Below are 110,819 nucleotides of genomic sequence, written 5' to 3' on the forward strand. Positions count from 1 at the left end.
TGCCCACCAGGACGGCCGCGAGCAGGGCGATCAGCGGCGAGCCGGCGACGTCGGTGACCTTCTGGACCGAGTTGGCGGGGTCGTTGACGACGATGTCGACCAGAGCTTTGACCAGCATCAAGGCGACGGGCAGCAGCACGGTGAAGACCGTCGCCCCGAACCGGGGACGGTGCTCCAGCTGTGCCGACGGGCGCTGCGTGATCATGTGCTCCGGTGCCGGGATGTCGACCCACCGGGCCGCGTACCGGGAGAACAGCGGGCCGGCGATCACCACGGTCGGGATCGCGACGAGCACGCCGAGCGCGAGCGTGACCCCCAGATTGGCGTGCAGCGCGTCGACCGCGACCAGCGGGCCGGGGTGCGGCGGGATCAGCCCGTGCATCACGGACAGGCCGGCGAGCGCCGGGACGCCGATCCGCATCAGGGAGTAGTTGCCCCGCTTGGCGACCAGCAGGACCACCGGGATCAGCAGCACAATGCCGACTTCGAAGAAGAGCGGCAGCCCGATCACGGAGGCGATGAGCACCATGGCCCACGGCATGGCCCGGCCCTTCGCGCGGGCGAGGATCGTGTCCACGATCTCGTCCGCGCCGCCGGAGTCCGCGAGGAGCTTGCCGAGTATCGCGCCGAGGGCGATCAGTACGCCCACGCCCGCGACGGTCGAGCCGAGCCCGGCGGTGAAGCTGGCGATCGTCTTGGCGAGCGGTGCGCCGGCGAACACCCCGAGGGCGAGCGAGCCGAGCGTCAGCGCCAGGAAGGCGTGCAGCTTGAGGCGGGTGATGAGCAGGACGATGACGGCGATGCCCGCGAGGACGGCGATGCCCAACTGGGTGGTGCCCGCCGAGGTGATCGGTTCGGTGGCGGCCGCTGCCAGTGTCTCGACGCTGAGACCGGTCACGGTGGTTCCTTCGTTCTCGAATTTCTCGGGTGCTTGATCGGGTGCTTGATCGGTTGCTCGACGGGGCGAGGGCCGTCAGGGCTGCTGTCAGTACACGGGGAGCCGGCGCAGGGCGGCCAGCGCCCGCTCTGTGATCTCTTCCGGGGTTCCCGAGACGTCGACGGCCACGCCGAGTTCGTCCGCCTGGAGCGGTTCCAGCGTCGCGAACTGCGAATCCAGCAGCGTCGTGGGCATGAAGTGGCCCTTGCGGGCGGCCATCCGCCTCTCGATCAGCGGGCGCTCACCGGTGAGGTGCACGAACACCGCCTCGGGAGCGGTGGCGCGCAGCCTGTCGCGGTAGGCGCGCTTGAGGGAGGAGGCCGCGACCACGCCGCCGCGGGCGGCGGCCCGGTTGCGGATCCACTCGCCGATGGCGTCGAGCCAGGGCCAGCGGTCCGCGTCGTCCAGCGGGGTCCCGGCGGACATCTTGGCCACGTTGGCCGCGGGGTGGAAGGCGTCGCCCTCCGCGTACGGGATGCCCAGCGCGTCCGCGAGCAGTGCGCCCACGGTCGTCTTGCCCGTGCCGGCCACGCCCATCACCACAATGACGCGCATCACCGCGTACCTCGCTGTCCTCGTCGACATCGGTTCGTGTGGGCACCACTGAAGCCCATTAAGTAGTACTTATTCAAGAGGTCAGCGATAAAACATCACATCTTTTGTTCAGTGGGGCGTCACCGTACGCTTACGCCATGACCACAGAAGGCAGTCCTGTACAGGGGCTTCACTCCCGCGTGCTGGACACCCTCGGCCTCGCCATCACGGCGGGGGAGCATCCGCCGGGCAGTGTCCTGCGCACCGACGAGATCGCCGAGGACTTCGAGGCCTCCCGCACGGTGGTCCGGGAGGTCGTCCGCGTCCTGGAATCGATGCACCTGGTCGAGTCCCGGCGCCGGGTCGGCGTCACCGTGCGGCCCACCGAGGAGTGGAACGTCTACGACCCGCGCGTCATCCGCTGGCGCCTCGCCGGCAGCGACCGGCCGCGCCAGCTGCGCTCCCTCACCGTGCTGCGCTCCGCGATCGAGCCGGTGGCGGCCGGGCTCGCCGCCACCCGGGCCACCCCCGAGCAGTGTGCAGCACTGACGGAGGCGGCCCTCGGCATGGTCCGCACCTCGCGCGGCCACCAACTGGAGGGCTACCTCCACCACGACATCGCCTTCCACCGGATCGTGCTCGACGCCTCCGGCAACGAGATGTTCGCCCGGCTGGGCGACGTGGTGGCCGAGGTCCTGACCGGTCGCACCGAGCACGAGGTGATGTTCCACGACCCGGATCCGGCCGCCGTCACCCTGCACGTCCAGGTGGCCGAGGCCGTACGGGAGGGGGACGCGGCCCGTGCCGAGGCGCTGACCCGGCAGATCGCCGTGGGCGCGCTGGAGGAGCTCGACGTACTCGCTCCGTGAGGCCTTCCGGGGCTACGGGGTATCGGGGAAGCCCGCGAAATAGCTGGCCGCCATGTCCTCGGCCCCGTGGCCCTGGGCGTCGGCGCGCTCGAAGCGGGCGCGCGCGGCGACCGCCAGGTCCACCGCGATGCCCGCCTCCCCGGCGGCCTCGGCAATGAGAGCGGTGTCCTTCGCCGCGCCCTGGACCGTGAAGTTCGGGGCGAAGTCCCGGTCCAGGACCGCCCGCATCTTGGCCTGGAGGTACGCGTTGTCCATCGGCCCGCCGGTCACCGCCTCGGCGAAGAGCTCCGGGTCCACCCCGAGGCCCTCCGCCAGCGCGAGGGCCTCGCCGACCGCCGCCGTCACCGTGATCGCGTACCCGACGGTCGCGAGCTTCAGGCGGGTCGCCGCGCCCGGCTCGTCCCCCAACCGCAGGATCTTGCTGCCGACGGCGGCGAAGACCGCGTCCAGCCGCGCGTCGGTCGGCCCGGAGGTGAGCACCACCAGGGTCCCGGCCTCGGCGGGCTGACGGGTGCCCTGGACCGGGGCGTCCACGAAGACGAGCCCGTGCTCCCGGGCGAATCCGCCCAGTTCGTCGAGCGCGGCCACGCCTACCGTGCCCATCTGGGCCCACACCTGCCCGGCGTGCAGCCCGGGTACGGCCGCGGTCATGGCCCGGGCCACCGCGGCCCCGTCGTTGAGCATGGTGAGCACCACCTCGGCCCCGGCCACCGCCTCGGCCGGCGTGTCCGCCACCACCGCCCCTTCGGCGGCCAGCGAAGCCGCCTTCTCCCGGGTCCGGTTCCACACCCGCAGCCCGTGCCCGGCTCGGAGCAGGTTCCGGGCCATGCCCGACCCCATGATCCCGGTCCCCAGCAGCGCTACTGCGCTCACGGCGTCACTTCCCTTCCGGAAACGTCCAGTACGCACAGTCTCCGCCCATGATGTCCCCACCGGGGCGAGGAGAGCACGACCGAACCCCGGCGTCGCGATGCCGGCCTGGTACCGGCGCCGTCGGTGTTGACGCCGGTGAACTCGTCCACATGGGGCAGGAGTTGCGCGACGGAGGGCTGCTGCCCGGAGCGGCGCGGGTCCCCAGGTGGGGGTGAGTACGGCTACTCATGCCCTCGCCGCCCGCCCGGCCGAGGATGGACGGCAGTACCGCATCACCGCAGCGCCACCCGAACGGGGTCGTCCATGCTCAGCCGAATCGCCGCCGCCGTCGTACCCGCCTTCGGGCGGCTGACGGTCTCCGCCGACCCCGCGGCGCTGCCCGCCGCCGGCAGCATCATCGTCGCCAACCACACCTCCCTCGCCGACCCCGTCGTCGTGGTCGCGGCCCTCCGGCGCTACGGGATCGACCCCGTCATCCTGGCCACCGGAGGGCTGTGGCGGGTGCCGCTCCTCGGGTCGGCGCTGCGCCGCGAGGGGCACATCGCCGTCCACCGCGGCACCTCCCGCGCCCGCGATTCCCTGGATGCCGCGGCCGCGGCCCTCGCCGCCGGGCGCAGCGTGCTCATCTACGGCGAAGGCCGCCTGCCGGAGCGCCTCGACGCGGGGGAGTCCGCCCCGGGTCCCTTCCGTAGCGGTCCGGCCCGGCTCGCGGCCGCGACGGGAGCCCCCCTCGTGCCGGTGGGCCAGGCCGGCGCCCGCCGGCTGTGCTCCGGCAGCCCGGGCAAGCAGCTCGCCGGAGCCGTCACCGCACCGCTGCGGCGGCCCTGCCTGCACGTCCACGTCGGTGCGCCGCTCCACCTCCCCGACCGGGTGCCGCAGGCGACGGACCGCGCGCGCCGGGCCGTCACCGCCGCGTGGCGGACCGCGGTGCTCGCCCTGGGCGAGCGGTAACCGGCGCAGGGCGCTCAGCGGGTGGTGTGCGGGAGGTACACGTGGGTGGCGGCGGTCCGGTCGCCGTCGGTGTCGACGAAGTACACCATCAGCGGAGTGCTGCCGGTCGGCCCGCCGGCCGTCGCGCGCAGCCGGTAGCGCTCGATGCGCACGGCCTCGCGGGCGAGCGGGGCGCCGCCCGTGTACGAGGACTCGGGCATGTGGTCGTTGGCGATCCGCAGGGCGGCCGCCTTCCAGGTGCCCGAGGACGCGTCGAAGCGCTCCAGCGCGAAGCCCGGCCCGCTGCCCGGAAGGTCTCCGGGTTCGCCGACGAGGAACTCCATCTGGAAGGCGACCAGCAGGTGCCCGTACGCAGCCGAGTTCCCGTTGCGCAGGGTGACGGTGAACTCCTGCGCGGGGCCGCCGCGTACCAGGGCGAGCGCGCCGCCCCGGGTCTCGACCGAGGCCTTCAGCCGGGTCGGAGCGGGCGGGGGCGGGGTCGGGGTCGGGGTCGGGGTCGACGACCGGGACGGCGCGGAGGATGCGGGACTGGGGGGCGCCGACGCCGAAGCGGAGAGGGAGGGGGATGGGGACGGCGACGCGGAGGTCGATGGCGTCGGCGACGCCGTGGCCTTCGTGGCCTTGCCGCCCTCGCCCTCGCCCTCGCACCCGGTGGCGGCCACCAGCAGGACGGCGGCCGCGGCCAGCGTGGACAGGACCCGGCCGGGTCGGGCAGGTGCAGGCATGGACGGGTCCCCAGGAGTCGGCTGAGGCACGAACGTAACAAGCAGGCGCCCCGCCGACGAGATCGGGCGGGCCTCGGGGCGGCGACGGTTCGGTCACGGCCGCCCCGCCCCCGCCCCTGGTCAGACGCGCAGGGTCGCTTCCAGCACCGTCACCGCGTGCCCGGAGAGGTGTACGCGGTCACCGTGGAGCGTGGTCCTGACCAGGCCGGTCCGAGCCGAGGCCTGCAAGCCCGTGAGCCCGTCGCCGCGGCCCAGCCGGGCGGACCAGAAGGGAGCCAGCGCGGTGTGCGCACTGCCGGTGACCGGGTCCTCGGGAATGCCCTCGGCGGGCGAGAAGAAGCGGGACACGAAGTCGTACCCCAGGCCCGCGGAGGCCGCCGGCGCGGTGACGATGACCCCGCGCAGGTCCTCGCGAAGGGTCAGCGCGGCCACCGCCCCGAGGTCCGGCCGCACCGCCCGGACGGCGGCCTCGTCGGGCAGCACCGTGAGCAGGTCGCCCAGGGCGCCCGTACGGTACGTGGCCTCGGGGCGCACCCCGAGGGCTTCGGCCAGGCCCCGCGGCACCGGAACCTCGGTGGCCGGGGCGGCGGGGAAGTCCAGGGTGATGGACCCGTCGTCCTCGGCCCGTGCGGTGAGGACTCCGCTGAACCGGCTGTGGAACCGCACCGGTCCGGGCAGCAGGCCTTCCCGGCGCATCGTGTGGGCCGTGGCCAAAGTGGCATGGCCGCACAGATTGGTCTCGACGAGCGGGGTGAACCACCGGATCTCCCAGTCGGCCCCGTCCCGGGCCTCGCCCCCGGTCCCCCCGCCGGTCGGCAGCGGCAGGGCGAAGGCCGTCTCCGAGTGGTTGAGCTCGGCCGCGACCTGCCGCAACCAGTCGTCGTCCGGCCATTCCCCGGCGGGGAGCAGGCAGACTCCGGCGGGGTTTCCGGCGAAAGGGCGGGTGGTGAAGGCGTCTACGATCTGGATGCGCATGCGGCGAACGTACCGAGGCCAATCCTGTCCGCGGCAAGGCCAATTCCAGGAAAGTGGACTACCTGGCGGGCCGCGCGGCCTCAGACCAGCGGCTTCTCGAAGTTGAAGGCGGTCACCGCCATCCGCTCCCGGAAGTAGAAGCGGTGGGCGTCGGTGCGCTGGGTGCCGGAGTCGAGCGTCAGTGCGGTGCATCCGGCAGCCCTGGCGTGCCCCTCCAGGTGCGCGAGGAGCGCGTGGCCCACACCGGTGGAGCGGGCGGTCGCTGCGGTGACGAGGTCGTCGACGTAGAGCTTGCGGACCAGGTGGGTGTTGGCGACGATCCGCCAGCCGGCGGCGCCCACGCACACCCCGGCGTCGTCGTAGGCGGCGCTGAAGCGCAGCCCCTGGCCGTGCCCCTCCGCGAGGATCCGCAGGAACAGCTCCTCGGTGAGGTGGGGGCGCAGTTCGAGCAGTACGGGGAGCAGGTCGCCGGTCAGCCGGGGGTCGCCGTGCTCGAAGTCGATGATCTTCATGGGCCAGCCTTAATGCGCCGCGCGGACGCGTCAGTCGAGCCGTCGCCGCAGCTCCGCGACGAGGTCGGTGACGGCCGCGTCGGAGACCGGGTCGATGGCGGCCAGGTTGAGGAAGGCGTGGATGAGGCCCGGATAGGTGCTGGAGTAGACGTCCACGCCGGCCGATGCGAGGGCCTCGGCGTAGGCCACCGCCTCGTCGCGCAGCGGGTCGTACTGGCCGGTGCCGATGACGGCGGGCGCCACGCCCCTGAAGTCCTCCGCGAGCAGCGGCGAGATCCGGGGGTCCTTCCGTACGGCCGGGTCCGGGCCGGCGTAGAGGAACTGGAGGGCGAGGATGCTCCGCGCCGTCAGCAGGTACCCCTCGGCGTTCTCGCTGCGGGACGGGTGGTCGCCCGCGAGGTCGGTCGCCGGGTAGAAGAGCAGCTGGGCGGCGAGCGGGCGGCCCTCGTCGCGGAAGGCGAGCGCGACGGCCGCGGCCAGGTTCCCGCCCGCGCTGTCGCCGGCGAGTGCGAGCCGGTCGGGGCGGTCGCCGTAGTCGCCGATGTGGTCGGCGACCCAGCGGGCAGCCGCCAGGCAGTCCTCGTAGCCGGCCGGGAAGGGGTGTTCCGGTGCGAGGCGGTAGTCGACCGCGACGACCACCGCGCCCAGGTCGTGGCAGAGCCTGCGGCAGGGGGCGTCGTGGGTGTCGAGGTCGCCGGTGAGCCAGCCGCCTCCGTGGAAGAAGACCACCGTGGGCGCCGCGGCCGGACCGCCGCCCGGCCGGTAGACGCGTACGGGCACCGCTCCCGCGGGGCCGGGCACGGTCGTGTCCGCCACCGGCCCGATGTCGGCCGGCCCGGTTGCCGCCGCCGGGACCACCAGCGCGCCGAGCTCCTTCTCCCGGCTGCGCAGTACGGCGGGGTCGGTGGTGAGGACGTCGAGCGGCGGCAGGACGTTGATCTGGTCGAGGAGCGCCTTGAGGGCAGGGGCCACGGGCATGGCGAGCCACCTCCGTAGGTGAACGGCCCCACCGTCCCATCATCGGGCCGCACCCGCATGCCGGGCGGGGCGGGATCGGGCCTGGCCCGGAGCGGAGCTTCGGCCAATCGGCTTGGTCTTGACCCCGCCCGGCCGTTCGGCGGGACACGGCGGCGGCCGCTCCCTAGGTTCGGAGATGCCCCTCCTCCCGTGAAAGGTGCATCCATGCGTTCTGTGCGTTCCGCGCTCACCGTCCTCGCCGCCGCTGCCATCGTCCTCGGCGGTGCGTCCGCCGCCTGCGCCGACGTGACGGTCAACGCCCCGGCGGAGAACTCGTACGTGATCGTCTTCGGTGACTGGTCCCAGTTCGCCGTCGACGACATCTTCAACGCGGGCCACGACAACACGGTGGGTTCCAACAACTGAGCTAGCGCACTGCGGCCCCCGGCCCCCGCCCTGCTGGGCGGCCGGCCCGTGGTGCTGGACGCGGGGCGGCCGGTCGAGGAAGGTCCCGCCACGAGCGGCGGGGCACGGGGCCGACAGCACGACGCTGCCGCCGGTCGGCAACCGACCGGCGGCAGCGTGTCCCCCGGGTCCTACCGGCCGCTGACGTACGGGAGCAGCGCCATCTCGCGGGCGTTCTTGATCGCCGCGGCGAGCTGGCGCTGCTGCTGCGCCGTGACGCGGGTGATCCGGCGGCTGCGGATCTTGCCCCGGTCCGAGACGAACTTCCGCAGCAGGTCGGTGTCCTTGTAGTCGATGTACGTGATCCCCGCGGCGTCCAGCGGGTTGGGACGCGACTTCGGGGGCTTGAGGGCGGGCTGGCGACGGGCCATGAGGAATTCCTTGGTGGTCAGGTCAGGTCAGGAGACGGGGTCGAGCAGCGAGTCGAAGGCGGCCGGGAGCCTCTTCCAGGCCTCCGGCCCCGAGGCGTACTCGGCATCGGTGAGCAGGCAGGAGTCGAGGAGCTGCGCCAGGCCCTGCCGGTCGAGGCCCGGGGAGGTGAAGACCAGGTGCTGGCAGCAGTCCCCGTGTTCGGGGTGCCAGTCGAGCGAGGCGGCCGCCCTGCGCATCGGCGGGACCAGCTCCCAGGCGGCGTCCGGCAGGGAGGCCAGCCAGGGCCCGGCGTTCTCCACGCACAGGGCGCCACCCGCGGCGTCCCAGGCGAGCAGCGTGTCGGGCCGGTCGGCGAGCCAGAAGCGGCCGCGGCTGCGGGCGGCGGCGCAACAGAGGTCCTCCAGCGCCTGGTAGAGCCGCTCGGGGTGGAAGGGGCGGCGGCGGTGCCAGACGAAGGTGGTGACCCCGGCCTCGTCCGCGTCCTGGGGGAGCAGGGCGCAAGCCGGGTGCTGGGCGGCGGCCGCCGTATCCACGTCGAAGCCCGCGAGGGCCGCCCGGGCCAGTTCCCCGGATCCGGCCGACACCTGGCGGGCGGTCGGGTGGAGCTGCGTGAGCAGGGCGCGGTCCTCGTCGTCGGCCTCCTCGCTGTCCACGAGGGCGAGGACGGGGGCGTACTCCAACTGCCGCGCCCAGGTGTCCCCGACGGTGCGCTGGTCGGTGGCGGCCGCGGCGAGGCCCGCCTCCGCCAGGTCGTCGCCGTTGACCAGGTAGGGAAGTACGAGCGCGGGGTCGACCGCGGTGATCACGCCGGTGAGGTCGAGTACGTCGCCGCCGTGCGCGACGACGACCTCGGCCATCGCCTTGGGTTCCACGGAGTCCCACAGTTCGACGACGGCCAGCCGGGTCGTGCCCCCGTCGGCCAGCCGTTCCAGCTCGGGGACCAGGTCCTCGCGCAGGGCGCAGCAGGCGCAGTCGTTGAGCAGCGGCGCCTCGCCGCGGGACAGCTCGCCCGAGGCGTCGCGCACCAGGCGCAGCACCGTGCCCGCGGGCGCGGTGGCCAGGTCGTGGTGGAGGGCGACACTGCCGGGCACGGTGTGCAGCAGCCGGTCCACGACCTGCTTGCGGGCGTCGGAGTGGAGCCCGCCGACGATGACGACGGGCAGCCTCACTTGCGGCCTCCGTAGCGGCGCTCGAAGCGCTCGACGCGGCCCGCGGTGTCCAGGACGCGGGCGGTGCCGGTGTAGAAGGGGTGGCTCTGCGAGGAGATCTCGACGTCGATGACGGGGTAGGTGTTGCCGTCCTCCCACTCCACCGTCTTGTCGCTGGTGGCGGTCGAGCGGGTGAGGAAGGCGAAGTCGGCGGCCTTGTCGCGGAAGACGACGGGGCCGTAGGCGGGGTGGATTCCGGGCTTCATGGCGGTGTCCTTCAGGCAGGGGCGAGCGGGCGGGCGGGGGTCAGCGCTCTTCGCGGAAGTCGACGTGCCGGCGCACCACCGGGTCGTACTTGCGCAGGGTCATGCGGTCGGGGTCGTTGCGCCGGTTCTTGCGGGTGACGTAGGTGAAGCCGGTTCCGGCGGTGGAGCGGAGTTTGACGATCGGGCGTACCTCGTTGCGAGCCATGCCGCTACTATACGGGAATGGAAACCATTTCCAATAACGATTCCCGTTTCGGGGAGAGGCAGGTCACACCATGTCCGCCCACTGCCAACTGACCGGCGCCCAGCCAGGCTTCGGAAACAACATCTCCCACTCGCACCGGCGGACCTCCCGCCGCTTCGACCCCAACATCCAGCGCAAGCGCTACTGGCTGGCCGGCGAAGGCCGCTACGTCCGTCTGACCCTGAGTGCGAAGGCGATCAAGACCGTCGACGTGATCGGCGTCGAAGCGGCTGTGGCCCGGATCCGGGCCCGGGGGGTGAAGGTCTGATGGCGAAGAAGAGCAAGATCGCGCGGAACGAGAGGCGCAAGGCCGTCGTCGAGCGGTACGCCGCCCGGCGCGCCGAGCTGAAGGAGGTCATGCGCAGGCCGTCGTCGACCGACACCGAGCGGCGCGCCGCCCTGGCGGAGCTGCGCAGGCAGCCCCGCAACGCCAGCGCGACCCGCGTGCGCAACCGGGACAGCGTGGACGGCCGGCCCCGCGGGCACCTGCGCAGGTTCGGCCTCTCGCGGGTCCGGATGCGCCAGCAGGCACACGCCGGATTCCTCCCCGGGGTCACCAAGTCGTCCTGGTAACCCCCGCACACCGCACGAAAGCACGCGGACCCGCGCCCCCACCGAGGCGCGGGTCCGGCCGTCGTAGGTCGGCCCCCGGGGTGGGGCCGGCTCTCAGGCGATGGTGACGACGACCTTTCCCTTCGTGCGGCCGCGCTCGACGTACTTCTCTGCCTCGGCGACGGCGGAGAGGGGGATAGGTCCGGTCGATGGCGGCCCTGACCCTGCCCCCACCGGTCAGGCGGGCCAGGAGTTCCAGGGCCGCGCGGTCCGGCTTGAACAGGGCCCAGCCGTAGCCGCGGTGGCGCCGGGCCTGGGCCAGGCGCCGGCTCAGGAGGGTTGCGGCGGTCTCGGTCCCGCCGCGCAGCAGCCCCTTCTCGTCGACCAGCGGCATCAGCGGATGGACGAGCGTGCCGTAACCGGCGCCGGGTCCTTCCCGCAGGATGGACAGCATGCCCGCCTCCTGCCCCCGGTCGGCGAGGCAGATCGCGTAGTCGAAGTCCTTCAGGTGCCGGGTGAAGTCCTGCGCCCGGTAGTCGATGACCTCGTCGGCGCCCAGCTCGCGGCAGAGTTCCAGTCCCGCCGGGCCCGCGGTCGTGGCCACGTGGGCGCCGAGCGCCTTGCAGACCTGAAGGGTGACCGCGCCGGTGCCGCCCGTGCCGCCCTGGAGGAACACCCGCTTCCCGGCGGCGCTTTCGGGCCGGAACCCCGCGCACCGCAGCGCGGCCCACGCGGACAGGAAGGCGTACGGGAGCGCGGCGGCCTCCGCGTACGACAGTGCGTCGGGCTTGCGGACGACCTGCTCGGCCTTGACCGTGCAGGACTCGGCGTACGTGCCCCGGCTCGACGGCTCCTTGGCCCCGAAGACGGCCTCGCCCGCGCGCAGGTCCGTCACCCCGGGGCCGACTGCCACGATGTTCCCGGACACGTCATTGCCCAAGGTGAGCGGGAAGCCGGAGATGCCCCGCAGCCGCATCAGCCTGCTGCCGTAGCCGCCGCGCCTGCGGCAGTCGATCGGATTGACCGAGGTGGCCCGTTGCCGGACCAGGACCTCCCCGGGGGCCGGGGTGGGTGCCGGTGCGTCGTCTGCGACCTCGAAGACGTCCTGAGCTGCGCCGAACCGGCCGATCACGGCGGCCCGCATATGACTCGGAGTCGTGGGTGCGGTGCTGGAAGGCACACGCTGCGCCGGCATCCCAACGCCCTGCCCCTGCTCGTGGCCCAGGTGCCGGTCGGGCCCAACGGCCTGGCCGTCCGCGAGCGCGTCCTGGGGCTCCTCCTCGGCTTCGGCTTCGGCTTCCCCGTCGAGCTGGCCGCCAGCGCATTCACCGCCATCGGCCACTACGTCGTCGGGTTCGCCGTCCAGCAGCACGGCCCCGGCGCGCCCGGCCCCGGGGACGAACCGCAGCTGCGGGACTACTACCGAGCCCTGGACCCGACCGCCTGTCCGGCCACGACCGCGGCCGCCGACAGTCTCACCGGCGTACCGCTCGAAGAGGAGTTCCGCTTCGGGCTGAGCCTGCTGCTCGACGGCCTGGAGCGCCGGAAGGGGGCCGTCGGCGGGGTGCGGTAGGCCGCTGCTACCGCCCGAGGTCCGTGAGGGTCGCGGGCGCTGCGTCGCGCTGGTGCGGTACGGGCGACGGCGTCGACTGGACCTCGTCCCGCTGGAGCGAGACCGTCCGGGTGGGCGCCGGGATCGAGATCCCCTCGGCCCGGTACCGCTGGTGCAGGCGCTTGATGAACTCGTGCTTGATCCGGAACTGGTCGCTGAACTCGCCGACGCCCAGGATCACCGTGAAGTTGATCCTGGAGTCCCCGAAGGTGTGGAAGCGGACGGCGGCCTCGTGGCCGGGAACCCCGCCGGTGGTGTCGGCCATCACGCTGTCCACGACGTCGAGGGTGACCCGCTCGACGTGCTCCAGGTCGCTGTCGTAGCCCACGCCCACCTGGACCAGGATCGACAACTGCTGTTCCGGGTGGGTGTAGTTGGTCATGTTCGTCCGCGCGAGGCGTCCGTTGGGGATGATCACCAGGTTGTTCGAGAGGTTGCGCACCACGGTGTTGCGCCAGTTGACGTCGACGACGTAGCCCTCCTCGCCCCCGCTGAGCCGGATGTAGTCACCGGGCTGCACCGTCTTCGAGGCCAGGATGTGCACCCCCGCGAAGAGGTCGGCGAGGGTGCCCTGCAGGGCCAGGGCCACCGCGAGGCCGCCCACCCCGAGGGCGGTGAGCAGCGGTGCGATGGACACGCCCACCGTCTCCAGGGCGACGAGAACGCCCATCGTGAGCACCACGATCCGCGTGATGTTCACGAAGATCGTGGCCGATGCGGCCACACCGGTACGGGCCTGCGCCACGGACCGTACGAGACCGGCGACGACCCGGGCCGCGGTGACCGTGGCGATCAGGACCAGCAGCGCGGCCAGAGAGTCGTTGGCGATGCCCGCCAGCCGCGCGGTCAGCGGCAGGGTCGAGGCCGCCACCGCGACGCCCGCGATGACGCAGGCCCACGGCACCAGCGTCCGCAGCGCGTCGACGATGATGTCGTCCCCGCTCCAGCGCGTCCTGCTGGCGTGCTTCCCCAGCCACTTGAGGAGGGCGCGGAGCAGTAGTCCGGCCACGAGGCCCGCGGCCACCGCGATGGAGGCCACCACCCAGTCGTGCAGGACGAGGTCCCGGTTCAACGGACACCCTCCGAGCCGGGAAGGACCGGGGGAACGGCCAGGGGCGCTGCCGCCCGCCGTGTTCGACGTGTCGTCACCATGTTCACCTGTCAGGTCGTGCTGGGCGGGGCCCCGTTCGGGTATTCGCGCACACTCGAACGGGGTGCCATCCTGCCCCATGCGCGGCCGGCCGCGGCGGGCGGGTCCGGGGTCAGCCGGCGGCCGTGCGGGGCTTGGTCTGCTGCACGGCCCAGCCGTTGCCGTCGGGGTCCGAGAAGTAGACGAAGGACCCCCAGGGCATGTCCTGGATCTCGGTCACCTCGATGCCCCTGCCCTTGAGGTCGGCGTACGCCTCCTCGATGTCGGTGACCACGACCTGCATGTTGTCCAGGGAGCCCGGGGTCATCCGGGTGAGCCCCTTGCCCAGGGCGATCGAACAGGCGGACCCCGGCGGGGTGAGCTGGACGAAGCGGATGTCCTCGCTCACGGTGACGTCGTGATCGGCGTTGAAGCCGATCCTCTCGTAGAACGCCTTGGCCCGGTCCACATCGGTGACGGGGACCGCGACCAGTTCGAGTTTGATGTCCATCGCGTACTCCAAGATCGGCAGCGGCCCGGGGGCCCGGGCCTGTCGGCCATCATGCTCCCGAGGCCGTCGCGGCGCCGTCCGACGCGTCCGCCGGGGCGAACTGCGTGCGGTACAGCTCCTCGTACCGCCCGCCCGCCGCCAGCAGTCCGGTGTGCGTGCCGCGCTCCACGATCCGGCCCTCCTCCACGACCAGGATCAGGTCGGCCGCCTGCACCGTGGACAGCCGGTGCGCGATCACCACCGCCGTCCGGCCGGCGAGGGCCTCGCCCAGTGCCTCCTGGACCGCCGCCTCCGACGTGGAGTCCAGATGGGCGGTCGCCTCGTCGAGGATCACCACCCGCTGGCGGGCCAGCAGCAGCCGTGCGATCGTCAGCCGCTGGCGCTCCCCGCCCGACAGCCGGTAGCCGCGTTCCCCGACCACCGTGTCCAGTCCGTCGGGCAGCGAGGCGACCAGTCCGTCCAGCCGGGAGCGCCGCAGCGCCTCCCAGATCTCGGCCTCGTCCGCGCCCGGCCGGGCCAGCAGCAGGTTGGCCCGTACCGACTCGTGGAAGAGGTGGCCGTCCTGGGTGACCATGCCGAGCGTCTCGCGGATCGAATCGGCCGTGAGGTCGCGTACGTCGATCCCGCCGAGGCGGACCGCGCCGGCGTCGGCGTCGTACAGCCGCGGCAGCAACTGCGCGATGGTCGACTTGCCGGCGCCGGAGGAGCCGACCAGGGCGATCATCTGGCCGGGCTCGGCGCGGAACGAGACCTCGTGCAGCACCTGCGTACCGCCGCGGGAGTCGAGGGTCGCGACCTCTTCGAGGGAGGCGAGCGAGACCTTGTCGGCGGAGGGGTAGCCGAAGGAGACTTTGTCGAACTCCACCGCGACCGGCCCGTCCGGCACGCGGCGGGCGTCCGGCTTCTGGGAGATCAGCGGCTCCAGGTCGAGGATCTCGAAGACCCGCTCGAAGCTGACCATGGCGCTCATCACCTCGACCCGCGCCCCGGCGAGCGCCGTCAGCGGCGCGTACAGCCTGGTCAGGAGCAGGGCGAGGGCGACGACGGAGCCGGCGTCCAGGGTGCCGCGCAGCGCGTACCAGCCGCCGAGCCCGTAGACGAGCGCGAGGGCCAGGGCCGAGACCAGCGTCAGGGCGGTGATGAAGGCCGACTGGGCCATCGCCGTACGGATCCCGATGTCGCGCACCCGGGCCGCCCGGGCCGCGAACTCCGCGGACTCGTCGGCCGGCCGCCCGAACAGCTTGACCAGGGTCGCACCCGGAGCGGAGAACCGTTCCGTCATCTGGGTGCCCATCGACGCGTTGAGCGCCGAGGCCTCCCGCTGCATCCCCGCCATCCGCGCCCCCATCCGGCGCGCGGGCAGTACGAACACCGGCAGGAGCACCAGCGCCAGCAGGGTGATCTGCCAGGAGATGCTCAGCATCACGGCGAGCGTCAGCAGCAGGGTCACCAGGTTGGCGACCACCCCCGACAGGGTGTTGCTGAAGGCCCGTTGCGCACCGATCACGTCGTTGTTGAGCCGGCTGACCAGCGCCCCCGTACGGGTCCGGGTGAAGAACGCGACCGGCATCCGCTGCACGTGGTCGAAGACGGCCGTCCGCAGGTCCAGGATCAGCCCCTCGCCGAGGGTCGCCGACAGCCGCCGCGTGAGCAGGCCCAGGCCCGCTTCGGCGACCGCGATCACCGCGATGAGGAGGGCGAGGCGGGTGACCGTACCGCTGTCCCGGCCGTCCACGATCGCGGTGACGACCCGGCTCGCCAGGACCGGGGTGGCCACCGCGAGGAGCGCGGTGACCACGCTCAGCAGCAGGAAGAAGGTGAGCCCGCGGCGGTGCGGGCGGGCGAAGGCGGCGATCCGGCGCAGACTCGCCCGCGACAGCGGCCGACGGTCCTGCTGGGCGTTCATCGCGCTGTGCAGCGATGTCCAGGCGGTGACTTCCATATCCATGGCTGAAACGCTATGACCTCAACCAAGGTGGAGGTCAAGCATTCGGCTCGACCTCGCACTCCGGAGTCCCAACTCCAGCCCGTATGAGGGATTTTCGCGTCTACGGACCGTTGTCGGTGCCCGGTGGCATCATCGGTCCATGACGCAGGGATCCGAGTTCAAGCGCTCCGGTGAGCGCACCGTCGACACCGTCCTGCACCGCTTCGAACAGTGGGCCCGGGACACCCCCGGGGCCCCCGCGCTCATCGCCGGCCCCGACAGCCTCGACTACGGTCAACTCGACGCCCGGGCCAATCAGCTGGCGCACCATCTGATCGACTCCGGAGTGCCGGCCGACGGCCTCGTGGCCGTGGGTACGGCCCGCCCGGCCGAACTCGTCATCGCCCTCCTCGCCACCCTCAAGGCGGGCGCCGCCTACGCCGTCCTCGGCGTCGACGTCCCGGGCACCGGGCGGCAGCAGCTCGCAGCGATCGAGCCGTACGCCCTGCTCGCCCACGGCGCGCAGCAGGCCCGCCTCGACGACGGCAAGGGCCTGCGGACGATCCGCCTCGGCGCGGAACGCTCCGAGATCGCGGGCCGGCCCACCGCGTCCCCGGCCCGCTCCGCCCCGGGCCGCACGGCCGCCGTCCTGTTCACCGGGGGCGCGCGGTCCCGCCCGGTCCCCGTCGGCCACGACCGCCTCCTCGGCGCCCACGAGGCCTGGGCCGAGGTGGCCGCGCTGACCCCCGAGGACCGGCACCTGATCACCACCGGATCGGACGTCACCGCCTTCGCCGCGGGCTGGACCCGGGCCCTGTGCTCGGGCGGCGCCCTGGTCCTGCCCGAGCGCTCGCCCTGGACGGCCGAGGCGATCCGCCGCGCGGTCGAGGCCGAGAAGGTCACCGTCGTGCACACCCACCCGGCCGGCGCCGTCCAACTGCTCCTGCGCGACCGCCAGGCGTCCGCGGCGCGCGTCCTGGACAAGACCGACGAGGCCCTGCGCTCGCTGCGCATGGTCACGGTCACCGGGGACCGGCTCTTCCTCGACGAACTCGCCGCTCTGCAGGCCCGGCTGCGGACCGGCGCCCGGCTGCTCGACGTCTACGGGCTCGCCGAATCAGCCGGCGCCGGAACCTGGTTCGAACTGCCCCAGCTGCCCGGCCCGCAGGACGACTCCGAACGGCTCTCGCTGATCGGCACCCCCTTCCCCGGGTACTCCGTGGCCCTGCACGCCGGGGAGCTGCGCCTGACGCCGCCCGACGGCGGCGACGCGATACCCACCGGGGACCTCGCGGGGCTGCGCCCCGACGGGCTGCTGGAGTTCGGGGGCCGGGTCCGCGACCGGATCACCGTCGCCGGGCGGCCCCGGGACCCGCATCCGCTGGAGTCCGCCATCCGCACCCACCCCGGCGTGGGCGGCGTGCTCCTGGCCGCGGTCGAGGGACGCGACGGCGCGCGCGGACTCGCCGCCTACATCTCGCCGCCGGCCGACACCACCGCCTGGCCACCGGGATCCGAACTGCCGGAGCTCGGGGAGCTCCGCGAGCACCTGGTGGGCAGGATCCCGGCGGCGCAATCCCCCCGGACCGTGGTCAAGCTGCGTTCCCTGCCCCGCAACCGGGCCGGTCAGGAGGACCGGGCCGCGCTCCCGCTGCCCGTCCGGCAGGCCGAAGCCGCCCGGGGCGCCCACAGGGGGAAGTACGGGAAGTACGGGGCCTCGGTCGGCGACGACCTCGTCACGGGGTTCGGCTTCGGCTGCGCGGTGCTCGTACTGGCCTTCTTCACGATGCTGCTCACCGACGTCCTCTGGCCCGGATCGACGGACCTCACCGGTGTGCCGCAGCCCTGGGCCACCTTCTTCTCGGTCCTCTACCTGTTCGAGTACGCGGCCTTCGCCGTCGGACTGCTGTTCCTGCTCTTCGGCCGCTCCCGCATGCGGCCCCGGAGGCACGCCCCGACCCTCACCAAGACCGCCCACCTGGCGGTGGCGTACCTGCTGCTCGCCTGGTGGCCGCAGGACAACTCCTACCGGCTCGCGGCCAAGAACGACTGGGCGCTCCAGGCCGCCCTCGTCTACGCCTTCAACGTCCCGTTGATGATCGCGGGGGTCATCGTGGTCCGCTACGTCACCCTCAAACCGGCCTCCGTCTTCGACTTCGAGGACTGAGCCCGGTCCGGGTCCGGCGGGTCGAACATCGCCCCCACCGCCAGGGCCCGCGCCCGCACCAGGGCCTCGGCCGCGTCCAGCACCTCCCCGCTGTACGCGGCCACCAACACGCCCAGCCAGGGCGCCGGCTCGAAGGCACCGGTCGGGATGGCCGGCACGAACACCGCCCCGAGCTCCGTACATTCCCGGGCCAGCGCCTCGCACAGCTCGTCCAACTGCGCTTCGGGGAGCCTGGCCCCCAGCTCCACCCGATCGGCGATCCGTACGAGGTGCCCCGCGCCCCGCAGTTCGTCCAGCCGGGCCGCCACCATGAACGCGATGGACGGCCCCGTCAGCCGCAGGTTCGTCTCGGTCGGCGCGAGCCGGCCCGCGCCGTCGGCGACGAAGTCCACGTCGAACCAGCCCCGGTAGCCCGCCGCGGCCAGCTCCCGGCCCACCGCGTCACCGAAGGCCAGCAGCGCTCCCTCCACCCGCCGCGGGACCACACCGGGCCCCACGGTCGCCCCGCGGTAGCCGCCGTCCTCCACGTCCATCACCGCCCCGCCGACCTGGTGCACCCGGCCCGCGTCGTCCACGAAGCCGTCGTACGTGAGGTCGCGCGGCGCACCGGGCTCCGCCGGGCCGTGCACGTACTCCTCGACCAGCAGCGGGCCGCGCGGCAGCCGCCGCAGCACGGCGCGCGCCCCGCCCGCGGCCCTGACCTGCGCCGGGCTCACCACCGTCGTGCCCGAACCACCGACACCGTGCTCCGATTTGAGAACGGTGCTCTCATCCGCCCCCGCCCGGGCGGCCAGCTGCCTGACCGCCGCCCGCCGCGTCGCGGCCCGCCACTGATCGGGGAGGACGATCCCCGGATGCCCGCCCGCCGCCAGGATCCTCCCGAACAGGGCGTGCGCCGCCGCCTTGGACTCGTACCGCAGCTCCCGCGGCCGCCACGGCCGCCCGGCCAGGCGCGCGAAGGGCTCCGTGAGCCCCCACGGTACGAGCGGCAGCCCGGCCCCGGCCAGCCGACCGGCCAGCGCCGGCCGCGCCCGTACGACGTCCGACAGCCCGGGACCCCGCTCCACCAGGCCGTCGTACACCTCCACCTCCGGCCCCCAGTCCAACTGTCGGCCCACCAGCCCGATCCAGCCGCTCGGCACCGCACGCGGCAGCACCAGCGCCGCCGGGTAGGGGCTGTAGAAGGCGGCCAGGCAGGCGTAGTGGTGCGCGGCCCGCTGCTCCCGGTCCAGGGAGGCGTCGGCGAACTGTGCGTTGAACTCGGCGACATTGCCCACATGCACGGCCGGAACCCCGCCCGTCCAGGCCCGCACCCAGGCGGGCGGCGGTACGGGCGCCACCTCGAAGCGCACCAGCTCGCCCGGGCCCCCGCCGCCCGGGCTCCCGCCGCCCGGGACGGCGACGGCGCCCATCGCCCGGTAGAAGCCCGCGGCATGCGGATCGGAGTCGATCAGCAGGGTGCGCACCCCGAGCCCGGCGGCCCGCCGCACGGCGTCCCGGTACAGCAGCCGCCCGAAGCCCCGGCCGATGGCGGACGGCTCCACGAACAGCAGCCCGAGCCGGGCCCGCGGCCCGTCCCCCTCCAGCGAGGCCACGGCCCGCACCACGCCCTGCGTGTCCTCGGCCACCACGATCCGGCGGGCCGTCACATCGGCGGCGTCGATCGAGAGCTCCGGCGCGATGGCGGCGAGGAACCCCGAGTCGTACCCCCAGTGGGCCTTGGAGCGCCGCACCAGCTCCGTCAGCGCCCGTGCCTCATCGGCCCGCGCGGCCCTGACCTCTGCCATTTCCCGACCTCCCCGTCGTCGGGGGCAGGGCCGTGCGATAGATTCGGCCACCCCCAGGGCACATCCTTTCCCCATCACGCGCAGACAGGCTTCTCAATGAGCGACATCATCAATGGACTTGGCCGCACCAGCGCCTACGGCGCCCTCGGCCTGGTGCTGCTCATCCTCGGCATCGTCCTGGTGGACGTGCTGACCCCGGGGAAGCTCCCCAAGCAGATCTGGGAGGAGCGCAACCGCAACGCGGCGCTCATGCTGAGCTCCGCGCTCCTCGGCGTCGGCGGCATCGTGTTCACCTCGATCTGGACGACGTACGAGGACTTCGGCAAGGGCCTGCTCTCGACCGCGGCCTTCGGCGTCCTCGGCCTGGTCCTGATGGCGGTGGCCTTCCTGGTCCTGGACTGGGTGACGCCGGGCAAGCTCGGCGCGATCGTCGTCGACCCCGAACCCCACCCGGCCGTCTGGGTCACGGCCTCCTGCAACCTCGCCGTTGCCGCCATCGTCGCGGCCTCGATCGCCTGACGGCGTTCGCGCCCGGCTCCACGGTGCTCGCGCATCGCGCATCGCGCCTCAGGCCAGACCCAGCGCGAACACCGTGAAGCCCGCCGCCAGTACCGCCGCCACGGTCCGCCGGACCGTGGCGGACCGGCGCCCCTCCCGCGGCGGGCTCTCAAAGCGGCGGGCGTAGCGCGCGATGCCCACCAGCAGCACCGCGAACACCGGCATCCAGGCGAGCCGCGCCACGATCCAGCCCAGGCTGTCCGGCGCCGTCGTCAGCCCCGCCAGCCCGTCCGCGAACGAGGCCGGAACGGCCGCCGCCAGCATCGCCGTCTGGTGCCAGCACAGGATCGTCATCGCACACAGGTTGACCACGACCACCGGCGCCCACAGCGCGGGCCGGGCCAGCAGCCGCGCCAGCCGGTCGCGCAGCAGGATCGCCGCACCCGACTGGGCCGCCGCCAGGGCCAGGACCAGCAGCGACGGCGGATGCGAGTTGGTCCGCGCCGCACCGGGCACCCCGACCATCGACGCCGGGTAGTGGAAGACCGCCAGCAGGACCGCGAACAGCACCGTCCCGCCGGCCAGCAGCAGCCACGCCCCGCGCCGCCCGATCCGCCGCTCGCCCCACGACACCCCGAGCTGGTACGCGAAGAGCCAGCCCGGCAGGATGTTCAGCAGCGCCAGCCACGAGGGCACGGCGTCGGCGAGCGGCCCGTAGCGCAGGAAGTCCACCACCGCGACCGAACCGATCAGCGGGGCCGCCGCCCAACCGCCGAGCCGGTGCGCGGCGCGCACGCAGTACGGGGTCAGTGCGGTGACCGCCACGTACACCCCGACGAACCACAGCGGCTGGATCACCAGCGTCGCCCCGGTCCGCAGGGTGGCCTCCGGGACCCCGGCCGCGTACAGCACGGGCGCGGCGAGCGCCCAGACGGCGGTGACCCCGAGCACCGGGCGGCCCAGCCGGACCATCCGACCCTTGAGCCACGCGCCGACCGAGCCCGTCCGGCGCCGGTAGGACAGCACCGAGGCGTAGCCGCCGACCAGGAAGAAGATGCCGAGCATCTGGAGCACCCAGCTCGCCGGAGCCAGGGCGCCGAAGGTGGAGAGCGGGCTGGCGTTGTGCAGGCCGCCGCCGGAGTCCAGGGTGAAGCCGCCGAGCAGCCAGTGCCCGGTCGGCACGGCCAGCAGCGCGAGCGCGCGCAGTCCGTCGACGGCCCGGTCGCGGTGGGCGGGGGTCTGCCGCTCGATCCGGTCGGCGGTCTTCTTGAGCCGGGTGAGGGCGCGCGGCGTCGTCATCGGAGCTCTCCCTTCGCGATGGCGGCGAAAGCGGCCAGGGACTGGGTGCCGGGGGTGAAGTAGCCGGTGTGGCCCTGGACGTCGGCGGCGGGCACCCGGCGGGCGCCGAAGTCCGCCGAGGTGGGGTCGGCGCCGTGCCCGATCCCGGCGAACTCCACGTTCGGTACGTCGGCGATCCAGTCGGAGGGACCCCGGGCCGCCCACACGCGGGCCCCGGTGTGCAGGTCCGCGGCGGTGTCGGCGCGCATCCCGGGGGAGCCGAAGGCGACGATGTCGGTGGCGTCCGTGTGCCGGGCCGCCAGCCCGCAGACCACCGAGCCGTAGCTGTGGCAGAAGAGCACCGGGTCGGCCGCGCCGACCGCGTCGAGGCCCTCGGTGAGGCGGGCCAGCCGGACCGCTCCCGCCTCGGCGAGCCGCCCGTCGGCCGCGTCGAGTCCGACGCCGACCGGGGTGGTGTAGCCGGTCCACGCGACCACGGCGGTGCCGTCGCCGGCCGCGGCGCGCAGCGCCCTGGCCATCCCGGCGGGCCCGGTGGCGGGCTTGCGCTGCGCGTCGTGGTTGGTGGCGTCGTTGTCGGAGCCCGGTACGACCACCGAGACGTGCGCCGCGTGCTCCAGGTCTCCGAACACCTCGGCCACCTGGCCCCGGCCGCGCGGGTCGAAGGCGAGGATCTGCCGGTCCGGCGCGCCGAGCGAGGCGTAGCGGGCCTCGCCCGTGGCGGCGACGGCGAGCCGGTTGGCCTCGTACCGCAGGGGGAGCGGAGCCCCGTCCAGGTTGCCCACCACGAGCGGGTGGGAGCGTACGAGTGTCTGCCGGGCGGCGGCGTCCAGCCCGGCGAAGAACCGGGCCACTTCGCGCGGAGCGGTCCGGGCGGGGTCGGGCAGCGGCTGCCCGCCCACGGTGTCGGCCCGCCAGGCGGCGCTGCCGGGCGGCGGCCCGGTGACCGCGCTCTGGCTGTCGCCGGACGCCCATCCCGCGGTCCCCCCGACGACGGCCAGTGCCAGCGCGGCGGTGGCCATCGTCCTTCCGAAGCGGCGCATGCCCCTTCTCCCTTCCTCGCGACGAGCTCCGTGGGGAGCCCGGTGACGAGGAGGAAGGTAGGAAGGAGGTACCGGCCCGGACGTCGGACCGTGGAGCCAAGTCGGATGTCATACCCCGGTAGGGGGTGGAGGAGGCGGGGGCCTTGGTGTGGCTACCTCACCGACGCCGCTTGAGCCGTCTGTGGAGCTTCTTCACCGGCATCAAGGCCGTCCTCGTCAGCCGGCCGAGCCCGCCGTTGATCAGCACGCTCAGTACGACCAGCGCGGCGAGGGCGATCAGGGGATGCCAGACGGGATCCCGCAGCCACGGCAGCGCATGGTCCGCGACCCAGCCGGGCTCGGGGCCGCCCGGAGCGGGCGCCCCGGCGGCCTCCCCGGCGGCTTCCCCGAACAGCCAGTGCCGTCTCAGGGTCGCGCCGATCACGACCAGAGCCGTCACGGACAGGGCCAAGAAGGCCGGCAGGACCCGCCGGCTCAGGGACCAGGCGGCGAAGCACAGGAGGAGCAGCCCGATGGCGAGGAGTACGGCCGCCGTGACCCCCAGGAAGGCGTCGTCACCGCGCAGGAAGACGACTCCCGCGACCATGGCGATCACCCCGAGGAGGGTGAGCAGCCAGGACGAGCCGTTGGTGAGGCCGGTCGCCCGGTAGCCCGTCATGGTGACGGTGCGCGCGGACGAGAAGAAGGGCTTGACCGAAGCGGGCGGCTCCTTGGCCCCGGTCAGGGCCGCGGTGGCCGTGGCCAGGGCCTTGCCCACGGTCCGGGTGAGGAGGGGCTGGCCCCGCTCCTGCTCGAACGTCTCGTCCGGGACCGGGCAGCTGTCGAGCCGTTCCGCGAGGGCCTCCGCCGTCGCGGGCGCGGGTGCGGCCGCAGTCTGCAGTGAGGACCTCATGAGCTTGCGCTGCTCGCGGCTCCACTTGCGGCTGATGGCCGATCTGGAGGCGACCTGGGCCGCCACCAGCACCGCGTCCGTACCCCCGGCCTCCATGAGCACCTTCCGGGCCCACGGGTCGTGCCGGGTGGCGGGCGTGGCGATCATGTGCTGGGCGATGACCGGCAGTTCGTGCGCGGCGATCCACTGCTGCCAGCGCCGTGCCACCCACAGGGAGGTCAGCGGGAGGCTCCCCGGCACGGGCACGTCGGGGTCGTCCAGATACGCCAGCTCCTCCAGGACCGCCTCGGTGGTGAGGAGCTTCTCGGGCTCCCCGGGCCGTTGGACCGGCCAGCCCTGCGGGTGGGTACCGTCGAGCAGGAGCGCGCTGAGCTGCCCGTAGAACCATCGGGACCGGGCGTTCACCGGGACCGGGGTCAGTTCTTCGGCCAGTGCCAGGATCCGCCGCGGATCGAGCAGCATGTGCACGAGCCAGCCGGCGCCGTCCACCCGGCCCCAGGTCCAGTCGTTCGCCCGCCACGAGGGCTTGTAGAAGGCCCCGAAGTGGTGCAACTGCGTTCCGGTGAGCTTGTCGGCCGCGGTGGCCCGCCCCGGTGCGAGAACGCTGCGGGTGTCCGCGCTGACCTGGATGAGCTCGACGTGCTGCTCCACCTCCATGCCGACGGGCAGTACGGAGCGCGTGGCGACGTGCAGTTCGAGCAAGGAGGCCGCGACGGCCCGTGGGTCCTCGGGGAGGAAGGCCAGATAGGACGCGAGCTCGCGCGCCGCCCGGCGCCGTAGCTCCTCCGCCGTCTGGCGGCCGAAGGGGTTCGTCGTGTCCGGCTCCGGACGGGAGACGTCGACGAGCCCGCGCAGCTCGGCCACGATCGCGGCCAGGCGTTCCCAACCGTCGCGGAAGGAGCCGTGGGCGGCGATGACGGGTTCCCTCAGCTTCTCCTCGTAGCTCCTGGCGAGCGATGCGGCCACCTCGTGGAGGGCGGGCCGGCTGCCGTCCGCAGGGAGCTGGAGTGCCGTGAGCTCCCGGTCGACGAGGAGGTCCGTGTCCGGCCGCGGCCCGGGGACGAAGGCTTCGTGGGTCCGGCGGGTCAGGACCGACAGCGCGGCCCAGTCCTGAGGACTGCAGACGTACGCGGCCCGCAGCATCGCCAGCACCGTGGCCTTGGCGCCGTCGAAGGCGGGTCGGCCGAACGCCGCCGGGTCGTCCCTGGAAGCGAGGACCCAGCCCGCCGAGACCGCCTCCGCCGCCTTCTCCCGGCAGTCCTGCTCCGCACTGCGCCCCGGGGCCAGGGCGTCCAGCCACGCCCGCGGCATGTCGTTCTTCGGCATCGTCGTGACGGCCCGCATGAGCGAGGCGATCACGGGCCGGACGAGCCAGAACGCCTCCCGGGTCCGGTAGTCGGCCAGCATCCCGCCCGCGTCCGTCAGCAGACGGCCCGCGGCGCCGTGCGTCGTGGCGATCTCCGCGATGCGCAGCCGGGTGTCGCGGATGGAGTCGACGCGGTCGTTGTGCCGCCTCAGGGCCGTGAGGTCCGCCCTGATGCTCTGGCCCAGGATGCTGCCGAGGTCCTTGCGCAGCGCCTGGTCCAGGGTCCAGGGACGGTCGAAGGACTCCTTGTCCGGAGGCGCGTCGCGCGGATCGGGCGTCTCGCCCGGAGTCGGGACGACGTACAGGAGCACCCGCCGGACCTGGCGTTCGGCCGGAGCGTCGAAGACGGACTGGAGCAGCGGGCCGAGCGGCCGGTTCGCGAGCAGGCCGCCGTCGGCCACCCAGTGATCGCGGGTGATGTTGGCGAACCGCTCCATCGGCGGGTGCCTGGGCACCTTGGAGCCGACGGCGGGGACGCCCTCCTTGAACGGCACGAATCCGGGCTCGAAGGCCCCGGGGTACGAGGCGCTGCAGCGCGCCGCGAGGGCCACGCGGTGGTTGGCCTCGGAGTTGGTGAGGGCCGCCTCGTCGAACACGAACAGCCCTCGGCGGTCCACGTCCTGGACCAGGGTCCCCAGGCTGTCGGTGAACCGGCTGGTCTCCCCGGTGAGGAGCGTGGTGGTGATGAAGACCTTGGTGCTCTGCCCGGCCACGCCGAGGTCCTCGGGCAGCTTGTAGGGGGGATCCAGCTTCTTGAGCGTCCGGATCCCCTCCAGCAGTTCCTTGAACAGCACGCCGTTCCCCTGGAGGAGGGAGGGCGGCTTGCGCTCCTTCGGGTCGCGCAGCAGCTTCTCGAAGGACCCGGACTCCAGCCAGAACTCCCGCAGCGGACCGAGGTCGAGGGATTTCGCGCGCGCGAGCCCGAGCAGAGCCCCGTTGATGCCGCCCGCGCTGGTCCCGGACAGCATGTCGATGCTGACCGTGATGTCGAGGAGGCCGAGCAGGCCGACGTAGAGGTTCCTGACCTTGCCGTCGGCATCGGGGGGATCGACCCGCTCGTACCCGCTGCCGACGGCGACGTGTCTGCTCCAGGCCGCCTGTTGGAGCAGGTTCATCTCGCGTGCGACGCCGCCCATCCAGACGGCGAGGCTCACTCCTCCCGTCATCGCGGTGGCGATGCGGATCTCCTGGGTGTGGGCGTCGACCGGCTTCAGCTTCTCGTCCATGCCGCTCCTCCGGAACGGAGTGATCTCCTGTCCAGGCAGCAGGCTCCCGCAGCAGCAGGCCTTCAGAGCTCCGACACGGCGGGAGCTCCGGGTGAGAGGGAGCGCGGCGTCAGGCCGAGTCGCCCGGGCGGACCAGGCCCGCCTCGTACGCGAAGATCACCGCCTGGGCGCGGTCGCGCAGGTCGAGCTTGCCCAGGACACGGCCGATGTGGGTCTTCACCGTCTGTTCCGCCAGCACCAGGTGCCCTGCGATCTCCTGGTTCGACAGCCCGCGGGCGATCAGTTCCAGTACCTCGGTCTCACGCGGAGTCAGGCCGTTGAGCCGCAGCGCCGGGTCCTTGCGCGGGGCCGGCCGCTGCTGGACGAAGTCGGCGATCAGCCGCCGGGTCACCGAGGGCGCCAGCAGGGCCTCGCCCGAAGCGACCACCCGGACCGCCGCGATCAGGTCGGCGGGCGGGGCGTCCTTGAGCAGGAAGCCCGAGGCGCCCGCGCGCAGCGCCTCGTACACGTAGTCGTCGATGTCGAAGGTGGTCAGCATCAGCACCTTGGGCCGGTGCACCACCCCGGGCGGCGGGTCGAGGATCTCCCGGGCCGCCGTCAGCCCGTCCATCTCCGGCATCCGCACGTCCATCAGCACCACATCGGGGTGCACGGTGCGCGAGACCTGTACGCCCTGCCTCCCGTCGGGCGCCTCGCCCACCACGTCGATGTCGGCCTGCGCCGACAGCAACGCGGCGAACCCGGCCCGCACCATGGCCTGGTCGTCGACGATGATGACGCGGATGGTCAACTGGGCTCCTCGTTCAAGCGGGCGGCCCCGTCAGGGGAGACCAAAGGGAGGCGGGCGGCGACCCGGAAGCCGCCGTCGGGCAGCGGACCGGTGTCCAGCGTCCCGCCCGTCAACCGTACGCGCTCCCGCATCCCCACCAGACCGTGGCCGGTGCCCGAACTCTCCAGCTCCACCACGGCCTCGCGCGCCGGGCCGTTGACCACCAGCACGAGGATCTCGTCCTCGTCGACGGTCACCGAGACCCTGGTCCGCGCCCCGGGTGCGTGCCGCACCACATTGGCCAGGGCCTCCTGCACGATCCGGTACGCCGACAGGTCCACCGCCGGGGGAGCAGCCCCGGCCGCCCCCGCGGCCAGGGACAACTCCACCGGCTGCCCGGCCCGTACGGTCGTCTCGACCAGCTGCTGCAAGCGGCTCAGACCCGGCTGCGGGGCACGCTCCCCGCCGGGACCGTCGCCCCCGTCGCCGCGCAGCACCGTTAGCAGCCGGCGCATCTCGCCCAGCGACTCCCGGGCCGAGGCGGCGATGGTCGCGAACTCCTCCTGCACCGGCGCCGACATGCCGGGCAGCCGGTACGGAGCCGAATCGGCCTGCACGGTGATCACCGACATGTGGTGCGCCACCACGTCGTGCAACTCGCGGGTGATCCGCGCCCGTTCCTCCAGCAGCGTGCGCCGCGCCCGCTCGGCCTCGCTGATGACCTCCTGCTCGGCGATCCGCCGCTGGGCCTCGCCCAGCCCGCGCAGCGCCCCGGTCAGCGCCAGCACGACCCCGCTCAGCACGAACAGCAGCGCGACCGTGTCGATCACCCCGGCGGGCTTGAAGAAGCCCAGCACCACCCCCACCGCACCGGTCGCCAGCCACACCCCGATCAGCGTCCGGATCGACTCGCGCAGCCCGAGGCACGCCATCAGCAGCAGGTAGCCGACGATCACCATCGGCGTCCACGGCCAGGAGTGCCGGGCCACCTGCTCGGCGTGGATCAGCACCACCGCCCCGACCGTGTCCGCGAGCAGGATGATCAGCCACGCGGCCAGCGGCCGGGTCACGGCGAGCAGCAACGGCACCGTCTGCGCCACGCCCAGGGCGCCCGCCCAGCCGCCGGCCATCGCGTAGTCGTTGCTCAGCACCGTGATGGTCACCGGCACCAGGGTGATCACGAAGACGGCGGTGACGAGGTACGGCAGATGCCGCTGCCAGGCCTTGGGCGCCTGCGCGAACAGCGGCTCCGCGGCCCGCGCGGGCGTGCGCAGCGCCGCCCCCAGCGAGGCCAGTGCACGGGGCCCGCGCGGCCCGCGGGCCTTGGCGGGGGTACGGGGTGTGTCGCTCATGATCGGTCCACCCTATGCGTACGGGTAGGCTGCACGCGGTCGATCACGGGGGAGCCGTACGCATGGGCGGGGCAGCAGCACTGGAGAAGCTGGTGCCGGTCCTGCTGGCCTTCGGCGGCGGGGTGCTGCTCGCACGCCGCAAGACCGTCCCGGCCGACGCCTCCAAGGCCTTCGCCGACTACGCCTTCCTCTTCGCGGTCCCCTGCTACCTCTTCGGCAACATCTACGCCGCCGACCTCGCCGCCCTCTTCGACTGGCGCGCGATCGGCGCCTACGCGGCCGCCGCGGCCCTGGCCGTCGTGGCGGTGGCCCTCGCCGCGAGCGCCTACGGCGTGCGGGAGCCCCGAGCCGTCGCGCTGCGCGTGATGGCGGGGGTCCAGGTGAACACCGCGTACTTCGCCGTCCCCGTGTTCATCACCTTCTTCGGGACGGCGGCGCCGATATTCCCGGTGCTGCTGTTCCAGGTGTGCGTGCTGTCCCTCGTCGTCATCGCCATCATGGAGCTGGGCCGCGCGGGCCCCGGCGCCGGCGGCCCCGGGCGGCGCCTCGCGCGGGCCGTCGGCGCCTCGCTCGCCACCCCGCTGGTCCTCGCCTGCAACGCGGGAATACTGCTGAACCTGCTGTCGGTGCACGTACCGAAGGTGGTGCTGGACGGGGCCGCGTTCGTCGGCGGCAGCGCCTCCCCGGTGGCCCTCTTCGCCCTAGGCCTGCACCTGGGCGGCCTCGGCCTGGACGTCCGGGGCACCACCCGCGAGGAGGCCGCCATCGTCGCCTTCAAATGCCTCGGCTTCCCGCTGCTGGCCTGGATGGTGTGCGGGCCGCTCTTCGGGGTCCGCGGCGACTGGCTCACGTACCTGGTCCTGATAGCGGCGATGCCGACACCGCAGAACCTGTTCATCTTCGCCCAGCGCTACGACGTGGGCGTGGACCTCTCCGCCTCCATCGTCATCAAGAGCTCGGTCGTCTCCCTCCTGCTGCTGCCGCTCTGGCTCCAGGCCGTCGCCCCGTGAGACGGGTCGTTCCCCCGGCGGGCCCCGCTCGTTGACCCGGCATGGAGCTGCCGACCATCGCGGCGCCCGGCGTCGGTGAACGGGCCGACGCCGTGGCCGATGCCGCCTGCCACCTCCACGACGCCGTCGCGCCGTGGGGCCCCGCCGCGCCCGGGGCGTGGAGCCGGAGCGCCGCCGAGGACGCCGCCGAGGCCATCGAGACCACCGCGCACGCGCTGACGTACGCCCATCCCGGCGCGGAGGTGATCCTCGCGCCGGTCCACGCGGCCCTCGCGGACCTGCGCCGCCAGCTGGGCCTCGCGCCCGCCGACCCGCTGACCGCCGACGGGCTCCCGGCGCTCCCGCGCACGGTCGGGAACCCGCGCCGCACCCGGTGGGTCCGTCAGCAGGTCCTCACCGCGCCCGCGCCCCGGCAACCGCCTTCCGGTACAACTCCTTGACCTCCGCGCCGAAGTAGGAGCTGTACGAGATGTCGGCCGTGTCCCCGCCCGTCTTCCAGCCGCCGATGACCCCGACCACGTCGCCGGTCTCCGTCCGCTCGTCGTACCGGGTCAGGAACGGGCCGCCGCTGGTCCCGCCCGGGTAGCCGGTGCAGGCGATCCGCAGGAACGATCCCGGGATCTTGGGATCGGAGCTGGTGAACTTCGTCGTCTTGTTCACGCACAGCCGCGGGCGCGCCGCGGACGCCGGATAGCCGATCAGCGACACCTTCGGATGGGCGTACGTGGCGCCGGTGACCAGCCGGTTCCCGCCCACCACGTCCTCCACGGGGAAGCCGTCGGCGTCCGGGCCTACCTGCGCGAAGGCCACGTCGAGGGTGGCCCCGCGGTCGGCGCCCAGGCTGCGGTAGCGCGGGTCGATCCACACCTTCGACTTCCCGGCGGCGTCCCGCAGGACCGGGAACATCCCGTACGGCTGCGGGTTCGCGGAGGTGTACTGCGGTACGAAGGCCACCTGCCGGGCGTCCGTGCCGAGCAGGCAGTGCGCCGCGCTCAGCACCAGGTCGTGGCCGGGGGAGGCGACGACGCTCGCGGTGCAGAAGTACGCGCCGCCGCCCTTCATGACGAACATCCGGCCGACGACCGGGATGCCGTCGAAGTCCTGGCCGGTGCCGTTGCCGGCCGCGGCCTGCCCGCCGCGGGAGATGGGCACGGCCGAGGCCATCCGGTCGGCCGTCCAGAAGGACTCCGCCTCGCGTGCCGACCAACTGCCGGCCGGCGGCTGGGCGCTGCCGGCCTCGGCGACCGGCAGGGGGCCGCCGGGCAGCAGCAGGGCGGCCGTCGCCGCCGCCACCGTCAACGCACGTCGCATGTCCGTCTCCTCTTCGTCGCTGATCGGGTCCAGGTCCTCAGACGGCCTGGGGGAAGCGGAACAGCCGGTCCGGGTCGTAGGTGCGCCGGACTTCCTCCAGGCGGGCGAGGTTTTGCCCGTAGTAGGCCTCGCGCCAGCCGGCGAGCTTCGGGTCGGTGTAGTTCTGGTACGCGCCGCCGCCCGCCCAGGGGCGCAGGTCCCGCCAGAGCCCGTCGAGCCAGTCCTGGTGCCGGGCCACCTCGGCGGCCGTCGCGGACTGCGGCCAATAGGCCAGGTACTGGGCGAGGAAGGCGCTGTCCCGGTGGGCGAAGGCGGTGGCGCCGGCCGCCAGCCGGTTCACGGCGCCGCCGCAGACCCCGTCGAACTGGACCACCCCGGTTCCGCCGCGCGGCACGCTCCGCGCGTACCGCCGGACGGCGGCCAGTACCGCGGCCACGGCCGGCTCCGGCAGGCCGCCCGCGGGCCAGAAGTCGCAGCGGGCGGCGTACGAGTCGCGGCCGAGCCGGCCCTGCGGATCGTGGCCGGGCAGGGTGCCGGGGAGCCGGCACTGGGCGGCGGTCCGCTCCAGGCAGCCCGACATGGCCCGTACGGTGTCGCCGTAGCTCCGTACGACGACCCAGCTGTCCCGCGCCGGACTCCCGACGAGGTCGGACAGGCGGGTCAACTGCCCCTCCAGCTCGCGGCGCCCGTCGAGGCAGACCACCCGTACGGCGGGCGCCGGGGCGGGACCTGCGTCGAGGGTGAACTCCACCTGGCTCCAGAACGGGTCGGGCAGCCCCGCCAGCCAGCGCTGCCAGCCGGCGAGCACCGCGGGGGAGCCGGCCTCGGGCCAGTGGAGTTCGGCGAAGGCGCAGTCGGTGACCGGGTGCGCACGGAAGCGGAACTCCGTGGCCACCGCGAAGTTGCCGCCCCCGCCGCCGCGCAGGGCCCAGTAGAGGCCGGGATCCCGGTCGGGGCCGACCTCGCGGACGGTGCCGTCGGGGGTCACCGCGGTGGCACCGGTGAGCTGGTCGGAGGTGGTGCCGTAGGCCCTGGAGGACAGGCCCAGCCCGCCGCCGAGGGTGAGGCCCGCGATGCCGACGGAGGGGCACAGGCCGGCCGGGACCGCCAGGCCGCGCCCGGCGAGGGAGGCGTTGAGGTCGCCGAGCCGGGCCCCCGCTCCGATCCGTACGCCCGACCCGGAGCCGGAGCCCCCGTCGATCGATACCGCGGCCATGGCCCCGACGTCGACCACGAGCCCGGCGGAGCAGGTGGACCAGCCCGCGTAACTGTGCCCGCCGCCGCGGGGCACCACCGGCACGGCCGAACGGCGCGCGAAGTCCAGGCAGACGGCCACGTCCCCGGCGTGTGCCGGATAGGCCACGGCGCCCGGTGCGACGGCGTCGTACCGGGGCTGGAAGAGTCGGCGCGCCTCGGCGAAGTCCCTGTCCCCGGGCACCACCACCCGCCCGTCGAGCGACCGGGCGAGGGTCCCGTAGTCCGGGACCCGCGGCCGGGGAGCCGCGCCGAGGGTGGCGAGTACGGCCGGTGCGGCACTCGTCAGGACCTGGCGGCGGTGGAGGCTCATGCCTCCTTCCTGCCACCGCCGCGGCCGATCGGAGGGAAGGCGGGCCCACGCGGGAAGAGTTGCCCCCCGAACGGCCCACCTCCGCCGCCCTGGCGGCCGTACAGCCGACTATCGGATGACCATCGGACCGGTGAACGTCAGGTGGCCGACAGCGGATTGGGCAGCTCCGCCCACTGGTCGCCCGGCGTCCCGGGGCTCAGCCGCATCAGCGTGAGCGCCTTGGTGGGCAGCGGCCCGGTCAGCAGGGCATCGGTGTCGGCGGTCGGCGCCAGCCCCGCCGTCGCCCGCGCGAGATCCTCCCCGAGCGCGGCCGCCGAGCCCGCGGTGGACCCGAGGGCGCCGGCCACCAGGGATCCGAACAGCTTGCGCCGCAGCACGCCGACGTCGTCGTTGACCAGCCGGCCGGACAGCGCGGGCACCGGCACACCGTGCTCCGCGAGCCGGACCGGGCTGATCCGGATGTCGGCCAGGTCGCGGTAGACGAGCCGGAGCGGAGCGCCGGCGGAGGACAGCACCACCAGCAGGTTCTGGCCGTGGGCCTCCAGCGCCACCCCGAGGTCCAGCAGCCGCAGCCCGACGCCGAGCGCGAGGCGGGCCAGGTCCGCCCGCCAGGGCGCGGAACGCGCGTACGGGGTGGCGGCCAGCGCGCCCAGGGGTACCACGCGCTCGCCGGCCGCGGTGTCCGCGAAGGCCTCCGGCGGTTCGCGCAGCACTGCCGCCAGGTCCGGGCTGTGGGCGCCCGCCGCACCCAGGGTGCGGGTGAAGTGCAGCCGGCCGTCGAGCCGCTCGGTCAGGGCCTGGGTGAAGGCGGACAGCACGGCGGCCGTCTCGATGGAGTAGCCGGAGATGTCCCGCACGGAGGAGGTCAGCCGGGCGCTGAGTGCGGTCTTGACGTGCGCCCCGCCCGCGGCCGGCGCCAGCGTGCGCAGGGCCATCAGCGGATGCGCCGCGAACCCGGGCCGGACCTCCTCCCGCTTCAGCACGTGCTCGGCCTGCCACGGATGCACCGGTACGAGGATCCGCCCGCCGTCGCGGAGGTGGTCCGGCCATTCCCCGGTGACCAGGCACTCCTCGGCGCGTACGGCGACCAGCCCGAGCTCGACCAGAGGCCGGTGCTCGGGCCCGTACGCGAGCTGCTCGGCCACCGAGAAGCCGGGCCGGGAGCGGCAGTTGGGGTGGTACGGGTGGCCGTCGACGACCCGCTGCTCCCACTCCCAGGTGGTCGCCGGAGGCGCCTGCCGGACCGGCTGGCCGGCCCGGGACAGTGCCAGGGAGGCCGTACTGCCGTCCAGTTCGGAGGCGAACCCGGACTCGGGCCCGGACCCGGACCCGGACCCGGCTCCGAAGCGCACACCGAGCTCCGTCATCAGCCAGGCGGCCTGCCGGTAGGGGCGCCCGTCCAGCAGTACCTCGTCCACGTACGGCCCGGTCGCGTAGGGATCCGGCAGCGGCCCCTCCAGCCGCCCGCCCCCGGCCAGGACCAGCGCCAGGGTGCCGGACCCCCGCTCCCGGCGCTCCACCCACGGCAGCGGATCGAAGGCCAGCCCCCGCCACAGCCGGGTCAGCACGGCGGCCCGCGCGCCGGGAAGCGCGCCGGCGTACGCGGCCACGAGGGACGGACGTACGCCGGCCAGCCCGGCGGCGACGGCCTCCTCGGCCGGGCAGGCGGCCGGAGAGCCGGGGATCGGGTCGGGGAGGTACGCGCTGGAGTGCAGGGCCCTGCTCCTCTCACGGAAGCGGTGATGATCAGTTCATCATCGCGGATACTGAAGATCACGGCCGGTGTCGCGCCCCGCGCTCCGCCGGCGCTCCGGATGGACCGAATGGAACCAGTGGACCTCAACGCCGCCGCCGACGCGTACGCCGCAGCCCCGTTGCTGAACTGCCTCCTGCGGGAGGTGGCCGAACCCGAGGGGAACGGCGCGCACCGGCTGCGGGGCAGCGGGAGACTGCTGCGGGTACGCGGCGGACGCCGGCCCGCACGACCCGAACTGCGCACCGCGGACGGCTGGCATCCGCTCACCCACACCGAACTGGTCAAACTCACCTCCGACGAACTGCGCGAGTACACCGGGGTCTCCAACGACGAGCTGCCGGTCGAGATCACCGACAGCCGGGAGACCGTCGCGGCCCTGCTGGCCGCCCGGGCCGCCGCCGAGCAGCCGGCCGACCCGTACGTGCTGTCCGAGCAGTCGCTGGTCATGGGGCACCCGCACCACCCGGCGCCCAAGGCCCGCGGCGGGGCCCCCGCCGCGAGCTGGCTGCCGTACGCGCCCGAGGCCCATGCCCGGTTCCCGCTGGTCTTCCTGGGCCTGCGCGAGGACCAGGTGGTCGAGGAGGGCGGCCCGCGGGCCGGCGCCGCGGTCGACTCGCTCGCCGAGCTCCTCGACGGCCCGCGCGCACCCGCCGGATACCGGCTGCTGCCGGCCCACCCCTGGCAGCTCGATCTGGTCGCGGGGCGGCCGGGGATGCGCGAGGCCTTCGAGGACGGGCGGCTGCTCCGGCTGGGAACAGGGCGGCTGCCGGTCTGGCCGACCGCCTCGATCCGGACCGTGTACGTGCCCGGTGCGGCCGCCGACCTCTTCGTGAAGTTCAGCCTCGACGTGCGGATCACCAATGACGTGCGCCGGCTGTGGCGGCACGACCTGCTGAAACTACGGCGCACGGACGCGGCCGTGGAGGCGGGCTTCGCGCAGTTGCGCCGGTCGGGATCGAAGGCGGGCTGGCTCGCCGACCGCGGCTACCGCACCGCCGCCTTCGCCTTCGAGGAGTTGGCGGTACTGGTGCGCGACGGCCTGCGGGGGCACCTGGAGCCCGGGAGCACCCCGCTGCTGGCCGCCGCGCTCGCCGAGGGCTTCCCGGGCAGTCCGCTGGAGCGCACGGCCGACCCCGCGGGGTGGTGGCGGGCGTACCTGCGCAGCGTGGTGCCACCGGTGCTGGACCTGTTCGCGGGCCGCGGCATCGTCCTGGAGGCGCACCTCCAGAACGCCCTGATCGCCGTCGACACCGAGGGCATGCCCGCGCAGGCGCTCTTCCGGGACGCGGAGGGCGTGAAGCTGCCGGCGGACCTGCCGCGCGAGGCGGCCTGGCAGCGGCTCGTCTACTGCCTGGTGGTCAACCACCTGACCGAGATCGCGGGCGCCCTCGCGCAGCACCACCCGCACACCGCCGCCGGGTTGTGGCCCGCGGCCCGGGAGGAGTTCCTGCGCTACGACGCGGCCAGGCCCCTGCCCGAGATCGCGGCTCTGCTCCGCGCCCCCTCGCTCCCGGCCAAGACCAACCTCCTGCTGCGCTGGACGCGCGCCGACGGGGCGGACGCCCGCTACCTACCGCTGCCCAACCCCCTGCGTACCGCGGCGGGTCAGGGGGATTCGACGTCGTGACCGGTCACGGTGGAACGGTCTTTCACCGTGCGTTCGATCTTTCCCCGACTGCCCGTCGTGGACGAATTGTCGAGGCGTGATCGATCGCGTACCGCCACATTGATCTCGACGTCCCCCGTGGCGGTGGTACGGCCGCCCGCAATATGGGAGTTGCCGGTCACGGTTTGTCGAACAATGGGGGGAGCGGCAGGCGGTGTGCCGTGTGCGGGCGACGTCCAGGCCAGGATCACCGCGACCGTCACGCACAGGGCCAGACCGACGCCGACAATCCAACTCGGCTGTGCGGTGAAAAAGTTGGTCAAGAGCGATCCGGCGGCTCCGACGGCCGCCGATACGGCGGCATGCGGGCGGCTGAGTGCGGGCACGGGAACCTCTTCGGGTCGGCCGGGGGAAGGGCTCTTTCCAAAAAGGGTAGTTGCCCGGCTTCTCGTGCGCGGGGGTTTCGGGAGCGCTAGGGTGCGGCGCGGAACCGCTGAACGGCGTACCGGGGGCATGAATGCGACAAGCGTGCGACCGGCGGATGGGGCCGGTCACGCCGGGCCGATTCGTCGGCCGGCAGGAGGAAATGGACGCCGTCGCGGAGCTTTTCGCGCACGCGGAAAGAAAGCAGGCGGGGATCCTCGGAATCTTCGGGGAGTCGGGCCTGGGGAAAACGGCTCTGCTCACGGAAATCGCCCGCTGCGCACCGCCCGGCTGGAACCGGAGCTACCTGCGCCTCGGCGACGCCCTGGACGACACCGTGGCCGGGATCGCTCCCGGCGGTCTCGACCTACCGGGCCAGATCGCGCACGACCTCGGCGAGGCGCTGCTCGTCTGGCTGCCCCGGTGGCGCCGCGGACGGGTGCGCCGGCGTTTCACGCGGGCGGTCCGCGAGGCGGTCGCGTCGCTGCCGTCCGGCTCCGTCACCATCACCCAGGAGGTGTCCGGAGCCAGTTCGGTCTCCGCGTCCCCCATCACCGTGGTCAGCGCTTGCGCCGCCGCGCACCGCGCCTACCGCGAGGCGCTCCTCGAAGCCGTGACGGAAGTCGCCTCGGCGGTGTCGAACCGTCGCGGGATCCTGCTCCTGGACAACGCGGACTGGCTGACCTTCCTGGACGGCGCCGTGGTCGAGCAGGGCGGCGCGGTGGCCGGTGGCGGAAGTGGAGGAGTGGCGTCCTGGTTCCTCCACCGGGTTCTGACGCGGCTGCGGCAGGCGGCGCCGCGCACGGTCGTCGTGCTCGCGGGCCGTACGCGCCTGGAACTGCCGCAGGATGCAGGTGCGGCTCGGGTCATGGAGCTGGGGCGCTTGACCGAAGCGCAGTCGAGGGCGTTCTTCGCCTCGTGCGGCATCCGGGACCACGTGCTGGTGCAGCGGGTGCACGAGGCCTTCGGCGGGCATCCCCTGTGGAACGCGCTGGCCGCCTACGCCGTGCGGGGCCGCGAGGGCGACGAGGTCCCGCCGCCGGGGACGGAGGCGACCGTCACGAAGTGGCTCCTCGGTACCCTCTTCGCGCGTCTCACCGCACAGCAGCAGGTCGTACTGCGCGCGGCGGCGGTGGGGCGTTTTCGCATCACGCGACCGTTCCTTGCGCACCTCCTGTCCGACCACCCGCTGGCGGACGGCTGGTTCGAGGCCTGCACCCGGCACTGCTTCTTCAAGCCCCTGGACGACTCCGGTCTGCGCTGGGAGTTGGACCGCCAAGTTCGGGGCGCTCTGCTGGAGTTCCTGGAGGATCCCGATCACGGCAGGTTCGACGGCACGGCCACGCTCGACGAACTGCACGAGCGGGCACTGGAGTTCCACGCGGGCCGCGACTCCTTCCTCGACGAGGTCTACCACCGCCTCGCCCTGGGTGATGACGCGCGCAGTGAGCAATGGCGCAGCAGGATGGAAACGGCCTACGCGGGCGGGGACTTCGGCCGCGTCCTGGCGTACGCGGGCCTCGCCACCGCTCCCGAGCAGGCCCGGCGGCTGGTCTCGCGGCTGCCCGGGACACTGGCGCTGGCCCTGCGTCGCACGGGGGACGTGGCACAGCATGGCGCACAGCCGGAACTGGCGTACTTCGCGTACCTCCGCGCCGCAGAGCTGTACGAAGCGGCAGTCGACGCAGCGGGCGAGGCGGCGGTGCTCGCGGAGCTGGGCCCCTTGGCGGGCGCCCGCGGGGACCTGCGCACGGCCGAGAGGCACCTCCGTCGCGCGTCGCAGCTCTACCGGGCGACCCGCAACGGGGAAGGACAGGCGGGCGTGCTGCGGGCTCAGGGAGCCATTGCCCGGCAGAAGGGTCAGATCGGCCGGGCCGAGAAGCAGCTGCACGCCTCCCTCAAGCTGTACGAACAGGCCGGGAACCGCGAAGGCCAATGCCTGACCCTCCACGAAATGGGAGACCTGAAGCAGCACTGCGGAGATCTGGTCCGCGCCGGCGAGTTCAATCATCGGGCCCTCGAAATCGGCACAACGGTCGGACTCCAATCCGGGCGGGCCAAGGCGTTGTACGCACTGGGCTCCATCGCGAATGAGGCGGGCCGGCTGGACCAGGCGGAACATTTCGAACGCCAAGCCCTGAAGATCTTCCAACAACGGAAAGACGTAAGGGGCCAGGTCGGTGCGCTCCACGTGCTGGCGACAGTGGAGCGGGTGCGCCACGACACGGCTCAGGCGCGTCACTACCTCCACAGGGCCCTGGCGCTCTGCGAGCAGGCGGGACTCCGCGATGGCGAGGCCAGTGTTCGTCATGAACTCGGTGTGGTCGCGCTGAGGAACGCGGAACTGGAGGCCGCGCAGATTCAGCTGACCAGGGCGATGGAACTGTACGAGAAGGGTGAGAATTCCGTCGGGTTGTGCGAAGTGCTGCATGTGCTGGGCTCGCTGGCCCGTCGGCGGGAGCAGTACGGTGCGTGCGAGACGTACCAGAAGCGTGTGCTGGACATCAGTCGCTGCACCAAGGATCCCCGGGGTGAGGCCGGTGCCATTTACGAACTGGGTTGCGTCGCCCGGGAGTGCGGTGAATTCGCCTTGGCCGAAGTGCAGTTGGAGCGTGCTCTCAAGCTGTACCGGCGCATCGGACATCCCGTGGGCCAGGGCGGGGTGCACTACGAGCTGGGACTACTGAGGCGCGCCAGAGGTCAGATGAAGGCTGCGGACTTCCATTTCGAGAAGTCCATGGCCTTGTTCCGGTCGGGCGGGGACGTCCACGGTCTCAGCATCGCGGAGAGCGAGCTGGCGAGCCTCCGGGCCCAGGGGTGACGCCCCTCGGAGGGGTGGATTCCGGCCAAACCGTGCGGCTCCGGGGAGACCCACCTGCCAATAGGTATAGACCAATGCTACGTTGGTCGAGCAGACCGCGCAGTCCTTGACCACCCGTCAGAGGAGAAGCCATGCCCTCCCCCTCGCGGGGCGGCGGCCCGGCCGCCACGCCCAAGTACCAGCGGATCGCCGCAGCGTTGCGGCACGAACTCGACCGCACCGCGCACACCCCCGGCAGCAGACTGCCCTCCGAGCGCAGCCTGGCCGCCCGCTACCAGGTCAACCGGCAGACCATCAGGGCCGCCCTGCAGAGCCTGCGCGAGGACGGCCTCATCGTCACCGGCCGCCGCGGTACCCGCTCCGCGCCCGGTGCACAGGCCCGTCCGGGCCCGTCCGGCCCGTCGAACCCGTCCGCCCCTTCGAGCCAGGCGGCCGCACCCGTCACGGCCCCCACCCAGAGCTGGCTGACCCTGATCACCGTGGCGCCCTCGACCGCCGCCCTGCTCGGCATGCGCGGCGGCGACCGGACCCTGGTCCACCACCATCGCGACCTCGGCCCGACGGGCGAGATACTCCGGCACGCCGTGACGTACCTCTGTCCGCGCACGGTCGCCGCGACGCCCGAACTGGCCCGCTACCGCGACCGCGCGGCCGCGGCCGTCCGGGACGAGGACCTGCGTCCCCTGCACCACTGGCTGGAGCGGGCCGCGGTGGCCGGCCGCGTCGCCGAGACCATCACCATGACGCGTACCAGCCACCCGCCGACCGCCACCCCCGCCGCCGGGCTCTCCGTACGCCGCACCCTGCACGACACCGCCGGCCGGCTGCTCGCCGTCACCGACCTGGCCTTCCCCACCTGGGACCGGCTGACCTTCCACCGGGACCGCCCGGCCCCGGGGTTCCTCGTCACCTGAGGCCGGTCACCGGGGCGGCCCCGGGGAGGTCCGCGCTCAGCGTTCGGACAGCGGGGATGGCGCCTCCTGGACCACCCAGCCGTTGCCGTCCGGGTCCTCGAAGGACATGAAGGAGTTCCAGGTGTCGCCCTTGCCGTCCTCCCAGCCCATCGCGCCGATGTGGCGGATCGGGGACACGTCCACGCCCCGGTCCGACAGTTCCCGGCGGGCCGCCTCGATGTCCGTGACGCAGAGCTGGGGCCCGTGCAGTGTGCCCGGCTCCATGGGCTTCGTACCGGGCGCGGTGGGCATCCCCTTGAGCAGCGCGATCGAGCACCGCGAGCCGGGCGGGGTCAACTGGATGATGCGCACGCCGGGGGCCACCTCGTCGTCGAGGTCGACTTTGAAGCCCACCTTGTCGGCGTAGAACTCCTTCGCGCGGTCCATGTCGGTGACGGGTACCGGGATGACTTCGAGTGTCCATTCCATGGAGACACCGTCGCCCACGCGGGCACCGCCGCGCACGCCGAAACGCCAGACCGGGCCGAACTCGCCCGCCCGTCAGTCGGCGGCGAGGTCCGGGACGAGGTCCGGGACCGGGTCCGCCGCCGAGTCCGGAACCGGGTCCAGGCCCAGCATGTCCAGGGCCTCGGACTCGTCCGTGCCCTCCGGGAGGTCGGGGGAGTCCGAGGTGGCGGGGACGCCCGTCAGGAGCGCGAGGAGGCCCGCCACCTGGACCCCGGCCTCGGCCGGGTGCCGGAAGACCGCGCCCGCCGAGATCTCGTAGCGGTTGCGCCGGCCGTCGCGCACCCGCCGCAGGTATCCGTCCGTCTCCAGGTCGGTGACGATCGCCTGCACCGTCCGCTCGGTCAGCACGCACGTCTGCGCGACGTCGCGCAGACGCACCGCCGGGTCCCGGGCGATGGTCACCAGAACACGTGCGTGATTTGTCAGAAATGTCCAGTTCTGACGGCCTGCGCTGCTCCCCATGCGGTCATGATGCGACACACGATTCATGTGATGCAAGACGTGAAGCGCGTTTCCGGTAATTCTTGACGTACGAGCAGAACGGGTCCACCATCTACGGCAGTCAAGGTCCCGCGCCGCAAGCCGACAAGCCCAAGGAGCGAACCCCATGCCGGTCCCCGCCCCGTACTCCCATACCGCCGACCCCCGTCCCACAGCGACCGCCGCCGCCGTCGTCGTCCCCGGCCCCCGCCGGAGCGGCGCGGCGGCCGCCCTCAGCGCGGGTCTGCCCCGGATCGACGAGCCCCGGGAGGTGGCTCCCGCCGACGCGAGGGAGCTGTCGCGGCTGTTCTTCCGGCGGCTGCGCGAACTCGACGAGGGCACCCCGGAGTACCGCTACGTCCGCAGCACGCTGATCGAGATGAACGCCTCGCTCGTCCAGTACGCCGTCCGCCGCTTCCGCGCCCGCGGCTCCGGCGACGCCGCGGGCGGCGGCGAGATCGAGGACATCGTCCAGGTCGGCACCATCGGCCTGATCAAGGCCATCGACCGCTTCGACCCGGCCCGCGAGAACGAGTTCTCCACCCTCGCCATGCCGTACATCACAGGTGAGATCAAGCGGCACTTCCGTGACACGACCTGGGCCGTGCGCGTCCCGCGCCGCCTCCAGGAGCTGCGGATCGACATCGCCAAGGCGAAGGAGGAGCTGACCGCCGAGCTCGACCGTTCGCCGACGGTCGCCGACCTCGCCCGGCACCTCTCCCTCACGGAGGAGGAGGTCATCGAGGGGCTCGTCGCCGCCAACGGCCACACCAGCGGCTCCCTGGACGCCCCGCACGCCGAGCACGGCGACGGCCCGGCAGAGGGCCACACCCTCGCCGACGTCATGGGCGAGGAGGAGCCGGCGCTGGAGCGCGTCGAGGACATCCAGACCCTCGCGCCGCTGCTCGAACAGCTCACCGACCGGGAGCGCCGCATGCTGCGGATGCGCTTCGGCGACGAGCTGACCCAGGCCCAGATCGGCGCCGCCCTCGGCATCTCCCAGATGCAGGTGTCCCGCCTCCTCGGCCGGCTCCTCGCGCACCTGCGCTCCTCGATGCTGGACGATCCGGAGGTTCCGGCGGCGCCGGAACGCGAGACGCCGGCCGGTGGCAATCGCCCGGCCTGACGGGCCGTACCACGTGAGCTAGATCACCTTTGCGTTTGCGCAGGCGAATGGCGGGCACGTGCGCTACTGGAGCGGAACCATGCCCTCCGGCCGAAACGGCCGGAGGGCATGGTGCATGCGGGCAGATCCCGTACCGCTCCACGGCGCACCGGCCGCTTTGCGACCGGACAGCCGTTCCCGGTACTACCCGCGAGGTGTATGTGTCCACGCTCCAGGCCGAGCACGTGTACAAGGTGTTCGCCAGACGCCCCGACGACCTGCCAGCCGCGGTCCGCGCCCTCGAAGCCGGCACCGACCGCGACGAACTGCGCGCCGAAGGAACGACGGCCGCGGTGATCGACGCCACATTCCGCGTCGAGCCCGGCCAGATATTCGTCGTCATGGGTCTGTCGGGATCGGGCAAGTCGACTCTGCTGCGCATGCTCAACGGACTGCTCGAACCCACCGCGGGACGCATCCTCTTCGACGGCCAGGACCTCACCACGCTGTCGCCGCGCGAGCTGCGCCACGTACGGTCCACCAGGATCAGCATGGTCTTCCAGCACTTCGCGCTCTTCCCGCACCGCGACGTCCTCGCCAATGCCGCATACGGTCTGGAGGTCCAGGGCGTCCCCCGGGCCGAGCGCGAACGGCGCGCCGCCGAGGCGCTGGCGCTGTGCGGGCTCGGCGGCTGGGAGACGTCCTGGCCCGACGAACTGTCCGGCGGCATGCAGCAGCGCGTCGGCCTCGCCCGCGCGCTGGCGACCGACGCCGACCTGCTCCTGATGGACGAGTCCTTCAGCGCCCTCGACCCGCTGATCCGCCGCGACATGCAGGACCAGCTGCTGGAACTCCAGAAACGGCTCAAGAAGACCATCGTGTTCATCACACACGACCTGAACGAGGCCATGCGCCTCGGCGACGCGATCGCCGTGATGCGCGACGGCCGGATCGTTCAGCAGGGCACGGCCGAGGACATCCTCACCCGCCCCGCCGACGACTACGTCGCCTCCTTCGTCCAGGACGTCGACCGCTCGCGCGTCCTCACGGCCGAAGCGGTCATGGACGGGCCCGGGGCCTCCGACGCTTCCGCCGACGGGGTGGCGGCGGCCTCCACCGCCTGTGACTGCCCGACCGTCAGCCCCGACACCCCGCTCGCCGATCTGTGCGCGGTCAGTGCCCGCGTACCCCACCCGGTCTCCGTCACCGACGACGACGGCGCCGTCGTCGGCTCGGTCCCGCAGGACCGCCTCATCGCCTTCATCGGCGACGAGCAGCGACCCCCCATGGCCTGCACGGAGGTGGCCGCCTGATGCCCCGCCTGAACCTCGGAGCCTGGGTCGACAGCGCCGTCGACTTCCTCCAGCTCCACCTCTCCTGGCTGTTCGACGCCGTCAGCACGGTCGTCACCGGCCTCTACGACGGCATCGAGACCGTCCTGTCCGCACCGTCCCCGCTGCTCTTCGCCGGCATCCTCGCCGTCGCCGCCTGGTGGCTGCGCGGTCTGCTCGCCGCCCTGCTGGCCTTCGCGGGCTTCGCGCTGGTCGACTCCGTGGGCCTGTGGCAGGACGCCATGTCCACGCTCTCGCTGGTCCTGGTCGCCACCCTCGTCACCCTGGCCTTCGCCGTCCCGACGGGCATCTGGGCCGCACGCTCCGACCGGGTCAGCGCCGCCCTGCGGCCCGTCCTGGACTTCATGCAGACCATGCCGGCCATGGTCTACCTCATCCCCGGCATCATCTTCTTCGGGGTGGGCGTGGTGCCCGGCATCATCGCGACGATCATCTTCTCGCTGCCGCCCGGTGTACGGATGACCGAGCTCGGCATCCGCCAGGTCGACGCCGAACTCGTCGAGGCCGCCGACGCCTTCGGCACCACACCGCGCGACACCCTGGTCCGCGTACAGCTCCCGCTGGCCCTGCCCACCATCATGGCGGGCATCAACCAGGTCATCATGCTGGGCCTGTCCATGGTCGTCATCGCGGGCATGGTCGGCGGCGGCGGACTCGGAGGCGCCGTCTACCGCGCCATCGGCAGCGTCGACATCGGCCTCGGCTTCGAGGCGGGCATCTCCATCGTCATCCTCGCCATGTACCTGGACCGGATGACCGGGGCACTGGGCCGCCAGGTCTCCCCGCTCGGCAGGCGCTCCCTCGCCAAGGCCCGGTCCGCCGCGACCGGCCTCACCCGGCTGTGGAACCACCGGCCGCAGCCGGTCCACGCCATCGCCGGAGCCGTCGTCCTCGCCCTCGTCGCCGGCGGACTGAACGCCTTCGGCGGCGCCGGCCAGGTGAGCACGAGCGCCGCCGGGGCCGACAACGTCGGCAAGGGCCACAAGGTCAGCATCGGCTACATCCCGTGGGACGAGGGCATCGCCTCCACCTTCCTGTGGAAGGAGCTCCTGGAGCGCCGCGGCTACCGGGTCGACGCCCGGCAGCTGGAGCTCGGCGCCCTGTTCACCGGCCTCGCCGGCGGCCAGGTCGACTTCCAGACCGACGCCTGGCTGCCGGTCACGCAGGCCGAGTACTGGAAGAAGTACGGGGACAAGCTCGACGACCTCGGCGCCTGGTACGGCCCCACCTCCATCGAGCTGGCGGTCCCGTCCTACATGAAGGACGTGAAGTCCCTCGCCGACCTCAAGGGCAAGGGCGGCGAGTTCAAGGGCCGCATCATCGGCATCGAGCCCAGCGCGGGCGCGATGGGGATCCTGAAGGACAAGCTCCTGCCGGAGTACGGCCTGGACGGCGAGTACAAGGTCGTCGACGGCTCCACGCCGGGCATGCTCGCCGAGCTCAAGCGCGCCTACGAGAAGCAGGAGCCCATCGTGACCGTGCTCTGGTCGCCGCACTGGGCGTACGCCTCGTACGACCTGCGCAAGCTGGAGGACCCCAAGGGCGTGTGGGGCAAGGGCGACGGCATCCACACCGTCACGCGCAAGGGCTTCGCCGCGGACGAGCCGCGGGTGGCCGAATGGCTGCGCTCGTTCAAGCTCACCGAGGAGCAGCTGACCGGCCTGGAAGCCAAGATCCAGGAAGCCGGCAAGGGCAAGGAACAGCAGGCGGTCCGCGCCTGGCTGACCGAACACCCCGAGGTCGACAAGAAGCTCGTCTGAGACGCCCGCCGGCGCCGGCGCACGTGCGGCGCGTACCTGAGTACGTTCCCGCGTGCACCGGCGCCGGGGTCCGCCGGCCGGTGGCTCAGCCGACCGGGACCCGGTGCCGCGGGGACCCGGCGTACTCCTCGACGGGCTCGGCGCCGACGGGCGGCCGGACCGGCCACCAGATGGACCGGCCCAGCAGCGCCGCGCAGGCGGGCACCAGGACGATCGACAGGACGAAGGCGGAGAGCAGGATCCCGAGCCCCGTCGCGAAACCGATCTGCTGCGTGGCCGCCGCCGGGGTGACGGCGAGGCTCCCGAAGGAGGCGGCCAGCACCAGGCCGGCCGTCGCGATGGCAGGCGTGGTGTGCCGCACCGCCCGGGCCACCGCCGCGCGGGCCGAGCCGGGGCGCTGCATCTCCTCGCGGATCCGGTCGGTCACCAGGATGTTGTAGTCGGTGCCCAGCGCGACCACGAAGAGGAACAGCACGAGCGGGAGCGAGAAGGCCACGCCCGGCTGGTCCAGCGCATGCTGGAAGACGAGCGTCGAGGCACCCAGCGTGGCGGCGAACCCGAGCCCCACCGAGATCAGCAGGACCAGCGGCGCGAGCAGGCTGCGCAGCAGCAGGAACAGGATCACCGCGATCAGCGCCGCCGCCACCGGGAAGACCACCTTCAGGTCCTTGTCCACGGCCACGGAGATGTCGGCGAACACCGCGGCGGTACCCCCGACATGCGCGTCGGTGCCTTCCGGCCGGTGCTCGGCAACCACCTTCCGGACCGGGCCGGACGCCAGATCGCGGGCCTCCTGCCCGTGCGGATCGGCGGTCGGGAACAGGTCGATCCGGGCCGCCCGGCGGTCCTCGTTCAGCACGGTCGGGGCGACCCGGCCCACGCCGTCCACCTTCGCCAGCGCGCCGGCCAGCGGGGCGATCGCCTCGGCGCGCACCGTGCCCCCGTCCTTCGCGGCGACGAAGACGGTGATCGGGTCCGACACGCCGGCGGGCAGGGCGCGGGCGATCTCGGCCGCGGTGTCCGCGGCAGCCGTACGCTCACCGCCCGCGTTGCTCGATCCGTAGTCCATCCGCATGCCGGCCACACCTGCGGCCAGGGCGCCGAGCAGCGCTACACAGACGACCACCGCGGCCAGCGGGCGCCGCGCCACCAGGTCACCCAGCCGGTCGGCGGAGCCCGGGCGGGGAGTGTGCTTCAGGGAGCGCGAGGGCCAGAACATCTTGCGCCCGGTGACGGCCAGCAGAGCAGGCATCAGGGTGAGGCTGCCCAGCAGCATCACCAGCACGGCCACCGCGACGGCCGGACCGAGCACCCGGAACTGCCCGAAGGAGGCCACCCCGAGGGTGGAGAACGCGGCGACGATGGTCAGGGCCGCCGAGGTCACGGCCGTACCGACGCGCCCGGCGACCTCGGCCGCCGCGTCGCGCCCGGACTGCTCGGGGTACCTGCGCAACTGCTCGCGGAAGCGGAACAGCAGGAAGAGGAAGTAGTCGATGCCTATGCCCACCAGGACGACGTTGATCAGCTGCGGGGTGGACGCGTCGAGGTCGATGCCGGTCAGCAGTGCGCCGCCGATGACCGTACCCGTGGCGGCGCCGCCGACGATGGTGACGATCAGCAGGGGCAGCAGCGCCGCGAGCAGACTGCGGAACACCAGCACGTGCAGCAGCACGATCAGGCCGAGCATCACCGCGCCGACGACCGTGGACCGGGTCTTCTCGGCATCGGCGGCGTCCACGCGGTCGGCGAGTCCGCCGGTGAACCCGGTCCGCAGGCCCGCCTCGGCGAAGCGGTCCTTCGTCTGGTCGCGGAATGCCCGGAAGGTCGCCTGCACTCCGGGATCCTCCGCGACACCCGTCAGCTCCGCCGACAGCAGCCGGTAGCTCCGGTCGGGAGCCGTCATCGCGGGGCTGACCTTCGGGGCCTGCGAATGGTCCTGGGCGAAGGGCAGGTCCTCCTCCGCCCTGGGCATGGTGATCCGGTGCCGGGCCAGCTTCGCGGCCTCGTCGTCGATGCGCCGCTCGTCCGCGGGCTCCAGCGGCCTGCCGTCCTTCCTGGCCACCAGCACGGTCATCGGGTTGGCGTCGGACCGTACCCCGAACTTCTCCTCGGCGATCTTGAGGGCGGCCGCGGAATCGTAGGTGGCGGGCAGGAAATCACCGCTGCCGCTCTGCGTGGCGCGGAAGACCATGGCCTGTCCCAGGAACGCCAGTGCGATGCCGAGTACGGCCCAGACGGCGATCACCTTCCACGGGCTTCTCGTCGAGAATCCGGTCAGGGCGCGGATCACGTGACTCCTCCGGTCTGTGTGACTTCTGCCGGGGTTTCCCGGCTGCTCCAAGACCATCAGCCGCTCGCGCCACGGGCGTCCGGGCACAGGATGATCCGCAGCCCGGGACCAGGGTGCGGCTCCCGGCCGGACCAGGACCCTGGTCCTGGTCCGGACTCCGCCCGGGGGCCGGTGCCACCGGCCCCGACCGCTGCCAGAATGGATCGCGAAGGAAAAGCTGCACGTCGCACCGGCACCGGCCGGAAGGGCAGCCGGCGGGGGAGGAACCGAACCGATGGGCAAGGGCACCGACAGGCTGCTGACCTGGACGCGCAACGACGCACTCCTGGCCATCGGGGCCGCGGCGGTGGACCTGATCGGCTTCTCGGTCGGAGACCGCACCGACGGGCAGCTGCTCACCGTGGCCGGGGCGTTCGCCCTCGTGGCCTCGGCCCTGAGCCTGGTCGCCCGCCGCACCCACCCGGTGGCCGTGCTCGCCGTCGTACTGACCCTGGGCGTGGTGCCCAACCTCGCGACCCCGGAGGTGTCACCGCACTTCGGCCTCGCCCTCGCGGTCGCCCTCTACTCGGTGGCCAGGTTCTGCCGGCCCGCGGTCGCGGCGGGTGCCGCCCTCGCCGCCGTGCCCCTGCCCTCGGTGGGCCAGGGCGGCTCACTGCTCCCCGACCTCTGGTCCGTCGGAGCCAACGCGATGGCCACGGCGCTGGTCGTCGCCACGGCCGTGGTCACGGGCCGCTGGCAGCGGGAGGTCGAGGCCAACCGCGTCCTGCTGGCCGACCGCGCGGTGGCCGACGAGCGGCGCCGCATCGCCCGGGAACTGCACGACATCGTCGCCCACCACATCACCACCATGCAGCTCATGGCCGGCGGGGCCCGGGCCAACCTGGCGCACGACCCCGAGGCGGCCCGCGAGGCCCTGGTCACGCTGGAGGGCTCCGGCCGGCTGGCGCTGCGCGAGATGCGGCAGTTGCTCGACGTACTGCGGGCCGGAGAGGAACCCGAGCACGGCCCGCCGGCGCCGCAGCCCGGCGCCGGGGACCTCGGCCGCATCGTCACCGAGGCCCGGCTGGCGGGGACGGACACCGAGTTCACCGTGGACGGGGCGGAGCGTCCGCTGCCCCCGACCGTGGGCCTGACCGTGTTCCGCATCGTGCAGGAGGCGCTGACCAACACCCGCAAGCACGCGACGCAGGCCCGGGCCCAGGTGCGGCTGACGTACCGCCCCGACGAGGTCACCGTCGAGGTGCGCGACGACGGGGCGGGCGGGCGACCGCCGGAGCAGCACCCGGCCCCCCGTCCCGGGTACGGTCTGATCGGAATGCGTGAACGGGTCACCCTGCACGGCGGCACCCTGGAAGCCGCCGCGCTCGACGGCGGCGGCTTCCGGGTGGCGGCGCGCATACCGGCCGCCCCCGGTGCGGCCGGTGACGACCGGGGTGGAGAGGGAGGGGAACGGGCACTGTGATCCGTGTACTCATCGCAGACGACCAGCCGCTGGTACGGCGCGGCCTGGCCCTGATCCTGGCCCCCGACCCGGAGTTCGAGGTCGTGGGCGAGGCAGGCGACGGCGCCGAGGCCGTCGCCCTCGCCCAGCGCCTACGGCCCGACGTGGTGGTCATGGACATCCGGATGCCGGTGCTCGACGGGGTCAGGGCGACCGAAGAACTGGCCCGGCTCCTGCCCGAGTCCCGCGTACTGGCCCTGAGCACCTTCGACATGGACGAGTACGTCGTCGCCGCCCTGCGGGCCGGCGCCTACGGCTTCCTGCCGAAGGACGTCTCCCCGGAGGAACTCAGCGCCGCCGTGCGCACCGTCCACACCGGCGAGGCGGCCGTCGCGCCGCGCCTGCTCACCCGGCTGATCTCCACGTACGTACGGACCCCCGCGCGGCCCCAGCGCCAGCCCACCGCCATATCGGGCGAACTCACACCGCGGGAGCTGGAGATCTGGCACCTGCTGGCCACCGGGCTCGACAACGCCGAGATCGCCCGGGACCTGGACATCAGCGTCTCCACGGTCAAGAACCACATCACGGGCATCTTCGGCAAGCTCGGCGTCCGGGACCGCGCCCAGGCGGTGATCGCGGCCTACGAATCGGGGCTGGTGGCGGCCGCCGGAGAGCGCGGTTGATGACCAAGTGCCCGCAAGAGGACCGGAATCCTCCGGGGGAGCACACCCCTGACCAGCCAAAACACTGGAGGATTCGCCCGTGCGGACGGGGCCCTGTCCATGGCACAGTGCGATCAGCCCAACCGCACGACCAGGGAGCCTCCATGCGCGATCAGCACTCCACGCCCCTCGCGGCCGCGCCCGAGTGCCGGTCGGAGCCGAGCCCGCTGCCCCGCTGTCCCGTGTGCGAGGACGCCCCGGAGCGCATCTCCTGGCGACAGCGCCCCGGCCTGCCCGTGGTCCTGGCCTTCGACCCCTGCGGTCACCAGCACACCTCGCCGGCGCCCCCGGTCCTGGCGGTCCTGCCCCCTAACCCTGCCGACGGGCTCGGCCGCCGCCAGGGCTAGGGGGTGTCTGTCGGATGTCCGCGACGACACGACCTAGGGGCGGCGGGGGTAGCGGCGTTCAGCGCGGGATCACCCAGTCCGGCACCCAGGTCCCGGCGGTCTCGTGGCCTTCCGCCGTCGCGGCGAGGTGGGCGCGGAGGGTGGCCAGCGCCGGGTGGGGGTTGTCGCGGTGCCACAGGAGCGAGTGCGGGTAGACGGGCGTCGGGCCGGTCACCGGGATCCGGCGCAGGCCGTGGCCCGCGGGCCAGACGAGGCGGGTCCGTCCGCCCATGAAGGTGGCCAGGGCGGGGGTGTCGGCGATGGTGTCGAGGAGCGCGTCGGAGCCGAAGTTCGGACCGGTCGCCTCGATGGTGAGGCCGAACTCGGCGACCAGGTCGTCGTAGTAGGCCGCCCACTCGGTACCGGGGACGATGCCGGGCATCCAGATCCGGTGCCCGACGAGCTCGGCGAGGGTCACCGACCGGGCGCCCGCGAGCGCGTGGGCGGGGCCGGTGAGGAGTTCGAGCGGCTCGTCGAGCACCCGGACGGCCTCGATGTCCTCGGGAAGGGGCCGGCCCGGGACGGCTACGGCGCGGAAGGACGCGTCGATCGCACCGGACCGGATGGCGGCGACGGCCGTCTCGACGTCGAACAGCATCATCACGTCGAGCTCGATGTCGGGGTGCGCGCGGTGGAAGCCGCGCATCAGCGCCGACTGCGCGCTGCGCGAGGCGATGACGTCGACGCGCAGCGGACGGCGGCCGGTGCGCACGGACGCGACCGCACGCTCGGCGACGCGCAGCAGCTCGCGCGCGTGGGGCAGGAAGGCCTGCCCGTCGATGGTGAGCTCGGCGCCGCGCGGGGTGCGGGTGAACAGCCGGACGCCGAGGTCGCGCTCCAGGGCGGCGATGCGCTTGGAGACGGCCTGCTGGGTGACCGCCAGCTCGGCGGCGGCCTCCTGGAACTGGCCCGCGTCAGCGGCGGCCACGAAGGTCCGGACGGTGTCGAGGTCCATGTCGACAGCCTAGGTCCACAACCAGTGGTTGTGGCTGGTGGCCCGGTGGTTGTTTGATCCCTGGCCACGGCGCTCGCTTTGATACTTCCGATCGCGGATCGGTTGTACGAGTGAGTGAGCGGCGAGGGGCGGCGGGCATGAGCAGCGGGGACCGGCCGGGGCGGCGGCTGGGGCGGCCGTTCGGCTGGCTCTGGGGAGCGTACGGGACCAGCGCGCTCGGCACGTGGCTCGCCTTCGGCGCGTTCCCGCTGATCGCCATCCAGGTCCTGCACGCCGGGCCGGCCGAGGTCGCCGCGCTCGCCTCCGTAGGGGCCGCGGTGGGCGCGGCCGTGGCGCTGCCGCTCGGCCCGTGGGTGGAGTTCCGCCGCAAGCGGCCGGTGCTGATCGCGATGGACCTGGTGCGCTTCGCCGCCCTGCTGACGATCCCCGCCGCGTTCGCGCTCGGCGTGCTCACCTTCCTCCAGCTCCTCCTCGTCTCGGTCGTCGTCGCGGCGGCCGACATCACCTTCCGGGCCGCCTCCGGGGCGTACCTCAAGACGCTGCTGCCGGCCGAGGACCTGCTCGTCGCCAACGCCCGGTTCGAGTCCACGGCCTGGACGACCACGATCATCGGACCACCGCTGGGCGGCGTCGCGATCGGGCTCCTCGGCCCGGTGGCGACGGTGGTGGCCGACGCGGTCAGCTACCTGCTCTCGGCCCTGGGCATCCGGGCGATGGGCGGGCCCGAGCCGCTGCCCGAGCGCCGGGAGGCCCCGCGCATGCGGGCCGGGGACCTGCTCGACGGCTGGCGGTACATCCTCGCCGACGCGACGCTGCGTCCGCTGTTCTTCAACACCGCCTCGTTCAACGCCCTGGTGATGGCCGCCTCGCCGCTGCTGGCCGTCCTGATGCTCGGCCGGCTCGGGTTCGCGCCGTGGCAGTACGGCCTCGCCTTCGCCGTGCCCGCGGTCGGCGGGCTGCTCGGTTCGCGGCTGGCCGGGCCGCTCGTCGCGCGGTTCGGACAGCACCGGGTCCTGCTCGTGGCCGGGTCGCTCCGCGCCGTCTGGCCCCTCGGCCTGGCCTTCCCCGGGCCGGGCACCGGCGGGCTGCTGCTGGTGATGGGCGTCGAGTTCGGGCTCGTCTTCTGCTGCGGCGTCTTCAACCCCGTCTGCGCCACCTACCGGCTCGAACGCACCGCGGCCGACCGGGTCGCCCGTACCCTGTCCGCCTGGGCAGTGACGGCCAAGGCCCAGACCGCGCTCCTGACGGGCCTCTGGGGCGTGCTGGGCGCCCTGCTCGGCCCGCGTACGGCCATCGGCCTGGCGGGTGTGCTCCTGCTGGCGACCCCGCTGCTGCTCCCGCGCAGCGCATCGGCGCCGGTCAGGAGCTGGGAACGGGGCCCTGCATGTGCTGACTGATCCACTGGATGAGGCCGTTGTCGTGCATGCCGGGGACGTAGGTGTAGGCGTCGTGGCCGCCGCCCTCGTCGACACGGAACATGGTCTTGACCGGCCCCTTGCCGTAGTCCTTTATGAACTTCTCGATGGGCGGCCGGTTCGCGACGTCACTGCCCTTGGTGCCGACCTGGAAGCCCAGGTAGACGTCGGGACCGTGCCGGTCGATGAGCTCCTTGGCGAGCTGGGGCGGGCTGTTCTGCGCCTTCTCCTTCGGATGGCCGTTCCACAGCCGGGAGTCGGGCACGATGTCCGGCCCGCCGGCGATCACGGCCTTGAACAGGTCGGGCTTCTGGAGCACCGCCTTGAGGCCCGCGAAACCACCCGTGGAACTGCCCATGAAGGCCCAGCCGTCCCTGGACTTGATGGTCCGGAACGCCGACCGCACCAGGTCGGGGACGTCCTCGGTGAGCCAGGTGCCCATCTTGGGCTGGTCGGGGATGTCGCTGCCGTCCCAGTACAGCCCGTCCTTCGACTCGGGCTGCGGGTTCAGGACGGGCATGGCGAGGATGAAGGGCAGGCTGCTGCCGTCCTGGGACCACTTGGAGATGCTCGCCTCCAGCTTGAGGTCCTTGCCCATCCAGTAGTTCGTGGGGAAGCCGGCGCCGCCGGGCAGCGCGATCATCACGGGGAAGCCGCTGTGCGCGTACCTGGGGTCCTTGTACTGGGGCGGCAGCCAGAGCCAGACCTTGCCCGTGAAGCCGGACTTCTTGCCGGCCAGGGTGGTGACCATGACCTTGCTGCCGTCCTCCGGGATGGTGCCGGCGATCTTGAGTTCGGGCTCCGGGCCGGTGGGCATCCGGGTCAGGGAGTTGCCCGGGGCGCCGCCGCCCTGCGCCTGGTCCTGTCCGCCGGCGAGGTGCACGGTCTCGCCGGTGTCCGAGAAGACGTCGAAGTACGTCATCGCTCCGGCGGCCAGGGCGCCGGCCACCACGACCGCCACCGCGCCGCCGATCCACCGGCGCCGCAGCGATCGCCGGTCGAGCCTTGCTTCCCGGCGCGTGCTGCCGTCGTTCATCGTGTGCCACTCCTGGGACCCGTACGGAGGCGGCCGGTCCGGCCGTCACCGGTGGAGAGGTACAGGAGGGATCCGTAGTTCACCACCAAAAGGTATGAAAACGGCAAACAGTGAGCAATGGGGTGCCGGCCGCCTGCGGTACTCGTATGCCAAAGGCCGTTGCCCGCACGGGGATTGACGAGACATCGACCCTGGGCGCAACTTATATCGGGAGGCAGATATACATGCATGCCGGAGGCGCCCCGTGACCACCCGCCGCACACCGCAGGCGCTGCGCAAGTCGCAGACCCGCTCCCGCCTCATCGACGCGGCCGCCGAGCTCTTCGCACGCAAGGGCTTCCACGCCGTCTCCGCCGAGGCGGTCGCCGACGCGGCCGGCCGGACCACCGGCGCCCTCTACAGCCACTTCGGCGGCAAGGAGGGCCTGCTGCTGGCCCTGCTGGAGGTCTGGAAGGAACGGACCGCCGAGGAACTCGCCGCCGAGATCGCCGCCAGCGCCGACCCGGCGGACCCCGCGGTGCACTTCTCCGCGATGTGGGGCAGTCTCACCCGCCCGCACCCCGACCGCGGGGACTCGTGGCTGCTGCTGGAGGCGGAGCTCTGGCTGCACGCCGCCCGCGGCCCGCTCATCGGCGGCCAGCTCGCCCAGCGCTACGCCGAGATCCGCGCCCAGCTCGGCGAAGGGCTCGCCGACTGGGCCGAGGCCACCGGCACCCCCCTCACCCGTACGCCGGAGGAGACCGGCGCCCTCGTCCTGGGCGTCCTGCTCGGCCTGGCGATGCAGCACCGGCTCGACCCGCACGGCATCCCCGACCACCTGGTCGTGGACGCTCTCGGCACCCTCCTGGAAGGACGTGCGCGGTGATCCCCACCGGCGAGATCGACCTGCTCGAAGACACCTGGGCCCGTGAGGTCCCGCACGCGCAGTTCACCCGGCTGCGCACCGAGGACCCCGTGCACTGGCACGAGGTGCCGGGCCACCACGACGGCTTCTACGCCGTCACGCGCCACGCAGACGTCAAGGCCATCAGCCGCGACCCCGAGCTCTGGTCCACCGAACTCGGCTCGTTCATGATCCGCGACCAGAGCCCCGACTCCCTGGAGACCCTGCGTCTGGTCCTGCTCGGGATGGACGCCCCGCGCCATTCCCGGTACCGCTCGCTGGTCAGCGCGGGCTTCACCCCCCGCGTGGTACGCCGGCTCGCGGCTCGGATCACGGAGCGGGCCGCCGCCCTGGTGCACACCGCGGTCGTCCCCGGCCGGGACATGGACTTCGTGTCCGAGGTGGCCGCCTGGCTGCCGATCCAGACCATCTGCGAGATGGTCGGCGTACCGGCGGGCGACGAGCGGCTCATATTCGACTGGAGCAACCGGATGGCGGGCGGCCAGGATCCGGAGCTCTCGGCGGGCAAGCACGACAGCGACCTCGCGGCGGCCGAGATCTACGCCTACTGCGACGCACTGGCCGCCGAGCGGCGCGAGCGCCCGCGCGAGGACATCCTCTCGACCCTGGTGCACGCCGAGGTCGACGGGGACCGGCTCACCCCGGACGAGGTCAACATGTTCTTCGTGCTCCTGTGCGTCGCGGGGAACGAGACCACCCGCAACCTCCTCTCCGCCACGCTCCTGGCCCTGATCGAACACCCGGCGGCGCGCGCCGAACTGGCCGCCGCCCCGCAGGACGAGACCCTGTGGACCTCGGCCACGGAGGAGTTCCTGCGCTGGGGCGGCTCGATCCACAACTTCCGCCGCACCGCAACGCGCGACACGGTCCTGCGCGGCCGCCGTATCGCCGCCGGCCAGAAGGTGGTCACGTACTACACCTCCGCCAACCGCGACGAGACCGCCTTCGCCGACCCCTTCACCTTCGACATCCGCCGCGCCCCGAACGACCACCTCACCTTCGGCGGCGGCGGCCCCCACTTCTGCCTGGGCGCCGGCCTGGCCCGCACCCAGATCAAGGCCCTCGTGCGCGAACTCCTCACCCACCACCCGGAGGTCACCCTCACCGGCGAAGTCCGCCGCCTGCGCTCGGACTTCATCAACGGCATCAAGCACCTCCCGGTCCGCTTCGGGTAGCCCGAGCGTCAGCGGTCGTCCACTGGGTCCGCACGTCATGGGCCGGCCGCAGGTCTTTCACGGCTCGTCCGTCAGCCCGTCGGCTACGGGCAGGGGCCGGGTCGGGTCGTCGTACAGCAGGGTGAGGTCGAAGGACCAGTACGCATCGGGTTCGTGGTCCGCCTGCCGGGAGCGGAGTTCGGCGATGGCCGTGGGGAGGGCTGCGGGGCTGTGGACCTCGCTCACCAGGTCGTCGACGCCCCGCCGGAAGGGACCGTACAGGCCGGAGGCGATCGGTTCGCGGCGCCAGAGGATGATCGAGTGGCCGGCGTCGATCAGCTCGTGCAGCACCTCGGGGCTGGGCTCACTGCGGACGAACACCGGGAGGGTCCAGGGCGGCAGGGTTTGCAGCTGCCCCGGAGCGGTGGGCCCTTCGGCGTCCAGCACCGTCGGGACCGGCGGGTGGTTGTGGAGGGCGCTCCAGCGCTCGCGGCGCCGCTCGGCGAGGACGGGATCGTCGATGGGCGGGCGGTCGGCGAGGCGGGTGACGATCGGGCGCTCCGCGCCCAGCGGGCGTTCGCCGAGCCGCCAGCTTTCGACGGGGATGCCGAGCAGGGGCTGGTCCACCGCGAGCTGCAGGGGCGTGGCGTGGTCGGCCCCGTCGCAGCGGCGGAACGCCTCGGCGAGTGCTCGGGTGAGAGTGCTCGGCGGGCCGGGTCGCGCCACAGCGGGCCCACCCCGTCGGTGAGCAGCAGGAGCAGCCTCCGGCCCGTCGGGTCGGCGAGCTGCCGGGGGGAGAGGGTTCGTCGCGGCCCGCCACGGGGCGTGCGGTGGAAGGGCGCCAGCCTGGGCTCGGGCGCGCCGGTGTCGAGCGACCAGGTGTCCGTCACCCGGAACGCGCCGTGGCCCTCGAACAATGTCCGTAATTCGTTGGCCAGTTGGTGCCACATCGTCATCGAAGGACCGGTGTCGACGACGAGGTCGACCGCGAACCGGCGTTCGGTACGGGCCTTCCAGGCGGGCACGAGCATCTCGCTCTCGCCGCTCGCCCCGGCCGTCGCCTCCTCGTCCAGCAGCGGTGTGCCCGGGCTGGGCACCCGCTGCCTCAGCGGCCGCAGGGACCGGGACAGCGCCAATGGGTCGGTCAACGCGCTCTCCCGGCCCACGCGCACCGGCGCGGCCCCGGCGCCCAGCGTGGCGGCCGGTACGGCGTGCAGCGGAGTGTTCGCGCGCGGGTCGGGGGTCTCGGGTGCCGCGGGAGTCCTCGGGGGGTCGTGGGCCGGGGGTTGCAGTTCCGGTTCCACCCCCGGTCCGGGCGGGACGGCGGCTTCGTCCTGCGGCACTCCGAGGAAACGGGCGATCCACAGCGCGTCCGCCAGGTCCACGACGGACGGGCCGTCGTCGTCCGCCCGCAGCCGGCGCAGGCTCCGGCCCAGCTCCTCGTCCACCGCTCAGTCCTCGTTGAGCGGACGCAACAGGTGGTCGACGATCAGAGCGCGCTCCTTCGGGTCGTCCCACAGACGCCGGGCCAGCAGTGCCGCGTTGAGCAACTGGTCGTTGGCGAGTTCGGCGCCCTCGTCGCGCTGCTTGCGGAGGAACTCGGTGATGAGCTTCTCGCCGACCGCCTTCGCGGGCACGTCGGACGCCGGCAGGTGGGCGGCCAGCAGCCGGGCCAGCTTCTCCCCGTCCGGTCGCTGGATCTCCAGGCGGATGCAGCGCCGGAGGAACGGGGGCGGGAACTCCCGTTCCCCGTTGCTGGTCATGACCACCAGGGGGAATTCGTGGCAGCGGACCCGCCCCCGCGTCAGCTCCACCCAGCCCTCGTCGTCGGCGGTCATCACCCTGGACGTCGGCTGACGCAGGCGGGCGGGTTCACGGATCCTGAACTCGCCTTCCTCGAACACGTGGAGCAGATCGTTGGGTAAGTCGGCGTCGCCCTTGTCGATCTCGTCGATGAGCAGCACGCGCGGGATCCGCCACGGCAGCAGCGCGGTGCCCAGCGGACCCAGCCGTAGGTTGTGACCGATCTCGGGCGGTGCCGGGTCGGCGGGACCCTCTGACGGCGACTGCGAGCGGCCGTCGCCGTGCCGCTCGCGCAGGCCGGTGTCCTGCAGTCGCCGGCGCGTCGTACTCGAACGGCCAAGCTACCGAGGCCGGCCGCCGGGCGTGCCGGTTTCGGTGAACCAGCGGTCAGACACCTGACGGATGCTCAAAGATGCTCGATCTGAAGCGACTTCAAGCAACTTCCTTCAAACGGAGCGCGCGGAGCGCTATGTTGCCGGGAGCATGCCAAAGAGGTGTGTCCGTGAGCCGGACCGCACGAGGAGCTGCACCATGAGACTGATCCGCATCCGCAGGAGCAGGCCCCGGGGAAGGGTGAGGCGCCGCACCGCGGCCCTGCTCGCCGCCGCCCTCGCCGTGGCGGGTCTGGCCGCCGCCGGGCCGGCCGTGACTCCGGCCAAGGCGGCGGTCGGGGCCCCCGCGGCCGTCGGGGCCCCCGCCGCCCCCGCCGCCCCCGCGGCCACGGCCGGGAACGTCACCGGCTTCGCCCAGTCCGGGAACACCTTCACCGTCACCGCCTCCAGCGGCGCCAAGGCCCGCGTGGTCGTCGCCCGCGCGGACATCTTCCGGCTCTGGCTCTCGCCCGACGGCGCCTTCACCAACGACCCGGCCGGCTCCGACCTCGCCCCCACCACCGACTTCGGCCCCGTCAGCCCCGCGTACACCGACGCCGGCACGTACTACCGGATCACCACCGGGGCCCTGTCCATCCGGGTCAACAAGTCCCCCTTGCAGTTCTCGGTCTACCGGGCGGACAACTCCACCCCCGTGTGGCAGGAGGCCCAGCCCACCTCCTGGACCGGAAGCCAGACCACCCAATACCTCAACCGCGGTGCGGACGAGCAGTTCTACGGAACCGGCCTGCGCCTCGGCGAATGGGCGCTGCGCGGCAAGACCGTACCGGTGGCCGTCGACAACAAGTGGCGCGAGAACAACAACGCCAGCCCGGCCCCCTTCTACATGTCCACCAACGGCTACGGCGTCATGCGCAACACCTGGGCCCCCGGCTCCTACGGATTCAACGCCCCCACCACCCTCACCCACAACGAGAGCCGCTTCGACGCCTGGTACTTCACCGGCGACTCCCTCAAATCGGTCCTCGACGCCTACACCGACGTCAGCGGCAAACCCTTCATGGCCCCCGCGTGGGGCTTCGAGCTGGGCAACGCCGACTGTTTCAACGCCTCCAACCCCGACTACCAGGGCGACCACAACCGCCTGCGCCACCAGACCACCCCGGACGTGGCCGGCTACGCCGCCGACGCCCGCGCCGCCGACATGCCCTCGGGCTGGTTCCTGCCCAACGACGGTTACGGCTGCGGCTACACCGCGCCGCTGAAGTCCACGGTCGACGCACTCAAGGCCAAGGGCTTCCAGACCGGGCTGTGGACCTCCACCGGCCTCGGCTCCATCAAGGACGAGGTCTCCGTGGCCGGCAGCCGCGGGGTCAAGACCGACGTGGCCTGGATCGGCAGCGGCTACAAGTACGCCTTCAACGGCGTCCAGCAGGCGGTCGACGGCATCGAGAAGAACTCCGACGCCCGCCGCTACGTCTGGACCGTCGACGGCTGGGCCGGCACCCAGCGCAACGCGGTCGTCTGGACCGGTGACACCAACGGCACCTGGGACGACATGCGCTGGCACGTCCCCGCCATCACCGGCGCAGGCCTGTCCGCCCTCAACTACGCCGCCGGCGACATCGACGGCATCTTCGGCGGCAGCCCCAAGACGTACGCCCGCGACCTCCAGTGGAAGGCCTTCACCCCGGCCTTCATGACCATGTCCGGCTGGGGCGCGACCAACCCCTCCGCCGGATACCAGGACAAGCAGCCCTGGCGGTTCGCGGAGCCGTACCTCTCCATCAACCGCAAGTACCTCCAGCTCAAGATGCGCCTGATGCCGTACCTGTACACGATGAGCCGGGTCGCGCACGAGAGCGGAGTGCCCAGCACCCGCGCCATGGTCCTGGAGTACCCCGACGACCCGGTGGCCCGCGGCAACCTCACCAGCGGCCAGTTCATGGCCGGCGACTCCTTCCTCGTCGCGCCGGTGGTCTCCGACACCTCCGTACGGGACGGCATCTACCTGCCCGCCGGCACCTGGACGGACTACTGGACGGGCAGGACGTACGCCGGACCGGGCTGGCTGAACGGCTACCAGGCCCCGCTCGACACCCTGCCCCTGTTCGTCAAGGGCGGCGCGATCGTCCCGATGTGGCCGCAGATGAACTACACGGGGGAGAAGCCCGTCTCCACCCTCACCTACGACATCCACCCGCGCGGCGCCTCCTCCTTCAGCCTCTACGAGGACGACGGCCTCACCCGCGCCCACCAGTCGGGCGCGTACGCCCGCCAGCAGGTCGACGTCACCGCCCCCGCCTCCGGCCCGGGCACGGTCACCGTCTCCGTCGGCGCCCCGACCGGCAGCTACACCGGCAAACCGGCCGCCCGCGGCTACGAGTTCACCCTCCACGTCGCCACCGCCCCGGGTACGGTCACGGCGGACGGCGGCGCCCTGCCCGGGCATTCCTCGAAGGCGGCCTACGACGCCGCCGCGTCGGGCTGGTACTTCGACGCGGCGGACCGCGGAGGCGTCCTCCGGGTCAAGACCGGCTCGAAGTCGGGCGCGTTCAGCGTCACGGCCACCGGCACCACCGTCCCCGCGGCGGACCCGATCCCGACGACCTCCGCCCCGATCTCCCAGTCGGCCTGGACCCTGGTCTCCGCCGACAGCCAGGAGACGGCCGGCGAGAACGGCGCGGCTCGCAACGCCTTCGACGGCAACCCGGCGACGATCTGGCACACCGCCTGGTCCTCCGGTACCCCGGCGCCGCTCCCGCACGAGATCCAGATCGACCTCGGCGCCCGCCACACGGTCGACGGCCTCGGCTACCTGCCCCGCCAGGACGGCGGCGTCAACGGCCGGATCGGGGGCTACGAGGTGTACGTCTCGGACACCACCGCCGACTGGGGCGCCCCGGTGGCCAGCGGCACCTTCGCCGACACCGCGGCCCGCAAGGACATCACCCTGGCCGCGCGGGCCGGCCGCTACCTCCGCCTCAAGGCCCTGACCGAAGCCGGGGGCCGCGGACCCTGGAGCAGCGCCGCCGAGATCACGCTCACCGGCCGGGCCACCCCGTTCCCGGCGGACGCCACCCTCGTCAACGCGGCCTCGGCCAGCTGCGTGGACCTCCCGCACAGCGCCACCACGCCGGGCACGGAACCCACCCTGTACACCTGCCACGGCGGCCCCAACCAGCGCTGGACCCTTCAGGGCGACGGCCGCCTGACCGGCCTCGGCGGAGTCTGCCTGGACGGTACGAGCCCCGCGCGCGTCACCGTCCAGACCTGCAACGGCAGCTCCGGCCAGACCTGGCAGCCGGGCCCCCAGTCCAGCCTGCGTACCGGTGGCCAATGCCTGGCCCCGGTGGCAGGCGCCACCGCGAACGGCACCAAGCTCACGCGCGCCGCCTGCGACAACTCGCCGGCCCAGCGCTGGACCCTCACCCCCTGAACGCCCCCCACGGCCGATGGGTCGGCACCCGTCCCCTTCTTGCCCAGCGAGGTCCGGACCTCGCTGGGGCGGGGGACGGGTTGCCGCCCGGGCTGTGCCCTGAGGAGATCGTTGTCCACCGGGAAACCCAAGTCAATCCTCCGGTTTCCTCCCAACACCCAAGCGATACCTTGGGGCTCATGACCCTCGATGATCTCCGCGCCTTCATCGCCGTCTGCCGGGCGGGCAGCCTCAGCGCCGTCGCCCGCGACCTCGGCTGCACCCAGTCCGCCGTCAGCCAGCACGTCCGCCGCCTGGAGAAGCAGACCGGTGCCCAACTCCTGGAGCGCCACGCGCGGGGCGTCGTACCCACCGAGGCCGGGCGGATCCTGTGGGCGGCCGCCGCCGACGGGATCAACGGCCTCGACGGCGCCCTGCGACAGCTCGACGACCTCGTCCGCGGCGGCGCGGGCTCGGTCCGCGTCACCACCGGTGCCACGACCGTGCGGCACTTCATGGCCGAGGCGGTCGTCGGCTTCCGCCGCAGCCACCCCCGGGTGAGCCTGGAGTTCCAGACCGAGAACTCCAGCCGCAGCTGCTTCGACGCCCTCGCGGCCGACGACCTCGACCTCGCCTGGATCACCATCGGCGCCCCCGTCCGCGGCATCGAGCAGCGCCCCGTCATGGACCTGCCCTGGGTCGTCGCGGTCCGCGCCGACGACCCCCTGGCCTCCCGGCCCCGGATCGAGCCGGCCGACCTGGCCGCCGTACGCCACATCCGGCTGCCCGAGAACTCCGCCTCCCGCGCCCACTTGGACGCGGCCCTCGCCCAATCCGGCGTCCGGATCACCTCCGACACCAGCGTCGCCGACTGGGACACCGCCCTGCTGCTGGCCGAACTGGGCCTGGGCCACGCCGTCGTGCCGGCCCTGCCCGGGTGGCAGGTGCCCGGCACCGGCGGCCCGCTGCGCCTCGTGCCCGTTCCCGCGCTGCCTCCCCTCGCGGTGGGCTGGGCCGTGCGCCGCTGGACGGCCCTCAGCCCGCCGGCCCGCGTCTTCGCCGACGAGGTCGCCCGCAGCTGCCGAGCGCGCGCCGCCGCCACCGGCGGATGATGGAGGGACCGGGGCCGGGCGCTGCGCCCGGCCCGGCCGAGGAGGAGGTGTACGCGCCATGGCGGAGAACGAGGGCGGTCCGGCGGCGCGCAAGCTGGAGGAGGGCCGGCTGCTCAAGGAGCTGGAGGCCATCCACCGCACGCGCCACGAGACGCTGCTGCACGGGTCCGACGACGCGCTGGTCACGCACACGCACCGGATGAACGAGCTGGAGCACGAGTACGTGCGCCGTCACCCGGAGCGGGCCCAGACCCCGGGCCGTACGCGCTCGGGCGCACGCGCCCGTACGGCGGATCACTCGGACGGCGGCGCGTAGACCTGAAGGCGACTGCGGCCAACCGTAACGGCACCGGTTGAGCAAATTTGCTTCAGATGAGACAAAAATGTATCGTCTGAGGCGAAGGAGGCTCATCATGGTGCAGCAAAACGAACTTCTGGACGGCGCCGCCCGCGTCCTCGCAAGCGATCACAGCGCCTCGATGGCGCACATCGCCGCAGGCATCGGCACCAGCCGCGCCACCCTGAGCCGTCGCTACGCGACCCGGGAGTCCCTGCTCAAGGCCGTCGCCGTCCGCGCGATCGAAGTGGTCGACGGCTGCCTGGGCCCCGCCGACCTGGCCGAGGGCGCCGACGGCGCGGCCTTCGACGCCGCGCTGGAGCAGCTCGTCACCGACCTGCTGCCCGCCGCCCACCTGTACGGCTTCACCTCGCGCGACGCCACCGTGCTCGCCGATCCCGAGTTCCGAGCCGGTATCGAACGCCAGGACCAGCGGGCCCTGGCGTTCCTGGAGCTCGGCCAGAGGCTCGGCCGGCTCCGCGCCGACCTGCCCGCGTATTGGATCTGGTACTCGCTTTGGGGCCTGCTCGACGCGGCCGCCGAAGGCGTGCGCGACGGGCACCTCGCCCCCCGCCAGACCGGCCGACTGGTCCTGGCCTCCTTCCTCGGCGGAACCCGGCCCTCGGCCGAGTAGTCCTGCAGCGTGACCTCCGCACGACCCTGAACGGAACCCCCATGCACACCCCCACGCAGGATCCGCGCCGCTGGATCGTGCTCGCGATCCTCTCCGGCAGCCTCCTGCTCATCTCGATGGACACCACGATCCTCAACGTGGCCTTCCCCTCGCTCGTCGGCGACCTCCAGCCGGGCGCCGTACAGCAGCTGTGGATCATCGACATCTACGCCCTGGCGCTGTCCGGCCTGCTGGTCACCGCCGGCGCCCTCGGCGACCGCTGGGGCCGCAAGCGGCTGCTGATGGCGGGCTTCGGCATCTTCTCCCTCGCCTCGCTCATCGCCGTCCTCTCCACCGAGGCCTGGCACGTCATCGCGGCCCGCGCCCTCCTCGGCATCGGCGGCGCGGCGATCATGCCGTCCACCCTGTCGATCCTGCGCAGCGTCTTCACCGACGCCAAGGAACGCGCCTTCGCCCTCGCCGTCTGGGCGGCCGTCTTCGGCGGCGGCATGGCCTTCGGCCCGGTCGTCGGCGGTCTCCTCGTCCAGGACTACGGCTGGCACTCGGCCTTCCTCCTGAACCTCCCCGTCGCCGCGGTCATCGTCGCTGCCGGCCTGCGCTACCTCCCCGAATCCCGCTCCCCGCGCGCCACCGGCGCGTGGGACTGGTGGGGCGTCGCCCAGTCGATCGTCGGCATGCTCGCCCTCGCGGGCGGCATCAAGCAGCTCGGCAAGAGCGGCATCGCCGACCCGCTGCCCTGGGCCCTGCTGGCCGTCGCCGTCGTCGCGCTGACCGTCTTCGTCCGCCGCCAGCTGCGCCTGGACAACCCGCTGCTGCAGGTACGGCTGTTCACCAAGCCCGCCTTCAGCGTCGCCGCGACCGCGATCTTCCTGCCGATGGTGGGCATGGGCGCGATCCTCTTCCTCGTCACCCAGTGGTTCCAGTACGGCCAGGGCTACACCCCGCTGGAGGCGGGCCTGCGCCTGCTGCCCGCGCCGCTCGCCCTGATCTGTGCCTCGATGGTGGCCCCCACCCTCATGCAGCGCTTCGCGATCCGCCACGTCCTGGGCGCCGGACTGGTGGTGCTGGCCGCGGGCATGGCCCTGCCGTGGATGCTCCAGCAGTTCGCCGACCTCGGCTACCCGGCCTTCGCCGCCGCCCTGGCGGTCATCGGCCTGGGCGCCGGCGTGGCCACCACGGTCGCCTCGGTGACCCTGATCTCCTCCGCTCCCGCGGACGAGGTGTCCAGCGCGGCCGCCATCGAGGAGACCTGCTACGAGCTGGGCTCGGCCATGGGCGTGGCCATCCTCGGCTCCACGGCCGCCGCGCTCTACCGGGGCAACCTCCCCGCCCTCGACCTCGACGGCCCCACCCTGACCGCCGTACGGGACTCCGTGGGCGAGGCGGCCCACACCGCCGAGCGGATCGGCGGCGACGTCGGCGGCGCCCTGCTCGACGCCGCCTCGCACGCCTACACCCTGGCGATCACCCCGGCGTTCCTGCTGGCCGGAGCCCTCGCGGTCGCCGCCGCGGCCACCACCTGGGCCATGATCCCGCGCGACCTCCAGCCGACCGAGAACCACTGACCGGGCGGACGTAAGCGGTTGGACGTACGGGGTTGGACGTACGGGGTTGGACGTACGCGGCGCTCAGGAGGCCGCGTACGTCCAGAACTCGCGCATCAGCGCGGGCGGTGTCGGGCCGCTCAGCTCCAACTGGGTCAGCAGGATGCTGACGGCCCCAGTGGAGGGAGTGATGTGCGCGGCCGTGCCCGTGCCGCCGATCCAGCCGTAGCGGCCGGGCACGTTCCACGGATCCCTCGGCGCGATGTCCACCGAGCCGCCGAAGCCCCAGCCCTGGCCCTCCAGGAACAGCTCGGCGCCGGCCCGCTGCGCGGGAGTCAGCCAGTCGGTGGTCATCCGCCGCACCGAATCGGCCGACAGCAGCGGGCCGCCGCCGTCGTCGAGCAGCATGCGGGCGAACGCGTGGAGGTCGTCCACGGTCGACACCAGCCCGCCGGCTCCGGAGGGGAAGGCCGGCACGCTGCTCCACTGCCCGTCAGGGGCGTCGATCAGCTCCAGTCCGCCCTGCGGTCCCGTCCGGTAACAGCTGGTGAAACGCCCGCGGTCGGCGTGCGGGACGGCGAATCCGGTGTCCGCCATGCCGAGCGGCTCGAAGATCCGCTCGGCCAGGAACTCCGGCAGTGAACACTTCGCGACCCGGGCGATCAGCACCCCGAGGACGTCCGAGCAGGTGTTGTAGAGCCAGGCCTCGCCCGGTTGGTGGAGCATCGGGATCCGGGCCAGCGTCGCCATCCACTCGTCCGGCGCCGCGGTCAGCTGCGGCTGCGGAGGCCCCTGCCGCAGCTCGCTGAACAGCAGCCCGACGGCGGGCAGCGAGAAGTCGGACGGGAACCCCCACCCGGCCCGGAAGGTCAGCAGGTCCGCGACGGTGACGGCGCGCTCGGCCGGGACCACGTCGTCGACCGGGCTCGACGGCGTCCGCACCACCACCGGCGAGGCCAGCTCGGGCAGCCACGGCGCCACGGGGTCGGTCAGCGCGAAGCGGCCGTCCTCGACCAGCATCATCACCGCCGCCGCGGTGACGATCTTGGTGACCGAGGCGACGCGGAAGAGCGAGTCCCGCACCATCGGGGCCGTGCCGTCGGCGTCAGCGCTCCCCACGGCCGCCACCTCGACCCGGTCGCCCCGGCCCACCAGGGCAACCGCCCCGGCCGTCGAACCGTCGGCGACGTGCCGTTCCAGGATGTCGCTCAGCCCGGTCAAGAGCCCGCCTTTCCGTAGGCGTCGCCCAGGGAGTCCCAGAGCGCGCAGTGGTGTTCGGCCCCCGCGTCCACCGGGCGGATCCCGCCCGGACCCGGAGCCAGCGACAGCACGGAGGACGGCGGCGACGGCGCCCACCGCGGAGCCCCGGGCCCGTTCGGGTCCCCGGTCCGCGCGAACCGGACCCAGTAGCCGGCCATCCGGTCCGCCAGCGCCCGCTGCGGCCCGCTCAAGGCGAAGGGGGTGTCGAACAGGTAGGGCAGCTCGAACCCGTGCGTGGCGCCGTACGGGAATCCGGGCACCTCCGGGAGCCCGGCATAGTTCGGCGCGCTCCGGTCGCTGAACCGGTAGTCGTACGTGGCCACGTGCCGCGCCAGCGCCCGGCTGTCCCGCAGCTGCGGACACAGGAACGAGGCATCGGTCAGCAGGGTGGCGAAGGCCAGCGCGGGCGTCGGGTACGCGCTCACGGGATAGGCCGCCTCGATCTGGGGGGCCCAGGCGCCGAAGGCGGCGCGCAGCCGGGCCCGGTAGGCCTGCGGATCGCCGACCGGGTAGGTGGCCAGGGTCTGCCCGAGGAAGAGCCGCATCTCGTCCAGGTTCCCGCCCTGGAGCACCGGAACCCGGGCGAACTCCCCCCGCTCCAGGGCCCGTCGGGGCTCGGTCGGGAGCAGGGCGCCGCCGTGGGGGAGGAGGGAGAACTGCCACATCAGCTCGGGCGTCGCCAGCCTTTCGACAGCCAGACCGCGCAGGCAGTCCGCCGTCTGGGCGTCCGTGGGTCGCTGGCAGCCGAGCCGGGCGGCAGCGGCCGCGCCCTCGGCGATGGTGCGCTCCTGCGGGACGAACGGGGTGTAGGCGCCGAGTTGCGGATGCACGGACCGGGCGGGAGTGGTGGTGGAACAGGAGCCGCTCTGCATGATCGCCCGGTGGAAGAGACCCGCCGAGGCGGGCGAGACGAGGTGCGCGCAGACGCTGAGCGCTCCCGCGGACTCGCCGAAGAGGGTGACCCGGTCGGGATCGCCGCCGAAGCGGGCGGCGTTCGCCCGCACCCAGCGCAGCGCGGCCTGCTGATCGGCGAGCAGGAAGTCGGGGGCGCCGCCGAGGGCGGGATGGGCGAAGAGGCCGAAGACACCGAGGCGGTAGTTGACCGTGACCACCACGGCGCCCTCGACCCCGGAGAGCCGCCCCGCCCGGTACGCGTCCCCCGCGCCGTCACGAAAGCCGCCGCCGTGGAACCAGACCATGACGGGCCGCCGGGCGCCGGTCGGTTTCCGGTCCGGGGCGGTCACGTTCAGGAACAGGCAGTCCTCCGAGCCGCTCGGCCCGCCCGGCCCGATCGCGGGCAACTGCACGCAGCGGGCTCCGGGCGCACCGGCGTCCCGCACCCCCGTCCAGCGCGCGGCGGGCGCCGGAGGCCGCCAGCGCAGGGCCCCGACCGGCGGCGCGGCGTACGGGATGCCCTCGAAGGTGCGGTACCCCGCTTGCGCCCGGCCGCGTACCGCGCCGTGGTCGGTCTCCACCACGGGCCGCCCGGCCCCCGTGTCGCCGGAGGCCGGACCGGCCGCGAGCAGTACCGGCGCGGTCAGCAACAGCCCCGCCAGCAGGGCCCGCGCGGCCCGCCGTACGGCCGTCATCCGCGGCCCCGCGTCAGCACGCCCCGTAGGAACGCGGCCTGCCCGGCGTGCTGGAGGTCGTCGGCGATCACGCTGACAAGCCGCACCCCCAGCGTCACCGGCGGGTCCCAGGCCTCGTCGACGACCCGGTCCAGGTCGGTGGCGGCGAGCCCGTGCAGGAACTGCCCGGTCCGCGCGTGGACGGCGTCGAAATAGCCCAGCAGCAGTTCACCGGAGTCCACGCGCACGCTCCCGGCCTGGTGCGCCGTATGCCCGTACCCGGTCGATCCGGCGGGCAGCGGCAGCGCGAACCGGTCGGCCCATTTCCCGGCGTTCCACACCTGCTCCATCCCGCCCGCGTCCGCCACGTGGTCGTCCTGGATCCGGGTGAGGTGCCACACCAGCCAGGTGATCGAGTTCGCCGCCGGATCGAGGCGGGCGTTCAACTGCTCCGCCGACAGCCCCTCGACTGCCTCGTGCACCGCGTCATGGACCCTGCCGAACGCGTCGGCCAGTACCTCCGTGCCCTTCATGCCTCCACCCTTCCCACGCCGGGCGGGAGCCATCCGGCCCGGCCCGGACGGCCCCCCGTTTGCCCGCCCCGAATGGCGCAGCGCACGGAAGTGCCGCTGAATGTAACAAAGCGTGCGATTCCCATGACGCACGATGACCGGCGCGCGATGTGTAGACCCGCGCGTCGGCGAACGGAGCTTTCCATGAATGACCCCATCACGCTCGCCGCGACGGAGCACGAAGAACCGCGCCGGCTCCCCGACACCACAGCCATCCGGCCGCCGGCCGACGACACCCCCGAGGACGAGGCGCCGACCGCGGACGAGGCACCGGATACCACCCGGGCGGGCGGCCGGCCCATACGCACCGTCCTGGTGACGGCGGCCACCGGGCGCCCCCTCGAAGAGGTCGCCGAACTCGTCAGCCTGCTCAAGGAGACCGGCCAACTGCCCAACCCCGGACACGAGGCGCTGCGGGCTGCCGCGGTGTCCCGGCCCGTCGACGAAGTCGGGGAGATGGTCACGCTGTTGGGCCGGCCCCCGCACGACGGGGTGGAGACCGACATCACCCTGCGGGCCGCCGCACTGGGCCGGCCCATCGAGGACGTGGCCCGGCTGGTGAGCATCCTCGGCACCGGCGAACCGGTGGCGCACCCCCCGGTCCTGCACGAGCCGGCCGAGCGGCCCGCTCCGGCCCCGGCCCCCGCCCCGGCCGAGGCTCCCCGTCAGGGCCGGGCGGCGGAGCCGGTCCCGGCCGCCCGCGGTTCCCTCGCGCTGCGGCACGTGCTGCGCTGGCCGGTGGCGCTCGCGCTGCTGGTCTGCGGGACCCTGCACCTGCCCGGCGACCTGGAGGGCGTCTCCTCCGGTGACCCCGGGGGGCTCCTCGCCCTCGCGGTCACCGTGCTGTGCCTGGGCCTCGGCGGGCTGGTGGCGGTCCGGGACACCGCCGCGGTGTGGCGGACCGGGGCCGTGGCGGCCCTGGCCGTGACCGTGCTGCACGTGCTGGGCGGGGTCGTCGACTTCGACCCCCTGGCGGGCGCGATCGGCGGCTCCGCGGCCTGGACGGGCGTCACGGCGGTGCTCTGCGCGGCCTCCGCCGCCGTCCTCGCGGGCCTGGCGCTCCAGTACCGGACGCCACGCGGCGGCTCCTGACCCGCAAGGGGGCCCGGGCGGCGACGCGTGCGCCGCCCGGGCCCCCTTCGTTCTGCGCGCCGGCGGCTACGCGAGCACGTTCACCAGCCGCGTGAACACCCCGGGCAGCCGGGCGGCCAGCGGCACGATGCGCCGTGCGAGCCGGGGCTGTCCGCGGGCCCACAGGAGGGAGGCGGTCAGGGCCCGGTAGCTGCGCGAGAGCTCCAGCCAGGCCCGCTCGTACTCCCGCGGCCGGCCCGCCCGTACGCACCGTACGAGCTCACCCGCCGCAGTGACGGCCAGAGTGAGCCCCTCACCCGTGAGGGCGTCGACGTACCCGGCCGCGTCCCCCACGAACAGCACCCGCCCCGCCACCCGCACCCGGGAGCGCTGGCGCAGCGGCCCCGCGCCGCGCACCGGCGCGCCGGGAGCCGCGGGCAGCCGGGCCGACAGCAGCGGGAACCGGGCGAGTTGTACGTCGAAGGGCGCCTGCTCGGTGGTCAGGACGGCCACGCCGATCCGGTCGGGCCCCAGCGGGGTCACGTACGCCTCGGCCCGGTCCGACCAGTACACCTCGACGCAGTCGCTCCACGGGGCCACGGCGTAGTGCCGGCGCAGGCCGTAGCGCGCGGGCCGGCCGGGCACGGGCGGCGCGGCGAGGCCCAGTTCCCGCCGGACGGGGGAGTGCAGTCCGTCCGCCGCCACCAGGTAGCGCGCGGTCAGGCCCGCCGCGCCGACCGAGTCGGGCCCCTGGCGCACCCCCTCGATGCGGCGGGCGACCACCCGTACGCCCAACTGCGCGGCCCGGTCGGCCAGTGCGGCCTGGAGTCCGGTGCGCCGGGCGCCGAGCCCGGGGCCGGTGCGGAACAGCCCCTCCGCGTGGCGCCCGGTGGTGCCGTCGAGGTAGCGGATGCCGTGGAAGGGCCGGCCGGGCACGCTCACGCCGAGCTCGGCGAGCCGGCGTACGCCCGCCGGCATCAGGCCCTCGCCGCAGGCCTTGTCGATGGGGGTCGGCCGGGGTTCGGCGACCACCACCTCCAGCCCGGCCAGCGCGCCGTGGATCGCGGTCGCCAGCCCCGCCGGGCCGCCGCCCGCGACGAGCAGGTCGATCACGGTGCGGTACGCGGGGCCGCGGCGGGCAGGTGGTCCGCCGTGCGGTCCGCCGGGGCGTCGGCGAGGGCGGCGTCCTCGCAGCGGATGCGGGCGCCGAGCAGGACCGCGTTCAGGGCGGTGAAGCCGACCGCGGTCACCCACGCGGTGTGCACCAGGGGCAGGGCGATGCCCTCGGCGACGACCGCGACGTAGTTCGGGTGGCGCAGCAGCCGGTACGGCCCCGCCGTCACCAGCGGCAGCCCCGGCACCACCAGCACGCGGGTGTTCCAGCGCGGCCCGAGGGTGGCGATGCACCACCAGCGCAGGACCTGCGCCGCCGCGGCGAGCGCGAGGGCGGGCCAGCCAAGCCAGGGGACGAACGGGCGCCCCGCGGCCCACGGTTCCACCGCGCACCCGGCCAGCAGCGCGGTGTGCAGAGCGACCATGGCCGGATAGTGGTCCCGGCCGTACTCGCGGGCGCCCCGGGCCAGGCTCCAGGCGCTGTTGCGGCGCGCGGTGACCAGCTCGGCGAGGCGTTCGGCGGCGACGAGGCCCACGATCAGCAGGTACAGGTTCATCGGCACGGTTCACTCACCAGCGCAGCAGGACGAGTTCGGAGGCGAAGCCCGGACCGAAGGCGATCATCAGCCCGATCGACCCGGGCGGCGGCGGTCCCGACTCCTGGAGGGTGGCGAGGATGTGCAGGACCGAGGCGGAGGAGAGGTTGCCGACGGCGGCCAGCGAGTCCCGGCTCGCCGCGAAGGCCGCCTCGGGCAGCGCCAGCGCCTGCGCCAGTACGTCGAGGACCTTCGGCCCGCCGGGGTGGCAGATCCACGCGTCGACGTCCGAGGGCTTGAGGTCGTGCCCGGCGAGGAAGGTCTCCACCTCCTCCGCCACGTGCAGCCGCACCACCTCGGGGAGTTCGGGGCCCAGCACCAGGCGGAAGCCCCAGTGGCCGATGTCCCACCCCAGCAGGTGCTCGGTGCCCGGGTAGAGGCGGCTGCGCGAGGCCACCACCGAGGGCCCGGGGCCCGAGCCGTGCAGCGGATGGCTCTCGCCGACCGCCACCAGGGCGGCGGCCGCGTCGCCGAAGAGGGCCGCACCCACCAGGGCGGCCATCGAGGCGTCCGCGCTCTGGAGGGTGAGCGAGCACAGCTCGGTGGAGAGCAGCAGCGCCGCATGGCCGGGGCTGCCGGTCAGGTGCTCGTGGAGGTGCCCCACCCCGGCGGCGCCCGCGGCGCAGCCGAGGCCGAAGAGCGGCAGCCGCCGTACGTCCGGGCGCAGGCCCGCGCGGCCGGCGAGGCGGGCCTCAAGCGAGGGCGTGGCCAGACCGGTCACCGTGGTCGACATGACCAGGTCGAGCTCGGAGCCCGGCAGTCCGGCGTCGGCGAGGGCGAGTTCGACGGCCCGGCCGCCGAGTTCGAGGGCGGCCTCGACGAACAGGGCGTTGGTGGCGCCGAAGTCGTTCGAGGGTCCGTACCGCTCCAGCGGCAGTGCCAGATGACGGGACCCGACCCGTACCGACGCGTGGACCCGGTGCAGGAGCGCGCTGTCGGAGCCCGGCGGGAGGAAGCGGGCGAGCGCCGCCGCGATCTCGGACTGTGGGTAGCGGTGGGGAGGGAACACGCTGCGCACCGCGAGGACACGTGTCATTGCCTCAACATAGGCAAGAACTGACACTTCGTGAGGAATCGAGCGAACCGGGCGCGCCGCCGCATACCGTGGCACCGTGCCCGCCACCACCGCAGGACCCCGCCCGCCCCGCACCCGTCCCCGCATCCCGGCGCCCGCGGCCGCGGCCGTCGGCCTGCTGGGGGCCTGCCATCCGCTGCCGGCGGCGGCCGTCACCCTGTTCACCGCCGCCCTGGCCGCCGCCGTGGGGCGCGCGCTCCCCGGAGCCGCCGTCACCGTGGCGGCCGTCGCCGCCGGACAGCTGTCGGTCGGCTGGTGCAACGACCGCGTCGACCTGCGCCGCGACCTCGCCACCGGCCGTACGGACAAACCCCTGGTCGCCGGTACGGTGCCCCCGCGCGCGGTGGCCGTCGCCGCGGTCGGGGCGCTGCTCCTGTGCGTGGCCCTGTCGCTGGCCGGCGGACTCCTCGCGGGAGCCGTGCACCTCACCGGCGTGGCCGCCGCCTGGGCGTACAACCTGCGGCTCAAGAGCACCGCCGCCTCCTGGCTGCCGTACGCCCTGGCCTTCGGGCTGCTCCCCGCATACGTCACCCTCGGTCTGCCGGGAGCCCCCTGGCCGCCGCCGTGGCTCACAGCCGCCGCGGCGCTCCTCGGGGCGGGCGCGCACTTCGCCAACGTCCTGCCCGACCTCGAGGACGACCTGGCCACCGGGGTGAGAGGGCTGCCGCAGCGACTCGGCGTGCGCCGCTCGGCCGCCCTGGCCGGCGTACTCGTCCTCGGCTCGACCGCCGCGCTGATCGTCGGGCCGCCGGGGCCGGTCAGCCCGTACGGCTGGGCCCTGCTGGCGGTGACGGCCACCCCGGCCCTGCTCGCGGGCGGCCGGCTCGGCGGCCGCTTCCCCTTCCGCGCCACGCTGGCGGTCGCCGCGGCCGACGTGGCGCTGCTGCTGGCCGAGCTCCGCTGAGCCGGGACGGCGGTTTGTGGCCACACTGGGAGCAGAGGGACCACGCACCGCGGAGGGACACAGGCAGCAGCGGGCAGTAGGCGTCAGGAGGTACGCGATGGATCCGGTTGCGGCGCTGGACCGGATCGCCTTCCTGCTGGAGCGCGCCCAGGAGCCGACCTACCGGGTCCGGGCCTTCCGGACGGCCGCGGCGGCTCTGGTGAGCATGGGCGAGCGCGAGGTGGCCGACCGGGCCCGTGCGGGCACGCTGGAGGCGGTCAGGGGCATCGGCCCCAAGACGGCCAAGGTCGTCCACGAGGCGCTGGGCGGCGAGATCCCGGAGTACCTGCGGAAACTGGAGGACCTGGCCGCCGCGCACCCGGCGGGCCCGCCGCCTTCGCCCTCGGCCCTCGCCCTGCGCGCGGCGCTGCGCGGCGACTGCCACGTGCACTCCGACTGGTCGGACGGGGGAAGCCCGATCGAGGCCATGGGCCGTGCCGCGGCCGACCTGGGGCACGAGTACGCGGTGCTCACCGACCACTCGCCGCGCCTGACCGTCGCCCGGGGCCTCTCGCCCGAGCGGCTGCGCGAACAACTGCGGGTCGTGGCCGAGCTCAACGAGACCTGGGCGCCGTTCCGGCTGCTGACCGGCATCGAGTGCGACATCCTCCTCGACGGATCCCTCGACCAGGAGGACGAACTGCTCGGCGAGGTCGACCTCGTCGTCGGCTCCGTCCACTCGAAACTGCGGATGGACGCCCCCGCCATGACCCGGCGGATGCTGGCCGCCGTACGCAACCCCCACCTGGACGTCCTCGGCCACTGCACGGGACGGCTGGTGACCGGCAGGACCCGGCCCGAGTCGCAGTTCGACGCCGGGGCCGTCTTCGCCGCCTGCGCCGAGGCCGGCACCGCCGTGGAGATCAACAGCCGGCCCGAGCGGCTCGACCCGCCCCGCAGGCTGCTGCGCCTCGCCGAGGCCGCGGGCACGTTCTTCGCGATCGACACGGACGCCCACGCCCCCGGCCAGTTGGACTGGCAGACCCTCGGCTGCGAACGCGCCGTGGAATGCGGGGTCCCGGCCGCCCGAGTCGTCAACACCTGGCCCGCGGACGCCCTCCTGCACTGGACCCGCACCCGCCGTCCGCCCGGCTGAGGCGCTCGCGCGCCCTCACCCGGCGAGCGAGGTCGTGAGGGTGAACAGGGCCCCGTCCGGGTCGCGCAGGGCCACCCAGCGCTCGGTGGGGCCCGACTCGATCTCCGACACCGTGCGGCCGCCGAGGGCGAGGGCCGCCCCCACGGCCGGCTCCAGCGCCGGGACCCGGAAGTGCACGTGCCAGCGCGGGCGGCTGTACGGCGTGTACGAGGCCGTCTCGACGGGGCCGCTGTTGAGCCGGGCCACGGGCTCGCCGCGCTGCCGCAGCACCACCTGGTCCTCCTCGTACGAGACCTCGCAGCACCCCGGGCGTTCGGTGGCCCACTCCAGCACCTCCCCGTAGAAGATCGCCGACTCGAACGCGTTGCGGGTGCGCAGTTCCAGCCAGGCCGGCGCGTGGCCCGCCCCCACCCGCCAGGAGGCCGAGACGCGGCCCTCCCAGATCCCGAACACCGCCCCGTCCACGTCGGCCACCAGCGCCGCCCGTCCTCCGGACTCGAAGGACACCGGGCCGACCGCGATCGTGCCGCTGCGCTCGCGGATCCGGTCCACCGCCACATTGGCGTCGTCGACCGCGAAGTACGGGGTCCACGCCACCGCGACCCCGAGGTCCGTGGCCAGCGCCCCGATACCCGCCACCGGCACCCCGTCCAGCTCGGCGACCGAGAAGGCCTCGCCGAGCCGTGCCGGGCGGAACCGCCAGCCCGCGACCGCACCGTAGAACCGCTGCGACGTCTCCAGGTCGCGGGCCATCAGGCTCACCCAGCACGGCGCCCCGAACACGTCCTTCGTCGAAATGTCCACCGCTTGCTCCGCCCTTCGTCCGGGCGCCCTCGGCGCGCCGCTACGAGCACAAGCAGTAGCGCCCCGGCCCGGCCGCGGGCACGGCGGCGCGCCCTTGTCACCAGTACGAGGTCTCGACGGATATTCCGTTGGTCCGACGGGGTCGGAGGCCTAGGGTTCGCCCCATGACGATCACGGGCGCGCAGGACGTAGACAAAGCGGTGTCACTCACCACCCAGGCACTGAGTGGCGTGGCACACCTCGACTGGGGCAAGCAGGCCGCCGGCCTGGACTGGAGCTGCTACGACACCGCCGTCCACGTGGCGGGCGACTTCACCGGCTACGCGGCCCAGCTCACCGGACACGCCACCGACTCCTACGTCCCCTTCGAGATCACCGCCGACCCCGGCACCACCCCCGAGGGCCTGATACGGATCATCGGGGCGACCGGCGGCCTGCTGTCCGCCGCCGTGCGCGCGGCCCGCCCCGGCGACCGCGCCTGGCACCCCTACGGCAGCGCGGGCGCCGACGGCTTCGCCGCGATGGGCGTGGTCGAGGCGCTGCTGCACACCCACGACATCCTGGGCGGCCTGGGCGTCCACGACTGGGAAGCCTGCCCGGACCTGTCCGCGCGGGTCCTCGACCGGCTCTTCCCGCACGTCCCGCGCGGCAACGACGCCTGGCAGACGCTGCTGTGGGCCACCGGCCGCGGCGAACTCCCGGGCCTGGCCCGCCAGACGACCTGGCGCTGGTACGCCGATCCGATCGTGACCGAGCGCCTGACGCTCTGCGAGATCACCCCGGCGTCCGCCGCCGACCTGCACGCCGGCGGCACCGGCGGCTTCGCCTGGACCGAGGACGGCCCCGCCGACGGCACCCGCATCGGGGCCGGGATGGCGGCCAAAACGCGCGAGGAGGGCCGCTACCTGCCGGGCTGGGGTCCGTACGCCCTCGTCCGTACGGGCGACCGCCGCGCGATCGGAGGCATGGGCTTCCACGCCGCCCCGGACGCCGAGGGAGGTGCGGAGATCGGCTACGACCTCGTACCGTCGGCCCGCGGCCGCGGCTTCGCCACCGAGGCGCTCAAGGCCCTGACCGACTGGGCGTTCGCGCACCCCGGCTTCACCGAGCTGCGCGCCAACGTGGCCGAGGGCAACGCCGCCTCCCACGGCGTGGTCCGCCGGGCCGGGTTCGAGCAGGTCGGCGCCGACGACGGACAGATCCGCTACGCCGTGCGGGCCCCCCGGGACTGATGCCCGGGAGGCCCGCCGCGACGCGCTGCGCCGCTCAGTAACCGCAGTTGGTCACCCACTTGTGGGAGGAGATCCGGTCGTTCCACTCCCACGGGATGTTGCCGGCCGAGCCGTTCGGGGCACAGGTCGAGGCGCCGCCGTAGTTGATGTCCTCGTAGACGCGGACATCGCCCAGCGAGCCCGCGTACCCGTTGTTCCACCAGGACGAGGCCCGGTCGTTCATGTTGTAGTTGCCGCCGGAGCCACAGGTGCGCCAGTCGGAGTCGTTGCCGCTCCAACCACAGCTGGGACCCCCGCGGTTGGTGTCGGCCCAGACCCAGTAGTTGCCGTCCGCGGCCACGCCGGCGGCGTCGGCCGGGGACGCGCTGGCCGTCGTCAGCGTCGCGGGGGCTGCCAGCAGCGGCAGCGCGAGCGCGCAGGCCAGCATCGTCGTACGGAACGTGTTCATGGGGTTCTCCCTCGGTGTGTCCGTTGCCTGTCCGTCATGCGTCGTGTTGAGCCACGACCCGCTCCGCCGTAGGGAGCGCGTCGTTCTGGAGCCTTCGCCTGAGGGTGATCTCGTCCTGGTGCCGAGCACGGACTTGTTCGCCGTAGGTGAGGTCCAGAGCCTGGGAGACCCGCGCCAGCGATGTGCCGGTGGCGCAGGTCGCTTCGGTGACCGCGAGTTCGGTCCCGGCCGCTTCGGCCAGTCCCGCCGCGGCCTGCCGGGAGTCGGCCGGGGTCGCGTACGGCCGTCCCGCCGCCCGCATGCAGCCGGCCCACTCGCGGACCGCGTCCGCGTAGCGCCGGTCCTCGCGCACGCGGGTCTCGCGCACCGGCCGCAGGTTCATCGTGACGACCTTGGCGCGGAACCAGCCGGCCAGATCGCCGTACAGCGTGCGCTGCGCCTGCGCGATGCACCCCTCGGTGCTCGCGGTGAGGGTCATCCCGGTGGGCGCCTCGGCCGAAAGGCCCACGGGGGAGCGGCCCATGAGCGCGGTACGGGCGGCCGCGCGCTGCCGCTCCGACAGCCGGTGGAAGTACTTCTGGTTCGGATCGGCCTGCCGTGCGTCGGCGGTGCGCTTCTCGTCGCGGCCGCCGTACCCGTGGGCCCGCGCCCACTCCACGTCGTCCACCGCGTAGGGGAAGGACCGCCCCGCCGTGTCCCCGGCGGGAGCCTGCGTGACGGCGTACGGGAAGCCGCGCTCCCGCATGCAGTCGCTGATCAGGATCTGTTCGGCCTGCTCCAGCAGCCGCGTTTCGGCGGCGCTCGGCTCGCGGACCGGCCCCTGCGGCCGTGGCGCGGCGGACGCGCCGCAGCCGGCCAGCAGCACTGCCGCCACCAGGGCGGCCGCGGTGCTGACGGCGGCGTCGAGCGGTCGTTCCATCGGCGTGCTCCTTCCTGTCCCGGTGCTCCGGACTCAGGTCTAGCCGCCTTCCGTTGTTCGCCGTCGGCCCGCTGGCAGTGAACAAACAATTGCTGAACAATCCACCCCAGAAGGCAGAAAAGAGCACGAGTGGAAGGGGCTGGTGGATGGCGCGCAAGGAGCGTCCGCTGGAGGGAACCGACGGACCGCTGCTGCACTTCGCCAGAGCCCTGCGCCACCTGCGCCACGAGGCGGGATCCCCGCCCTACCGCGACCTGTCCGCACGCGCGCACTACTCCGTCGCCACGCTCTCCGGCGCCGCGGCCGGCCGGCGACTGCCCAGCCTGGACGTGACCCTGTCGTACGTACGCGCCTGCGGCGGCGACGCGGGGGAGTGGGAGCGGCGCTGGCACGAGGTCGCCGCCGAACTGGCCCTGGACGGCCCGCCGTCACCCGAATCCGGACCCGGACCCGGATTCGGACCCGGATCCGACCCCGAACTCCCGGGGGACGGCGGGCACGGGCTCCCGTACGTGGGCCTCGCGGCCTTCCGCAGCGAGGACGCGGGACTGTTCTTCGGCCGCGAGCACCTGGTGGAGGACCTCGTCGCCACCCTCGCCCGCCGCCGCGTCCTCGCGGTCGTCGGCGCCTCGGGCGCGGGCAAGTCCTCGCTCCTGCACGCCGGTCTGCTGCCCCGGCTGAGGGACGGCGCCCCCCACCGGGCCGTGCGCGTCCTCACCCCGGGACCGCACCCGGCCGGGCTGCTGGAGGAGGTGCTCGCCGGGCTCCCGGGGGCCGCGGACACCACCCCGGACCGCGCCGACGAGGAAATCGTCCTGGTCGTCGACCAGTTCGAGGAGGTCTTCACCGTCTGCACCGACCCGCGGGAGCGGGCGCGCTTCATCGCCGCCCTCGTCGACGCGGCCGGGGCCCCCGGCTCCCGCTGCCGCGTCGTCCTCGGCGTACGCGCCGACTTCTACGCCCACTGCACCCGCCACGCGCCCCTGGTCGAAGTACTGCGCGAGGCGCAGATCGTGGTCGGACCGATGAGCGCCGCCGAACTGCGCCGGGCCGTCGTGGAACCCGCCCGGCAGGCCGGCCTCACCGTCGAAGGAGCCCTCCAGGCCACCCTCGTGGCCCACGCCCACGGCCAGGTCGGCGCACTGCCCCTGCTCTCCCACGCCCTGCTGGAGACCTGGCGCCGCCGCCGTGGCGCCGCGCTCACCCTCGACGGCTTCCACGCGGCGGGCGGCTTCGACGGAGCCCTCGCCCAGTCCGCGGAAACCCTGTACGCCTCCCTCTCCGGGCGCCGGCAGGAGCTGGCCCGGCAGATCTTCGGCCACCTCATCGCCCTCGGCGACGGCACGGAGGACACCAAACGACCGGTGGCCCGCGAGGAACTGGGCCAGGACACCGACACCGACACCGTGCTGGCACGCGCCGCCGGGCTGCGCCTGCTCACCCTCGACCACGGGCGCGTCGAGCTCACCCACGAGGCACTCATCCGCGCCTGGCCCCGGCTGCGCGGCTGGCTGACCGACGACCGCGAACGGCTGCGGCTCCACCGCAGGCTCTCCGACGCCGCCCGGGCCTGGGAGGACGTCGGCCGCGACGCGGGCGCCCTCTACCGGGGCACCCGGCTCGCCCTGGCCCGCGAGCTCGTCACCACCCGCACCGTCGGACTGACGGCGAAGCAGCGCGAGTTCTACGAGGCCAGCGCGGCGGCCGAGGAGGCCGCCGGGAACACCGCCAGGCGCCGCACCCGGCGGCTGCGGTTCCTGGTCGCCCTGCTCGCCGCACTCGTGGTGGTGGCCGCGGTCGCCACCGTCAACGCCGTACGCGCCGAGGACGAGGTGGTCCGCCAGCGCAACGACGCGGTCGCGCAGAACCTCGCCGAGAGCGCCACCGGCCTGACCAACGCCGAGCCGGGACTCGCCGTACAGCTGAGCCTGACGGCCTACCGGCTCTCGCCCACCGCGCGGACCCGCGACAGCCTCATCAGCACCCTGATGACCTCGACGGCCGCGCACTCCAAGGAAGTCGGCGCCCTCGCCTACCGCCCCGACGGGCAGCAGCTCGCCACCGCGAGCGGGGACCACACGGCCCGGCTGTGGCGGATGCACGGCACCGACCGGCCCGTCGCCCTCGCCACGCTGAGCGGGCACACGGACGACGTCCGCTCGGTGGTCTACCGCTTCGACGGCCGCACCCTCGCCACGGCCGGCGCCGACGGGAGCATCCGGCTCTGGGACGTGGCGGACCCGGCCCGCACCGCGCAACTCGCCAGGCTCGACGCGCAGGTGGGCGACGTACGAGCCCTCGCCTACAGCCCCGACGGCCGGACACTGGCCGCCTGCGGCACCGGCGGCGCGGTCCGGCTGTGGGACGTGACGGAACCCGCCCGGCCCGTCGCGCTGACGGGAGTCGAGGGGCACCGGGACGTCGTCCGCGCGGTCGCCTTCAGCCCGGACGGCCGGACGCTGGCCACCGCGGGCGAGGACGCCACCGTACGGCTGTCGGACGTCACCGATCCGCGCCGTCCGGCGCTGCTGGCCGTGCTGGAGGGCCATGACGTGGCGGTGTTCTCCGTGGCCTTCAGCCCCGACGGCCGCACCCTCGCCTCCGCCGCCGGCGGACACACCCCCGTACGGCTGTGGGACATCACGGACCTGCGGCACCCCGCGGCGTTCGCCACCCTCTCCGGCCACACCGACGTCGTCGGCTCGGTCGCCTTCAGCCCCGACGGCCGTACGCTCGCCTCGGCCGGCGACGACCGGACGGTGCGGCTGTGGTCCGTGGCCCGGCCCGCCCGGCCCGGCCCGCTCACCACCCTCACCGGGCACCTCACCGCCGTCAGCTCGGTGGCCTTCAGCCCCGACGGCGGGGTCCTGGCCTCCGGCGGCTTCGACGCCACCCTGCGGCTCGCCGGAACCGACCTCGGCCGCGGCATCGCGGAGGCCTGCGAACACACGGGAGAGCGGATCACCCGCACCCAGTGGACCGCCCACATGCCCTACCTCCCCTACGCGCCTCCGTGCGGCGCGCGGCAAACGCACTAGCCTCGATCCCACCGACCGGAAGGCAGGCCTTCATGGCGAGTTCCCAAGTCCCCGTGATCGATCTCGGACCCTGGCGCGAGGGCGGGCCCCAGGCGCGGGCCCGGATCGGGGCGCGCGTCGACGAGGCCCTGCAGAGCGCCGGCTTCCTGCTGGTGGCCGGCCACGGAATCGACCCCTCCCTGCCCGCCCGGATCCGGGAAACGGCCCGCACCTTCTTCCGGCTGCCCGCTGCCGCCAAGGAGCCGTACGCGGTCACCGTGGGCGGGCGCGGCTGGCTCGGCCCGGGAGCGGAGGCCAACAGCTACGCCGAGGGGACCGCCTCCCCGCCCGACCTCAAGGAGTCCTGGTCCTTCGCGGCGGACGAACCGACCGGGATCGCGGCGGTGGACGCCGAATGGTTCCGCCCGAACACCTGGCCGCGCGAGACCCCGGAACTGCGGCCCCTGGTCGAGGAGTACCTGGCCGCGATGCGGGCGCTCTCCGACGAGGTGCTGGAGCTGCTGGCCGCCGCCCTGGGCCTGGAGACGGACCACTTCACCCGCCACACGGGACACCCCACCTGGGGGCTCAACCTCAACTGGTACCCCGGCACCGAGGTCGTCGGAGAGCCCCTGCCCGGACAGTTCCGCATCGGTGCCCACACCGACTTCGGCACGGTCACCGTCCTCGACCGCCAGCTGGGCGCGGGCGGGCTCCAGATCCACACCGATTCCGACGGCTGGCAGGACGCCCCGTACGACCCGGCCGCGCTCACCGTGAACATCGGCGACCTGATGGCCCGCTGGACGGGCGACCGCTGGCGGGCCGGCCGCCACCGCGTCCTGCCGCCGCCCGCCGACGCACCGACCGAGGAGCTGATCTCCCTGGTCTACTTCTACGATTGCGACCCGAACACCCGCGTGGAATCCCTTCCGGCCCCGGTCGGCAGGGTGGCGCACGACCCGGTCGACTCCCACCGCTACCTGCGGGAGAAGCTCGACTCCATCACCGTCCCTCAGACTTCAGGATGACGCGGTCAGCGACTGCGGTCGCAGGACCGGTCAGCCTGTGAGCCGACGTTCCGACAGGCCGGGCCGCCTAGGTTCGACGTCATGACCACACGCCGAACTGCCGTGTCCGCAGCTCTACTTGCCCTCCTCATTCCGCTTGCCGCCGCGGGCGTGTCAACGGCGGCCGAGACACCGCCTGCCGCCGCCGCACGCCCCGCCGCATCCTCCGACGCCCACCGGACCCCGGTGGAGCTCCCGCACCCCACCGGCCGGTTCGCCGTCGGCCAGGAGACGCTGCACCTGGTGGACCGCAGCCGGACCGACCCCTGGGCGCACTCCGGCCCGCGCGAGCTGATGGTGACCATGCGCTACCCGGCCCGCTCCGGCACGGGCGGCCCGGTGCGCTACCTCACCGACGAGGAGGCCCGGCTGCTGCTGATCGACCAGGGGCTGGACCAGGTGATCCCGGCCGAGACCCTGGCCGGCACACGGACCCACTCCCGGTCCGGCGCCCGCCCCGTCGGCGGCCGGTACCCCCTGATCGTCCTGTCCCCGGGATTCACGGTCCCGCGCGCCACCCTCACCTCGCTGGCCGAGGACCTGGCGTCGCGCGGCTACGTCGTCGCCGCCGTGGACCACGCCTACGAGAGCTCCGCGACCGCCTTCCCCGGCGGCCGCGTACTGGAATGCCTGGCCTGCGACCAGGTCGACGGGCCGGACGGCGTCCGCGCCGTCACCGAGGTCCGGGCCCGCGACGCGTCCTTCCTGCTGGACCGCCTCACCGGACGCCACCCGGCCTGGCGCCACGCCGGCCTCATCGACCAGGGCCGCATCGCCATGGCCGGTCACTCGATCGGCGGCGCGTCCTCGCTCGCCGCGATGGCCGCCGACCGCAGGATCCGGGCCGCGATCGACATGGACGGCGGACTCGCGACCCCGCAGCCCGGAAGCGGCGCCGCCGGCCGCCCCTTCATGCTGCTCGGCGCGCAGGCGAACGGCCCCGGCACCATCGACAGCTGGGACGAGGGCTGGCCCCGCCTCGACGGCTGGAAGCGGTGGATCACCTTCGCCGGCTCGGCCCACTTCACCTTCACCGACTTCCCGGCCATCGCCGAGCAGCTGGGCCTGCCCGACCCCGACGCGCCCCTGGCCGGCGCCCGGTCCGTGGAGCTGACACGGCGCTACGTCGGGGCCTTCTTCGAGCAGCACCTGAAGGGGCGCCCCCAGCCCGTCCTGGACGGCCCGGCCGCCGACGCCCCCGAGGTCCGCTTCCACACCCCCTGAGTCCCGCGGTCCGTACGGGCCGCGGTCAGACCACCAGCACGGGGTGGCGTACGACCGCGTCGAAGAGGTACCCCTCCGTGTTGTAGTCGGCCGTCGCGGGCTGCGTGCGCCCGGTGGCGTCCGTGGCCCGCGCCAGCAGAGCCGTCGCTCCCGTGGCCCGCGGGGTCCACGGCAGCGACCAGCGCACCCAGCTGCCCCGCCGCGGGGCGTCGTGCAGCCGGGCCCGCTGCCAGCGGGCGCCGCCGTCCGTACTGACCTCCACCTGGCGTACCGGCGCGGCGCCCGACCAGGACCGGCCGGTCAGCAGCCGCGTCCGGTGCACCGGCACGGCGGCGCCGAGCTCCAGCTCGAAGGCGCTCTTGAGCGTCTGCCGGGTGAGCGCGGCACCACCCCCGGCCGGCTGCCCGGGGCCGAACATCCGGTAGAGGTCGGTGTTCCACGGCGAGTACAGCGGCTCGTCGCTCACCTCGATGTCGCCGACCCACTTGACCGAGGAGATCCCGATCCAGTCCGGCACCACGACCCGCACCGGGGCCCCGTGGTCGGGCGGCAGCGGCTCGCCGTTCATCTCGTACGCCAGCAGTACGTCGTCCAGCGCCTTGGACACCGGCAGCGGGCGCCGCACCCGCCCCAGGTTCACCCCGTTCGCGACCACCTCCCCGTCGAGCCCGCGCGGCAGCACGTCGACGGCCCGCCGCGTCACACCCGCGAGCCGCAGCACGTCCGACAGCCGGACCCCGCGCCAGCGCGCGACCCCGATCGCGCCCAGGGTCCACGCCGTGCCGCCGACCTTCTGGCCCTGCTGGGTGGTGTAGAAGCTCCGGCCGTTGCCCGCGCACTCGATGAACAGCGTCCGGGCGACGGACGGGAGGGAGCGCAGCCGGTCGTACGAGAACTCCACCGGGCCGCCCGCCAGCCCGCTGCCCCAGATCTTCAGACGCCACCCATCGGTGTCGACGCGCGGGGTGGCGGTGTGGTTCCGTACGAAGAACCGGTCGACGGGGGTGAGCTGCCCGGTACCGCGCAGGGCGGCGAAGTTCGTCTCCGCGTTGGTGCCCCGCAGCGTGAACAGCTCCGGCGGGACCGGCTTGACGATCCCGGGCTGCGCCGCGCCGGAGGAGGTGCCGACGGTGGCCGCGGCGGCCGCAGTGCCCGCGGCCAGTCCCAGCGGCGCGGCGGCGGCCGTCGCCGCCGCGAACAGTTTGAGCAGGTCGCGGCGCTCCACACCGGCGGAACGGGCGTGGCCGTGGGCCCACTGGCGCAGCCGCCTGCGGTCGTACTGGCTCTCGGCGGTCGGGTCGAAGGGCATGACAGGGCTCTCCTCGGTCGTGGTTCCCGACGGACCGTAGGAGGTACGGTCCGGCCGCGGGAACCTTCCCACCGCGATGGCCACGAACCTGCAACACGGCAGCAATGGCGGATTACCGGTTGGTCGGCTGCTTTGGGCAGGATGTGCGCATGACCGAGATCCGCACCCCCCGCCTCCTCCTCCGCCGCTGGACCGACGACGACCTCGTCCCCCTGTCGGAGATCAACGCCGACCCGGAGGTGATGCGCTGGATCGGCGACGGCTCCACCCTCGACCTGGACCAGACCGCCGAGGAGATCGAGCGTTGGGAGGACGAGTGGGACGACGAGGGGTTCGGAGTCTTCGCCGTCGAGCTGCTCGCCTCGGGGGAGCTGATCGGAGCCGTCGGGCTGTCCGTGCCGGAGTGGCTGCCGGAGGTGCTGCCCGCGGTGGAGGTCAGCTGGCGGCTGGGCCGGTCCTTCTGGGGCCAGGGCTACGCCTCCGAGGCCGCGCACGCGACGCTGGAGTTCGCGCTCCAGGACCGCGGACTCGACCGGGTCGTCGCCGTCAACCGCGCGGGCAACGAGGAGTCCGAGAACGTGATCCGCAAGCTGGGCATGGTGCCGGAGAAGGACACCGCGCACCCGGAGTACAACTCCCTGTTGAACATCCACAGCATCGACCTCACCGAGTACGAGGCCTGAGCCGAGGCCCGCCCGGGGGGGCCACTGCTAAGGAGTGCAGGTGTCCAGCATGGTGCCCAGCATCTTCTTCTCGGGCTCGGTCACGGTCAGCCCGTAGGTGGACTTGACCGTGGTCCAGGCCCGGCCGTACTGGCACCAGGACGACTTGGCCGGGGGCTGCCACAGGTCGGGGCTCTGGTCGCCCTTCGACCGGTTCGAGGAGGCCGTGACCGCGAGCAGCTGAGGGTTGGTCAGGTCGTTGGCGAAGGCCTTGCGCTTGGCGGCGTCCCAGCCGGCCGCGCCGGAGCGCCAGCCCTCGGCGAGCGGCACCATGTGGTCGATGTCCATCTTCGACGCCTCGCCGACGGCCACGCCGTCGTACAGGCTCGTCCACTTGCCGGAGACCGCCCGGCACTCGGAGTCGCGGGTCACGTCCGTGCCGTCGCGCTTGAGCACGACCTCCCGGGTGTCGCACTTGTCGCCCTGCTCGGCCCAGTGCGTGAACTTGGCGCGGCTGTAGCCGGCCATCGTGCCCGGCTCGGCCACCTTCAGCGCGGCCAACTGGCTACGGGCCACGGCCGCGCTGACCATGCCGGGCAGTACGTCCCCGGCGGCGGGCTTGCCGTCGTCACCGCGCCCGGACGCGGACGGCGACGGCGACGCCGGTATGGTCGCCCGCGTGGTCGGCCTCCCGTCGTCGCCGGCTCCGTCGTCACCGGTGCAGCCGGCCACCATCAGCAGCAGCGAAGCCGCCAGGACCACACCGGGCACACGCGTCTGACGTTCCATTACCCCACCCCAACCGGCTGCTCGCGCTGTCCGGGACAGACTACCCAAACCGGGGCGTCCTACCCTCGGCGCACCCGGCAGGCCCGTCCGAGCCGCCGCGCAGCCACGCGCCGAGTGTCGCGAAGTCCGCTTCCCCGAGGCCCAGTCGGGGGTCGACGCGGTGGAGCAGGGCGCGGCCCGGGTGGTGGGCGGCTACCCAGGTGTGGTCCGCGGCGGTGATCTCGTCGTCGACCCAGACGAAGGCGCGCCCGGCCGCGCGGGCGACGAGGGTACGGGTCTTCCAGTGCTCACCGCCCCGGCCCTCCTCGGCGGAGGGCTCCGGCCAGTCCACCACCGGCAGCCGGGGGAGTCCGAGCCGGGGTGCGAGGACCTCGTTCGCGTCCTCCATCCACGTCGTGGCCCACACCAGCTCGCAGGGCAGCGCCGCCAGCCGGGGCCCGAGCGCGGGATCCAGCCGGGCGAGCAGGGGATGGCCGCCGGCGTCCGGGGGCCCGTACGTCGGGTATCCCTGCCCCCCGAAGGGGATCAGCGGGCCGTCGACATCGAGGAACAGGAGCGGGAGCGGGGGCGGCTGTACGGAACGGTTCACCACGGCACGTTACCGGTCGGGCCCGGAGGGAACCGGGGGAGCGTCGAGCCCCTCTCCATGGGGGAGATGGACTAGGGGGACGACCATGACCACCACCGCTGTTTCGCTGGCCGGGCGAACGGTACTCGCGGGGCTCCTGTGCGCCGCGCTCGCGGCGTGCGGGACCACGCAGGCGGGCCGGGCGGCGGGCCCTGCCCCCGTACCGGGCCCCGCGAAGGAGACGTGCGGGCTCGGCTCGGGCGCGAGCGCGCCGCCGGACGTGCCGACCGAGGAGCAGACGGGCGGATACGCCGGGCCGCCGACCGACCAGGAGACGGGCCCCTACACGGGCCCGCCCACGGACGAGGACACCGGGACTCCCGGCCCGCCCACCGACCAGGACACCGGGATTCCCGACCCGCCCACCGACGAGGAGGACGGCATCCCGGACCCGCCCACCGACGGGGACATCACCAACGGCGCCGGTCCCTGCGGTGCGCGGGGCTGGTTCGACATGACCCGGGACTTCAACGCCTACTTCGCGAAGCACCGCACCCAAGAGGACGCCTTCCTGCCGCAGAACGCCGTCCGCCAGGCCCGGGTCCGCAAGGTGAACGGGGCGGGCGAGGCCGCCGTCTACTTCCACACGCGCGCGGTCGGGAAGGGCGAGGCCGAGAACGTCCGCCGGGTGGCCGCGGTCTTCGCCGCGTGGCGGCACGAGGTCTACGGGGACAAGGGAACCCTCACCGTCAGCGTTTTCCGCTCCGGGTTCGAGACGTACTCCGTGGCCCTGACCGAGTCTTGGTGAGGGTCCGGGGCGCGGCCGTGCCGTCGCCCCGGCCGGACCGGGTAGGGACAGGACGACAGGACGACAGGAAGAGGCAGGCAATCCATGACCCACGACACGGAGACCGAGCCGCACGTGCCCTCTGCCGAGGAGCGTGCGGCCCGCGACCGGGTGCGGGAGCAGGCCACCGGCCTGAGCCACCACGAGGTGGAAGCCGCACTCGAAGCCGCCGAGGAGGCCGCCGGTGATCTCGACCGGGCCGATGACCGTACCGTGGCCGCGGTGGTGGAATGGCAGCGGATAGCGGACCTGCTGTTCGACCACGGCGGGCCGTACTCGCCGGACGCCGACGCCTACGTGCAGGGCCAGCTCGCCGCCCGGCGCAACCGCCGCCCCTGAGGCGGCACCCCCAAGGACTGCTTTGGATGGTCATAAGGTTGGGTTATGGGGTCATAACCAGGGGCCGGGTGCCGGGTTAGGCTAGGCTTAGTTTAGGGTTTCCTTGATCGAGTCTTCGTTCGAAGGGAACCCAGCCATGCCTCGCCCCCTGCGGGTAGCAATCGTCGGTGCCGGCCCCGCCGGCATCTACGCAGCCGACGCCCTGCTGAAGTCCGAGGCGGCCACCGACCCGGGCGTGTCCATCGACCTGTTCGAGCGGATGCCCGCGCCCTTCGGCCTGATCCGCTACGGCGTCGCCCCCGACCACCCGCGGATCAAGGGCATCATCACCGCCCTCCACCAGGTGCTCGACAAGCCGCAGGTCCGCCTCTTCGGCAACGTCGACTACCCGAACGACATCAGCCTCGACGAGCTGCACTCGTTCTACGACGCCGTGATCTTCTCCACCGGCGCGACCGCCGACCGCGATCTCACCATCCCCGGTGTCGACCTCGACGGCTCCCACGGCGCCGCCGACTTCGTCTCCTGGTACGACGGCCACCCCGACGTACCGCGCACCTGGCCGCTGGAGGCCGAGAAGGTCGCCGTCCTCGGCGTCGGCAACGTCGCCCTCGACGTCGCCCGCATCCTCGCGAAGACGGCCGACGAACTGCTGCCCACCGAGATCCCGCCGAACGTCTACGAGGGCCTCCAGGCCAACAAGGCGCTCGAAGTGCACGTCTTCGGCCGCCGCGGCCCCGCGCAGGCCAAGTTCAGCCCGATGGAACTGCGCGAGCTCGACCATTCGCCGAACATCGAGGTCATCGTCAACCCCGAGGACATCGACTACGACGACGGCTCCATCGCCACCCGCCGCTCCAACAAGCAGGCCGACATGGTGGCCAAGACCCTGGAGAACTGGGCGATCCGCGACATCGGCGAGCGCCCGCACAAGCTCTTCCTGCACTTCTTCGAGTCGCCCACCGAGGTGCTCGGCGAGGACGGAAAGGTCGTCGGCCTGCGCACCGAGCGCACCGAGCTCGACGGCACCGGCAACGTCAAGGGCACCGGCCGGTTCACCGACTGGGACGTCCAGTCCGTCTACCGGGCCGTGGGCTACCTCTCGGACGAACTGCCCAAGCTGCCCTGGGACGTCGAGTCCGGCACGGTCCCCGACGAGGGCGGCCGCGTGATCGAAGCCGGCGCGCACCTCCAGTCGACGTACGTCACCGGCTGGATCCGCCGCGGGCCCATCGGCCTGATCGGACACACCAAGGGCGACGCGAACGAGACGGTCGCGAACCTCCTGGACGACCACGCGGCCGGCCGCCTGCTGACCCCCGCCGAGCCCGCGCCGGAGGCCGTCGAGGCGTTCCTGGCCGAGCGCAGCGTCCGCTACACCACCTGGGAGGGCTGGTACCGGCTCGACGCGGCCGAGAAGGCCCTCGGCGAGCCCCAGGGCCGCGAACGCGTCAAGCTCGTCGAGCGCGAGGACATGCTCAAGGCCAGCGGGGCGTAGACCCGCGCACCCCGGGGCCCGCCGCGCGCGGGTTCCGGGGCGGAATGCCCGGCGGCCGGCGGAGGTTCAGGTATGCGCAGACCCTGACCGCCCTGCACGCACCCGGGGAGAGCTCATGAAGATCGGCATCATCGGAGCAGGCAACATCGGCGGCAATCTCACCCGCCGCCTCACCGCGCTCGGACACGAGGTGTCCGTGGCGAACTCGCGCGGCCCCGAAACCCTGACCGCCCTCGCCGCGGAGACCGGAGCCACCGCGGTCACCGCCGCCGAGGCGGCCCGCGGCGCGGAGATCGTCGTCGTCACCGTCCCGCTGAAGAACGTACCGGCCCTGCCCGCAGGCCTGTTCGCGCAGGCGGCGCCCAACTTCGCCGTCATCGACACCGGGAACTACTACCCGCGCGAGCGCGACGGCCGTATCGCCGGCATCGAGGACGAGGGCCTCACCGAGAGCCGCTGGACCGAGCGCAACCTCGGCCACCCCGTCGTCAAGGCCTTCAACGGCACCTACGCCCAGGACATCCTCGACCGCCCCCGCGACGCAGGCGCCCCGGACCGGCTGGCGCTCCCGGTCGCCGGCGACGACGAGGCGGCGAAGAAGACCGTACGGGCCCTCATCGAGGAACTCGGCTTCGACACCGTGGACTCCGGAGGCATCGACGACTCCTGGCGCCAGCAGCCCGGCACCCCCGTCTACGGCCTCCGGGCCGGTACGGACGCCGTCACCGAGGCGCTGGCCGAGGCCTCCCCGGAACGCCCCGCGGACTTCCGCGGCTGACCGGCGGGCGCCAGGACCGGATCCGGCGGCAGCCGCTACGGCCCCGCCGGGCCCGGCCGCCCCAGGCAGGTGAGGGCCGCAGCCGTCAGCGCCCGCACCCCCGCCGGGAGCGCCGTGCGCACGTCCGGGGCGAAGTCCGGGGCGTGGTTGGCGGGCAGGGCGGCGAGCTTGCCCGCCGCCGTCCCGCCCGGCGCGGCCGCCCAGGCACCGGGGCCGATCACGCCGAGCATCCAGTAGGCGAGCCGGACCCCGTCCGCCCCGTGCAGGGCCCGGCCCGCGTCACCGAACAGCGCGAAGTCCTCCGTCGCAAGGGACGGCGGCCACATCGCCACCCGCTCCGCCCCGAACTCCCGTACGTGCGCCTCCCGTACGGCCCCGGTGGTCCCCGGGTGGGGGTGGGTCACGGGGGACTCGCAGACCCGGACGATCTCCGGCTCCCGGGGGCAGTCCGAGGCGGTGCACTCCGCGCGCACGATCCGCTCCACGGCGCGGGCCGCACGGGTGAGCGCCGCGTCGCCCGCCGCCCGTACGGTGATGTCCAGCTCGGCCCGCTCCGGCACGACGTTCGCCCGGTCCCCCGCGTGGAACGCGCCGACGGTGACGGCGACCTGCTCCGAGGGCGCCGCCTCCCGGGCCACCACCGTCTGGAGCCGGGTCACGACATGCGCGGCCGTCACCACCGGGTCCACGGTGAGCTGCGGGGCGCCCGCATGGCCGCCCCGGCCGTGCACGACGACCCGGAAGGTCACGCTCCCGGCGGTCATCGGCCCGTAGCCGTGCGCCACCATGCCCGCCGGCAGCGGGGCCGCGTGCTGGGCCAGCACCGCGTCCGGCCGGCCGACGCGCTCGTAGAGTCCGTCGGCCAGCATCGCCCGCGCGCCCTGGAGCGTCTCCTCCGCCGGCTGGCCCACGACGACGAGCGTGCCCCGCCAGGTGTCCGGCGAGCGGGCCAGCAGCGCGGCGGCCCCGGCGGCGGCCGCCAGGTGCAGGTCGTGCCCGCAGGCGTGCGCGGCCCCGTTCTCGCTCGCGTACGGCAGGCCACTGGTCTCCCGTACGGGCAGGGCGTCCAGTTCGGCGCGCAGCAGCACCGTGGGCCCCTCGCCGGACCGCAGCACCCCGGCCACGCCGTGCCCGCCGATGCCGCGCGTGGTCGCGAACCCCGAGGCCTCCAGCCGGTCGGCGAACAGCCCGGCCGTACGGGCCTCCTCGCCCGAGAGCTCCGGATGCCGGTGCAGGTCCAGGTACAGGGTCGTCAGCGGGCGTATGAGATCGGCGAGGGCACGGGACGCATCCATGGGACCCATGATCGGATGCCCCGGCCCGCCCGGACGCGCCAGGGCGCTGACACTTTCCGTCAGCGGGATGACAGCGGTACGGGGGGTGCGGTGACGGCGGCACCGGGTGTGATGGGGCCAAGTGACCGCACCGACCGAAGGAGTCACCATGGAGAAGTCCCCCCTCGCCTCGCTCGCCGACGAGATCCTCGAGCTGGAGTCCGAGACCTTCGAGATCTCCGACTACTCGGACGCCAGCGAGGTCGTGCTCGCCGGTTCCACGAGCTGCAGCTCCACGTCGACCTGTTCCTCGACGACCAGCACGACTTCCTGCAGCGCCTGACACACACGGATGCCCCGGCCCTCGCGCGAGCGGGAGCCGGGGCATCCGTGCGTGTCAGCGGACCAGCCGATCCGGGGAACGGCCGATCCGGGGACCGGCCGGTCAGGGGAACGGGTGCGGCACCATGCGGATCTCCGACTCCGCCAGGTCCGTCTCCCGCAGCCCCGCCCGCCGCGGGGCGCTGCGCAGCCGCGGCATGTACGGGGCCCGCTGCCGGGACCAGCCGAAGTCGATCGGCAGCAGGCCCGGCACCACCGCGCAGACCGTGCTCAGCCCCATCCGCCGCTGTTCCGGGGTGGTCTGGTCGACGGCGATCACGTCGTGCCCGGCCGAGGTCAGCTCCGCCACGCAGGCCAGGAGGTCGTCACGCAGGTCCCCGGTCGGCGGACGGTTCCAGGACCGGTACGCCTCGTCCAGCGGCAGGACGGCGCGCGGCTCCCGGTAGGGGCGGACGTACGGGGCCATCGCGGGCAGCCCGTACAGCTGGGCGTGGTCCTTGAGGTGCTTGACCCGGCCGAAGTCGCGGGCCATGGCCTCCAGTTCGCCCCTGCGCTCGGCCACCTGCCGCGGCAGGTGCGGAATGTAGGTGAGGACCTCCGACAGCGCCGCCTCCACCGCGTCCGCCGGTTCGAGGGCCGCGCCCGCGCCGAAGGAGTAGAGCCCCGGCCCGCCGTCGCGGCGGACCGCCAGGGCGGTCACCACCGGTACCGCCAGGTCGATCCGGTTGTCGAAGGCGTGCACGTCGTACCCCTGGAGCGCCGCCCGGTCGGCCATCGCCTTGACCGCCCGGCCCGGCACCGAGGCCAGATCGATCTCGGGCAGCCGCAACCCGCCGTACCAGGCCAGCAGGAAGGCGTCCCGCTCGATCAGCTCCAGCAGCGCACCCAGCAGCGCCTCCTCCGCGCAACTGCCGATCGCGCAGCCGTTGGAGCACTCGAAGACGAAGTTGTCCGCCGCCAGTCCCGCGCTGTAGTGCACCAGCCGCGCCGGCACCAGCACCGGCCGGTCGTCGCGCAGCGAATGCCCGTACACCCACGGGATCGGCCGCTCGGGATCGAAGGGCGACACCAGGGGATCGTCCCGGTAGGTCCGCGCCGGGTAGAACCCGCACGCGGCCGGGTCCAGCGCCCGGTCGCCCAGTTCGGCGTACGAGGCGGTGAGCGGCGAGGTGCCGGTGCGGCGGTGCGTCCCCGCGTACCGCTCCAGGCCCTCCAGGAAGGCCAGGTCGCGGCTGGCCGTGAAGCTGTTGGCCTGCCCGCTCCAGGTGACGTCCGTCAGACCCGCATAGCCGCGCATGAAGACACTGCCCGCCACGGGCGCCGTGGTGGGCGAGGTGGCGTTGATCCAGGTACCAGCGCCGAGCACCCCGGTCACCGGGTTGGCCAGCGCCGCCCGCGGCATCGGATACGAGGAGGCCGCGTGCAGCCGCTGGGCGCGCGGGTCCGGCTTGGGCCGGGAGGCGGGGGTGAAGGGCGCCGGGGCGTCCGCGCGGCGCGGCCCGCAGTCCGGGCAGAGCGGATCGGCCGCCAGGGGGTACGTCCGCACCCGGAGGTTGTCCAGGTCCAGCCGGGTGATCTGGGGCAGCGCCCGGTCGGCGGCCGTCGGCCCGGCGCCCCCGCCGGACAGGCCCCCGAAGGCCGCTTCGTGGAGCGCGTACGCCGCGTCGCGCGCGTACGCCGTCAGGCCCGGCGCGGCCGGGGCCACCGCCGTGACCGGACCGCTGCCGGTCTCCAGCGCATCCCGCTCGCTACGGCTGCGCAGCCGCTGCCAGCGCATCGCCAGGCACCGGCCGCAGGCGGGCGCGGTGCCGTCCCCGCCCCAGGGGCCGATCAGCACGGCCCGGGCGGTGAGGTGGACGGTCGCGGCCGCCCGCACGCCCGCGAAGGGGTCGGCGCAGGGCGGCCCGAGCGCGTCGTGCACGCCCAGGCTGACCACCTGCGCACCGAGGCCGGCCAGGGCGCGGGCCAGCTCGCGCCGGGCCGCCTCCAGCGGGCTGCCGTCCGGGGCCTGGACCGGCCCGGGAGCCACGGAGGTCGATGTCATGTCCGGTTGCTCCAGCGGAAGGTCTTCAGCCCGATCGCGCCGAACAGCAGGGCGAAGCCGAGCAGGACGGCGCAGCCTGTGCCGATGTCCGCGATCGGGCCGGACCCGGTGAGCGCACCGGTCGCGGCGTCGTTGAGGTAGCGCAGCGGAAGGACGCGCGAGACCTGCTGGAGCCAGGACGGCATCATGTCCATCGGCAGGAAGGACCCCGACAGGAACGCCATCGGCACCATCATGCAGTTGGCGATGGCGGCGACCGCCTCGGGCGTGTTCGCGTACGTCCCGACGATCACGCCGATCGCCATGAACGCGGTGGTCCCCAGCACCAGCGCCGGCAGCACGAGCGGCCAGCGCCCGTCCAGCACCAGCCCGAAGCCGGGGAGCATCGCGACCGCTACGAACACGGCCGCCTGGACGGCACCGATCACCAGGCCCAGCACGTACCGCGAGGCCAGCACCGTGGTCAGCGGGGTCGGCGTCAGCCGGATCAGCCGCAGCAGATCGTCGCGCCGCCACTGCATCAGCGTGAACGCGATGCCGAACACGGCCGCGTTGGCGACACCCCACGACATCACGCCGGGCGCGATGTACGAGATGTACGGGCGGCCGCTCTCCTCCACGTCCTGCCCGCTGAAGATCAGCCCGAAGACGACGAGGAAGATGAGGGGGAAGGCGAAGGTGAAGAAGAGGGTTGCCTTGTCCCGGACCTGCGCCCGGTAGCCGGCGGCGGTCAGGGCCGTGTACGCGCTCATGCCTGGGGCTCCGTGGTGTGTGCGTGGGTGGTGGCGTTGCTGGCGTGGCCGGTCAGCTCCAGGTAGACGTCCTCCAGCGTCGCCGTACGGGTCATCACCCCGTCGAGTCCGGTGAGCGCGTCCAGAGCCTGGAGCACCTTGCCGGGCGAAGCGGTCTCCAGCACCAGCGAACCGCCCTGGAGCGCGGCCCGGTCCACCCCCGGCAGCGCCGCCGCCCGGGCCGGCTCGATCCGCCCGACGGGCAGCAGCAGCCGGGCCGGTGCGCCGGCCGCGGCGACGAGCCGGTGCGGGGAGTCCAGGGCGGCGATCCGGCCGGCGACGAGGATGGCGACCCGGTCGCACAGGGCCTCGGCCTCGTCGAGGTGGTGGGTGGTGTAGACGATGGTGCGGCCCTCGCTCTTGAGGGTGCGCAGCACCTCCCACAGGTCGCGGCGGGCCTGCGGGTCCAGTGCCGCGGTGGGCTCGTCCAGGAAGATCAGCTCGGGGCCGTGCACGAGGGCCGAGGCGATGGCCAGGCGCTGGCGCTGGCCGCCGGAGAGGTTCTCGACCAGCACGTCGCGCTGCTCGGTGAGCCCCACGATCGCCAGCGTGCGCTCCGCGGCGGCCCGGTCGGCGCGGTAGAGCCCGGCGACGGTGGCCAGGTGCTCGTGCGCGGTCTGCCGCACGAAGAACGCCGAGGCCTGCGTCTGTACGCCCATCCTCGGCAGCAGCGCCGTATTGCGCGGCCAGGGGCTGTGGCCCAGTACCCGGACCGTCCCGGAATCGGCCTGCCGCAGCCCCTCCATGATCTCGATGAGGGTGGTCTTGCCGGCGCCGTTGGGGCCGAGCAGGCCGAAGAACTCGCCGCGGCGCACGTCGAGGGAGATCCCTGCCACGGCCTGCCGGTCGCCGTAGCGCTTGTGGATGTCCAGGGCGGCGATGGCGGGCGCCTCGGGCCCTTCGGGTCCGTCGGATGCCCCGAAGGGCGGCTGGGCGCTGTCAGTTGTCATGGGTGGTGCTTTCCCTCGGTCGGGTGGGAGGTGGGGGAGCGGGAGCGGTTTCAGGGGGCGAAGGCGTACAGGGCGGCGGCCACGAGGGCCCCGGCGAGGAGCAGGACGAGCACGGCGGAGCCGATGCCGTAGGCGAGGTAGAGCCGGCGTGCCCGTGGCGGGTACGCCCCGGCCGCCTCCCGGCCGCGCATCCGCAGCCGCAGGTACGCCGAGCCGGCGGGCGCCAGCCGGGTCACGCGCAGCACGTGGCCGAGCATCGTGTAGCCGTCGAGCGGCGGCAGCGGCACCAGGTTGACCAGCGCCTGGGCACTGCCGAGCAGCAGCAGCGCGCCCAGCACCCGGCCGGTCGGATCGCCCTGGGGCAGTGCGGCCCACCAGCCGGCGAAGGGCAGCAGGAAGAGGAGGTTGGCGAAGGCGCCCGCCCCGGCGACGGCCACCTGCTGCCGACGGCGGGGCAGGTAGCGGTAGTTGTCGACCGTGCAGTACATGATCGCCACCGGCAGCCGCCAGCGCAGCCCGATCTCCCCGACGGTGCCCCCGACGTGGCGGGCCGCGATGCCGTGCGCGAACTCGTGCAGGGCCGTACTGAGCCACAGCAGGGTGGCCACGGCCAGCATCGGCACCGGGCGCACCGCCAGCCACCGCAGGTCCGCGGCGAGTTCGCGGAACGAGGCCGCGAGCAGTCCCTCCATCACCAGGCAGACCAGGAGCAGCCCGCCCAGCACCACCGGGTGCAGCGCGGGCCGCAGGAACCGGTGCAGCCGGGCGGTGGTGGCGTCCGCGTCGGCCACCAGGCGGAGCGTGCCGCGCAGCAGCGTGCCCGTGCGCGGGCCGCCGCGGGGCTCGGGCGGGGCCGGCGGCGGCCCGCCGGCGAGGAGGCGGCGGTTGCCGAGCAGGGCGAGCAGTTGCTGCCAGTTGCCCTCGCCCAGCCGGCGCCCGAAGGCCTGCCCGTACGCGAGGCCGATCTCCGCGAGGGTGCTGGCCCCGTCCAGCCGGGACACGAGGAAGTACTCCTTCGGACCGATCTCGAAGGAGGCCCCCGAGACCGGGTCCTTGACCAGGTGTACGACGGCCGGCCCGTCCAGCAGCGGCGGCGACAGCAGGACGTCAGGACGCAGCGCGGGCCGGTGCTCCAGCAGTCCGCCGGGCGCGGTCACGGCCGGACCGCCCCGGCGGCGGCCCCGGTGCCCGCCTCGGTGCCCGCCTCGGCACCCTCGCGCAGCACCCGGCTCAGCAGGTGCGCCAGATAGGCCTCGTCGCGGATCGTCACGTGCAGCCGGTTGTTGGTCATGTGCATGTACGGGGAGAGCAGCAGCGGCAGCGCGACCGCCGGATCGGTGATCCGCTCGTCCCGGGTGCCGTCCCAGGAGCGGAAGACCAGCTCCCCGGAGAGCGCCAGGGCCTCGGCACGCTCCCGCAGCTCCCGGCAGTGCTCGGCCCATCCGGCCAGGAAGGCGGGCAGTCGGCCCGTCCCGCCGGAGCCGACCGCCTCGCGCAGGGCGGCGAACCTGCGCGTGAGTCCGGGCGCGGTCTGGGCGTACGTACGGTCGTACTCGGTCGAGCCGATGAAACCGGTGCCCGGGAAAGCGGTGTGCCAGAACTCGTAGTAGCGGTCGAGATATCCGCCGAGTTCCTCCCGGTCGGGCAGGAAGACGCCCGCCATCACCATCATCAGCTGCGCCGAGGTGCCGAGCAGGACGGTCCTCAGATGGAGGTTCATCCGGCCCAGCGCGTCCATGACGAGATCGCTGGAATGCGAGAAGTGCCATTCGGCGAGTTCGACTCCCGCCGGGCCGCCGTACTTTCCGTACTCCGGCTCATAAGGCTCGTACGCGAAGGAGTTGTTGGGCCGCAAGTTCATCCGGCCGTCCGGCCCCATGAAGGCGGCGCGGTCGCCTTCCGGGAACTCGATGTCGAAGAGCGTGTTGTAGAACTCGTTGAGGAATCCGGAGTCGACCTCGTAGAGCGCGGGCCGGGCCCGCAGGAAGGCCGAGACGGCCTCCTCGGTACGGCGCCGGACCTCGGGCCCGGCGGCCGGGCTCGCGGGCCGGAGCCGCAGGCGCACGTGCGGCCCCTCCAGCCAGTAGTTGATGAAGAAGTGCCCGGCGAGCAGACCGTCCCGGCGCAGCGAGGAGATCAGCGGGCGTATGCAGTTCACCAGCAGGGGCTGCGGGTTGGCGGCGTAGAAGACGTGCACGGCCTGCCAGTCGCCACGCTGCCAGTCGCCACGCTGCCCTTCGCCACGCTGCCCCTCGCCTCGCGTCTCGGTCAGATCCGACATCGGTCGCCGCCTTCCGGGCTCGGGGTGGTGGTCGTTCGAGTGGTGGTGAAGGTCTCGACGGCGAACTCCGCCACGTGTCCGCCGCGCGCCGACCTCGGGTGCGGGCCGTCCGGGCCGGGGAGCGCCTCGCGGAAGACCACCCGGTGGCCGGGATCGCGCAGCAGCGACGCGAAGGCGGACAGCGACAGCGGGCTCGCGAAGTCGACGTACTGCGGTTTCGCGCCGAGCGCCGACGGCCCGGCGGAGACGGTCGCGAACACCTGCTCGGGCAGCCCGTGCGTACCGCGCCACCGCTGCCACTCCAGGAACTGCCCGGCGCTCTGCGGGTCGGTGGCGCCGCGGACCGGCAGGGAGCCGGCCGTCGTGCTCCAACTGCGCCTGCTGAGCACCAGGTTCCCGTGCACCACGCGAGGCCGCGCGTGCACCCCGGCCCGCGGGGAGCCTTCGGGGACCCCCGCCCAGACGTCCAGCGGGGACATCGAGGACGGGGACAGCAGCAGCAGGGTGCGGGGGATCGCGGGCAGGGCGAGCGGCACCAGGTAGCCGAGGTAGACCGGGATCACCTCCAGGCCGAGCCGGTGCGAGCGCAGCACCACCCGCCCGGTGTCGGGGACGTGTTCGGCGTACAGGTCGTCCAGCGGCAGCCTGCGGTCCTCGGGCAGGGTGCCGCTCTCGCCGGGGCAGACGATCTCGTACTCGGTCAGGCGCCCGTGCAGATTGAGATTGGTGGTGACCGGGCCGCCGGTGACCTCGGCGAACACCGCCCCCTCGGGCGTGATGCGGGCGGCGCTCTCGCGCAGTTCCCCGGCGAGCGCGGGCGCGGCCTCGTAAAGGTGGGTGAAACGGCTGAACGGGAAGGACAGCCCGCCGTACGAGCGGTTGAGCACGGTCAGCGGCTGCCCCGACGCGGGGTCGTCCGCGAGCTGCAGGTGGTGACAGCGCGGCGCGAAGCGCGCCGCGACCGGGCGCAGTTCGGCCTCCACCGCCGCCAGGTCCGCCTCCTGGAGCCGGAGTTCGCCGTCGTGCACGGACCCCTTCTCCTCGTGCGCCTGCCACGCGGCCCGCATCCGGCCGACGAACGCGCGCCGGGCCGCGTCCAGGGCCCGGATCCCGGGCAGGCCGAGCCAGTTCTCCTCGGGCACGTACTCCCCGCGCGCGTCGAAGGGCGTCCGGCGCGCCGTGAACGACAGGTACTGGTCGAAGAAGTCCTCGTGGAAGTCGTGTACGAGGCCCAGCAGGTCCTCGCAGCGGCCGCCCTGCCCGTAGCGGGCGGTGAAGAACCCCTCGAAGGTGATCCGTTGGGCGAGGGTGAGGTCGAAGGCGGGCAGGATCCGCTCCACCGAGCGCAGCGCGCCGCCGTCCTCGGCGAGCGGCGGGCAGCTCAGGTCGCGTCCCGCGCTCACCTCCTCGTACAACAGGGTCTGCGGCAACGCCGGTTCCCCGCAGCCGAGTTCCTCCTGCGCCAGGTGCAGGCCCGAGCGCAGTGCGCGCAGCAGTTCCGTGCGCTCGCGGTGCCCGGCCGCCGGATACCGCTCCAGGGCCCGGGCGGGCGCGTCGAGCAGCGCCGAGAGACGGTCGGCCCACGGCCTGCCCAGGGCCGCCAGGGACCGCTGGAAGGCACGCAGCGGATCGCCGTCGTGCACCTCGGTGTCCAGGCACGGGACGCGCACCATGCCGAGCTGGAGCAGCGCGCCGATGTACGCCTCGCAGTCGGCCGGGGCCGCCCCGTGCTCCGCCGCGAGCCAGTCGGCCAGCTCCTGGTGGCGCAGCTCGGGACGTTCGGCGAACAGGGTGAGCAGCCGCTCCAGCGTGCCGCTGCGACGCAGGAAGAACAGCCGGTCCTTGACCGCGTCGAAGGTGACGGCCGCGGCGTCGTCGCCGGCCGTCACCGAGCGGCGCACGTAGCGGATCCGGTCCTCGTCCCGGCCCCAGCCCGGGGCCGGGCGCAGCGGCAGGTCCCGCCGCCGCACCGGGTCGGCGAGGATCAGCTCGGCCAGCCGCGCCAGCACCACCACGTTGAGCCGCACGTGGCTGCTCCACTCGTCCGGGACCCGGATCCCCCCGGGGCCCGCCCCGGGTGCGAAACGGCCGGTCGCCACGCCGGTGAAGGTGCTGAACGGGCTGGTCTTGCAGGCGGTGCGGTACAGGTACGACAGGAGCGAGCGCTCGACCTTGCGCACCCGGCCGCTCGGTACCCCGCCCGCCCCGGTGGCCGCCGCGTACGCGTCGAGCTGGCCTTCGAGCACGGGCGAGGCCAGCAGCAGCCCGTGCCGCAGCCGGTCGTCCGCGAGCAGGCCGCGCAGCGCCGCCCGGCTGCGGGCCAGGTCGGTGGCCAGCAGTGCGTCGCCCTCGGCGAGCAGCTTCTCCAGGTGGCGGCGCCGGTGGAGCCACCCGGCCAGGCGCTCACCCGCTTCATCGCCCACCGAGGCGAGGGCCTCGACGGCCGCGCCCGTGGCGACCGACAGCTTGTTGTTGTGTATCTCGCGGCGCAGGCGCAGCAGTTCGCGGCGGCGCGTCGCGGCCGGCCCGCCCGGCGCGGGATCGGTCGCGCCGACGGCCTCGTGCAGCAGTTCGCTCAGCCGCCCGGCCTCCGCGGCCAGCGCCGCCTCGGCGGCGAGCACATCGGCGGCCCAGCGCCCGGCGTCGGCGCAGCGCAGGGCCTCGGCCGCGGACAGCGGCAGCCCGGCCACCCGCAGCATGAAGCGCTCGCCCAACTGCCATTCGGTGGTGTTCATCGATCGGGCCCCCATCACGCGATCTCGTGCCGGAAGTCGGCGGGCCGCGGCCGTTCGTGGCCGAGCAGCATGATCAGCAGGGGTGCCTCGTCGGTGCCGGTGAGCCCCAGTTCCTCGACGTAACTGATGTTGTCGAAGCCGAGGGCCACCCCCGCGCCCAGCCCGTGGGCCGCGGCGGTGGTGTAGAAGGTCTGCGCGAGGGCGCCGACGGCGGCGCCCACCAGCCGGTAGCCGCGGTCGCCCACCGCGTCCAGGACGGCGGTGGTCCGCACGGTAGGCACGAGCACCGCGGCCGCCTGCTCCAGGTTGTAGTTGGAGAGGAAGTAGTTGCGCTGCAGGAACGGTCCGGGCGGGCCGGGCACCACCAGGCGCAGCGCGTGGGCCGCCGGATCGTACGCGTACGTGCCGGGGTCCACCCCCTCGACGTGGCTGACGAACGCGTACAGCGAGGTCAGCCGCGGCCCGTCCGGCCGTTCGGCCTCGCTGCCCGGTGCCGTGGCCGCGCAGTCGGCGAGCGCGGCGGCCAACTGCTCCGCAGTGACCGGCCGGGTGGCGTCGAAGCGCCCGAAGCTGCTGCGCCGCGCCCGCAGGGCCTCCCGCACGCCGACGGGCGCGGCGGCGGGCGCGGGCAGCGCCACCGGGTCGGCGCCGCGCACCGGGTGCGCGGCGGCCGCGTCGAGCGCGCCGGGGGACGGGCGGTCGGCGGCCCGGCCGAGGGTGGCCTCGTGGACGAGGCGCAGGGTCTCGAAGGCCAGGACGGTACGGGAGCGCTCGGCGTCGCGGCGTCGCACCGCGGCGGGGGCGGGGCCGGAGGCAGGGGCGGGGCGGGAGACGGGGGCGGGGACGGAGGCGGGGACGGCGGAGTCCGCCGGGGCGCCCGCCCACTGCAGCGGGACGACCGCGAAGATCCCCTCCTCCTCGGGCGCCACGCCCAGCAGCCGCGCGAGCCGCTCCTCGTCGAACCACAGCGCCGGCGCGATCCGCAGCCCGTACGGCCGCGCCCACAGCCGCCAGGTCTGGAGCAGGGCGCCCACGTCCATGCTCACGGCGTGGAAGGAGAAGCTGTTGTACTTGAAGGCGTTCTGCCAGTACTTGACCCCGAGGACGAGGTACTGGGTGGCCGCGGGCCCGTCCGGGCCCAGGGCCTCGCGTATGTCACCGGTGACATCGCCGGTCAGCAGCCGGCGCAGCCCGTGCTGGTGCGGGGCGTAGTGGTACAGCCCCGGGGTGAGCGGTCCGCCCGCGCCCGCGGCCCAGTGGACGCCGATCGGGTAGAGGCCGCCGCCGGAGGCCGTGCCCCGGGACCAGTTGGCCTGCGTGTAGTGGGGGAGCGCCGCCAGGTCGGTATTGGCCTGTACGCCCAGCCGGCGCCCGGTCAGCCCGTACGAGTCCTGGAGCATCCCGGAGAGCAGCGGCAGGGTGAACCCGCTGCCTGTAGCTCCCGCTGCCCCGGCCGACCCCGGAGCGGCCGCGGGCTCGGGCAGGGGCAGGGTCTCCGCCCCCGGGTAGAACTTCGCCTTCCGCGGCCGGTCCGCCCAGTCGGGCACGAAGTCGGCGGGCTCCATCGGGACCCGGCCTCGATGCATGATGGCGTTGGCGTAGTCATGGGCGTAGCCCACGGGTGTCCTCCTGCGTTCGAGGGTCGATCGAGGTCAGGGAAAGGGATGCGGAGCCGGGTTGAGGTCCCCGGGCTCCAGGTCGCGCCCGCGCAGCCCCGCCGCGCGCAGCGCGGTCCGCATCCGGGGCATGCCGAGCGCCCGTTGGCGCGACCAGCCGAAGTCGATCGGCAGCAGTCCCGGCACCAGCACGCTCACCGTGTGCAGGCCGAGTGCCCGCTGCTCCGGCAGGGTCTGGTCGACGGCCACGACGTCGAACCCGCCGGCCGCCACGGCCGCGACACACCGCTCCAGGTGCGTGCGTACGTCGTCCGGGGCCCCGGCGACCGCGGCGTCGGGCGGGCGCAGGGCGGCCACCGGCCGCAGCGGACCCGGGTCCGGCGCGCGCAGCAGGAAGTCGGCGTGCCGGCCCATCTCCGGGACCCCGTACACCAGCGGATGATCGTGCAGCGCGGTCACCAGGCCGAAGTCGGCGGCCATCGCCCGCAGTCGGGCCCCGTCGCGCTCGGTGCGCCCGGTCAGGTTCACCGCGTCCGTCGCGATCTCGCACAGGGCGGAGGCGAGCGCGGCCTCCGGATCCAGTCCGGCGCCCGCGCCGAAGCACATCCGGCCGGGGCCCCCGTCGAAGCGCTCGGCGACCGCTGTCACCACCGGGATCGGGAAGCTGATCCGGTTGTCGAAGAAGCGCGCGCGGTACCCGTACAGCGCCAGGCGGTCCACCATGGCCCGGGTGTGCGCGCGGGTGCTGGTCGCCGGGTCGATCTCGGGCAGGGCCTGACGCCCGTACCACGCCAGCAGGAAGGCGTCGCGCTCCACGACCTCCAGCAGGCCGAAGTAGAGGGCCTCGGCCAGACTCCCGCCGGAGGCACAGCCGTTGGAGCTCTCCTGGACGAACCGGTTCTCCATACCGGGCGCGTGATAGTACGTCAGGACTTCCGGCACCAGGCGCGGTACGCGGTCGCGCAGCGACCACCCCCACACCCAGGGGATCTCGCGATCGGGCGCGAAGGGCCGCACCCGCGGGTTGTCCCGGTAGAACTCCTCGCTGTACAGGCCGACTTCGCGCGGATCGACGGCGCCGTCCGCGCCGAACCGGTCGAGCGATCCGAACACGCCGGTCCTGCGCGAGCGGGCGCGCATCCCCGCGTACCGCTCCAACCCCTCCAGGACCCCGACCCGCGCGCTGTGGTCGAAGGAGTCGGTGTGCCCGCCCCAGAACGTCTCGCGCAGGTACGCACCCGACCGCATCGAGAAACAGCCGATGGTCGCCGACGTGGAGGTCGAGGAGACGTCCTGGACGAGCGAGGGCCCGAGGGCCCCGCACAGGGGGTTGGCGAACGCGGCGATGTCGATGCCGTACGCCTCGATGGGCCGGGTACGGAACGCCCCCGGCCGGTACGCCGGCGCCGGCCCCGGATCGAGCACGACCGGGACGTCCGCTCCCGGCCTGGCACACCGGGGGCACTCCGGGTCGGGCACCAGCGGATAACGGCGCACGCGGCCGCTGCGCAGGTCCAGCACCCGTACGTCGGGGAACGGCCCGGGAGCCGGCGCCGCCGCTGCCGCCGTCACCAGCGCGGCCAGGGCCTCGGCGGCGAAGGCGTGGGCGTACGGCCACTCGCCCGCGGCCCGGGTCCCGCCGCCCAGCTCCAGCGCGTCCCGCAGCGCGACGGACCGTACGGCCTGCCACCGCCGCTCCAGACAGCGGCCGCAGCCCGGACCGTGCGCGGGCAGCGGACCGACCACGGCCTGATGCCCGTAGAGGCGGACCGGCACGGCCCCGTCCCCGCTGCCGCCCGGCGCCGCCTCGGCGAAGGCGTTGCGCAGCCCCAGCACGGACAGTTCCACGCGCGGGCCGTCCAGGGCCGTCAGCGCCCGCGCGAGCAGCCCGGCGAACCGCTCGGCGACCGCGGCGCCCCCGAGCCCGTCGGCGAGAGCGTCCGTGAGACCGGCCCCGGGCCCGGCCGGGGCTTCGCGCACGGCGTGGCTTCGGGTCATCCGCGCGGCTCCCGGGCGGCGGTGAGGAGCACCCGCACCGTGTGGATGCCCGCCGAGGCCAGGTCGGGCGAGCCCGTCGGGACCGCGTACGCGTCCCGGCCCGCCGACGCGAGGCGGTCCAGCACCTGCGCCCAGCCGACGGCGGCGCGGCCGTCGTCGGCCGGGTCGGCCGCCCCGGACACCGCCAGGGCGCGGGGGTCGAGATCGCGCAGCAGCGGGTCGCCGGTATCGGCCGCGGCCCCCGCGCCCGGGCCGCCGGCCTCGTCGCGCTCGAACTGCACCGAGCCCAGCAGCTCCCGCAGCGCGCCGACGGCCGCCGACCGGCGGTCGGGATCGCTGCCCAGGGCCCAGCGCCCGCCGGAGCGCGCGAGCAGCACGTGTACTCCGCTGCGCTCGCCCTCCCCGAGGTCCAGCAGCTCGACGGGCAGCTCCAGCCGCTCCGCCGACCGTACGAGGAAGACCAGCTCGGCATCGGAGCCGGCCCCCGCACCGGTCGCGGGCAGCGGCACCAGGCCCGTCGCCGCACCCCGTACGGCGCGCAGCAGCGCGTCGTACCCGAGCGCCGAGGCGAGCCCGGCGGCGGCCGCGTCCGCGGGAGTCGGTCCCGCGCCCGCCCCGGCCCGGGTGCGCTCGAAGGCCCGGTCGCCGTTGTGCGGCCCGAACGGGCGCACCGCTCCGGCGGGGACGAGCACGGGCTCCTTCGTGAGCAGCGAGACGGCCTGCTGGTGCGCGGCGGTCGCGGCCGCCGCCCCGGGCAGGCCGGTGGCGAGGGCCAGTTCGGTGGCGAGGGCGAGTTCCGGCGCCCCGTCGGCCGCCGCGGCCCCGGTCACCAGCCCGCGCGCCGGCACGACGTGCTCGGCGTACACGAGCGCCGCCGCGTCCAGCGCGCGCATCCGCGCCCCGGCCACGTGATGGACGTCGAAGGCGGCGATCGAGCGCCTCCCGGCATGCCCGATGCCCAGCTCGACCACACCGAGCTTCAGGGGTATCTGGGTCAGCGGCTCGTCGGCGAACCGCGTGAACACCCCGGCGTAGGGGCGCACCAGCTCCGAGCGCCGGTTCAGCTCCTCGACCAGCGCGTCCGCCTCGCGGGCCGTCTCCAGGGTCGGCAGCGCGGGCACGCCCGAAGTGCCCGCCGAGGCGAGGTCCACCGCTTCGGCCTGCGCCTGCGCGCCGCCACCGGCGCAGAACGGGCAGCGCGGGTGCGCCAGCAGCGGCTCGGCGGTGACGTCCAGCGACTCCATGTCCTGCACGAGCAGCCGCTCGGCCGTCTCGGCGGGCAGCGCCCCGGAGGCCGCGCGGAACACCTCGTACCCCAGCAGGTTGCCGATCATCGCGGCCAGCGGACGCCCCGGCACCGGTCCGGAGGCCTCCGGGACGCCCGGCAGCGCCAGGGCGCTCCACAGCTCCGCCGACGCTCCCGGTTCCCCGCGCGCCGCGCCCATCCGCAGCGCCGCGCAGGCCCAACAGCCCGGGGTGCCGGGCGTCATGAGCGGGCCGATCACCGCGTCGGAGCCGTAGGTCCAGGCGGGCAGCAGCGTGCGGCCCTCGGGGATCCCGGCCCGCAGCAGCGGGAGCAGGCGCGCCGGAGCCGTGCGTCCGCCCGTCACCACGACGGTGTCGTACTCGCCCAACGCCGCCCAGTCGAGGTCCTGTTCGCCGCCGGGCAGGGTGCGTACCTCCACCGGGCAGCCGTCGGCGAGGGCCTGCGCGACATCGATGTCCAGCACGTCCCGGTCCGCCTGCGGCAGCACGCCGACGACCGCGCAGCCGTTGCGCACCAGGCTCAGGGCGCACCAGCGGGCGACGGCGTCGTCGCCGAGCACCGCGACCCGTGCGCCGCGAAAGCGCAGGAAGCGGGCCTCGGCGTCGTCGGCGTAGTGCTCCACGTACGCGATCTGCGGTGCGAACCGCCGTGCCACGTCGGGCGGCAGCACCGAGCGGCCGGTGTCCTCACGCGCCGACCGCGCGAAGTCCCGGTCGTACAGGGTTCTGACGAGTTCGCCGACCATCGCCCGCTGGGGATCGCCCATGCCCTGACAGATCTCGGCGACCGTGTACTCGCCGGTGAGGTGCGGGACGATCAGCGTGGCGAACCGGTACGCCGTCTTGGCGGCCAGGCGGAAACCGCCGTCGGAGTTGTGGAACAGCACGCCGTCCGGCGTCTGCGTGAACAGCACGTCCCGGCGGATCCTGGGCCGGGTGGCTGCGACGGACTCGTAGCTGGCTTGGGACATGGGGCACCCCTGATTGCGGTCTGGGAGCGGTGGGAGAAGGGAGGGGAGAACGAGGAGGGGAGAACGGGAGAGCGGTGGAGGTCAGAGCGGTGCGGGCAGTACGGCGTCCAGCCGCCGCTCGGTGTACCAACGCGCGTAGACGCGAAGCAGATGATGGAGCCGGTAGGGATGAGGGCCCGGCGGTCCGTCCTCCAGCAGCCCGGCGTCCACCAGCTGTTCGAGTACGCCCTCGCCCGCCACGGCCGTGAGGGCGGCCTCCCGGCCGAGCGAGCCGAGCCGCAGGAAGGCGTCCCGCTGCTCCGGTGCGAGCGCGTCCAGCGCCCGACCGAACACCTCGGGCACCGACAGCCGGACGTCCTCGGCGAGGGCGAGCCGGGCGGGTGCGTCCTCCGCCAGCCAGGCCGCGCAGTCGGCGACGGAGAGCCCGGGCCGGGTCAGCAGCCGGCCCGCCGCGATCCGCAGGGCGAGCGGGAAGTGCCCGCAGACTGCGGCCAGCCGGTGGGCGGAGCGGTCCTCGGCCGCGATCCGTCCGGCTCCGACCAGCCCGGCGAGCAGTTCGTACGCCTCCGCGGGACCGAGCACGTCCAGGCGGTGGACCGCCCCGCCGTGGGTGGCGGCGACGGCCGCGAGCCCGCGCCGGCTGGTGACGAGCACGGCCGCGTCCCCGGTCCGGGGGAGCAGTGACAGCACCTGGCCGGCCCCGGCCGCGTCGTCGAGCACCAGCAGCCGCCGGCGCCCGTCGCGGTCCGGTTCCGGGAGCAGCCCGCGCGCCTCGTCGGTGCTCACGCCGTCCCCGCCGGGTCGGGTCAGCGCGATGCTGAACACGCCGCCGGGGAAGGCGCCCTGGGCCTCGTACGCGCACTGGTGGGCCAGCGCGGACTTGCCGATGCCGGGTGCCCCCGAGACGATGACCAGCCGCGGTCCGTCCGTCGAGGTGAGCTGCTCGACCATGGCCTTGCGGTCGGCCGCACGCCCGGCGAAGCCGGGGACGGGCGGCAGCGCGCCGCGCTCGGCGACCCGGCCGCCCGCGGCGGGCGGCGCCGGGGCCGGCAGGGCCGGAGGCCGGGAGCCAGCTGGATGGACGTCGGCCCGGTGGACGTCGGCCCGGTGCAGGTCCGCCCGGTGCACGGCGGGTCGGGCGGTCGGCGGCGGCCCGATCTCCTCGGCCCGCAGGATCGCCATCTCCAGGCGGCGCAGCCCGGCCCCGGGGTCGACCCCCAGCTCGTCACGCAGCCGTTCCCGTACGGTCCGGTATTCGGCGAGGGCCTCGGCCTGCCGCCCGGTGCGGTAGAGCGCCTCGATGAGCTGTTCCGTGAAGCGCTCGCGCACCGGATGGCGGCGGGCGCCCTCGTACAGGTCGACGAGCACCTGATGGCAGTTCCCGGCGGCGAGTTCGAGGTCGCAGACCCGCTCCAGCACCCGCAGCCGCTCCTGTTCGAGCGCCGGAACGGCGTCGCGCCGGAGCATCAGCGAGGCCACGTTGGCGAGCGGCGGCCCGTGCCACAGGGACAGGGCCTCCCGCAGCCGGTAGAGCTCCTCCTGCGGGTCGGCCGAGGCGGCGGCCTCCTCGGCCAGGGAGCGGAACTGCACCAGATCGAGGGTCCGGTTGTCGTTGGGCATCCGGTAACCGCCCGGCACGGCCTCGATGGTGGTCGCGGATATGCCGTACTTCTCGAATAACCGGCGCAGCCGCAGCACGCAGGTCTGCAGCGCGGCCCGCGCGGTGGCGGGCGGCTCCTCGTCCCAAACGGCGTGCAGCAAATAGCCGGTGGAGACGACCGCTCCGGGACGGAGGAGAAGAGCGGCGAGAAGGCTCGTCGGTTTGGATGGTTTCAGAACAACAGTTTCCGGGCCGTGCGCAATACTCAAGGGCCCCAAAAGCTGGAACCGCATGACTGGTCCCCCGTGTCGGGTCACGTATTCGCAGGAGGCGCGGCGTGGGTGGCCTGCGTCCTCGTTGGTCGGTGAATGAATGGAACCCTACATAACGGATCTTGTGAAAGTCGAGTCACAACCGGGATTGTTTACGACCTGCCCGGCGTTCGTCTCTTCTCCGTCACTTCGGCGCTTCGGGGCGTTACGGCCGGACCGTCAAAAACGTTCACGCATAAACGAATTGCGGCTGCGGCGCCATCCAAGCACGGAGCGTAGATCCAATTAAGGTCCATATTCGGCCACTGATATGAGATCGCTGGCCGAACCGCATGCCCGCCCCGATCCGACCCGCTCCGTCGCGGCCCGCGGAGGGGTCTAGGGGGTGTCTGACGGGTGTCCGCGGCGTCGCGGACGTCCGCCAGACACCCCCTAGGACTCTTCGGTCCCGGGCTCCACGGCCGCCGCGTCGAGGGCGGCGGTGAGCCGGTGCAGGCGGATCTGGAGGTCCCGGATCTCGCCGAGCTCGAACCCGGTGGCGGTCGCGATCCGCCGCGGCACCTCCACCGCGCGGGCGCGCAGCGCGAGGCCGTCCTCGGTGAGGTGGACGTGTACGGAGCGCTCGTCCTCGGGGCTGCGCTCGCGGCGGATCAGGCCGGCCGCTTCGAGGCGCTTGAGCAGCGGGGACAGCGTCCCCGAGTCGAGCCGCAGGTGTCCGCCGATCTCCTTGACCGGCAGCTCGCCGTGCTCCCAGAGCACCAGCATCACCAGGTACTGGGGGTAGGTCAGCCCGAGGTCCTTCAGGACGACGCGGTACAGGCCCCCGAAGGCGCGGGTCGCCGCGTTGAGCGCGAAGCAGATCTGGCCGTCGAGGCGCAGGAAGTCCTGGTCGCGGAGGGTGTCGGTCTGCTGCTCGGTCATGGTGCCACTGTACCGCGGATGCCTCGATCGGCAATTAAATTGTGCACAACTGAATTGTGTGCCATCCTCATGGAGCGGGGTCGCCGACCGGCCGCCCCGCCTCCGCCCCGTGAGAGGACACCCGAGATGGACGCGCTCTACACCGCTGTCGCCACCGCCAACGGCCGCGAAGGCCGCACCGTCAGCTCCGACGGCCAGATCGACCTCGCGCTCGCCATGCCCCCGGCGCTCGGCGGCAGCGGCCAGGGCACCAACCCCGAGCAGCTCTTCGCGGCCGGGTACGCCGCCTGCTTCGCCAGCGCGCTCGGCCTGGTCGGCCGCCAGGCCAAGGTCGACACCAGCGAGGTCTCGGTCACGGCCGAGGTCGCCATCGGCAAGGACGCGACGGGCTTCGGCCTGGCCGTGGTCCTGCGCGTGGAGCTCCCCGAGGCGCTGGCGGGTGAGACCGGCAACCTGCTGGTCAAGCAGGCGCACGAGGTCTGCCCGTACTCCAAGGCGACCCGCGGCAACATCGACGTCGAGCTCGTGGTCGAGTAGTCACCCAGGGTGCCCGGGGCGTGGGGGAGGGGAGCGTACGAGAGCGCTCCCGTCCCCGGCGTCACCACCCGCCGGCCGACCCCGGTGGAAGCATCGCCGTGAACCGCGCCGACGGCTCCAGGCCGAGTTCGGCCCGCACCAGGCGCCGGAAGGCCCCGTACTGGCGGACGGCCTCCACCGCGTTGTGCTCGGCCAGGTGCACCGCCACCACGGCCCGGTGCGCGCTCTCGCGCAGCGGCTCGATGCTCACGCAGGTGAGGGCCGCGTCCAGGGCGAGCGCGTGCCGCCCCGACCGGGTCAGCCGGGCGCTCAGCGATTCCAGCGCGTGCAGCCGCAGCTGCCGCATGCGCTCGCGCTCGAAGAGGGCCCACTCGTCGTCCCAGCCCGGCAGCAGGTCCCCGGCGAACAGCAGGCCCAGGAAGGGATCGTCTCCCGGGTCGCCGTCGGCGTCCACGACGCGCAGCGCCGTACGCAGGAAGGCGTGCACGTCCACCGTGACCTCCTCGCGGAGCGAGAGCATCTCGCCGCGGCTGTCGACGACGTGGTGGCCGCCGCGGCGCAGCCGCCACAGGGCGGTCCGCAGACTGCCCTGCGCATGAACCTCCCCGGCCTCCGGCCACAGCGTCCCGGCGAGGACCCCCCGGCTGACGCTCCGGTTGAGCGCGAGGAAGGCCAGCAGCCGCTGCCCCGGAGCCTCGACGGTGACCGTGCCACCGGCCGCCTCGAACCGGAACGTCCCGAGCAGCCGCAGTACGGGCGCCGGCAGCGACGTGTCGTACGGCATCGGTCCCCTCTCCCTGTGCCCCCTCTCCCTTCCCCGCCCACGGGCGGGCGAACGCACTCGTCCGGGTGGTGTCGCGATCCGCCGGTGGACGTCTGCGCAGGTGTCAGCGGCCGCGGACCGTGTTGAGGATCCACGCCTCGATCGTCGCGGTCAGCTCGGCGTCCTTGGCCATCCACTTCGCGATGTCCGCGGGATCGGTGTAGTAGTTCGAGGCGTTCCCCCACGCTGACCAGCTCCGCGGCCCCTTGGAGGAGTTCGCCGACGCGTCCATCAGGACGAGGTTGTCCTTGCGCACCGCGAGCCCCTGGCGTTCCAGGGGCTTCAGCTTGTCGAAGCCCTTCATCTGGGACATGCGGTCCAGCGAGACGATGTGGTCGACCTCCAGACCCCCCGAGGCCCTCCGCAGGGTTCCGACCTGGTCGACCGTGTGTGCCCCCGCGATCTCCGCGCGCTCGGCGGAGCTGTTGAAGACCGCCCGCATGCGCTTGACCGGGCTGACCCGGGCGGCGTCGGCGAGGGCCTCGGCCGCCAGCAGGTCCCGCTTCGCCGCGGGGATCAGGCCGGGTTCCGTCCACGTCCTGCCGTCCCGGTCCGCCTTGACCACGTCGTCGAGGCCTTCGAGCTCGTCCTTGAGCTCCTTGATCCGCTCGTGGTCCGTCGCCCCGGAGGGCGTCTTCGGCCCGGCCCGGAGATCGGCCTGGGCCTTCTCCTTGAGCTGGCGCAGGGACTGGAGCTGCTCCCAGGCTTTGACGTAGACCTTCTCCGCCGCGGCCTGCTCCGCCGTCGGGGGATGCCAGGCCCGCATGTCCGCCACGATCGACTCGAACTCGCTGGAGGCGCCGACCTTCCGCGCGGCCGCGGCCCGGTCGACGAAGACCAGCATCGTGTCCTCGTCCATCCTGCGGGCCTTGCCGACCTTGACGATCTCCTTGACCTCCTTGAACGCGGCTTCGAGCTCGGCCTTGCCCGCGCCGGTCAGCTTGGTCACGTCGCCCATGAGATCGAGCAGCTGCTTCTCCTTGCGCAACTTCGTGAGCGAGCTCACCCCCTTCCGCACGAAGTGGAACAGGCCCCTCATGAGCAGCAACGGGTCGACCGCCCCGCCGAAGGCCATCGGCCGGCTCATGACCGTGCCGAGCACCTTCTCCAGCCCCGCCGTGGCCGCCGCGTGGGTTTTGAGGGCCTCCTTGACCCCCTGTTCGAGCCCCTCGGCCTCGTCGATCTTCGCGGCGAGCGTCTCCAGACGGGTCGCGGCGCCCTCCGCGTCCGCCGCGGCGGCGAACTCGCGCAGCGGACCTTCGAGCCTGGTGAGCCCCTTCGCAGACAGCTTGAGCAGCTCGGCCGTGGTCGTGCCCAGGTCCAGCGCGGCCGCCGCCACGGCCACCACGACCCAGGCCAGCGAAGGGCTGTCCGCGATGAACGACAGCCGGTACTCCACGGCCTGTTTCCGGTACTCCTGCACCGCCTCCATCGCCTGGTAGACGCTGAGCACGGTGTTGCCGACCAGCGCGGCCGCCGCGACCCAGCCGCCGACGGGCACGAGCACCGCGAGGACGAGGGCGATGATCGTGAGCACCACGGCCGTG

98 protein-coding genes and 1 pseudogene (2 of these 99 cut by a window edge) are annotated in these 110,819 nt (G+C 73.7%); 41 read left to right on the forward strand and 58 right to left on the reverse strand.

What is annotated here, in order from left to right; all coding sequences use genetic code 11:
- Positions 1-898: the 5' portion of a GntT/GntP/DsdX family permease gene (locus tag ACZ7GJ_RS20300; RefSeq protein ID WP_470753442.1), read on the reverse strand. The gene continues 500 nt to the left of window position 1, outside the view; only the first 898 of its 1,398 coding nucleotides appear in the window; it begins with the start codon at positions 896-898; its stop codon lies off the left edge, out of view.
- 87 nt (positions 899-985) lie between these two features.
- Positions 986-1,492, reverse strand: coding sequence for a gluconokinase (locus ACZ7GJ_RS20305; RefSeq protein ID WP_470753443.1), 507 nt, complete (start codon positions 1,490-1,492; stop codon positions 986-988).
- A 137-nt stretch (positions 1,493-1,629) separates the two neighbouring features.
- Between ACZ7GJ_RS20305 and ACZ7GJ_RS20310 the strand changes: the two genes are divergently transcribed.
- Complete coding sequence (locus ACZ7GJ_RS20310; RefSeq protein ID WP_470753444.1) at positions 1,630-2,340, forward strand: FadR/GntR family transcriptional regulator; 711 nt, start codon at positions 1,630-1,632, stop codon at positions 2,338-2,340.
- A gap of 12 nt (positions 2,341-2,352) precedes the next feature.
- On the opposite strand, the gene ACZ7GJ_RS20315 is transcribed toward ACZ7GJ_RS20310, so the two are convergent.
- Positions 2,353-3,213 carry an NAD(P)-dependent oxidoreductase gene (locus tag ACZ7GJ_RS20315; RefSeq protein ID WP_470753446.1) on the reverse strand — a complete coding sequence of 287 codons (861 nt, stop codon included), beginning with the start codon at positions 3,211-3,213 and terminating at the stop codon, positions 2,353-2,355.
- Between the two features lie 303 nt (positions 3,214-3,516).
- Between ACZ7GJ_RS20315 and ACZ7GJ_RS20320 the strand changes: the two genes are divergently transcribed.
- Positions 3,517-4,164, forward strand: coding sequence for a lysophospholipid acyltransferase family protein (locus ACZ7GJ_RS20320; RefSeq protein WP_470753447.1), 648 nt, complete (start codon positions 3,517-3,519; stop codon positions 4,162-4,164).
- 14 nt (positions 4,165-4,178) lie between these two features.
- Here ACZ7GJ_RS20320 and ACZ7GJ_RS20325 read toward each other — a convergent pair whose 3' ends face one another.
- The 4 genes from ACZ7GJ_RS20325 to ACZ7GJ_RS20340 all read right to left on the reverse strand — a co-directional run bounded on the left by ACZ7GJ_RS20325 (position 4,179) and on the right by ACZ7GJ_RS20340 (position 7,354).
- Positions 4,179-4,889, reverse strand: coding sequence for a hypothetical protein (locus ACZ7GJ_RS20325; protein ID WP_470753449.1), 711 nt, complete (start codon positions 4,887-4,889; stop codon positions 4,179-4,181).
- A gap of 120 nt (positions 4,890-5,009) precedes the next feature.
- On the reverse strand, positions 5,010-5,864 hold the full coding sequence (locus ACZ7GJ_RS20330; protein ID WP_470753450.1) for a PhzF family phenazine biosynthesis protein: 855 nt from the start codon (positions 5,862-5,864) through the stop codon (positions 5,010-5,012).
- 80 nt (positions 5,865-5,944) lie between these two features.
- Positions 5,945-6,376: a GNAT family N-acetyltransferase gene (locus tag ACZ7GJ_RS20335; RefSeq protein ID WP_470753452.1), complete on the reverse strand. Its 432-nt coding sequence runs from the start codon at positions 6,374-6,376 to the stop codon at positions 5,945-5,947.
- Positions 6,377-6,406: 30 nt separating this feature from the next.
- Positions 6,407-7,354, reverse strand: a complete 948-nt coding sequence (locus tag ACZ7GJ_RS20340) for an alpha/beta hydrolase (RefSeq protein WP_470753454.1) — start codon at positions 7,352-7,354, stop codon at positions 6,407-6,409.
- Positions 7,355-7,558: 204 nt separating this feature from the next.
- On the opposite strand from ACZ7GJ_RS20340, the gene ACZ7GJ_RS20345 reads away from it, so the two are divergent.
- Positions 7,559-7,759 carry a hypothetical protein gene (locus ACZ7GJ_RS20345; protein ID WP_470753456.1) on the forward strand — a complete coding sequence of 67 codons (201 nt, stop codon included), beginning with the start codon at positions 7,559-7,561 and terminating at the stop codon, positions 7,757-7,759.
- A gap of 170 nt (positions 7,760-7,929) precedes the next feature.
- Here ACZ7GJ_RS20345 and rpsR read toward each other — a convergent pair whose 3' ends face one another.
- The 4 genes from rpsR to rpmG are packed head-to-tail and all read right to left on the reverse strand — an operon-like array spanning position 7,930 to position 9,789.
- Positions 7,930-8,169, reverse strand: coding sequence for a 30S ribosomal protein S18 (rpsR, locus tag ACZ7GJ_RS20350; RefSeq protein ID WP_470753457.1), 240 nt, complete (start codon positions 8,167-8,169; stop codon positions 7,930-7,932).
- 27 nt (positions 8,170-8,196) lie between these two features.
- Positions 8,197-9,339, reverse strand: a complete 1,143-nt coding sequence (locus tag ACZ7GJ_RS20355; protein WP_470753459.1) for a CobW family GTP-binding protein — start codon at positions 9,337-9,339, stop codon at positions 8,197-8,199.
- Positions 9,336-9,584, reverse strand: a complete 249-nt coding sequence (locus ACZ7GJ_RS20360) for a type B 50S ribosomal protein L31 (protein ID WP_030843780.1) — start codon at positions 9,582-9,584, stop codon at positions 9,336-9,338. Before ACZ7GJ_RS20360 ends, ACZ7GJ_RS20355 begins: the two co-directional genes overlap by 4 nt.
- Positions 9,585-9,624: 40 nt before the next feature.
- The gene (rpmG, locus tag ACZ7GJ_RS20365; protein WP_470753461.1) at positions 9,625-9,789 is read right to left on the reverse strand and encodes a 50S ribosomal protein L33; all 165 of its coding nucleotides are present in this window, start codon (positions 9,787-9,789) and stop codon (positions 9,625-9,627) included.
- A gap of 70 nt (positions 9,790-9,859) precedes the next feature.
- On the opposite strand from rpmG, the gene rpmB reads away from it, so the two are divergent.
- Together rpmB and rpsN are read left to right on the forward strand one after the other, a co-directional pair.
- Complete coding sequence (rpmB, locus tag ACZ7GJ_RS20370; RefSeq protein WP_470753463.1) at positions 9,860-10,096, forward strand: 50S ribosomal protein L28; 237 nt, start codon at positions 9,860-9,862, stop codon at positions 10,094-10,096.
- Positions 10,096-10,401 (forward strand): 30S ribosomal protein S14, encoded by a 306-nt coding sequence (gene rpsN, locus ACZ7GJ_RS20375; protein ID WP_470753464.1) that lies wholly within the window; start codon positions 10,096-10,098, stop codon positions 10,399-10,401. The genes rpmB and rpsN overlap by 1 nt, the downstream gene beginning before the upstream one ends.
- Here rpsN and ACZ7GJ_RS20380 read toward each other — a convergent pair.
- Complete coding sequence (locus ACZ7GJ_RS20380; RefSeq protein WP_470753466.1) at positions 10,382-11,524, reverse strand: alcohol dehydrogenase catalytic domain-containing protein; 1,143 nt, start codon at positions 11,522-11,524, stop codon at positions 10,382-10,384. The genes rpsN and ACZ7GJ_RS20380 overlap by 20 nt on opposite strands.
- Here ACZ7GJ_RS20380 and ACZ7GJ_RS20385 point away from each other — a divergent pair, their 5' ends adjacent.
- On the forward strand, positions 11,525-11,953 hold the full coding sequence (locus ACZ7GJ_RS20385; RefSeq protein ID WP_470753468.1) for a TetR/AcrR family transcriptional regulator C-terminal domain-containing protein: 429 nt from the start codon (positions 11,525-11,527) through the stop codon (positions 11,951-11,953). It abuts the gene before it with no gap.
- Between the two features lie 7 nt (positions 11,954-11,960).
- On the opposite strand, the gene ACZ7GJ_RS20390 is transcribed toward ACZ7GJ_RS20385, so the two are convergent.
- The 3 genes from ACZ7GJ_RS20390 to ACZ7GJ_RS20400 form a co-directional block, all read right to left on the reverse strand.
- A complete protein-coding gene (locus tag ACZ7GJ_RS20390) occupies positions 11,961-13,064 on the reverse strand; it encodes a mechanosensitive ion channel family protein (protein WP_470753469.1) in 1,104 nt (367 codons plus the stop codon).
- 190 nt (positions 13,065-13,254) lie between these two features.
- Positions 13,255-13,632, reverse strand: a complete 378-nt coding sequence (locus ACZ7GJ_RS20395) for a VOC family protein (RefSeq protein ID WP_365925467.1) — start codon at positions 13,630-13,632, stop codon at positions 13,255-13,257.
- A 49-nt stretch (positions 13,633-13,681) separates the two neighbouring features.
- Positions 13,682-15,580, reverse strand: a complete 1,899-nt coding sequence (locus ACZ7GJ_RS20400; RefSeq protein ID WP_470753471.1) for an ABC transporter ATP-binding protein — start codon at positions 15,578-15,580, stop codon at positions 13,682-13,684.
- Positions 15,581-15,719: 139 nt separating this feature from the next.
- Here ACZ7GJ_RS20400 and ACZ7GJ_RS20405 point away from each other — a divergent pair, with 139 nt between their 5' ends.
- Positions 15,720-17,726, forward strand: coding sequence for an AMP-binding protein (locus ACZ7GJ_RS20405; protein WP_470753472.1), 2,007 nt, complete (start codon positions 15,720-15,722; stop codon positions 17,724-17,726).
- Here the strand turns inward: ACZ7GJ_RS20405 and ACZ7GJ_RS20410 are convergent.
- Positions 17,681-19,513 (reverse strand): GNAT family N-acetyltransferase, encoded by a 1,833-nt coding sequence (locus tag ACZ7GJ_RS20410; protein WP_470753473.1) that lies wholly within the window; start codon positions 19,511-19,513, stop codon positions 17,681-17,683. The genes ACZ7GJ_RS20405 and ACZ7GJ_RS20410 overlap by 46 nt on opposite strands.
- Before the next feature lie 96 nt (positions 19,514-19,609).
- Between ACZ7GJ_RS20410 and ACZ7GJ_RS20415 the strand changes: the two genes are divergently transcribed.
- Positions 19,610-20,032, forward strand: coding sequence for a DUF350 domain-containing protein (locus ACZ7GJ_RS20415; RefSeq protein WP_365925459.1), 423 nt, complete (start codon positions 19,610-19,612; stop codon positions 20,030-20,032).
- 48 nt (positions 20,033-20,080) lie between these two features.
- On the opposite strand, the gene ACZ7GJ_RS20420 is transcribed toward ACZ7GJ_RS20415, so the two are convergent.
- The 5 genes from ACZ7GJ_RS20420 to ACZ7GJ_RS20440 form a co-directional block, all read right to left on the reverse strand.
- Positions 20,081-21,310, reverse strand: a complete 1,230-nt coding sequence (locus ACZ7GJ_RS20420) for an acyltransferase family protein (protein WP_470753475.1) — start codon at positions 21,308-21,310, stop codon at positions 20,081-20,083.
- Positions 21,307-22,350, reverse strand: coding sequence for an alpha/beta hydrolase (locus ACZ7GJ_RS20425; RefSeq protein WP_470753478.1), 1,044 nt, complete (start codon positions 22,348-22,350; stop codon positions 21,307-21,309). Before ACZ7GJ_RS20425 ends, ACZ7GJ_RS20420 begins: the two co-directional genes overlap by 4 nt.
- Before the next feature lie 157 nt (positions 22,351-22,507).
- A complete protein-coding gene (locus ACZ7GJ_RS20430; RefSeq protein WP_470753479.1) occupies positions 22,508-25,834 on the reverse strand; it encodes a patatin-like protein in 3,327 nt (1,108 codons plus the stop codon).
- A 109-nt stretch (positions 25,835-25,943) separates the two neighbouring features.
- Positions 25,944-26,624: a response regulator gene (locus tag ACZ7GJ_RS20435; protein WP_470753481.1), complete on the reverse strand. Its 681-nt coding sequence runs from the start codon at positions 26,622-26,624 to the stop codon at positions 25,944-25,946.
- Positions 26,621-27,955, reverse strand: a complete 1,335-nt coding sequence (locus tag ACZ7GJ_RS20440) for a histidine kinase (RefSeq protein ID WP_470753484.1) — start codon at positions 27,953-27,955, stop codon at positions 26,621-26,623. The genes ACZ7GJ_RS20435 and ACZ7GJ_RS20440 overlap by 4 nt, the downstream gene beginning before the upstream one ends.
- 62 nt (positions 27,956-28,017) lie before the next feature.
- On the opposite strand from ACZ7GJ_RS20440, the gene ACZ7GJ_RS20445 reads away from it, so the two are divergent.
- A complete protein-coding gene (locus ACZ7GJ_RS20445; RefSeq protein ID WP_470753485.1) occupies positions 28,018-28,965 on the forward strand; it encodes an AEC family transporter in 948 nt (315 codons plus the stop codon).
- A 41-nt stretch (positions 28,966-29,006) separates the two neighbouring features.
- Complete coding sequence (locus ACZ7GJ_RS20450; RefSeq protein WP_470753487.1) at positions 29,007-29,405, forward strand: hypothetical protein; 399 nt, start codon at positions 29,007-29,009, stop codon at positions 29,403-29,405.
- Here the strand turns inward: ACZ7GJ_RS20450 and ACZ7GJ_RS20455 are convergent.
- The 3 genes from ACZ7GJ_RS20455 to ACZ7GJ_RS20465 form a co-directional block, all read right to left on the reverse strand.
- On the reverse strand, positions 29,359-30,276 hold the full coding sequence (locus tag ACZ7GJ_RS20455; RefSeq protein ID WP_470753488.1) for a serine protease family protein: 918 nt from the start codon (positions 30,274-30,276) through the stop codon (positions 29,359-29,361). The genes ACZ7GJ_RS20450 and ACZ7GJ_RS20455 overlap by 47 nt on opposite strands.
- A 37-nt stretch (positions 30,277-30,313) precedes the next feature.
- A complete protein-coding gene (locus tag ACZ7GJ_RS20460; protein WP_470753489.1) occupies positions 30,314-31,843 on the reverse strand; it encodes an FAD-binding oxidoreductase in 1,530 nt (509 codons plus the stop codon).
- Positions 31,844-31,980: 137 nt separating this feature from the next.
- Positions 31,981-33,453, reverse strand: a complete 1,473-nt coding sequence (locus ACZ7GJ_RS20465; RefSeq protein ID WP_470753490.1) for an IucA/IucC family protein — start codon at positions 33,451-33,453, stop codon at positions 31,981-31,983.
- 204 nt (positions 33,454-33,657) lie between these two features.
- Here ACZ7GJ_RS20465 and ACZ7GJ_RS20470 point away from each other — a divergent pair, with 204 nt between their 5' ends.
- The gene (locus tag ACZ7GJ_RS20470; protein ID WP_470753632.1) at positions 33,658-35,226 is read left to right on the forward strand and encodes an IucA/IucC family protein; all 1,569 of its coding nucleotides are present in this window, start codon (positions 33,658-33,660) and stop codon (positions 35,224-35,226) included.
- On the opposite strand, the gene ACZ7GJ_RS20475 is transcribed toward ACZ7GJ_RS20470, so the two are convergent.
- On the reverse strand, positions 35,205-35,591 hold the full coding sequence (locus ACZ7GJ_RS20475) for a hypothetical protein (RefSeq protein ID WP_470753492.1): 387 nt from the start codon (positions 35,589-35,591) through the stop codon (positions 35,205-35,207). The two genes, ACZ7GJ_RS20470 and ACZ7GJ_RS20475, sit on opposite strands and share 22 nt — an antisense overlap.
- A 155-nt stretch (positions 35,592-35,746) precedes the next feature.
- On the opposite strand from ACZ7GJ_RS20475, the gene ACZ7GJ_RS20480 reads away from it, so the two are divergent.
- Both ACZ7GJ_RS20480 and ACZ7GJ_RS20485 read left to right on the forward strand, forming a co-directional pair.
- Entirely contained in the window at positions 35,747-38,449 is a 2,703-nt protein-coding gene (locus ACZ7GJ_RS20480) for a tetratricopeptide repeat protein (RefSeq protein ID WP_470753634.1), read from the forward strand.
- 131 nt (positions 38,450-38,580) lie between these two features.
- The gene (locus ACZ7GJ_RS20485) at positions 38,581-39,363 is read left to right on the forward strand and encodes a GntR family transcriptional regulator (protein ID WP_470753495.1); all 783 of its coding nucleotides are present in this window, start codon (positions 38,581-38,583) and stop codon (positions 39,361-39,363) included.
- A 36-nt stretch (positions 39,364-39,399) separates the two neighbouring features.
- Here ACZ7GJ_RS20485 and ACZ7GJ_RS20490 read toward each other — a convergent pair whose 3' ends face one another.
- Both ACZ7GJ_RS20490 and ACZ7GJ_RS20495 read right to left on the reverse strand, forming a co-directional pair.
- On the reverse strand, positions 39,400-39,831 hold the full coding sequence (locus ACZ7GJ_RS20490) for a VOC family protein (RefSeq protein ID WP_470753499.1): 432 nt from the start codon (positions 39,829-39,831) through the stop codon (positions 39,400-39,402).
- A gap of 72 nt (positions 39,832-39,903) precedes the next feature.
- Positions 39,904-40,272 carry an ArsR family transcriptional regulator gene (locus tag ACZ7GJ_RS20495; protein ID WP_470753501.1) on the reverse strand — a complete coding sequence of 123 codons (369 nt, stop codon included), beginning with the start codon at positions 40,270-40,272 and terminating at the stop codon, positions 39,904-39,906.
- A gap of 205 nt (positions 40,273-40,477) precedes the next feature.
- Between ACZ7GJ_RS20495 and ACZ7GJ_RS20500 the strand changes: the two genes are divergently transcribed.
- The 3 genes from ACZ7GJ_RS20500 (at position 40,478) to ACZ7GJ_RS20510 (ending at position 44,567) form a co-directional block, all read left to right on the forward strand.
- Positions 40,478-41,476 carry a SigB/SigF/SigG family RNA polymerase sigma factor gene (locus ACZ7GJ_RS20500; protein WP_470753504.1) on the forward strand — a complete coding sequence of 333 codons (999 nt, stop codon included), beginning with the start codon at positions 40,478-40,480 and terminating at the stop codon, positions 41,474-41,476.
- Positions 41,477-41,676: 200 nt separating this feature from the next.
- Positions 41,677-42,768 (forward strand): quaternary amine ABC transporter ATP-binding protein, encoded by a 1,092-nt coding sequence (locus ACZ7GJ_RS20505; protein ID WP_470753507.1) that lies wholly within the window; start codon positions 41,677-41,679, stop codon positions 42,766-42,768.
- Positions 42,768-44,567 (forward strand): ABC transporter permease/substrate binding protein, encoded by a 1,800-nt coding sequence (locus tag ACZ7GJ_RS20510; RefSeq protein WP_470753508.1) that lies wholly within the window; start codon positions 42,768-42,770, stop codon positions 44,565-44,567. Before ACZ7GJ_RS20505 ends, ACZ7GJ_RS20510 begins: the two co-directional genes overlap by 1 nt.
- An 85-nt stretch (positions 44,568-44,652) precedes the next feature.
- Here the strand turns inward: ACZ7GJ_RS20510 and ACZ7GJ_RS20515 are convergent, their stop codons facing one another.
- Positions 44,653-46,857, reverse strand: a complete 2,205-nt coding sequence (locus ACZ7GJ_RS20515; protein ID WP_470753509.1) for an MMPL family transporter — start codon at positions 46,855-46,857, stop codon at positions 44,653-44,655.
- Between the two features lie 274 nt (positions 46,858-47,131).
- Here ACZ7GJ_RS20515 and ACZ7GJ_RS20520 point away from each other — a divergent pair, with 274 nt between their 5' ends.
- From ACZ7GJ_RS20520 to ACZ7GJ_RS20530, 3 genes are all read left to right on the forward strand, one after another.
- A complete protein-coding gene (locus ACZ7GJ_RS20520) occupies positions 47,132-48,319 on the forward strand; it encodes a sensor histidine kinase (RefSeq protein WP_470753511.1) in 1,188 nt (395 codons plus the stop codon).
- Positions 48,316-48,984, forward strand: a complete 669-nt coding sequence (locus tag ACZ7GJ_RS20525) for a response regulator (RefSeq protein ID WP_470753512.1) — start codon at positions 48,316-48,318, stop codon at positions 48,982-48,984. The genes ACZ7GJ_RS20520 and ACZ7GJ_RS20525 overlap by 4 nt, the downstream gene beginning before the upstream one ends.
- A gap of 143 nt (positions 48,985-49,127) precedes the next feature.
- Positions 49,128-49,370, forward strand: a complete 243-nt coding sequence (locus tag ACZ7GJ_RS20530) for a hypothetical protein (protein ID WP_470753513.1) — start codon at positions 49,128-49,130, stop codon at positions 49,368-49,370.
- Positions 49,371-49,428: 58 nt separating this feature from the next.
- Here the strand turns inward: ACZ7GJ_RS20530 and ACZ7GJ_RS20535 are convergent, their stop codons facing one another.
- On the reverse strand, positions 49,429-50,364 hold the full coding sequence (locus ACZ7GJ_RS20535) for a LysR family transcriptional regulator (protein ID WP_470753514.1): 936 nt from the start codon (positions 50,362-50,364) through the stop codon (positions 49,429-49,431).
- A 137-nt stretch (positions 50,365-50,501) separates the two neighbouring features.
- On the opposite strand from ACZ7GJ_RS20535, the gene ACZ7GJ_RS20540 reads away from it, so the two are divergent.
- Complete coding sequence (locus ACZ7GJ_RS20540) at positions 50,502-51,761, forward strand: MFS transporter (RefSeq protein WP_470753515.1); 1,260 nt, start codon at positions 50,502-50,504, stop codon at positions 51,759-51,761.
- On the opposite strand, the gene ACZ7GJ_RS20545 is transcribed toward ACZ7GJ_RS20540, so the two are convergent.
- Positions 51,724-52,815, reverse strand: coding sequence for an alpha/beta hydrolase (locus ACZ7GJ_RS20545; protein ID WP_470753517.1), 1,092 nt, complete (start codon positions 52,813-52,815; stop codon positions 51,724-51,726). The two genes, ACZ7GJ_RS20540 and ACZ7GJ_RS20545, sit on opposite strands and share 38 nt — an antisense overlap.
- Before the next feature lie 244 nt (positions 52,816-53,059).
- Between ACZ7GJ_RS20545 and ACZ7GJ_RS20550 the strand changes: the two genes are divergently transcribed.
- Entirely contained in the window at positions 53,060-53,680 is a 621-nt protein-coding gene (locus ACZ7GJ_RS20550) for a TetR/AcrR family transcriptional regulator (protein ID WP_470753518.1), read from the forward strand.
- Complete coding sequence (locus ACZ7GJ_RS20555) at positions 53,677-54,894, forward strand: cytochrome P450 (RefSeq protein WP_470753520.1); 1,218 nt, start codon at positions 53,677-53,679, stop codon at positions 54,892-54,894. The genes ACZ7GJ_RS20550 and ACZ7GJ_RS20555 overlap by 4 nt, the downstream gene beginning before the upstream one ends.
- Positions 54,895-54,951: 57 nt before the next feature.
- Here the strand turns inward: ACZ7GJ_RS20555 and ACZ7GJ_RS20560 are convergent, their stop codons facing one another.
- Both ACZ7GJ_RS20560 and ACZ7GJ_RS20565 read right to left on the reverse strand, forming a co-directional pair.
- Positions 54,952-56,391: a VMAP-C domain-containing protein gene (locus ACZ7GJ_RS20560; protein ID WP_470753522.1), complete on the reverse strand. Its 1,440-nt coding sequence runs from the start codon at positions 56,389-56,391 to the stop codon at positions 54,952-54,954.
- On the reverse strand, positions 56,325-56,837 hold the full coding sequence (locus ACZ7GJ_RS20565) for a MoxR family ATPase (protein WP_470753524.1): 513 nt from the start codon (positions 56,835-56,837) through the stop codon (positions 56,325-56,327). The genes ACZ7GJ_RS20560 and ACZ7GJ_RS20565 overlap by 67 nt, the downstream gene beginning before the upstream one ends.
- A 370-nt stretch (positions 56,838-57,207) precedes the next feature.
- Here ACZ7GJ_RS20565 and ACZ7GJ_RS20570 point away from each other — a divergent pair, with 370 nt between their 5' ends.
- The 5 genes from ACZ7GJ_RS20570 (at position 57,208) to ACZ7GJ_RS20590 (ending at position 64,074) form a co-directional block, all read left to right on the forward strand.
- A complete protein-coding gene (locus tag ACZ7GJ_RS20570; RefSeq protein WP_470753525.1) occupies positions 57,208-60,447 on the forward strand; it encodes a TIM-barrel domain-containing protein in 3,240 nt (1,079 codons plus the stop codon).
- 179 nt (positions 60,448-60,626) lie between these two features.
- Positions 60,627-61,538: a LysR family transcriptional regulator gene (locus ACZ7GJ_RS20575; RefSeq protein WP_470753526.1), complete on the forward strand. Its 912-nt coding sequence runs from the start codon at positions 60,627-60,629 to the stop codon at positions 61,536-61,538.
- Positions 61,539-61,596: 58 nt separating this feature from the next.
- Positions 61,597-61,854: a DUF6158 family protein gene (locus tag ACZ7GJ_RS20580; RefSeq protein ID WP_470753528.1), complete on the forward strand. Its 258-nt coding sequence runs from the start codon at positions 61,597-61,599 to the stop codon at positions 61,852-61,854.
- A 97-nt stretch (positions 61,855-61,951) separates the two neighbouring features.
- The gene (locus ACZ7GJ_RS20585) at positions 61,952-62,509 is read left to right on the forward strand and encodes a TetR/AcrR family transcriptional regulator (RefSeq protein ID WP_470753530.1); all 558 of its coding nucleotides are present in this window, start codon (positions 61,952-61,954) and stop codon (positions 62,507-62,509) included.
- Positions 62,510-62,550: 41 nt separating this feature from the next.
- Positions 62,551-64,074, forward strand: a complete 1,524-nt coding sequence (locus ACZ7GJ_RS20590; protein WP_470753531.1) for an MFS transporter — start codon at positions 62,551-62,553, stop codon at positions 64,072-64,074.
- Positions 64,075-64,137: 63 nt separating this feature from the next.
- Here ACZ7GJ_RS20590 and ACZ7GJ_RS20595 read toward each other — a convergent pair whose 3' ends face one another.
- Genes ACZ7GJ_RS20595 through ACZ7GJ_RS20605 form a run of 3 tightly spaced genes read right to left on the reverse strand, consistent with a single transcriptional unit; the run spans position 64,138 to position 67,414 of the window.
- Positions 64,138-65,274, reverse strand: a complete 1,137-nt coding sequence (locus ACZ7GJ_RS20595) for a serine hydrolase domain-containing protein (protein ID WP_470753532.1) — start codon at positions 65,272-65,274, stop codon at positions 64,138-64,140.
- Positions 65,271-66,902 carry a carboxylesterase/lipase family protein gene (locus ACZ7GJ_RS20600; protein ID WP_470753534.1) on the reverse strand — a complete coding sequence of 544 codons (1,632 nt, stop codon included), beginning with the start codon at positions 66,900-66,902 and terminating at the stop codon, positions 65,271-65,273. Before ACZ7GJ_RS20600 ends, ACZ7GJ_RS20595 begins: the two co-directional genes overlap by 4 nt.
- Positions 66,899-67,414 (reverse strand): mycothiol transferase, encoded by a 516-nt coding sequence (locus tag ACZ7GJ_RS20605; protein ID WP_470753537.1) that lies wholly within the window; start codon positions 67,412-67,414, stop codon positions 66,899-66,901. The genes ACZ7GJ_RS20600 and ACZ7GJ_RS20605 overlap by 4 nt, the downstream gene beginning before the upstream one ends.
- A gap of 183 nt (positions 67,415-67,597) precedes the next feature.
- Between ACZ7GJ_RS20605 and ACZ7GJ_RS20610 the strand changes: the two genes are divergently transcribed.
- Positions 67,598-68,545, forward strand: coding sequence for a hypothetical protein (locus ACZ7GJ_RS20610; RefSeq protein WP_470753538.1), 948 nt, complete (start codon positions 67,598-67,600; stop codon positions 68,543-68,545).
- A gap of 66 nt (positions 68,546-68,611) precedes the next feature.
- On the opposite strand, the gene ACZ7GJ_RS20615 is transcribed toward ACZ7GJ_RS20610, so the two are convergent.
- The 3 genes from ACZ7GJ_RS20615 to ACZ7GJ_RS20625 are packed head-to-tail and all read right to left on the reverse strand — an operon-like array spanning position 68,612 to position 71,269.
- Entirely contained in the window at positions 68,612-69,637 is a 1,026-nt protein-coding gene (locus ACZ7GJ_RS20615) for an NAD(P)/FAD-dependent oxidoreductase (RefSeq protein WP_470753540.1), read from the reverse strand.
- Positions 69,634-70,194, reverse strand: coding sequence for an isoprenylcysteine carboxyl methyltransferase family protein (locus ACZ7GJ_RS20620; protein ID WP_470753636.1), 561 nt, complete (start codon positions 70,192-70,194; stop codon positions 69,634-69,636). The genes ACZ7GJ_RS20615 and ACZ7GJ_RS20620 overlap by 4 nt, the downstream gene beginning before the upstream one ends.
- A 13-nt stretch (positions 70,195-70,207) precedes the next feature.
- On the reverse strand, positions 70,208-71,269 hold the full coding sequence (locus ACZ7GJ_RS20625) for a type III polyketide synthase (RefSeq protein WP_470753542.1): 1,062 nt from the start codon (positions 71,267-71,269) through the stop codon (positions 70,208-70,210).
- A 76-nt stretch (positions 71,270-71,345) separates the two neighbouring features.
- Here ACZ7GJ_RS20625 and ACZ7GJ_RS20630 point away from each other — a divergent pair, with 76 nt between their 5' ends.
- A complete protein-coding gene (locus tag ACZ7GJ_RS20630) occupies positions 71,346-72,212 on the forward strand; it encodes a UbiA family prenyltransferase (protein WP_470753544.1) in 867 nt (288 codons plus the stop codon).
- Between the two features lie 97 nt (positions 72,213-72,309).
- Complete coding sequence (locus ACZ7GJ_RS20635; RefSeq protein WP_470753546.1) at positions 72,310-73,347, forward strand: PHP domain-containing protein; 1,038 nt, start codon at positions 72,310-72,312, stop codon at positions 73,345-73,347.
- A 15-nt stretch (positions 73,348-73,362) separates the two neighbouring features.
- Here the strand turns inward: ACZ7GJ_RS20635 and ACZ7GJ_RS20640 are convergent, their stop codons facing one another.
- Positions 73,363-74,100: a VOC family protein gene (locus ACZ7GJ_RS20640; RefSeq protein WP_470753637.1), complete on the reverse strand. Its 738-nt coding sequence runs from the start codon at positions 74,098-74,100 to the stop codon at positions 73,363-73,365.
- A gap of 215 nt (positions 74,101-74,315) precedes the next feature.
- Between ACZ7GJ_RS20640 and ACZ7GJ_RS20645 the strand changes: the two genes are divergently transcribed.
- The gene (locus ACZ7GJ_RS20645) at positions 74,316-75,383 is read left to right on the forward strand and encodes a GNAT family N-acetyltransferase (protein ID WP_470753548.1); all 1,068 of its coding nucleotides are present in this window, start codon (positions 74,316-74,318) and stop codon (positions 75,381-75,383) included.
- A gap of 34 nt (positions 75,384-75,417) precedes the next feature.
- Here ACZ7GJ_RS20645 and ACZ7GJ_RS20650 read toward each other — a convergent pair whose 3' ends face one another.
- Positions 75,418-75,831: a peptidase inhibitor family I36 protein gene (locus ACZ7GJ_RS20650; RefSeq protein WP_470753550.1), complete on the reverse strand. Its 414-nt coding sequence runs from the start codon at positions 75,829-75,831 to the stop codon at positions 75,418-75,420.
- A gap of 34 nt (positions 75,832-75,865) precedes the next feature.
- Positions 75,866-76,750, reverse strand: a complete 885-nt coding sequence (locus ACZ7GJ_RS20655) for a hypothetical protein (protein ID WP_470753551.1) — start codon at positions 76,748-76,750, stop codon at positions 75,866-75,868.
- Positions 76,751-76,896: 146 nt separating this feature from the next.
- Between ACZ7GJ_RS20655 and ACZ7GJ_RS20660 the strand changes: the two genes are divergently transcribed.
- The 3 genes from ACZ7GJ_RS20660 to ACZ7GJ_RS20670 all read left to right on the forward strand — a co-directional run bounded on the left by ACZ7GJ_RS20660 (position 76,897) and on the right by ACZ7GJ_RS20670 (position 82,061).
- Positions 76,897-79,788 carry a WD40 repeat domain-containing protein gene (locus ACZ7GJ_RS20660; protein ID WP_470753552.1) on the forward strand — a complete coding sequence of 964 codons (2,892 nt, stop codon included), beginning with the start codon at positions 76,897-76,899 and terminating at the stop codon, positions 79,786-79,788.
- 32 nt (positions 79,789-79,820) lie between these two features.
- Positions 79,821-80,798 carry an isopenicillin N synthase family dioxygenase gene (locus ACZ7GJ_RS20665; protein WP_470753554.1) on the forward strand — a complete coding sequence of 326 codons (978 nt, stop codon included), beginning with the start codon at positions 79,821-79,823 and terminating at the stop codon, positions 80,796-80,798.
- Positions 80,799-80,879: 81 nt separating this feature from the next.
- Complete coding sequence (locus ACZ7GJ_RS20670; protein ID WP_470753556.1) at positions 80,880-82,061, forward strand: alpha/beta hydrolase family protein; 1,182 nt, start codon at positions 80,880-80,882, stop codon at positions 82,059-82,061.
- A gap of 25 nt (positions 82,062-82,086) precedes the next feature.
- Here ACZ7GJ_RS20670 and ACZ7GJ_RS20675 read toward each other — a convergent pair whose 3' ends face one another.
- Complete coding sequence (locus ACZ7GJ_RS20675) at positions 82,087-83,370, reverse strand: sulfite oxidase (RefSeq protein ID WP_470753558.1); 1,284 nt, start codon at positions 83,368-83,370, stop codon at positions 82,087-82,089.
- A 149-nt stretch (positions 83,371-83,519) separates the two neighbouring features.
- Between ACZ7GJ_RS20675 and ACZ7GJ_RS20680 the strand changes: the two genes are divergently transcribed.
- Entirely contained in the window at positions 83,520-84,053 is a 534-nt protein-coding gene (locus ACZ7GJ_RS20680; RefSeq protein WP_470753559.1) for a GNAT family N-acetyltransferase, read from the forward strand.
- Positions 84,054-84,080: 27 nt separating this feature from the next.
- Here ACZ7GJ_RS20680 and ACZ7GJ_RS20685 read toward each other — a convergent pair whose 3' ends face one another.
- Entirely contained in the window at positions 84,081-84,821 is a 741-nt protein-coding gene (locus ACZ7GJ_RS20685; protein ID WP_470753561.1) for an HNH endonuclease family protein, read from the reverse strand.
- A 40-nt stretch (positions 84,822-84,861) separates the two neighbouring features.
- Positions 84,862-85,410, reverse strand: a complete 549-nt coding sequence (locus ACZ7GJ_RS20690) for an HAD domain-containing protein (protein WP_470753562.1) — start codon at positions 85,408-85,410, stop codon at positions 84,862-84,864.
- 85 nt (positions 85,411-85,495) lie between these two features.
- Here ACZ7GJ_RS20690 and ACZ7GJ_RS20695 point away from each other — a divergent pair, with 85 nt between their 5' ends.
- The 4 genes and pseudogenes from ACZ7GJ_RS20695 to ACZ7GJ_RS20710 all read left to right on the forward strand — a co-directional run.
- Positions 85,496-86,197 (forward strand): hypothetical protein, encoded by a 702-nt coding sequence (locus tag ACZ7GJ_RS20695; RefSeq protein ID WP_470753564.1) that lies wholly within the window; start codon positions 85,496-85,498, stop codon positions 86,195-86,197.
- A gap of 84 nt (positions 86,198-86,281) precedes the next feature.
- The gene (locus tag ACZ7GJ_RS20700) at positions 86,282-86,575 is read left to right on the forward strand and encodes a hypothetical protein (RefSeq protein WP_470753566.1); all 294 of its coding nucleotides are present in this window, start codon (positions 86,282-86,284) and stop codon (positions 86,573-86,575) included.
- Positions 86,576-86,711: 136 nt separating this feature from the next.
- Entirely contained in the window at positions 86,712-88,073 is a 1,362-nt protein-coding gene (locus tag ACZ7GJ_RS20705) for an FAD-dependent oxidoreductase (RefSeq protein ID WP_470753569.1), read from the forward strand.
- A gap of 91 nt (positions 88,074-88,164) precedes the next feature.
- Positions 88,165-88,851 (forward strand): annotated as a pseudogene (locus ACZ7GJ_RS20710) (NADPH-dependent F420 reductase); the annotation flags it as partial.
- 35 nt (positions 88,852-88,886) lie between these two features.
- Here ACZ7GJ_RS20710 and ACZ7GJ_RS20715 read toward each other — a convergent pair.
- A complete protein-coding gene (locus ACZ7GJ_RS20715; RefSeq protein WP_470753571.1) occupies positions 88,887-90,146 on the reverse strand; it encodes an amidohydrolase in 1,260 nt (419 codons plus the stop codon).
- Positions 90,147-90,294: 148 nt separating this feature from the next.
- Between ACZ7GJ_RS20715 and ACZ7GJ_RS20720 the strand changes: the two genes are divergently transcribed.
- Entirely contained in the window at positions 90,295-90,468 is a 174-nt protein-coding gene (locus ACZ7GJ_RS20720; protein WP_007268044.1) for a thiazolylpeptide-type bacteriocin, read from the forward strand.
- Between the two features lie 102 nt (positions 90,469-90,570).
- On the opposite strand, the gene ACZ7GJ_RS20725 is transcribed toward ACZ7GJ_RS20720, so the two are convergent.
- From ACZ7GJ_RS20725 to ACZ7GJ_RS20775, 11 genes are all read right to left on the reverse strand, one after another.
- Positions 90,571-92,511: a TOMM precursor leader peptide-binding protein gene (locus tag ACZ7GJ_RS20725; protein ID WP_470753574.1), complete on the reverse strand. Its 1,941-nt coding sequence runs from the start codon at positions 92,509-92,511 to the stop codon at positions 90,571-90,573.
- Positions 92,508-93,263, reverse strand: a complete 756-nt coding sequence (locus ACZ7GJ_RS20730; RefSeq protein ID WP_470753576.1) for an ABC transporter permease — start codon at positions 93,261-93,263, stop codon at positions 92,508-92,510. Before ACZ7GJ_RS20730 ends, ACZ7GJ_RS20725 begins: the two co-directional genes overlap by 4 nt.
- Positions 93,260-94,252, reverse strand: coding sequence for an ABC transporter ATP-binding protein (locus ACZ7GJ_RS20735; RefSeq protein ID WP_470753578.1), 993 nt, complete (start codon positions 94,250-94,252; stop codon positions 93,260-93,262). Before ACZ7GJ_RS20735 ends, ACZ7GJ_RS20730 begins: the two co-directional genes overlap by 4 nt.
- Positions 94,253-94,302: 50 nt before the next feature.
- Entirely contained in the window at positions 94,303-95,409 is a 1,107-nt protein-coding gene (locus ACZ7GJ_RS20740) for a peptidase M50 (RefSeq protein ID WP_470753579.1), read from the reverse strand.
- Positions 95,406-96,533 carry a lantibiotic dehydratase C-terminal domain-containing protein gene (locus tag ACZ7GJ_RS20745; RefSeq protein ID WP_470753580.1) on the reverse strand — a complete coding sequence of 376 codons (1,128 nt, stop codon included), beginning with the start codon at positions 96,531-96,533 and terminating at the stop codon, positions 95,406-95,408. Before ACZ7GJ_RS20745 ends, ACZ7GJ_RS20740 begins: the two co-directional genes overlap by 4 nt.
- A complete protein-coding gene (locus ACZ7GJ_RS20750) occupies positions 96,521-99,268 on the reverse strand; it encodes a lantibiotic dehydratase (protein ID WP_470753582.1) in 2,748 nt (915 codons plus the stop codon). Before ACZ7GJ_RS20750 ends, ACZ7GJ_RS20745 begins: the two co-directional genes overlap by 13 nt.
- A 14-nt stretch (positions 99,269-99,282) precedes the next feature.
- Positions 99,283-100,887, reverse strand: coding sequence for a SagB family peptide dehydrogenase (locus tag ACZ7GJ_RS20755; protein ID WP_470753583.1), 1,605 nt, complete (start codon positions 100,885-100,887; stop codon positions 99,283-99,285).
- A 33-nt stretch (positions 100,888-100,920) separates the two neighbouring features.
- Positions 100,921-102,882, reverse strand: a complete 1,962-nt coding sequence (locus ACZ7GJ_RS20760; protein ID WP_470753584.1) for a TOMM precursor leader peptide-binding protein — start codon at positions 102,880-102,882, stop codon at positions 100,921-100,923.
- Complete coding sequence (locus tag ACZ7GJ_RS20765) at positions 102,879-105,119, reverse strand: TOMM precursor leader peptide-binding protein (RefSeq protein ID WP_470753585.1); 2,241 nt, start codon at positions 105,117-105,119, stop codon at positions 102,879-102,881. Before ACZ7GJ_RS20765 ends, ACZ7GJ_RS20760 begins: the two co-directional genes overlap by 4 nt.
- Before the next feature lie 81 nt (positions 105,120-105,200).
- A complete protein-coding gene (locus ACZ7GJ_RS20770; protein WP_470753587.1) occupies positions 105,201-107,012 on the reverse strand; it encodes an AfsR/SARP family transcriptional regulator in 1,812 nt (603 codons plus the stop codon).
- Positions 107,013-107,423: 411 nt separating this feature from the next.
- Entirely contained in the window at positions 107,424-107,912 is a 489-nt protein-coding gene (locus ACZ7GJ_RS20775; protein WP_470753589.1) for a MarR family winged helix-turn-helix transcriptional regulator, read from the reverse strand.
- Between the two features lie 126 nt (positions 107,913-108,038).
- On the opposite strand from ACZ7GJ_RS20775, the gene ACZ7GJ_RS20780 reads away from it, so the two are divergent.
- Complete coding sequence (locus ACZ7GJ_RS20780; RefSeq protein WP_365922647.1) at positions 108,039-108,449, forward strand: organic hydroperoxide resistance protein; 411 nt, start codon at positions 108,039-108,041, stop codon at positions 108,447-108,449.
- Positions 108,450-108,510: 61 nt separating this feature from the next.
- Here ACZ7GJ_RS20780 and ACZ7GJ_RS20785 read toward each other — a convergent pair whose 3' ends face one another.
- Positions 108,511-109,233 (reverse strand): AfsR/SARP family transcriptional regulator, encoded by a 723-nt coding sequence (locus tag ACZ7GJ_RS20785; protein ID WP_470753591.1) that lies wholly within the window; start codon positions 109,231-109,233, stop codon positions 108,511-108,513.
- Positions 109,234-109,336: 103 nt separating this feature from the next.
- Positions 109,337-110,819: the 3' end of an eCIS core domain-containing protein gene (locus tag ACZ7GJ_RS20790; RefSeq protein WP_470753592.1), read on the reverse strand. 1,988 nt of this gene lie beyond the right edge of the window; the window shows 1,483 of its 3,471 coding nt (coding positions 1,989-3,471); its start codon lies beyond the right edge, outside the window — the gene reads right to left on this strand; its stop codon occupies positions 109,337-109,339.

This window comes from Streptomyces sp. NPDC037242, assembly GCF_055604165.1.

What these genes read in the sequence shown, in the direction of transcription:
- ACZ7GJ_RS20305 (WP_470753443.1), bottom strand. Translation starts at nt 1,492, where the DNA reads ATGCGCGTCATTGTGGTGATGGGCGTGGCCGGCACGGGCAAGACGACC.
- ACZ7GJ_RS20310 (WP_470753444.1), top strand. Translation starts at nt 1,630, where the DNA reads ATGACCACAGAAGGCAGTCCTGTACAGGGGCTTCACTCCCGCGTGCTG.
- ACZ7GJ_RS20320 (WP_470753447.1), top strand. Translation starts at nt 3,517, where the DNA reads ATGCTCAGCCGAATCGCCGCCGCCGTCGTACCCGCCTTCGGGCGGCTG.
- ACZ7GJ_RS20325 (WP_470753449.1), bottom strand. Translation starts at nt 4,889, where the DNA reads ATGCCTGCACCTGCCCGACCCGGCCGGGTCCTGTCCACGCTGGCCGCG.
- ACZ7GJ_RS20330 (WP_470753450.1), bottom strand. Translation starts at nt 5,864, where the DNA reads ATGCGCATCCAGATCGTAGACGCCTTCACCACCCGCCCTTTCGCCGGA.
- ACZ7GJ_RS20335 (WP_470753452.1), bottom strand. Translation starts at nt 6,376, where the DNA reads ATGAAGATCATCGACTTCGAGCACGGCGACCCCCGGCTGACCGGCGAC.
- ACZ7GJ_RS20340 (WP_470753454.1), bottom strand. Translation starts at nt 7,354, where the DNA reads ATGCCCGTGGCCCCTGCCCTCAAGGCGCTCCTCGACCAGATCAACGTC.
- ACZ7GJ_RS20345 (WP_470753456.1), top strand. Translation starts at nt 7,559, where the DNA reads ATGCGTTCTGTGCGTTCCGCGCTCACCGTCCTCGCCGCCGCTGCCATC.
- rpsR (WP_470753457.1), bottom strand. Translation starts at nt 8,169, where the DNA reads ATGGCCCGTCGCCAGCCCGCCCTCAAGCCCCCGAAGTCGCGTCCCAAC.
- ACZ7GJ_RS20360 (WP_030843780.1), bottom strand. Translation starts at nt 9,584, where the DNA reads ATGAAGCCCGGAATCCACCCCGCCTACGGCCCCGTCGTCTTCCGCGAC.
- rpmG (WP_470753461.1), bottom strand. Translation starts at nt 9,789, where the DNA reads ATGGCTCGCAACGAGGTACGCCCGATCGTCAAACTCCGCTCCACCGCC.
- rpmB (WP_470753463.1), top strand. Translation starts at nt 9,860, where the DNA reads ATGTCCGCCCACTGCCAACTGACCGGCGCCCAGCCAGGCTTCGGAAAC.
- rpsN (WP_470753464.1), top strand. Translation starts at nt 10,096, where the DNA reads ATGGCGAAGAAGAGCAAGATCGCGCGGAACGAGAGGCGCAAGGCCGTC.
- ACZ7GJ_RS20380 (WP_470753466.1), bottom strand. Translation starts at nt 11,524, where the DNA reads ATGCGGGCCGCCGTGATCGGCCGGTTCGGCGCAGCTCAGGACGTCTTC.
- ACZ7GJ_RS20385 (WP_470753468.1), top strand. Translation starts at nt 11,525, where the DNA reads ATGACTCGGAGTCGTGGGTGCGGTGCTGGAAGGCACACGCTGCGCCGG.
- ACZ7GJ_RS20395 (WP_365925467.1), bottom strand. Translation starts at nt 13,632, where the DNA reads ATGGACATCAAACTCGAACTGGTCGCGGTCCCCGTCACCGATGTGGAC.
- ACZ7GJ_RS20400 (WP_470753471.1), bottom strand. Translation starts at nt 15,580, where the DNA reads ATGGATATGGAAGTCACCGCCTGGACATCGCTGCACAGCGCGATGAAC.
- ACZ7GJ_RS20405 (WP_470753472.1), top strand. Translation starts at nt 15,720, where the DNA reads ATGACGCAGGGATCCGAGTTCAAGCGCTCCGGTGAGCGCACCGTCGAC.
- ACZ7GJ_RS20410 (WP_470753473.1), bottom strand. Translation starts at nt 19,513, where the DNA reads ATGGCAGAGGTCAGGGCCGCGCGGGCCGATGAGGCACGGGCGCTGACG.
- ACZ7GJ_RS20415 (WP_365925459.1), top strand. Translation starts at nt 19,610, where the DNA reads ATGAGCGACATCATCAATGGACTTGGCCGCACCAGCGCCTACGGCGCC.
- ACZ7GJ_RS20420 (WP_470753475.1), bottom strand. Translation starts at nt 21,310, where the DNA reads ATGACGACGCCGCGCGCCCTCACCCGGCTCAAGAAGACCGCCGACCGG.
- ACZ7GJ_RS20425 (WP_470753478.1), bottom strand. Translation starts at nt 22,350, where the DNA reads ATGCGCCGCTTCGGAAGGACGATGGCCACCGCCGCGCTGGCACTGGCC.
- ACZ7GJ_RS20430 (WP_470753479.1), bottom strand. Translation starts at nt 25,834, where the DNA reads ATGGACGAGAAGCTGAAGCCGGTCGACGCCCACACCCAGGAGATCCGC.
- ACZ7GJ_RS20440 (WP_470753484.1), bottom strand. Translation starts at nt 27,955, where the DNA reads ATGAGCGACACACCCCGTACCCCCGCCAAGGCCCGCGGGCCGCGCGGG.
- ACZ7GJ_RS20445 (WP_470753485.1), top strand. Translation starts at nt 28,018, where the DNA reads ATGGGCGGGGCAGCAGCACTGGAGAAGCTGGTGCCGGTCCTGCTGGCC.
- ACZ7GJ_RS20450 (WP_470753487.1), top strand. Translation starts at nt 29,007, where the DNA reads ATGGAGCTGCCGACCATCGCGGCGCCCGGCGTCGGTGAACGGGCCGAC.
- ACZ7GJ_RS20455 (WP_470753488.1), bottom strand. Translation starts at nt 30,276, where the DNA reads ATGCGACGTGCGTTGACGGTGGCGGCGGCGACGGCCGCCCTGCTGCTG.
- ACZ7GJ_RS20460 (WP_470753489.1), bottom strand. Translation starts at nt 31,843, where the DNA reads ATGAGCCTCCACCGCCGCCAGGTCCTGACGAGTGCCGCACCGGCCGTA.
- ACZ7GJ_RS20470 (WP_470753632.1), top strand. Translation starts at nt 33,658, where the DNA reads ATGGACCGAATGGAACCAGTGGACCTCAACGCCGCCGCCGACGCGTAC.
- ACZ7GJ_RS20480 (WP_470753634.1), top strand. Translation starts at nt 35,747, where the DNA reads ATGGGGCCGGTCACGCCGGGCCGATTCGTCGGCCGGCAGGAGGAAATG.
- ACZ7GJ_RS20485 (WP_470753495.1), top strand. Translation starts at nt 38,581, where the DNA reads ATGCCCTCCCCCTCGCGGGGCGGCGGCCCGGCCGCCACGCCCAAGTAC.
- ACZ7GJ_RS20490 (WP_470753499.1), bottom strand. Translation starts at nt 39,831, where the DNA reads ATGGAATGGACACTCGAAGTCATCCCGGTACCCGTCACCGACATGGAC.
- ACZ7GJ_RS20500 (WP_470753504.1), top strand. Translation starts at nt 40,478, where the DNA reads ATGCCGGTCCCCGCCCCGTACTCCCATACCGCCGACCCCCGTCCCACA.
- ACZ7GJ_RS20510 (WP_470753508.1), top strand. Translation starts at nt 42,768, where the DNA reads ATGCCCCGCCTGAACCTCGGAGCCTGGGTCGACAGCGCCGTCGACTTC.
- ACZ7GJ_RS20520 (WP_470753511.1), top strand. Translation starts at nt 47,132, where the DNA reads ATGGGCAAGGGCACCGACAGGCTGCTGACCTGGACGCGCAACGACGCA.
- ACZ7GJ_RS20530 (WP_470753513.1), top strand. Translation starts at nt 49,128, where the DNA reads ATGCGCGATCAGCACTCCACGCCCCTCGCGGCCGCGCCCGAGTGCCGG.
- ACZ7GJ_RS20535 (WP_470753514.1), bottom strand. Translation starts at nt 50,364, where the DNA reads ATGGACCTCGACACCGTCCGGACCTTCGTGGCCGCCGCTGACGCGGGC.
- ACZ7GJ_RS20540 (WP_470753515.1), top strand. Translation starts at nt 50,502, where the DNA reads ATGAGCAGCGGGGACCGGCCGGGGCGGCGGCTGGGGCGGCCGTTCGGC.
- ACZ7GJ_RS20545 (WP_470753517.1), bottom strand. Translation starts at nt 52,815, where the DNA reads ATGAACGACGGCAGCACGCGCCGGGAAGCAAGGCTCGACCGGCGATCG.
- ACZ7GJ_RS20570 (WP_470753525.1), top strand. Translation starts at nt 57,208, where the DNA reads ATGAGACTGATCCGCATCCGCAGGAGCAGGCCCCGGGGAAGGGTGAGG.
- ACZ7GJ_RS20575 (WP_470753526.1), top strand. Translation starts at nt 60,627, where the DNA reads ATGACCCTCGATGATCTCCGCGCCTTCATCGCCGTCTGCCGGGCGGGC.
- ACZ7GJ_RS20580 (WP_470753528.1), top strand. Translation starts at nt 61,597, where the DNA reads ATGGCGGAGAACGAGGGCGGTCCGGCGGCGCGCAAGCTGGAGGAGGGC.
- ACZ7GJ_RS20585 (WP_470753530.1), top strand. Translation starts at nt 61,952, where the DNA reads ATGGTGCAGCAAAACGAACTTCTGGACGGCGCCGCCCGCGTCCTCGCA.
- ACZ7GJ_RS20590 (WP_470753531.1), top strand. Translation starts at nt 62,551, where the DNA reads ATGCACACCCCCACGCAGGATCCGCGCCGCTGGATCGTGCTCGCGATC.
- ACZ7GJ_RS20600 (WP_470753534.1), bottom strand. Translation starts at nt 66,902, where the DNA reads ATGACGGCCGTACGGCGGGCCGCGCGGGCCCTGCTGGCGGGGCTGTTG.
- ACZ7GJ_RS20605 (WP_470753537.1), bottom strand. Translation starts at nt 67,414, where the DNA reads ATGAAGGGCACGGAGGTACTGGCCGACGCGTTCGGCAGGGTCCATGAC.
- ACZ7GJ_RS20610 (WP_470753538.1), top strand. Translation starts at nt 67,598, where the DNA reads ATGAATGACCCCATCACGCTCGCCGCGACGGAGCACGAAGAACCGCGC.
- ACZ7GJ_RS20620 (WP_470753636.1), bottom strand. Translation starts at nt 70,194, where the DNA reads ATGAACCTGTACCTGCTGATCGTGGGCCTCGTCGCCGCCGAACGCCTC.
- ACZ7GJ_RS20625 (WP_470753542.1), bottom strand. Translation starts at nt 71,269, where the DNA reads ATGACACGTGTCCTCGCGGTGCGCAGCGTGTTCCCTCCCCACCGCTAC.
- ACZ7GJ_RS20635 (WP_470753546.1), top strand. Translation starts at nt 72,310, where the DNA reads ATGGATCCGGTTGCGGCGCTGGACCGGATCGCCTTCCTGCTGGAGCGC.
- ACZ7GJ_RS20640 (WP_470753637.1), bottom strand. Translation starts at nt 74,100, where the DNA reads ATGGCCCGCGACCTGGAGACGTCGCAGCGGTTCTACGGTGCGGTCGCG.
- ACZ7GJ_RS20645 (WP_470753548.1), top strand. Translation starts at nt 74,316, where the DNA reads ATGACGATCACGGGCGCGCAGGACGTAGACAAAGCGGTGTCACTCACC.
- ACZ7GJ_RS20650 (WP_470753550.1), bottom strand. Translation starts at nt 75,831, where the DNA reads ATGAACACGTTCCGTACGACGATGCTGGCCTGCGCGCTCGCGCTGCCG.
- ACZ7GJ_RS20655 (WP_470753551.1), bottom strand. Translation starts at nt 76,750, where the DNA reads ATGGAACGACCGCTCGACGCCGCCGTCAGCACCGCGGCCGCCCTGGTG.
- ACZ7GJ_RS20660 (WP_470753552.1), top strand. Translation starts at nt 76,897, where the DNA reads ATGGCGCGCAAGGAGCGTCCGCTGGAGGGAACCGACGGACCGCTGCTG.
- ACZ7GJ_RS20665 (WP_470753554.1), top strand. Translation starts at nt 79,821, where the DNA reads ATGGCGAGTTCCCAAGTCCCCGTGATCGATCTCGGACCCTGGCGCGAG.
- ACZ7GJ_RS20670 (WP_470753556.1), top strand. Translation starts at nt 80,880, where the DNA reads ATGACCACACGCCGAACTGCCGTGTCCGCAGCTCTACTTGCCCTCCTC.
- ACZ7GJ_RS20675 (WP_470753558.1), bottom strand. Translation starts at nt 83,370, where the DNA reads ATGCCCTTCGACCCGACCGCCGAGAGCCAGTACGACCGCAGGCGGCTG.
- ACZ7GJ_RS20680 (WP_470753559.1), top strand. Translation starts at nt 83,520, where the DNA reads ATGACCGAGATCCGCACCCCCCGCCTCCTCCTCCGCCGCTGGACCGAC.
- ACZ7GJ_RS20685 (WP_470753561.1), bottom strand. Translation starts at nt 84,821, where the DNA reads ATGGAACGTCAGACGCGTGTGCCCGGTGTGGTCCTGGCGGCTTCGCTG.
- ACZ7GJ_RS20695 (WP_470753564.1), top strand. Translation starts at nt 85,496, where the DNA reads ATGACCACCACCGCTGTTTCGCTGGCCGGGCGAACGGTACTCGCGGGG.
- ACZ7GJ_RS20700 (WP_470753566.1), top strand. Translation starts at nt 86,282, where the DNA reads ATGACCCACGACACGGAGACCGAGCCGCACGTGCCCTCTGCCGAGGAG.
- ACZ7GJ_RS20705 (WP_470753569.1), top strand. Translation starts at nt 86,712, where the DNA reads ATGCCTCGCCCCCTGCGGGTAGCAATCGTCGGTGCCGGCCCCGCCGGC.
- ACZ7GJ_RS20715 (WP_470753571.1), bottom strand. Translation starts at nt 90,146, where the DNA reads ATGGATGCGTCCCGTGCCCTCGCCGATCTCATACGCCCGCTGACGACC.
- ACZ7GJ_RS20720 (WP_007268044.1), top strand. Translation starts at nt 90,295, where the DNA reads ATGGAGAAGTCCCCCCTCGCCTCGCTCGCCGACGAGATCCTCGAGCTG.
- ACZ7GJ_RS20725 (WP_470753574.1), bottom strand. Translation starts at nt 92,511, where the DNA reads ATGACATCGACCTCCGTGGCTCCCGGGCCGGTCCAGGCCCCGGACGGC.
- ACZ7GJ_RS20730 (WP_470753576.1), bottom strand. Translation starts at nt 93,263, where the DNA reads ATGAGCGCGTACACGGCCCTGACCGCCGCCGGCTACCGGGCGCAGGTC.
- ACZ7GJ_RS20735 (WP_470753578.1), bottom strand. Translation starts at nt 94,252, where the DNA reads ATGACAACTGACAGCGCCCAGCCGCCCTTCGGGGCATCCGACGGACCC.
- ACZ7GJ_RS20745 (WP_470753580.1), bottom strand. Translation starts at nt 96,533, where the DNA reads ATGTCGGATCTGACCGAGACGCGAGGCGAGGGGCAGCGTGGCGAAGGG.
- ACZ7GJ_RS20750 (WP_470753582.1), bottom strand. Translation starts at nt 99,268, where the DNA reads ATGAACACCACCGAATGGCAGTTGGGCGAGCGCTTCATGCTGCGGGTG.
- ACZ7GJ_RS20760 (WP_470753584.1), bottom strand. Translation starts at nt 102,882, where the DNA reads ATGACCCGAAGCCACGCCGTGCGCGAAGCCCCGGCCGGGCCCGGGGCC.
- ACZ7GJ_RS20765 (WP_470753585.1), bottom strand. Translation starts at nt 105,119, where the DNA reads ATGTCCCAAGCCAGCTACGAGTCCGTCGCAGCCACCCGGCCCAGGATC.
- ACZ7GJ_RS20770 (WP_470753587.1), bottom strand. Translation starts at nt 107,012, where the DNA reads ATGCGGTTCCAGCTTTTGGGGCCCTTGAGTATTGCGCACGGCCCGGAA.
- ACZ7GJ_RS20775 (WP_470753589.1), bottom strand. Translation starts at nt 107,912, where the DNA reads ATGACCGAGCAGCAGACCGACACCCTCCGCGACCAGGACTTCCTGCGC.
- ACZ7GJ_RS20780 (WP_365922647.1), top strand. Translation starts at nt 108,039, where the DNA reads ATGGACGCGCTCTACACCGCTGTCGCCACCGCCAACGGCCGCGAAGGC.
- ACZ7GJ_RS20785 (WP_470753591.1), bottom strand. Translation starts at nt 109,233, where the DNA reads ATGCCGTACGACACGTCGCTGCCGGCGCCCGTACTGCGGCTGCTCGGG.